The 95217-nt window shown below is 42.6% G+C and carries 82 protein-coding genes, 1 tRNA gene and 1 riboswitch; of the genes, 28 read left to right on the forward strand and 55 right to left on the reverse strand.

Features of this window, described 5'->3' with window-relative positions:
- Window positions 1–261: 261 nt before the first annotated feature.
- Together EAG18_RS10005 and orn are read right to left on the reverse strand one after the other, a co-directional pair.
- A tRNA-Gly gene (locus tag EAG18_RS10005) sits at window positions 262–337 on the reverse strand.
- A gap of 162 nt (window positions 338–499) precedes the next feature.
- The gene (orn, locus tag EAG18_RS10010; protein ID WP_125252243.1) at window positions 500–1045 is read right to left on the reverse strand and encodes an oligoribonuclease; all 546 of its coding nucleotides are present in this window, start codon (window positions 1043–1045) and stop codon (window positions 500–502) included.
- Window positions 1046–1206: 161 nt separating this feature from the next.
- On the opposite strand from orn, the gene rsgA reads away from it, so the two are divergent.
- Both rsgA and asd read left to right on the forward strand, forming a co-directional pair.
- On the forward strand, window positions 1207–2259 hold the full coding sequence (gene rsgA / locus EAG18_RS10015; protein ID WP_125252244.1) for a small ribosomal subunit biogenesis GTPase RsgA: 1053 nt from the start codon (window positions 1207–1209) through the stop codon (window positions 2257–2259).
- Window positions 2260–2345: 86 nt separating this feature from the next.
- A complete protein-coding gene (asd, locus tag EAG18_RS10020; protein ID WP_125252245.1) occupies window positions 2346–3212 on the forward strand; it encodes an archaetidylserine decarboxylase in 867 nt (288 codons plus the stop codon).
- Window positions 3213–3444: 232 nt separating this feature from the next.
- Here the strand turns inward: asd and EAG18_RS10025 are convergent, their stop codons facing one another.
- The 8 genes from EAG18_RS10025 to EAG18_RS10060 all read right to left on the reverse strand — a co-directional run bounded on the left by EAG18_RS10025 (window position 3445) and on the right by EAG18_RS10060 (window position 11210).
- Window positions 3445–4194, reverse strand: a complete 750-nt coding sequence (locus tag EAG18_RS10025; protein ID WP_125252246.1) for a HesA/MoeB/ThiF family protein — start codon at window positions 4192–4194, stop codon at window positions 3445–3447.
- Window positions 4187–5710, reverse strand: a complete 1524-nt coding sequence (thiE, locus tag EAG18_RS10030) for a thiamine phosphate synthase (protein WP_125252247.1) — start codon at window positions 5708–5710, stop codon at window positions 4187–4189. The genes EAG18_RS10025 and thiE overlap by 8 nt, the downstream gene beginning before the upstream one ends.
- A 35-nt stretch (window positions 5711–5745) precedes the next feature.
- Entirely contained in the window at window positions 5746–6543 is a 798-nt protein-coding gene (locus EAG18_RS10035; RefSeq protein ID WP_125252248.1) for a thiazole synthase, read from the reverse strand.
- A gap of 3 nt (window positions 6544–6546) precedes the next feature.
- A complete protein-coding gene (gene thiS / locus EAG18_RS10040) occupies window positions 6547–6744 on the reverse strand; it encodes a sulfur carrier protein ThiS (RefSeq protein ID WP_125252249.1) in 198 nt (65 codons plus the stop codon).
- Entirely contained in the window at window positions 6741–7754 is a 1014-nt protein-coding gene (locus tag EAG18_RS10045; RefSeq protein WP_125252250.1) for an FAD-dependent oxidoreductase, read from the reverse strand. Before EAG18_RS10045 ends, thiS begins: the two co-directional genes overlap by 4 nt.
- 268 nt (window positions 7755–8022) lie before the next feature.
- Entirely contained in the window at window positions 8023–9975 is a 1953-nt protein-coding gene (gene thiC / locus EAG18_RS10050) for a phosphomethylpyrimidine synthase ThiC (RefSeq protein WP_125252251.1), read from the reverse strand.
- Between the two features lie 118 nt (window positions 9976–10093).
- Window positions 10094–10224: riboswitch (TPP riboswitch) on the reverse strand.
- An 80-nt stretch (window positions 10225–10304) separates the two neighbouring features.
- Window positions 10305–10724: an META domain-containing protein gene (locus EAG18_RS10055; RefSeq protein WP_125252252.1), complete on the reverse strand. Its 420-nt coding sequence runs from the start codon at window positions 10722–10724 to the stop codon at window positions 10305–10307.
- Between the two features lie 96 nt (window positions 10725–10820).
- The gene (locus EAG18_RS10060) at window positions 10821–11210 is read right to left on the reverse strand and encodes an acyl-CoA thioesterase (RefSeq protein ID WP_125252253.1); all 390 of its coding nucleotides are present in this window, start codon (window positions 11208–11210) and stop codon (window positions 10821–10823) included.
- A 112-nt stretch (window positions 11211–11322) separates the two neighbouring features.
- On the opposite strand from EAG18_RS10060, the gene EAG18_RS10065 reads away from it, so the two are divergent.
- The gene (locus tag EAG18_RS10065) at window positions 11323–13401 is read left to right on the forward strand and encodes a TonB-dependent receptor (RefSeq protein WP_125252254.1); all 2079 of its coding nucleotides are present in this window, start codon (window positions 11323–11325) and stop codon (window positions 13399–13401) included.
- Window positions 13402–13667: 266 nt separating this feature from the next.
- Here the strand turns inward: EAG18_RS10065 and EAG18_RS10070 are convergent, their stop codons facing one another.
- Window positions 13668–13901, reverse strand: a complete 234-nt coding sequence (locus tag EAG18_RS10070; RefSeq protein WP_125252255.1) for a hypothetical protein — start codon at window positions 13899–13901, stop codon at window positions 13668–13670.
- Between the two features lie 378 nt (window positions 13902–14279).
- On the opposite strand from EAG18_RS10070, the gene EAG18_RS10075 reads away from it, so the two are divergent.
- The 3 genes from EAG18_RS10075 to EAG18_RS10085 all read left to right on the forward strand — a co-directional run bounded on the left by EAG18_RS10075 (window position 14280) and on the right by EAG18_RS10085 (window position 15771).
- Window positions 14280–14585, forward strand: coding sequence for a helix-turn-helix transcriptional regulator (locus EAG18_RS10075; RefSeq protein ID WP_185745583.1), 306 nt, complete (start codon window positions 14280–14282; stop codon window positions 14583–14585).
- 154 nt (window positions 14586–14739) lie between these two features.
- On the forward strand, window positions 14740–15084 hold the full coding sequence (locus EAG18_RS10080; RefSeq protein WP_125252257.1) for a hypothetical protein: 345 nt from the start codon (window positions 14740–14742) through the stop codon (window positions 15082–15084).
- Window positions 15085–15117: 33 nt separating this feature from the next.
- Window positions 15118–15771: a hypothetical protein gene (locus EAG18_RS10085; protein ID WP_125252258.1), complete on the forward strand. Its 654-nt coding sequence runs from the start codon at window positions 15118–15120 to the stop codon at window positions 15769–15771.
- 134 nt (window positions 15772–15905) lie between these two features.
- Here the strand turns inward: EAG18_RS10085 and speD are convergent, their stop codons facing one another.
- The 16 genes from speD to EAG18_RS10170 form a co-directional block, all read right to left on the reverse strand.
- Window positions 15906–16715, reverse strand: a complete 810-nt coding sequence (speD, locus tag EAG18_RS10090; RefSeq protein ID WP_125252259.1) for an adenosylmethionine decarboxylase — start codon at window positions 16713–16715, stop codon at window positions 15906–15908.
- An 85-nt stretch (window positions 16716–16800) separates the two neighbouring features.
- Window positions 16801–17214 carry an OsmC family protein gene (locus tag EAG18_RS10095; RefSeq protein ID WP_125252260.1) on the reverse strand — a complete coding sequence of 138 codons (414 nt, stop codon included), beginning with the start codon at window positions 17212–17214 and terminating at the stop codon, window positions 16801–16803.
- Between the two features lie 106 nt (window positions 17215–17320).
- On the reverse strand, window positions 17321–17656 hold the full coding sequence (locus tag EAG18_RS10100; RefSeq protein ID WP_185745584.1) for a DUF3802 family protein: 336 nt from the start codon (window positions 17654–17656) through the stop codon (window positions 17321–17323).
- Window positions 17657–17795: 139 nt separating this feature from the next.
- Window positions 17796–19268 carry a succinylglutamate-semialdehyde dehydrogenase gene (gene astD / locus EAG18_RS10105; RefSeq protein WP_125252262.1) on the reverse strand — a complete coding sequence of 491 codons (1473 nt, stop codon included), beginning with the start codon at window positions 19266–19268 and terminating at the stop codon, window positions 17796–17798.
- Between the two features lie 15 nt (window positions 19269–19283).
- On the reverse strand, window positions 19284–20297 hold the full coding sequence (gene astA, locus EAG18_RS10110) for an arginine N-succinyltransferase (RefSeq protein ID WP_125252263.1): 1014 nt from the start codon (window positions 20295–20297) through the stop codon (window positions 19284–19286).
- A gap of 67 nt (window positions 20298–20364) precedes the next feature.
- Window positions 20365–21576, reverse strand: coding sequence for an aspartate aminotransferase family protein (locus EAG18_RS10115; RefSeq protein ID WP_125252264.1), 1212 nt, complete (start codon window positions 21574–21576; stop codon window positions 20365–20367).
- 356 nt (window positions 21577–21932) lie between these two features.
- Window positions 21933–23108, reverse strand: a complete 1176-nt coding sequence (locus tag EAG18_RS10120) for an HDOD domain-containing protein (RefSeq protein WP_125252265.1) — start codon at window positions 23106–23108, stop codon at window positions 21933–21935.
- A 372-nt stretch (window positions 23109–23480) separates the two neighbouring features.
- Window positions 23481–24062, reverse strand: a complete 582-nt coding sequence (locus EAG18_RS10130; RefSeq protein ID WP_125252267.1) for an aminodeoxychorismate/anthranilate synthase component II — start codon at window positions 24060–24062, stop codon at window positions 23481–23483.
- A 567-nt stretch (window positions 24063–24629) separates the two neighbouring features.
- Window positions 24630–25640, reverse strand: a complete 1011-nt coding sequence (locus EAG18_RS10135) for a sigma 54-interacting transcriptional regulator (protein WP_161972763.1) — start codon at window positions 25638–25640, stop codon at window positions 24630–24632.
- A 628-nt stretch (window positions 25641–26268) separates the two neighbouring features.
- Window positions 26269–27447, reverse strand: coding sequence for an iron-containing redox enzyme family protein (locus EAG18_RS10140; protein WP_125252269.1), 1179 nt, complete (start codon window positions 27445–27447; stop codon window positions 26269–26271).
- Between the two features lie 28 nt (window positions 27448–27475).
- Window positions 27476–29089: a tryptophan 7-halogenase gene (locus EAG18_RS10145; RefSeq protein WP_125252270.1), complete on the reverse strand. Its 1614-nt coding sequence runs from the start codon at window positions 29087–29089 to the stop codon at window positions 27476–27478.
- On the reverse strand, window positions 29089–32415 hold the full coding sequence (locus EAG18_RS10150) for an AMP-binding protein (RefSeq protein WP_125252271.1): 3327 nt from the start codon (window positions 32413–32415) through the stop codon (window positions 29089–29091). Before EAG18_RS10150 ends, EAG18_RS10145 begins: the two co-directional genes overlap by 1 nt.
- Before the next feature lie 12 nt (window positions 32416–32427).
- The gene (locus EAG18_RS10155; protein ID WP_125252272.1) at window positions 32428–32973 is read right to left on the reverse strand and encodes a nitroreductase family protein; all 546 of its coding nucleotides are present in this window, start codon (window positions 32971–32973) and stop codon (window positions 32428–32430) included.
- Window positions 32974–32975: 2 nt separating this feature from the next.
- Entirely contained in the window at window positions 32976–33509 is a 534-nt protein-coding gene (locus tag EAG18_RS10160) for a nitroreductase family protein (RefSeq protein ID WP_125252273.1), read from the reverse strand.
- 4 nt (window positions 33510–33513) lie between these two features.
- Window positions 33514–33966 carry a GNAT family N-acetyltransferase gene (locus EAG18_RS10165; protein WP_206644516.1) on the reverse strand — a complete coding sequence of 151 codons (453 nt, stop codon included), beginning with the start codon at window positions 33964–33966 and terminating at the stop codon, window positions 33514–33516.
- Between the two features lie 9 nt (window positions 33967–33975).
- Entirely contained in the window at window positions 33976–34818 is an 843-nt protein-coding gene (locus tag EAG18_RS10170) for an SGNH/GDSL hydrolase family protein (RefSeq protein ID WP_125252274.1), read from the reverse strand.
- 318 nt (window positions 34819–35136) lie between these two features.
- Between EAG18_RS10170 and EAG18_RS10175 the strand changes: the two genes are divergently transcribed.
- Together EAG18_RS10175 and EAG18_RS10180 are read left to right on the forward strand one after the other, a co-directional pair.
- The gene (locus EAG18_RS10175) at window positions 35137–35586 is read left to right on the forward strand and encodes a carboxymuconolactone decarboxylase family protein (protein ID WP_125252275.1); all 450 of its coding nucleotides are present in this window, start codon (window positions 35137–35139) and stop codon (window positions 35584–35586) included.
- A 10-nt stretch (window positions 35587–35596) separates the two neighbouring features.
- Window positions 35597–36967, forward strand: a complete 1371-nt coding sequence (locus tag EAG18_RS10180; RefSeq protein WP_125252276.1) for an aspartate kinase — start codon at window positions 35597–35599, stop codon at window positions 36965–36967.
- A 141-nt stretch (window positions 36968–37108) separates the two neighbouring features.
- On the opposite strand, the gene EAG18_RS10185 is transcribed toward EAG18_RS10180, so the two are convergent.
- Window positions 37109–38005 carry a LysR family transcriptional regulator gene (locus EAG18_RS10185; protein WP_125252277.1) on the reverse strand — a complete coding sequence of 299 codons (897 nt, stop codon included), beginning with the start codon at window positions 38003–38005 and terminating at the stop codon, window positions 37109–37111.
- Window positions 38006–38377: 372 nt separating this feature from the next.
- Between EAG18_RS10185 and EAG18_RS10190 the strand changes: the two genes are divergently transcribed.
- From EAG18_RS10190 to EAG18_RS10200, 3 genes are read left to right on the forward strand one after another with little or no spacing between them, the layout of a single operon-like run.
- On the forward strand, window positions 38378–39667 hold the full coding sequence (locus EAG18_RS10190) for a 3-dehydroquinate synthase II (RefSeq protein ID WP_125252278.1): 1290 nt from the start codon (window positions 38378–38380) through the stop codon (window positions 39665–39667).
- A 29-nt stretch (window positions 39668–39696) separates the two neighbouring features.
- Entirely contained in the window at window positions 39697–40530 is an 834-nt protein-coding gene (locus EAG18_RS10195; protein ID WP_125252279.1) for an aldolase, read from the forward strand.
- A 10-nt stretch (window positions 40531–40540) separates the two neighbouring features.
- Window positions 40541–42187 carry a class I adenylate-forming enzyme family protein gene (locus EAG18_RS10200; protein ID WP_125252280.1) on the forward strand — a complete coding sequence of 549 codons (1647 nt, stop codon included), beginning with the start codon at window positions 40541–40543 and terminating at the stop codon, window positions 42185–42187.
- A 579-nt stretch (window positions 42188–42766) separates the two neighbouring features.
- On the opposite strand, the gene EAG18_RS10205 is transcribed toward EAG18_RS10200, so the two are convergent.
- The 7 genes from EAG18_RS10205 to rpe form a co-directional block, all read right to left on the reverse strand.
- On the reverse strand, window positions 42767–43657 hold the full coding sequence (locus EAG18_RS10205; protein ID WP_125252281.1) for an EamA family transporter: 891 nt from the start codon (window positions 43655–43657) through the stop codon (window positions 42767–42769).
- Entirely contained in the window at window positions 43658–46774 is a 3117-nt protein-coding gene (locus tag EAG18_RS10210; protein ID WP_125252282.1) for a CusA/CzcA family heavy metal efflux RND transporter, read from the reverse strand. It abuts the gene before it with no gap.
- 1 nt (window position 46775) lies between these two features.
- Entirely contained in the window at window positions 46776–48044 is a 1269-nt protein-coding gene (locus EAG18_RS10215) for an efflux RND transporter periplasmic adaptor subunit (protein WP_275557266.1), read from the reverse strand.
- Window positions 48045–48115: 71 nt separating this feature from the next.
- Window positions 48116–48970: a hypothetical protein gene (locus tag EAG18_RS10220; protein ID WP_125252283.1), complete on the reverse strand. Its 855-nt coding sequence runs from the start codon at window positions 48968–48970 to the stop codon at window positions 48116–48118.
- 1035 nt (window positions 48971–50005) lie between these two features.
- Window positions 50006–51010 carry a tryptophan--tRNA ligase gene (trpS, locus tag EAG18_RS10225; RefSeq protein WP_125252284.1) on the reverse strand — a complete coding sequence of 335 codons (1005 nt, stop codon included), beginning with the start codon at window positions 51008–51010 and terminating at the stop codon, window positions 50006–50008.
- A gap of 25 nt (window positions 51011–51035) precedes the next feature.
- A complete protein-coding gene (locus EAG18_RS10230) occupies window positions 51036–51701 on the reverse strand; it encodes an HAD-IA family hydrolase (protein WP_125252285.1) in 666 nt (221 codons plus the stop codon).
- Window positions 51701–52372, reverse strand: coding sequence for a ribulose-phosphate 3-epimerase (gene rpe, locus EAG18_RS10235; RefSeq protein WP_125252286.1), 672 nt, complete (start codon window positions 52370–52372; stop codon window positions 51701–51703). The genes EAG18_RS10230 and rpe overlap by 1 nt, the downstream gene beginning before the upstream one ends.
- A gap of 137 nt (window positions 52373–52509) precedes the next feature.
- On the opposite strand from rpe, the gene EAG18_RS10240 reads away from it, so the two are divergent.
- Both EAG18_RS10240 and EAG18_RS10245 read left to right on the forward strand, forming a co-directional pair.
- Entirely contained in the window at window positions 52510–52812 is a 303-nt protein-coding gene (locus tag EAG18_RS10240) for a hypothetical protein (RefSeq protein WP_125252287.1), read from the forward strand.
- Between the two features lie 28 nt (window positions 52813–52840).
- Window positions 52841–53035, forward strand: a complete 195-nt coding sequence (locus tag EAG18_RS10245) for a DUF2970 domain-containing protein (protein WP_125252288.1) — start codon at window positions 52841–52843, stop codon at window positions 53033–53035.
- 9 nt (window positions 53036–53044) lie between these two features.
- Here the strand turns inward: EAG18_RS10245 and EAG18_RS10250 are convergent, their stop codons facing one another.
- From EAG18_RS10250 to EAG18_RS10290, 9 genes are all read right to left on the reverse strand, one after another.
- Window positions 53045–53884, reverse strand: coding sequence for a Dam family site-specific DNA-(adenine-N6)-methyltransferase (locus tag EAG18_RS10250; RefSeq protein WP_125252289.1), 840 nt, complete (start codon window positions 53882–53884; stop codon window positions 53045–53047).
- A 47-nt stretch (window positions 53885–53931) separates the two neighbouring features.
- Window positions 53932–55314 carry an AAA family ATPase gene (locus tag EAG18_RS10255; protein WP_125252290.1) on the reverse strand — a complete coding sequence of 461 codons (1383 nt, stop codon included), beginning with the start codon at window positions 55312–55314 and terminating at the stop codon, window positions 53932–53934.
- Window positions 55315–56385, reverse strand: coding sequence for a 3-dehydroquinate synthase (gene aroB, locus EAG18_RS10260; RefSeq protein ID WP_125252291.1), 1071 nt, complete (start codon window positions 56383–56385; stop codon window positions 55315–55317). It lies immediately after the preceding gene.
- 25 nt (window positions 56386–56410) lie between these two features.
- Complete coding sequence (gene aroK / locus EAG18_RS10265) at window positions 56411–56929, reverse strand: shikimate kinase AroK (protein WP_010607062.1); 519 nt, start codon at window positions 56927–56929, stop codon at window positions 56411–56413.
- A gap of 149 nt (window positions 56930–57078) precedes the next feature.
- Window positions 57079–59145, reverse strand: coding sequence for a type IV pilus secretin PilQ family protein (locus EAG18_RS10270; RefSeq protein ID WP_125252292.1), 2067 nt, complete (start codon window positions 59143–59145; stop codon window positions 57079–57081).
- A complete protein-coding gene (locus EAG18_RS10275; protein ID WP_125252293.1) occupies window positions 59135–59677 on the reverse strand; it encodes a pilus assembly protein PilP in 543 nt (180 codons plus the stop codon). Before EAG18_RS10275 ends, EAG18_RS10270 begins: the two co-directional genes overlap by 11 nt.
- Window positions 59674–60279 (reverse strand): type 4a pilus biogenesis protein PilO, encoded by a 606-nt coding sequence (locus EAG18_RS10280; RefSeq protein WP_125252294.1) that lies wholly within the window; start codon window positions 60277–60279, stop codon window positions 59674–59676. Before EAG18_RS10280 ends, EAG18_RS10275 begins: the two co-directional genes overlap by 4 nt.
- 16 nt (window positions 60280–60295) lie before the next feature.
- The gene (locus tag EAG18_RS10285) at window positions 60296–60868 is read right to left on the reverse strand and encodes a PilN domain-containing protein (protein WP_125252295.1); all 573 of its coding nucleotides are present in this window, start codon (window positions 60866–60868) and stop codon (window positions 60296–60298) included.
- The gene (locus EAG18_RS10290; RefSeq protein ID WP_125252296.1) at window positions 60856–61935 is read right to left on the reverse strand and encodes a pilus assembly protein PilM; all 1080 of its coding nucleotides are present in this window, start codon (window positions 61933–61935) and stop codon (window positions 60856–60858) included. Before EAG18_RS10290 ends, EAG18_RS10285 begins: the two co-directional genes overlap by 13 nt.
- A gap of 129 nt (window positions 61936–62064) precedes the next feature.
- On the opposite strand from EAG18_RS10290, the gene EAG18_RS10295 reads away from it, so the two are divergent.
- Window positions 62065–64521, forward strand: coding sequence for a PBP1A family penicillin-binding protein (locus EAG18_RS10295; RefSeq protein ID WP_125252297.1), 2457 nt, complete (start codon window positions 62065–62067; stop codon window positions 64519–64521).
- A 171-nt stretch (window positions 64522–64692) separates the two neighbouring features.
- Here EAG18_RS10295 and metL read toward each other — a convergent pair whose 3' ends face one another.
- Window positions 64693–67041 (reverse strand): bifunctional aspartate kinase/homoserine dehydrogenase II, encoded by a 2349-nt coding sequence (metL, locus tag EAG18_RS10300; protein WP_125252298.1) that lies wholly within the window; start codon window positions 67039–67041, stop codon window positions 64693–64695.
- Between the two features lie 4 nt (window positions 67042–67045).
- Window positions 67046–68266, reverse strand: a complete 1221-nt coding sequence (gene metB, locus EAG18_RS10305) for a cystathionine gamma-synthase (RefSeq protein WP_125252299.1) — start codon at window positions 68264–68266, stop codon at window positions 67046–67048.
- A 344-nt stretch (window positions 68267–68610) separates the two neighbouring features.
- Between metB and metJ the strand changes: the two genes are divergently transcribed.
- A complete protein-coding gene (gene metJ, locus EAG18_RS10310; RefSeq protein ID WP_010368921.1) occupies window positions 68611–68931 on the forward strand; it encodes a met regulon transcriptional regulator MetJ in 321 nt (106 codons plus the stop codon).
- A gap of 374 nt (window positions 68932–69305) precedes the next feature.
- On the opposite strand, the gene EAG18_RS10315 is transcribed toward metJ, so the two are convergent.
- Both EAG18_RS10315 and rpmE read right to left on the reverse strand, forming a co-directional pair.
- Window positions 69306–70547 carry a malic enzyme-like NAD(P)-binding protein gene (locus EAG18_RS10315; protein ID WP_125252319.1) on the reverse strand — a complete coding sequence of 414 codons (1242 nt, stop codon included), beginning with the start codon at window positions 70545–70547 and terminating at the stop codon, window positions 69306–69308.
- Window positions 70548–71295: 748 nt separating this feature from the next.
- A complete protein-coding gene (gene rpmE, locus EAG18_RS10320; protein WP_010607053.1) occupies window positions 71296–71511 on the reverse strand; it encodes a 50S ribosomal protein L31 in 216 nt (71 codons plus the stop codon).
- Between the two features lie 214 nt (window positions 71512–71725).
- Between rpmE and priA the strand changes: the two genes are divergently transcribed.
- The 6 genes from priA (at window position 71726) to EAG18_RS10350 (ending at window position 77689) form a co-directional block, all read left to right on the forward strand.
- Window positions 71726–73897 (forward strand): primosomal protein N', encoded by a 2172-nt coding sequence (gene priA / locus EAG18_RS10325; protein WP_125252300.1) that lies wholly within the window; start codon window positions 71726–71728, stop codon window positions 73895–73897.
- A gap of 13 nt (window positions 73898–73910) precedes the next feature.
- Window positions 73911–74441 carry an SPOR domain-containing protein gene (locus EAG18_RS10330; RefSeq protein WP_125252301.1) on the forward strand — a complete coding sequence of 177 codons (531 nt, stop codon included), beginning with the start codon at window positions 73911–73913 and terminating at the stop codon, window positions 74439–74441.
- A gap of 70 nt (window positions 74442–74511) precedes the next feature.
- Window positions 74512–75030, forward strand: coding sequence for an ATP-dependent protease subunit HslV (gene hslV, locus EAG18_RS10335; RefSeq protein ID WP_125252302.1), 519 nt, complete (start codon window positions 74512–74514; stop codon window positions 75028–75030).
- Between the two features lie 11 nt (window positions 75031–75041).
- Window positions 75042–76370 (forward strand): HslU--HslV peptidase ATPase subunit, encoded by a 1329-nt coding sequence (gene hslU, locus EAG18_RS10340; protein ID WP_125252303.1) that lies wholly within the window; start codon window positions 75042–75044, stop codon window positions 76368–76370.
- A 445-nt stretch (window positions 76371–76815) separates the two neighbouring features.
- Window positions 76816–77190 (forward strand): gamma-butyrobetaine hydroxylase-like domain-containing protein, encoded by a 375-nt coding sequence (locus EAG18_RS10345; protein ID WP_125252320.1) that lies wholly within the window; start codon window positions 76816–76818, stop codon window positions 77188–77190.
- A gap of 232 nt (window positions 77191–77422) precedes the next feature.
- Window positions 77423–77689, forward strand: coding sequence for a hypothetical protein (locus EAG18_RS10350; RefSeq protein WP_125252304.1), 267 nt, complete (start codon window positions 77423–77425; stop codon window positions 77687–77689).
- Here the strand turns inward: EAG18_RS10350 and EAG18_RS10355 are convergent.
- The 3 genes from EAG18_RS10355 to EAG18_RS10365 all read right to left on the reverse strand — a co-directional run bounded on the left by EAG18_RS10355 (window position 77657) and on the right by EAG18_RS10365 (window position 81213).
- Window positions 77657–79537: a methyl-accepting chemotaxis protein gene (locus EAG18_RS10355; protein ID WP_125252305.1), complete on the reverse strand. Its 1881-nt coding sequence runs from the start codon at window positions 79535–79537 to the stop codon at window positions 77657–77659. The two genes, EAG18_RS10350 and EAG18_RS10355, sit on opposite strands and share 33 nt — an antisense overlap.
- Before the next feature lie 105 nt (window positions 79538–79642).
- Window positions 79643–80695, reverse strand: coding sequence for an MJ1255/VC2487 family glycosyltransferase (locus EAG18_RS10360; protein ID WP_125252306.1), 1053 nt, complete (start codon window positions 80693–80695; stop codon window positions 79643–79645).
- A complete protein-coding gene (locus tag EAG18_RS10365) occupies window positions 80692–81213 on the reverse strand; it encodes a phosphatase PAP2 family protein (RefSeq protein ID WP_125252321.1) in 522 nt (173 codons plus the stop codon). Before EAG18_RS10365 ends, EAG18_RS10360 begins: the two co-directional genes overlap by 4 nt.
- A gap of 161 nt (window positions 81214–81374) precedes the next feature.
- Here EAG18_RS10365 and rraA point away from each other — a divergent pair, with 161 nt between their 5' ends.
- Together rraA and EAG18_RS10375 are read left to right on the forward strand one after the other, a co-directional pair.
- Window positions 81375–81878, forward strand: a complete 504-nt coding sequence (gene rraA, locus EAG18_RS10370; RefSeq protein WP_125252307.1) for a ribonuclease E activity regulator RraA — start codon at window positions 81375–81377, stop codon at window positions 81876–81878.
- Between the two features lie 18 nt (window positions 81879–81896).
- Complete coding sequence (locus tag EAG18_RS10375) at window positions 81897–82946, forward strand: formimidoylglutamase (RefSeq protein WP_125252308.1); 1050 nt, start codon at window positions 81897–81899, stop codon at window positions 82944–82946.
- Window positions 82947–82976: 30 nt separating this feature from the next.
- Here EAG18_RS10375 and EAG18_RS10380 read toward each other — a convergent pair whose 3' ends face one another.
- Together EAG18_RS10380 and hutI are read right to left on the reverse strand one after the other, a co-directional pair.
- Entirely contained in the window at window positions 82977–84755 is a 1779-nt protein-coding gene (locus tag EAG18_RS10380; RefSeq protein ID WP_125252309.1) for a GGDEF domain-containing phosphodiesterase, read from the reverse strand.
- 24 nt (window positions 84756–84779) lie between these two features.
- On the reverse strand, window positions 84780–86003 hold the full coding sequence (gene hutI / locus EAG18_RS10385) for an imidazolonepropionase (RefSeq protein WP_125252310.1): 1224 nt from the start codon (window positions 86001–86003) through the stop codon (window positions 84780–84782).
- Between the two features lie 172 nt (window positions 86004–86175).
- Here hutI and hutC point away from each other — a divergent pair, with 172 nt between their 5' ends.
- The 3 genes from hutC (at window position 86176) to hutH (ending at window position 90278) form a co-directional block, all read left to right on the forward strand.
- The gene (gene hutC, locus EAG18_RS10390) at window positions 86176–86892 is read left to right on the forward strand and encodes a histidine utilization repressor (RefSeq protein WP_125252311.1); all 717 of its coding nucleotides are present in this window, start codon (window positions 86176–86178) and stop codon (window positions 86890–86892) included.
- Window positions 86893–87054: 162 nt separating this feature from the next.
- The gene (hutU, locus tag EAG18_RS10395; protein ID WP_125252312.1) at window positions 87055–88734 is read left to right on the forward strand and encodes a urocanate hydratase; all 1680 of its coding nucleotides are present in this window, start codon (window positions 87055–87057) and stop codon (window positions 88732–88734) included.
- Between the two features lie 2 nt (window positions 88735–88736).
- A complete protein-coding gene (gene hutH / locus EAG18_RS10400; protein WP_125252313.1) occupies window positions 88737–90278 on the forward strand; it encodes a histidine ammonia-lyase in 1542 nt (513 codons plus the stop codon).
- A 2-nt stretch (window positions 90279–90280) separates the two neighbouring features.
- Here the strand turns inward: hutH and EAG18_RS10405 are convergent, their stop codons facing one another.
- Window positions 90281–91060 carry an NADP-binding protein gene (locus tag EAG18_RS10405; protein WP_125252314.1) on the reverse strand — a complete coding sequence of 260 codons (780 nt, stop codon included), beginning with the start codon at window positions 91058–91060 and terminating at the stop codon, window positions 90281–90283.
- Between the two features lie 127 nt (window positions 91061–91187).
- On the opposite strand from EAG18_RS10405, the gene EAG18_RS10410 reads away from it, so the two are divergent.
- Window positions 91188–93218, forward strand: coding sequence for a methyl-accepting chemotaxis protein (locus EAG18_RS10410; protein WP_125252315.1), 2031 nt, complete (start codon window positions 91188–91190; stop codon window positions 93216–93218).
- 110 nt (window positions 93219–93328) lie between these two features.
- The gene (gene hemN / locus EAG18_RS10415; RefSeq protein WP_125252316.1) at window positions 93329–94699 is read left to right on the forward strand and encodes an oxygen-independent coproporphyrinogen III oxidase; all 1371 of its coding nucleotides are present in this window, start codon (window positions 93329–93331) and stop codon (window positions 94697–94699) included.
- 300 nt (window positions 94700–94999) lie between these two features.
- Here the strand turns inward: hemN and EAG18_RS22350 are convergent.
- Window positions 95000–95217, reverse strand: a 218-nt coding sequence (locus tag EAG18_RS22350; RefSeq protein WP_275557267.1) for a hypothetical protein, incomplete at its 5' end; no start/stop codon positions are given.

Below are 95217 nucleotides of genomic sequence, written 5' to 3' on the forward strand. Positions count from 1 at the left end.
AACTCGTGACCTCGACCTTGGCAAGGTCGCGCTCTACCAGCTGAGCTAGTGCCGCATCACATTATTTAGCTCTGGATTTGTTGGTAACTACGCTAGGTCGCGTTGATTACCTACTGCAGCTGAGCTAGTGCCGCATCACAATATTTAGCTCTGGATTTGTCGGTAACTACGCAAGGTCGCGTTGATTACCTACTGCAGCTGAGCCAGTGCCGCATCACATTATATTCTTTATTTTTTCAGTCGAACATAAACTGAGGATTTTGGAGCGGCACACGAGGTTCGAACTCGTGACCTCGACCTTGGCAAGGTCGCGCTCTACCAGCTGAGCTAGTGCCGCATCACATTATYTAGCTCTGGATTTGTTGGTAACTACGCTAGGTCGCGTTGATTACCTACTGCAGCTGAGCTAGTGCCGCGCTTGGGCTAAAAACCCCGCAGGGCTTGTCGTCTCAAGCGGGGCAGGATTCTACAAGATAAAATTTGCTTTGCAAGTATTTTTTTAAACTTTGAAGAATTTTTCTTGATACACCTTTAATTCCATAATGGAGTCTTTGATGTCATCTAAGGCTAAATGAGAGCTTTTCTTTTTAATTTCACCTAATARCTCAGGTTTCCAACGTCTTGCTAGCTCTTTTATTGTACTTACATCTAGGTTGCGATAGTGGAAGTAAGCTTCTAGCTCTGGCATGTATTTGTTGAGGAATCGACGGTCTTGCCCAATCGAATTACCGCACATTGGTGAAGCACCTGGTGGTACCCACTCTTTCAAAAAGTCCAACGTCTGCTTGATTGCATCGGCTTCTGTGTATTTACTGGCTTTACAGCGATCGGTAAGACCTGAACGACCGTGTTGATTAGTACACCACTCATCCATTCCATCAAGGAGCTCATTACTTTGATGAATTGCCACTACAGGACCTTCAGCTAAAATATTGAGATCACCATCTGTTATCACCGTCGCGATTTCTAAGATTTTATCTGTTTTTGGTTCCAGCCCCGTCATCTCGAGATCGAGCCAGATCAAGTTTGATTCATGAAAAGACATACATTACCTTAGCGGTACTTTCCTTTAGATCCAATGCAATTAGATATATCATATTAGTTTAAACACTCGACCTAAAGCTTTTTTTACCATGCACGGCGTTTTATTGATTTATAGCCTAAATTTAAACGCTCTGCACGCTCAAGCTTAAACAGATTATAGACATGGCAAAGAAAAAGAAACTCAGTAAAGGCCAATCCCGACGGATTAGAGCTAATCATCAGAAGCGTATCGATAAAGCGAAAGGGACAGAAGTGTCTGATGTTTCATGGCAAAATGACAATCTAGGACCAACAGAAGCGGCAGTGGTGATCAGCCGCTTCGGGCAACATGCAGATGTAGAAACCACAGAGCAAGAGATTTTGCGTTGTAATATACGCCGCACCGTGAGCAGCTTGGTTTGCGGTGACGAAGTTATTTTTCGTCGTGCCAAGGTCAGTGATGGCGACCTAGCCGGGGTCATTGAGGCTGTACATGAAAGACGTACACAACTTACTCGCCCCGACTTTTATGATGGTGTGAAAGTCGTCGCTGCCAATATCGATCAGATATTGATGGTATCAGCAGTTGTGCCTGAGTTTACCCCACAGATCATTGACCGCTATTTGGTTGCTTGTGAAGACATGGGGATTGAGCCAATTTTGTTACTAAACAAAATTGATTTGCTCGACCAAGAAAGCTTGGATTACGTTGATGAAGTGTTAGATATCTATCGTGAGCTTGGTTATCGCGTGCTGTTAGTCAGCACCAAATCAGGTGAAGGCATAGATGAGCTGAAACATATCTTAGAAGACAAAAATAATATTTTTGTTGGTCAATCTGGTGTGGGTAAATCGACGCTCGTTAATACTGTACTCCCAAATGCCGATATCCTGACCAAAGAAGTCTCCGAAAATAGCGGCTTAGGGCAACATACAACAACAGTATCACGCTTACATCACCTCCCCTCTGGTGGAAACTTAATTGATAGCCCGGGGATCCGTGAGTTTGGCTTATGGCACCTAGAAGTTGAGCGAGTGACTTGGTGTTTTAAAGAGTTTAGAGAATTTATTGGAGGTTGTCGTTTTAGAGACTGCAAACACCTCAATGACCCGGGGTGCCTTATCCAAGAAGCCGTCGATGAAGGAAAAATCAGCGAACTGCGCTTTGAAAGCTACCACCGCATTTTAGAGTCTATGGCAGATGGTCGCGCAGGTGCGCGTGCTCCGAGAGTCTGATAATATTTGCTAAATTGGCTCAACCCGTTGAGCCCAACGGCTACTAAGTACCTTAGTGGCAAGACTACAATTAGGAACTGTTAAAAGTGAATTTGGATAAACTAAAAATTGCCATGCAGTATGCATTACCTAAACATGCGGTTTCTCGTTTGGTTGGTAAGCTTGCAGCAGCAGAAGCCGGTGCATTAACAACAAAGCTTATTAAGCTATTTATCAAACAATATAAAATCGACATGAGTGAGGCTCTGCACGAAGATCCAGCTCACTACAAAACCTTCAACGAGTTTTTCACTCGCCCTTTGAAACCAGGGATCCGTCCTCTTGCTGAAGAAAGCAATATTTTAGCTCACCCTGTTGATGGTGCGATTAGCCAGTTAGGTGACGTTGTCGATGGTCAAATCATCCAAGCTAAAGGCCACAACTATAGCCTGCAAACTTTACTTGGCGGCAAAGAGGAAGATTTTACCCCTTATATAGGTGGTAAGTTTGCCACTATCTATCTTGCCCCAAAAGATTATCACCGTATTCATATGCCAATTGATGGCACACTGCGCAAGATGATTTATGTGCCTGGTGATTTATTTTCGGTAAATCCTTTGACTGCACAAAATGTGCCTAACTTATTTGCACGCAACGAACGTGTAGTTGCCATTTTTGATACTGAAATTGGACCACTTTCTATGGTATTGGTGGGTGCAACCATAGTTGCCAGTATTGAAACTATTTGGGCAGGGACCGTCACTCCGCCTGCGGGTAGAGATGTGTTTACTTGGACATATCCAGAGGCTGGTGACAATGCAATTAAGCTGAAAAAAGGCGAAGAAATGGGTCGCTTTAAGCTCGGATCAACAGTGATCTTAGCGTGGGGCTCTGAAAAAGCGGACTTCCTTGACGGTCAAAACCCAGAAACAGTAACACGTATGGGTACACCGTTTGCAAAAATAGCAGAGTAAATTACTTTTATACCAATTTGCTTAATTAAGTGACCTATTTTGAGGCGAGAAAATCTTGTCAATAACACCGCTTCCGCGTCCTGCTCACGCCGAGGTACCTACGTCCTGTAGGCAAGGCAAAAATTTTGCTATTTAGTTTGTTCTAAATAAGAAATTTTTAACGCCGTTAGCGTCAGATTTACTCCTTCAAATTGAGCAAGTATTAAGAATAATTGGTATTAGTGGCTTGAAACTACATCAAGCCACAGCATTCACATTCAGGGTTTTTAGTTAGTCTATAAGGCCTTTGCTGCAAACTCATTCCATCTAACGAACAAAACATACTCCCTTGATGATGTCCAAGTAGCACGTTTACAGCAAGTAATGCCTGCTGCGCGCCAATGATCCCAAGTATTGGACTCAATACGCCAAAGTTACCGCAGTTTTCCGTTGGGGCTTGTGAGTCCGCTGGAAAAATACAAGCATAGCAAGGTGACTTGGTTCTAAAATCAAAGCACATTAATTGCCCTTGGGTGGCAATAGCTGCCCCTGCTATCAGTACCTTATTTGTTTGATAACAGTACTTATTGAGCAAATAACGGGTAGTAAAGTTATCACTACAATCTAATATGATATCGGCCTCACCAAGCAACTCAGCTATATTTTCTTGGGTCAAGCGTGCATTAATCGGCGTAAGTGTTATGTCGTTATTGAGACTCGTCAGCACCTTTCCCGCAGCTTTAGCCTTTTGCTGGCCTAAGTGATTCACTTTATACAAAATTTGCCGCTGTAGGTTAGACAACTCAACTTCATCGTGATCAATAAATGTAAGCTTACCAATGCCACTGGCAGCAAGATAAAACAGCGCTGGACTTCCCAGTCCGCCGCACCCAACAACAGCAACATGTGCCTGCTTTAAAGCCAACTGTCCTTGTTCGCCGACCTCTTTTAATAGCAAATGGCGACTGTATCTTAGTCGTTCTTTGTCACTCAGCTCAGTCATGCTGTGTCATCGCCTGTTTTAGTTCAAGTACAGCTTGCTGTGGGTCTTGGGCTTCAGTAATTGCTCTGACCACCGCAATACTAGAGACGCCTGTAGCAGCCACTTCCTGTGCTCGGCTAAGATCAATACCACCAATGGCGACGGTTGGATAGACAGGCTCCATCAAAGGAACAAAATGCGTCAGTTTTTCAAGCCCTTGGATTTGACCTGTCATGTCTTTGGTTGTCGTTGGATAAATTGCACCAAAAGCCAAATAACTGGGACGATAGTTATGCGCTCGGAGCATTTCATAAAAACCATGGGTAGAAATACCTAAGCGCAGCCCCGCTTCTTGAATAGCAGCTAGGTTTGCTTTATCAATATCCTCTTGGCCTAAATGAATGCCATACGCACCGTGTTTAATTGCTAACTGCCAATAGTCATTAATAAACACCTTTGCACCGTACTTTTGTCCAAGTGCTATGGCAGTTTGTATTTCTGCTTCAAGATTGGCTTGCTCTGGGTCTTTAATCCGCAGCTGAACCGTATCGACCCCCATCGCGAGGCACTTTTCCACCCAATCCGCGTTATCTACTACAGCATAAAGCCCAATAGGGTCATCAATGCTGGCAAAACCTGCGGCAAAGTTAAACTCCTCTGGTAAGGTAAACTCTAGTTCGTCTGCAAGCCAAGATCCCGCTTCAACCACTTGAGGGTAATCATTGAGCGTCACAGGGAACCCCGTGTGCGCTACAGGTCCCACCCCTTCCCCATATCGTATTGCCGCTTTTAATCCCGCATTGATATAGGCTTTACCAAGAATAAATGCATCTTTAAACGGGTAGCCCTTAGCGATACAAGATGCCATAACTGACGATAAACTACACCCCGTGCCATGACTATGTGGTGTTTGAATTTTTTCGTTTCCGAGCCAATATTCAGTATCCGCTTCTACGCCATAATCAATGCAGTAACCTTTCGGGTAATCCCAATGTCCCCCTTTAATGATCACCGACTTTGCGCCGAACTCACGCAGTTTGGCAGCCGCCTCTTTTACCGCCTCTGGGCCAATTAAATACACGCCAGTCAGCAGCTGAGTTTCATGCGTATTGGGCGTTATAACATCTACCAGCGGTAACAAGTGGGTTTTTAACGCATCAACCGTATCTTCTTCCGTTAACGCGTCCCCACTGCTCGCAATGGCAACAGGGTCGTAAACCACGATTGGCGGCGTTACCCATGTTGTTTTGTAATGTGTTAAATGCTCAGCAATAAGTTGGATTTGTTGCACATTGGCAAGCATGCCAATTTTTATCACTGTCGCAGGCATATCTTGCGAAAGTGCTGTTAGTTGAGATTCGATAACTGTAGTAGAAACAGGATTTAACGCCTCAACCCCTAAACTATTTTGCGCGGTTAGCGCCGTTATTACAGTACAGCAATGGACATTAAAGCTCTGCGTTGCTTTGAGATCAGCCTGAATGCCTGCACCACCGCCAGAATCAGAGCCTGCTATACTCCAGACAATATGTGACATAAAAAAGCTCCCTATGTAGTTATCCGCAACTCAAGTTAATTTGCATGCCAAAAAGGCATCCCAAGGGTTGGTGTAGAGGGCGATGCCACCTCTTTTTGCTGCATTGCTTTTGCTAAATAAGATAGACGCCCTGCGACTGTGCTGGCTTCAAATGCTTTTGCCATAGTAATAGGACAACCCGCCCCAGCCACCGCCGAATTAAGTAATACCGCATCATAACCCAACTCAAGTGCCTGACAAGCATGAGACGGCAGGCCAAGTCCGGCATCAACAATCAAGGTTTGATGAGGCAAACGTGTGCGGATAGTTTGCAAGTTATATGGGTTTAACAGCCCTTTCCCTGTACCAATTGGTGCGCCCCAAGGCATTAAAACCTCGCAGCCTAGCGCATCCAAGCGCTGACACAACACCAAATCATCAGTGCAATAAGGCAACACTTTAAAACCGTCTTTTAATAAGATTTCGGTGGCTTCGAGTAATGCAATTGGATCTGGTTGCAGGTTATATTCATCGCCAATAAGTTCAAGTTTAATCCAATCGGTGGCAAACACTTCCCGGCACATCTGCGCCAGTGTCACCGCTTCTTTTACACTGTAACAACCTGCGGTGTTCGGCAAGACGCGCAGTCCCATCTCCTTGATTAGCGACCAAAAGTCATCACCAGCCCGCTTAGTTTGCTGGCGTCTCAGCGACACAGTAACAATTTCAGCACCCGAGGTGGCGATAGCCGCCTGCATGACTTCAGGAGAAGGATAAAGCGCTGAGCCAATTAGCATTCGACTCGTAAATTGTTCACCATAAATAGTAAGTGGCGTATCAGCCAAAGACTGCATAAATCACCCTCCTTGAATTGGTGATAAAAGTTCAATCTTATCACCGTCGTTCAGTGTCACGCTTGGCAGCTCTGTGCGAGAAACAAAAGTACCATTGAGTGCCACGGCAAAAGGCGGCCTCGCACCTTTGGCTGTGATAAACTCCTGAATAGTTTGCTCGTGGTCGATATTAATCGTTTCGCCATTAAATTCGACTTTCATAATAACTCCTTAGATAGTGCTTGTTGCACAATAAGTGGTGCCAGCAGATAGCCGTGCCGATAAAGACCATTGATACTGATCACATTGCCTTGTTGGTCAATTTTGGGGTGATTATCTTTAAATGCGGGTCTAAGTCCTGCTAATAAGGACAATACTCGCGCTTCGGCAAATCCACGATGCACTGAATAAGCAGCAGAGAGTAGTTCAAGTGTAGAGCGCACAGTGATCTCTGCGCTGTCTTGCGACTCAATTTCCGTGGCGCCAATCACGAACTGGTGATCCGGCTTGGGTGCAATATAAATAGGATACCTTGGGTGCATCAAACGCACAGGTCGAGTCAAGGTCACTTCAGGGGCATAAATTCTCGCTACTTCTCCACGCACGCCACGAAGCCCTTCATATTTTACTTTTGCACCAAGACCGCGACAATCAATAACCCAATCATACGAGTGACTCAGCTGTGCTTTTTTCGCCTCATCACAATGAACCCCGTAATTAATTTCTACACCTTGCTTCAGTAGTGTTGTAGTACTACTTTGATAAAACGCCTGATTATCCAGTTGGCCTTCGCAAGGTAAATACAAGCCTTGGTGGAACACGCCCCCCAACTCCGGCTCAAGTTCGGCTATTTGAGCACCGTTCACCGTTTCCGCACGATGCTCTTTTAACGGCTTTAAGCGCTGCTGAAAACTCACCAAGTCACCACGATCTTGCGCATGGGCAACAATTAGTGAGCCTTGCTGTTGAAAAAAGACTGGGCTGTCGAGTTTAGCAAGTATTTGCGGCCATAACCTCATCGACTCAAGCCCTTGTAACGCCAAAGCTTCAGTACATATCACAGACTCAGCCAACGGCGCTAACATAGCCGCTGCGACACTCCCTGCTGAAGACTCAGCACCTTGCTCTGCTTGCTCAAATACGCTGATCTGATAGCGCTTTGCAAGCATCAATGCGGCGATACGCCCAGTTAAACCAAAACCCAAGATAGCAACACGTGCTTGAGTAGACATCGCTACACTCCTAAAATGAGCCACCTCACAGACATCAAAGTGGCTACGATGGGATGAGTGATACCAATTTGCTTTATTAAGTGATCTATTTTGAGGCAAGAAAATCTTGTCGATAACACCGCTTCCGCGTCCTGCTCACGCCGAGGTACCTACGTCCTGTAGGCAAGGCAAAAGTTTTGCTATTTAGTTGTTCTAAATAAGAAACTTTTAACGCGGTTAGCGTCAGATTTACTCCCTCAAATTGAGCAAGTATTAAGACAAAGTGGTATCATATCGCTTTGTGATAAAGCTCTGAGCCTGATTGCTTAAATTCTTCAGACTTTGCTTTCATCTCAGCTTCAACATCCACCATTTTAATGCTGATCTCTTCACCTACATTATTCGGATCAATCCCTCGTGCTTCTAGCTCTTTTGCGTAGTCACGTACATCCTGCGTGATCTTCATTGAGCAGAATTTTGGCCCACACATAGAGCAAAAATGCGCAACTTTACCCGACTCTTGCGGCAATGTTTCGTCGTGATATTCACGGGCGCGGTCAGGATCTAGACCAAGATTAAATTGATCATGCCAGCGGAACTCAAAGCGCGCTTTAGACAACGCATTGTCACGAACTTGAGCACCCGGATGGCCTTTTGCCAGATCCGCCGCATGTGCTGCTATCTTGTAGGTGATCAAACCTTCTTTTACATCTTCTTTATTCGGTAAGCCTAAGTGTTCTTTTGGTGTCACATAGCACAGCATCGCACAGCCATACCAAGCAATTTGCGCCGCACCGATCCCTGAAGTGAAGTGATCATAACCAGGAGCAATATCTGTGGTAAGCGGACCAAGGGTATAAAATGGTGCTTCGTCACAGTGTTTGAGCTGCTCTTCCATATTCTCTTTGATCATGTGCATCGGTACATGGCCTGGGCCTTCAATAAATACTTGCACATCATGCTTCCACGCCAGCTTAGTCAATTCACCAAGAGTGCGTAGCTCACTAAATTGTGCTTCGTCATTGGCATCGGCAATAGAGCCTGGGCGCAAGCCATCGCCTAATGAAAAGCAAACATCGTATTGCTTTAAGATCTCGCAGATCTCTTCAAAATGCGTGTAGAGGAAGTTTTCTTTGTGGTGCGCTAGGCACCACTTCGCCATAATTGAACCACCGCGAGACACAATACCGGTGACGCGTTTTGCCGTCATTGGTACATAACGCAGCAGTACGCCAGCATGGATGGTAAAGTAATCTACCCCTTGCTCAGCTTGTTCAATTAGCGTATCGCGGAAGATCTCCCATGTTAGGTCTTCGGCAACGCCATTGACTTTTTCTAGTGCTTGATAGATTGGCACGGTACCAATTGGCACAGGAGAGTTACGTACCACCCACTCACGAGTTTCATGAATGTAGCGCCCTGTCGACAGATCCATTACGGTATCTGCACCCCAGCGAGTCGACCATACCATCTTTTCGACTTCTTCTTCGATAGAAGAGGTCACTGATGAGTTACCGATATTGGCGTTAACTTTTACTAAGAAGTTACGTCCGATGATCATCGGTTCAGTCTCAGGGTGATTGATATTGTTTGGCAGTACGGCGCGGCCACGAGCAATTTCATCACGGACAAATTCAGGCGTAATAAACTCAGGAATACTGGCTCCAAACGATTGCCCTTTGTGCTGCTGTGCTAATAACTCATCTCGTAATTTAGCACGCCCCATATTTTCACGGATCGCCACATATTCCATTTCTGGTGTCACGATACCTTGGCGTGCATAGTGCATTTGTGTGACATTTTTACCCGCCTTGGCACGACGAATTTTAGGTAGGTGTTCAAAGCGAATATGATCAAGCCCTTCATCCGCCATACGCTGCTGGGAAAACTGAGACGTCACCGACTCTAGCATTTCGGTATCGTCACGCTCAACTATCCACTGCGCTCTAAATTTAGGAAGACCAGCACGAACGTCAACCGGTACTTCAGGGTCTGTGTATGGACCTGAAGTATCATAAACACGAATAGGGTCGTTTGATTCAAATACCGGATTGTCTTCGGTGCCACCAACAAACGAATCACTGAGCGTGATTTCACGCATACCAACGCGCACACCGGCTTGGTCGCCGTCGACATAGACTTTATGAGAATTGGGGAAAGGTTGGCCTTTAAGATTATGGATAAATTCTGCCGCAGCTGCTCGTGCTTCACGACGACTTAACTTGCTACTATTGTTTGACATGACGTTCCTCTTACTTTCATCAAAGGTGTCTTGTCAGATCTCCAAAAAAGGAGGAGACGAGGATAGTCCTCGGGTAAGGTGGATAGCAATATACCACTATTGCTACAGACAAACGCAACACGTTTGCTGTCTTGTTCCCTACGCAGGCATTAACCTGATCAGGTCCACGGATCCCGCAAAATGCGATCTCAGCCTGAATGATTAGCAGCTGGCTTGCTGTAAAAATTCGAGGCACTCCGACAAGTAACGAATTAGCGCCAGTCTACTTACTTACATCAACGCTCGCAAGTATTGTCGCCAGCATTCACACTGGTATGTGGGGTTTTGGCTTATTGTTTAACAAAAGTAAATTCAGGTTTTCCCTTTAAGGTCAGTATATTAGCCTCAACCTCAAGCAATACGCCGATTTGTAACTGATTAATCAGCTGTGACTCAACTTTTGCCACATCCTCACCACAGTACTTACGGGTCATCCCTAGATTTTTGACGATTAATTGCCCATCAACAATTTCACCTTCACCAAAAAAGCGATTACACCCAGCAAACCCATTGACTTGCAACGCGTCTATAAAACGAATGTCAATCGCTTGCATACTCTCTGAAGATGCGTCCTGTGATTGTGTAAGTGGCTGGCCATTTATGCTGCGAAGCTGCCAACTAGAATACTTAAGCGCTTGCGTGTCTACCTTCCCTGTTGAGACACATCCACTAAGCGCAATAACTGCGCAAATTATGCTGATGAATTTCATGGTAAACCATCTATTTTATGCCCAATACTTATTATAACGTTTCATTGGGCAATAATTGCAGTAAAATTCTGTAAAAATGACTTTTTCGGCATTTATTTAATCAAATAAGTGTGTGATAGCATCCGGTAAAAAAGGTCTGCCACGTTCGTTAACTGAAGTGCCAGTGATTAGCGCATCTAACATCAACTTATTATCATGGGTTCTGATTATTTTTTGCTTAAATGCAAACTTCACCCTACTTTCTCGCTCAAGGGTGACTTCAACATAAAAGTCATCACCTGGGCGCAATGAATCTTTGTAATTCATTTCACTGCGGATCACCACCAAGTTCACTTTCTGCTCAGCAAGTGCTGCAAAGTCAACGTTATGAGCCAACAAAAACTCATGCCTTGCATGTTCTAAATAATTAAAATACACACTATTATTTACGATACCTTGTAAATCACATTCATAGTCACGCACTTTAAAATCAAGCTTAAAACTCATATCAATACCTATTGCATTAAAATTAATGGGCTAAGATATAACATAATTTCACTGTTAACTGGTCTGGCTTTTGCTAAACTGTGCCCAATTAAAAATGGGACAAAGATTAAGCATGAAGTTAAAACTCTCTACGATCACGTTGGCACTATTGCCACTTTTCTCTCATCATGTACTTGCCGATGATGACTTGGAAACCATCGTTGTTACTGGTGACTTTCAAAATGAAACCATCCAAACACTCAGTGCTAGCGCTTCGGTTGTTGATGAACTAACCATCACCAAGCGTGGGGCCCAATACTTAGATGAGATCCTTGGTGCAACTGCCAATGTTAACTTTACCGCAGGCGCGTCTCGTGGCCGCTTTATGCAAATTCGTGGCGTAGGTTTGCGTTCACAATTTGTTGATCCTATTTATCCTAGCGTCGGTTTATTAATTGACGGCATTAACTACTCGGGATTAGGTGGCAGCGCGCTACTCTTTGATACCGAGTCAGTCGTGGTGTATCGCGGTCCTCAAGGTACCAAGTTTGGCTCTGATGCCTTAGCAGGTATTGTTGAAGTAAATACTCAAATGGCAACAACTGCACCGTCGCTAAAATTAAAACTTGGCGCAGGCAACTATGGCAGTTATGAAGCTGGTATTGCCGCAGGCGCTGGGCTCAGCGATAACACAGCTGCACGAGTGAGCTTATATCAACGAGAATCCGACGGCTATGTTGATAATCTTTATCTCAATAAGCCCACGCAAACGCAAGATGAGCAAGCCGCTAGACTAAAACTTAACTCTCAGGTCAGCGACAATCTTGCCCTAGAGTTTACTTTCCATCATATCGATACTGACAACGGTTATGATGGCTTTACCTTAGATAATTCACGCAACAGTGTCGCTGATGAACCTGGGCAAGATAACCTAGAGTCTGACGCTTTTGCTTTTCGTGGCAAATATACACGCTCAGACTTGTTTGATGTTGAGTTTAAAGTATCAGGATTAGACGCTGATGCCCTCTATAGTTTTGATGAAGACTGGGTGTGTAACGATCCAAGTAAACCTGAACTCTGCGGCGCGGGATTACACCCTGAAGGATATAGCTCAACCGATGTTTATGCCCGTAATTATGAAAAGGGCGATATTGAGTTTTTAATCAAAGATAAGCAGAGCGACTGGGTAGTTGGCATGTATGCCAAGCGTAACGACGTTGACCTAACCCGCCACTATACTTGGCTTACTACACCATTTACTTCTGCCTATTCAATCGAAAGCAAAGCCATATTTGGCCAATACGTGCATCACCTATCAGATAAAACTCGCTTGATTGGCGGCCTACGCGCAGAACAATATGACGCYGATTACTTAGACAGCAATGGCTTTACCATCGCAACCGATGACTTAATGTGGGGCGGTAAAGTCGCACTTGAATACCAAGCTGTCCCTCGTACTATGATCTACACCAGCTTATCTCGTGGTTACAAGGTTGGTGGCGTAAATGGTGAAGCATTAGCAAAGGCCAAAGACGAAGGGTTAAACATTCCCACAGAGCACCATTATTTTGACCCAGAGTATGTCTGGAATGCCGAGTTCGGCGTGAAAGGGCAATCTGAAGATAAGCGTCACCTTGTACGTGTTACTGCATTTTATATGCAGCGTGATGACATTCAACTAAAGCAGTGGCAAGTATCTAACCAGCAATTTGCAGGCTATATCGATAACGCCAGTGAAGGCAGCAACTATGGACTAGAGCTAGAAGGCACCTTTAGTTACAACGAGCGCCTTGGCTTTACCTATAGCGCAGGCTATTTGGAAACAGAAATAGAAGATTTTGTTGCAGCAAGTGGCATTAGCTTAGACGGCCGCGATCAAGCACAAGCACCAAACTATCAATACTCATTTGCTGTTAATTACGAGCTAATGAATAACCTAGTAGTAGCGCTTGGCGTTGAAGGTAAAGACAACTATTACCTCTCGGATAGTCATAACGAGCAAGCCGGTAATCATAACCTGATCAATGCCAGCTTAAGCTATTACGGTGATAACTGGTCACTCACAGCTTGGGGCAGAAACCTAGCGGATGAAGATATTGTGGTACGCGGCTTTAGATTTGGTAACAACCCATTAGACGGTTGGCAGCCACATACCTACGTGCAGTACGGTGAACCACGCGTATACGGATTAAGTTTTACCTACGAACTGTAATCAACTTACGTTTATACTTATTAAAAAAGGGGAAGTATATTCTATACGCTTCCCCTTTTTTATATTCTATTTATCTTCAAATAACTATGAAAAACAAACAGGCCAATTATCTTAATTAATTGCTATACCTACCAGCATGACTATACGATAACGTCGCACCGTGCATTACAGTATTGTCACAGCAGTTAATACTAAATAATAAAAAGGGGGAGGCGTAAAATTAGAGTAAAACGCTCCCCCTCACCGCAAAACCTAAACGCGCTAGGCTATTCCATACTAGGTGCGCTGGAATATACTAGCTCAACCAAGTTATTCATGGTTTTTGACTTCTGCATATACGCTTTTTCCATGTGAGCAAGCTCTTGTAATTCAAACAAGGTTGACTCCACCAGCGATAACCACTTGGTGGTGGTATCTGGTACGTTATCGCACTGTTTTGATGCTTTTTTTAGTGCGTCGTAATAAATTGTTAAGTCATGATATTGGCGTAGATAATCCATATTGCTCTCCAACATGTTCACTTTATTTCACACTAAAGTAACAAAAGCTTTGAGCAAAAATCTGCGCGAAGCAAAATTTTTTAAATTTACTGTTAAATTTATCAGTAAACACACAAGCTAAATAACAACATAGCGGTGCTGAATTAAAATAACTTTGGTGTGCTTCGCACAAAAAATTATGCGAAGCAAATAACAGTGAAACAAAATATACATTTTTGGTCTGACAAAGCTTGAAAAATAAATTTTCTAAGATAAACTCGCGTTTACTGTTTAGATACAAAAATGCAACCTGGTTAAGCTAATAAATATAACCAATCAGCGCAAAAGCACGTTGCGCTATTTGTAACGCACAAGCGGCAAACAAAAAGGATTGAGTTGGTGGGTAAATTTGACAAGCGCTTTACCGCAGATGACTTGCGCCGTATGCGCAAAGTGGCCGGTAAAACAACACTCGAAATGGCTAAATTAGTCGGTGTAGAGCGCGGCACTTATGAAAACTATGAAAAGGGAGTCAGTAAATTCCCTTACGAGTATTTTGAAGTGTGGTGTGACGCTTGTGGGATTAACCTAAACCCATTAAGGGAGCAAATTTTAGCGCTTAGAGATAAAATTGACGACGCTAAACTTTGGCGTAAATCCCCAACCCCACGTGACAAACCAACTAAAGAAGGTAGCCGCAAATGAATGCCCAAACCTTTTATCCGTGCCATCACACATATCAAACAATCACGTTACGTATCACGCATATTGACTACACGATGTTTTCAACTTGTTTATTAAGGAGTAAAGTGGAGTGGAATTCAAACACCGCAAAACTTAACTTAGAAAGGACATCATTATGCGCTTTTTAATAAAAAATATCGCTAACCGACTCGTAACTTTAACRGCACTTTCCCAAAAACAAGCTAACAGGGCATCCATTGGAACGCTTGGGCCAAAAGTAAAAGACCCAAGATCCGAAACCTACTCCACCGCATCAAACAAACCATCATCACTTAGCGCTAATTCAGTTAATCAGGTGATTGGTGGAAGCCATGCAGATAAAAGTGGCGATCCGAGAGTAAAAAACAAGACAGTTCTGTCAGATAAAAAATCACCGCTGGCAGCCAGTTCTTTTAATAAAGTGGTTGGAGGAAGTACCGGTGGTCAAGCTGAAGACCCAAAAGTAAAGAAAGGTGGCTAAGTTATGAAACCACAACAAAATAGAGAGGAATAAATGAAGCGTTCTTGGTTTGTGTTGCTATTCTGTGCAGTCTTAGCCCTTATTTTTACCGGTTTGCACTATCAGTCTATAAATGCCCTGCATTTGTTATTTATGGGTTGTATAGCTATGACTAGCTTCTTTTTAAGAGGCCAAGAAAATATTAAGCATATTGTGCTGATACTATTGGTGTTGAGCTTTATTGAATATGGTTTTTTTAGTTACTTTATGAATCTTAACAAAGCAGGACTACCCGCCTATCAGACAAATGCTTTCATATATAGCTTACACCTAATATGTGATTTTATTGCACTAATGATTCTGAAATACAGAGTTCGACTTTCCTTGCGATATGTGCGCTTTACTAATCCTGATAATTGGCGCGCAGTCTATATGACATACGCCGACCCGATACTATACGGAATTTACTTTGCATTTGTAATAGTGGATTTAGCAGCCTTCGGTGAAAATATTATTCGTAATTTAGAGTACATCGGCGTAAATAAAAGCTTCGCTACACAATTTTGGAGTTGGAGTTTCATCTACAAGAACTACGATATTCTAAAGTCGATTTTACTCTCCTGTGTGATCACCACCCTACTGGCCACTATCTTTGTTGAACGTCAGCGTCCTGATACGCCTGATGAGGAATTAGAAAGCGAATCTTAGTGATTTTATAATTGTCACCTTATAAGCGGGCACAGTCGTGCTCTATGCGCTTATATGATGACTTAACAAGGAATTTCAGACATTAAAAAAGGCGCCTTGGCGCCTTTTACTGTTACTTATCCTGATACTACGGATTATTCCGTCTCAGGTAAATTACGACCGTAGAACACTTCCTGAATTTCACGATTTAGCTTTTGGCGAATTTCTTCTTCTTCGTCTTGGTCTAAATCATCGGTGCTTAATCCAAACAGATACGCATTTAAATCTGTTTCCTTAAGCATCATCTTAGTGTGGAATAAGTTCTCTTGATACACGTTTACATCTACCATGTGGTAGGCATCTTTAGTGTCTTCCGTCATGTAATTCTGGATAGAGTGAATAGCGTGGTCAATATAGTGCTTCACGCCATTTACGTCACGAGTAAAACCACGTACGCGGTAATCGATTGTTACTACGTCTGACTCTAGCGAGTGAATCAAGAAGTTCAGTGCTTTAAGTGGTGAAATAATACCGCACGTTGATACTTCAATATCTGCTCGGAACGTACAAATGCCATCATGAGGGTGTGCTTCAGGATAAGTATGCACACAAATGTGGCTCTTATCTAAGTGTGCAACCACCGAATCAGGTAATGGACCTGGTGCTTCGTTGCTATCAAAAGTCTGTTGTTCAACAGGCTCTTCTGATACTAGGATCGTCACACTTGCCCCTTGTGGCTCATAATCTTGACGTGCAATATTTAATACGTTTGCACCAATAATATCTGTCACGTCTTTGAGAATATCCGTCAAACGATCAGCACTGTATTGCTCATCAATATATTCTAGATACTCTTTACGTTGCTGCTCGGTCTTGGCGTAGCAAATATCGTAAATGCTAAAGCTTAAACTCTTAGTTAAGTTGTTAAAGCCATGGAGTTTAATTTTATCAAAGGGCTTGTTCACGATAGACCCACCTTAATACAAAAAATCTGCGTTGCAGAAACAAAAGTTCGCGGATTTTATACGAAAATAACGCCATGAAAAAGCGTTATTTCGCGTCAATTTCAATCACTTCATGGCTATGCGTAATTTCTACTGCTTTTTCAAGCATTAAAGCCACGGAGCAGTACTTTTCAGCTGACAAACTAATGGCTCTTGCTAGGTGTTTTTCAGAGACATTTCGTCCCGTTACCACAAAGTGTAAATTAATTTTTGTAAAAACCCGTGGCGCACTTGGAGCGCGCTCTGCGGTAAGCTTTACCTCGACGTCAGTAACATCCTGACGCGCTTTTTGTAAAATACTGACCACATCAACCGACGAGCAGCAGCCAGCTGACATCAACACCATTTCCATTGGGCTTGGTGCGGCACTGTCGGCGCCGGTATCAAATACCACGTTGTGCCCTGACGCTGAGCGCCCAATGAAGGTATCGCCTTCAACCCATTTAACGCAAGCTAACATAGTTATCCTTTATAAAAGCAATAACACCGCCACGAGGCGGTGTATTTTATATTCCACTTTGCACTTTACAGTGTAGTGTGGCTCTATTAACGATAATTGTGCCAACCTATACCGCTGAGTCAAACAGGTTTTTCACCAAGCCGGCAAATTCCTCAATAAACTCTTTTTGCTCTACGGTGACACGTCTATCAACAACGCTCGACAGTACCTCTTGCAAGTCATACACAATGCCATCTACCTCGCGCACAATCATGCTACGCTGCTCTGTAGAAAGCTCACTGTGTTGCTCGCAAATACGGATAACGTTTTCAGCAATCACATCTTCGATCAATTCCAAGACTGTTGGAGCACCAGGCTCTACCGTCCCGGACTTCTCAAACAAGGCTAAATTTTGCGTCAAATACATGACTAAATCATCATATCCTTGTTTATCTAAAACCATACTTTGCTCACCTGAACCTATCAAAGACATCTCCTATTGATTTAAGCAGAAAGTTTTTTCGATTGCTACTTTTGTAGACAACTAGACACAAAAAAGCAGCCGAAGCTGCTTTTTTATCAATAAAATTGATAGTGCTATTTTAATCTAAAGATAAACCTGGGCTCAAGCTCGCAGGTAATGTTACCTTCTCTAATTCTACTGAAGCAACTGGGTATGCACAGTAATCTGCTGCATAATAAGCACTTGCACGGTGGTTACCTGAAGCACCAATACCACCAAATGGCGCAGCGCTTGACGCACCTGTGATTGGACGGTTCCAGTTAACAATACCAGCGCGAATACGGCGTAAGAAGCGGTCGTAATCCGCTTCGTTGTCACCGAGTAGACCCGCTGAAAGACCAAAGCTTGTTTCATTTGCTTTTTCAATTGCCGCGTCAAAGTCTGTGTAGCGGAATACTTTTAATAACGGGCCAAAGTGTTCTTCATCAGGGAAGTCTGCAATGTTAGTACATTCGATGATACCTGGCGTCACAAAGCCTGTGCCTTCTGTGTGCGTAAGCTCTATAAGCGACTCACCACCTAACTCAACAAGCTGTTGCTGTGCTTTTACCATACCGGCTGCAGCTGCATTTGAGATCATTGAACCCATAAATGGTTGTTCTGCATCATCAAAGTTGCCAACCTTAATCGCTTTAGTCGCTTTGATCAGTTGCTCAAGGATGATGTCACCTTGCTCACCTGCCGGAAGGAATAGCTTACGAGCACAAGTACAACGTTGACCACTTGAGATAAACGCAGATTGAATAATGTCATGCACTGCCGCTTTGGTATCCGCTACGTCTTTTACGATGAGTGGGTTATTGCCACCCATTTCAAGCGCTAAGATCTTACCTGGTTGGCCTGCATATTGCTCATGTAATAAATGACCAGTACGAGAAGAACCAGTAAAGAATAAGCCGTCGATACCAGCATGTGACGCAAGTGCCTTACCAGTTTCAACTTCACCTTGAACTAAGTTAATCACGCCCGCAGGAAGACCCGCTTGTTGCCAGTACTTAAGTGTTAACTCAGCAACGTATGGTGTGAGTTCAGACGGCTTGAAAATAACCGTGTTACCAGCCAGTAGCGCAGGTACAATGTGACCATTAGGTAGATGGCCTGGGAAGTTATATGGGCCAAACACCGCAACCACGCCGTGCGCTTTATGACGAATAACTGCACGACCAACAGGCATTGGATTTTCAACCACGCCAGTACGCTCTTGATAAGCTTTCTCAGAAATTGTGATTTTACCTACCATAGCGCCCGCTTCGGTGCGAGTTTCCCAAAGTGGTTTGCCTGTTTCTTTAGCAATTGCGATGGCCAACTCTTCGCTATTTTCTTTTAGTACTTCAGCAAAACGCTTAACAATTTCTAAGCGCGCTGCAAAGCTCATGTCGCTCCATGAATAGAAAGCTTCACGTGCTGCTTTTACTGCGCTATCAACTTGCGCTGCTGTTGCTGCGTTTGCTGTCCAAATTACGTCGTTGTTTGCTGGGTTTACAGAGCTAAAGCTTTCGCCTTGTCCTGCAATCCACTCACCGTTAATTAGTTGTGCTGCATGTGTTGTCATAATCTGTTCCCAATCTTAAATCTTCACTAGGCTTACTTGATCGCCTTCTTCTACTTTTAGCGCCGCAGCAACATGTGGAGCAAGCGTTATCTCATTGTCATCAGACAAAGTTAACTCTATGACCGCTGCGCGATAGTCCACAAGTTTATCATTTGCGACCATAACAGGGAATCCACCTTGACTATCGCCTATTTTCACTGTGCGCTTTTCGCTATTGCGTACCGTGCGAATATTGCTCACTTTGGCTTCAACAGTAGGGCCTGCGTCAAAAATATCAACGTAACCGTTAAAGGTGAAGCCTTCACTCTTTAATAGCTCAATCGCAGGGCGTGTATTGTCATGTACCTCACCAATCACCGCTTGTGCTTCTTCACTGAGCAGATTGACGTAGATTGGGTATTTTGGCATTAGCTCTGCAATAAAGACCTTTTGGCCAATACCCGTGAGGTAATCAGCAGTTGGGAAGTCCATAGAGAAGAAATGCTCTTCAAGCCACTGCCAAAATGGACTTTCACCTTGTTCATTCGACACGCCGCGCATTTCTGCAATCACGGTTTCGGCAAAGCGCGCACGATGTTGATTAATAAACATAAAGCGAGAGCGAGATAAGAGTTTGCCGTTGCTTCCCTTACGATAACCATCCTTTAAGAACAGCGTGCATAGTTCCGTTGCGCCAGTGTAATCATTACATAGCGTTAAAATATCCACTGCTTTGTAAACATTGAGCGTGCGAGAAGAGTGGATCACTTTGCTCAGATGGTAATGATAAAACGCATCATCCAAACCAACCGCAGCTTCGATACCACTGGTACCAACCACCTCGCCAGTTTCTGTATCTTCTAATACAAATAAATACCCTTCATCAAAAGGCTTGTCTGCTTGCTTACCAAATGAAGCAACTGAACGTGCAATCTTCTTCTGTAATAGCTCTTCGTTAACAGGCAAAGAGGTAAAACCGTGGCCTGATTCATGAGCAATGTTTAAAAGCGCTGGATAATCGCTTTCTTGGATTGGGCGAAGGATCATCATGAGCCCGCTTACTCCTCAAAAATGTGGATAACAACAAGGCCACCAAAAGGTGACCTTGCAATCAGTATTAGGCGTTGTTAGCAACTACCGCAGCAACCGCTTTTTCAAAGCGTGCCATTCCTTCGCGAATGTCAGCATCAGGAATAACTAAAGATGGAGTAAAACGTACCACGTTTGCACCAGCCACAAGTGACATCACACCTTGTTTGATACCTTCAACCAAGAACTCTTTTGCTTTGCCTTGATACTTTTCAGTAACTACGCCACCAAGCAATAGACCTTTACCACGTACTTCACTAAATACGTTGTACTTTTCGTTGATGTCATTAAGTAATTCACGGAAAAGCTGTTCTTTTGCTTTTACACCGTCAAGCACTTCTGTTGTGTTAACGGTATCAAATGCAGCTTCAGCAACCGCACAAGCTAATGGGTTACCACCGTATGTTGAACCGTGAGTACCTACTTTTAGGTGTGCAGCAATTTCAGTGGTCGTGATCATTGCCCCGATAGGGAAGCCACCACCTAGTGCTTTAGCTGTGGTTAGAATGTCTGGCGTTACTCCTAAACCTTGGTATGCGTAAAGTTCACCTGTACGACCAACACCAGTTTGTACTTCGTCAAAAATAAGTAGCGCGTTGTGTTTATCACATAGTTCACGCACACCTTTAACAAACTCAGCGGTTGGTGAAATAATGCCACCTTCACCTTGTAGCGGTTCCATCATCACTGCACAAGTATTGTCAGAGATAAGCGCTTCAAACGCTGCTAAGTCGTTGTAGTTTGTGTGAACTACATCGCCAGGCTTTGGACCAAAACCATCCGAATACGCAGCTTGACCACCCACAGTAACCGTAAAGAATGTACGGCCGTGGAAACCTTGATTAAATGAAATGATTTGCGATTTTTCAGCACCGAACTTGTCAAGTGCCCAACGGCGCGCAAGTTTTAGTGCCGCTTCGTTCGCTTCTGCGCCAGAGTTGGCGAAGTAGACCTTTTCTGCAAATGTTGCATCGGTAAGCTTTTTTGCAAGACGTAGTGCAGGCTCATTAGTCATTACATTAGACAAATGCCAGATTTTTTCGCCTTGCTCTTTTAATGCGCCCACCAAAGCTGGGTGACAATGACCTAAACAGTTAACTGCGATACCACCAGCAAAGTCGATGTATTCACGACCTTCCTGATCCCACACGCGAGAGCCCTCGCCTTTTACTGGGATCACAGCAGAAGGTGCGTAGTTAGGTACCATTACGTCGTCAAACAATTCACGATTGATAGTCATTTTATTTCCTCATATTTGGTGAGTGAAAGTGCAAACAAGGAGTCATTCCGTTTGAAGGTTGGCGTATTGCCACCGCTTGATAGGATATTTATTCACACCAATTAGGTGCTATGTATTTTGACCCGCCCCTTGATGGCACAAAATYCATACGCTCATTATTTCAGAAAAAGCGCCATTTGTCTCACTTATAGCATGTTCCCAGCCCTTTGCATTCAAGGGTTTAACATATATTCTCAACTCAAGTGAATAACTATTTAGGGCTGATATTCAGGGCAAAGCAAGCGTGATGCAGCCTTGCACTGATCATTAAAGGTTAGGTTCTGAATGAATAGTCGCAAAAAAAATTCCGTTTTTTTTTACAAAATCGTCAACTGAAGGTTATGGAATGCACATTTTGCCAATTGCTGACGCATTTCTTCAGTGAGTTCTAGGTGACTGAGTAAACTCTCAGCTTCGTCATCTTCTATCAACTGACTGTCTTTTAAAACAAGCATTTGAGCATAGCCATAGGCTTTTTGCATCACTTGTGTCAGTGGTAACGGATCCGCTATTTTTTTATGCGATTTTGGTAAATAAGTTTGCGAATACTCTTCCATTACCGCATTGAAGGGAAGGTAACGCAGCTCCATTTTCTCTATTAGTTTTCGAGATATATCTGCGGAGTGTTCTAACAGCAAGTTACGCAAAAATAGGGGATCTGGAGATAGCTCCATTAGCGCGGTATGTAGATCTTTTTGCTTTTTATCACGGGCGATCTGTACTTTGGCTTGCCATACTCTTTCAAAAGTACGTAAATACAGTCTGACTAACGCAATTTTGCCCAGCTCAAGCAACATTCCCAAGGTGAAAGCATGTTGTTCTTTAACACCAAAAAATGGGGCAAGCTCCTTTGCTGCAATTGCAGTGCTCATACTTAGCTCCCGCATTTTGCGCTTCATTAAACCAAACGGCTCTGTTGCATGGGGCATCCAATGCCTCACCGCCATCGTCGGGATCACCATTTGCAGGTTTTCTAAGCCCAAATACCTCAGTGCCAACGCAGGGGTATCGACTTTAATCGATGTGCCTTTGCTATTTTTCTTGCGATACTGCGGCAAATTCACCAAAGATACAAGCTCTCGCCCTAACCAACTGAGGTCATTTACGAGTGGTTCTAACCGTCCTACTGACGCTGAGCGCACGGCCAAAATATCAAAAATGGCAGGAACCGAATCTTGAATGCCAACCACTTCATGGTAAATGGTATCAAGATCATGTAATTGTTTTGCAATTGCCTCTTCAATAACTGAATGTAAGTGCTTACTTGCTTTAGCTATGTATTTATGATGAGTCGTACTGCTTTCCTGTCGTTTTGCAGCCGCAGCAATCTCCACCTCAAGCATGGTACGCTGGGCAATATTTTCTCCATAACTAATATCAAAAGTATGGATATAGCCGATTTGCTTTTGGGCAAAGTTAAGGCTGATAAGAAGGTCATGGGCGCGCTCAGAAAGCGCTTGTGCCATTCTAATTTGCTTATTTTCTTGCGTCATGCATGCTACTTATCTAAAGGAAACAATGAGTTTAGCACTCAACAGATAGTCGTATTGTTCGATATTATACCACTAAAGGCAATATTAAAGTTTTATTGTGCGTATCTTAAAGCACTGACAGAAACATCATCTCCAAGCTTATACCAATTTTCTTAATTAAGTGGTCTATTTTGAGGCGAGAAAATCTTGTCGATAACAAGGCAAAAATTTTGCTATTTAGTTGTTCTAAATAAGAAATTTTTAACGCTGTTAGCGTCAGATTTACTCCTTCAAATTGAGCAAGTATTAAGTCAAATTGGTATTATACCCACACGACCTCAAGCGTGCAGATTGTTTGCACAATTACAAAACAGAGCTGGTTTTGTTTAAACTTTAGAAGCGTTTTAGGAAGTTATCAAGTAATGCTAACCCATGCTCGGTCAAGATTGCTTCAGGATGAAATTGTATTCCCTCAAGCGCCCTATCTGGTGCGACAACTCCCATAATTTCATCAAACTTACCTTCTGAGGACTGTGTCCATGCGCTCACCTCAAGCGTTGCTGGCAAGGCGTTTTTTTCTACAATAAGTGAATGGTATCGGCAGACTTCATAAGGCGAAGGAAGCCCGTTAAATGCCCCTTTATTATTGTGATATACAAGAGAAGTTTTACCGTGCATGACTTGTCTGGCACGGCGCACCTTACCTCCTAGCGCTTGCGCAATTGTCTGATGACCTAAACAGATCCCCAGAATAGGCAAACTGCCCTGAAGCTGTTCCACTACTTGCAGTGATATACCTGCTTCATTCGGCGTACAAGGTCCTGGAGACAACACTAGATACTTTGGTCGAAGCTGCTTAATTTGAGCGATGCTAAGTTCATCATTACGCTTAACCAATACTTCAATATTCAAACGTTGAAAGTACTGTACTAAGTTGTACGTAAAAGAATCGTAGTTATCGATCATTAACAGCATATAAGCTTTACTCCACACCATAGCTTATGCCAATTTGCCTCATTAACTGCTCTATTTTGAGGTAAGACAATTTTATCGATAACACAGCAAAAGTTTGACTATTTGGTTATGCCAAATAAGCAACTTTTTACATCATTAGCGACTATTTTACGCCCTCAAGTTGAGCAAGCATTAGACAAAATGGGTTAGCGTTCATTATACGAATATCAGGCTCTTAAATTTGAGCATCGACTTTGTACATCGAGATAATGAGTAAAACTCACTCAGTACGATGATGGGCAAATCACGACGGCCAAATTACAAACGGCAGGAGTGTAGCACGGACTGCAAAGATACAGCAGCCTTAAAACGAATTTGGTAAAAGTGATAGCGCGTATTTAAGCCAAAGAGCAGCGGTTATAAAGAAGTGCAGAGGCGGCGTAACGGTCTGCCACCTCAGAAAGTGATTTATACCAATTGTCTTAAGTAAGTGGTCTATTTTGAGGCGAGAAAATCTTTTCGAGCACGCAGTTAGCGTCAGATTTACTCCTTCAAATTGAGCAAGTATTAAGGCTGATTGGTCTTTTATTACGTTAAGCCGTACTTTCGTCTTTTTACGTAAAAATTATTTCTACTTAGCTGTAAACCTTGATAAACGTCAGAAACGCTGGGATTGAGACCCATTGCTTCTTCGATAATGAAGCATTCAACTTCTTCTATTGCTTCGGAAAAGGAGATATCTAGGCTAATAGCACGCTCTAATACCGACATGACTTTGCCATACCCACCTTTGTCACTTTTAGACACTGCTGATGGTTTTAGCATGTTGTTATATTGTGGAAAATAAGCAATATTCACTTTACCATCACACATCGCAATCCAGGCGTTCAAAACCCCAAAAAGCTGTCTAATGTTGCCTTGCCAATAATACTTCTTACATAAGCTGACTAACTCAGTATATTGTGCAGGACTGAGCATAATGTCCTTATTTTTAAGGAAAACATCAATCAGTTTAGGAATATCGTCTTTGCGTTCACGCAGTGGCTTCATGGTTAACTCGATGCCCAGTAACCGAAACCTTAAATCCATTAAAAAAGTGCCCTTTTCAACTTCTTCATCCAAGTCTTTAGTCGTCGCAGCGATAACTTGGAATTTAGAGTAGAGCGTTTTGGTATCTCCTAGACGGCTATAAGAACCATCATTGAGTACCCGCAGTAATTTTTGCTGGGTCTCGATAGACAAGGTGTGGATCTCGTCTAAAAATAAAATCCCACCGTTTGCTTCTGCGATAAAGCCATCAGTGCTCTTTTCAGCCCCTGAGAAGGCACCTTTCACATGACCAAATAAAAGCGATAACGATAATTCGTTATTAAAGTTTGCACAGTTAACAGAAACGAAAGGAACCTCTTCCCCTTGCAGATAAATACGTTTGCGATGAACTAATTTAGCAAACTCTTCTTTACCTGTTCCCGTTTCACCTTGAATAATACTCGCAAGCTCTTCATTTTTAGCTAAGATGCAGGCTTTGAAGTCTTCATCTCTATCAATAATTAGATTTTCAGCTCCGACCCCGTTTAGTACTTTATTATACTTATCCATACTTCCCCTCTTTATGAACATCCGACGCAACTTACTACAGGAAAACGCTCATTAATCATTTACTGCAATGGTATTGCCCACCCAGTGCACCATGGCTCCAACTTTCTTTGTGTGACGAGAAAGGTAAAAAAGTAATAACAAAAACATCTCCTTACTTTGTTATTTCGTTTTTTGCCTTATAAAGAACTGTTGGTATTAGTTATTACACGGGGTTTTACGCTGCTATTTACCACCTACTGAGTGTTTTAAAATACTCAATAAAATAGAGAAAACCATAAGATAAAATAGCGAAATGCAACCTTGTTGTAACATTATGAACATTCCTTAAAACACATTATTAACTAGTTTAACAATGATTAAAATACAAAATACGTCAAACTATGATTGCATCAGATGCAACCTTAATTGCACGCTAAAAAAAGTCATGAGAATGTGAAGAGAAAAATAAAAAACCAATAATAATCAACAACCTACAAAACAACGTGCAACGTTATATATGTACTTGAGTGAGTGAGAAGTTGAAAAAACTGCAAGTAAACTGTAATAAATAGTCAAAAAACGAAAGGATGAGTAGCTCAGAGTGCAAGCAGCCTTGACTCTGAGCCTAACTAACCAGAACTTGGAATGATTAAGCAACTTGTTCTTGCTGCTTTTTTCTATAGCTAAAGTCAGTGTTATTTGGAAAGTGTTTAGTCAAACCAAAGTCGGTGATTGCAAGAATAGTCAGTTTACCCTCTCCGGTGTTTTCACTATAGTGATCAACCCAGCGTGGTACGTAAACAAGTTGACCTGCTGACACTTCAATATGCTCATCAGCAATATGCACTCGACCCTCGCCTGATACAACATAGAACATTGATTCGTGAGCATGCTTATGACACTCGTTGCGACAGCCTTCAGGGATCTCAAGTAACCTTGGGTCCATCACTTCACAACCAATATTAAAACGGCTTACTTCAAAGTTAATGCCATCATCTTGTTGTTGGTTGCTATATAACTTCACACCGCTATTTTGCGTTAATGAGCTACTAAACGAAGGCACATCTTCAACTTTATAGTACGGTTGCTTACCACAAATAGCCGATACTAGCGGTTCAATCTTCGCTGTCGTAATATCTTGGTAGATTGCGCGGAAATACTCGTCACGTAAATCGAGCGCTTTGTTGATCGCTGCCTCAATCTCTTGTGCATGTGAAGACACATCATCATTGCACTGTGATAGTGCGATATTTTCGATAACTTCTGCGTGCTCATCATCACACTCCATGTGTAGACTTAGATAACGTAGCGCTTCTTCTTCTACACCTAAACCTTTTAGGCCTTCGAACCAATATTCATAAATATTGGCAACAACCCCTTCAGTACCCCAACCAAGGAATGCCGCAGCACCGATGCTATTCGTGTTTTTAAGAAAACGTAGGCACTCGTCAAAATACGTCACGGTGTAGGTTTTAAAATCGGTTCCGTCTGGATTTGCAATATCAAAAACATCATTCATCATTTTACGTAGTAAATTTGAATGGCGCTCTTCCATATTTTCTTCGCCAGCTTCTTCCCATAAGTTATGAGAAAGCTCAGCTCTGAACTTATCATCATCACACTGCATCATTAGGGCTGACAATAGTCGTGTAAACCCTCTTGAATAGTAAAAGTGTTGAGCAATTAAGTAGCCATAGTCTTTAAGACTTAATTCGTTCTTAGAACATGCCACTAGAAGTGGGTTTTGCCACAGTGGATGTTTTGAGACTAGTTCTTCAAAACGCTCACCAACTCGAGCTTTTGATACGCTAGTTACTGTTCCTTGCATGATATACTCCAAGTTTTATTATTTAATATTAATGATTGAAAAGTAAATTGTTCAGCTCAGTCTCTACCTCAGGCTCATGACGGTAACCGGATACCAATAAAGCCACTTCTGAATCTGTAACGGGTTTATCTTCTACTAGTTTGAACATTGCGACAGCCAATGTGCACAACGTATTGAAGTTCTGTTTGACCTGCGCCACTAACGCTTCGTCTGAATAATCTTGCACTAACGCTCTTTGTGCTCGTTGGCCAAAATTATCTAGCTGGTCGACAATAATGTCCTTGCGCAGCTCGCGGTCAGGAATTGAGGTACTCCAGCGACGGAATACTTGCTGCATTGTGGTATGCAGCTTGCTCATTAGCATCAGTTCATCTGATACTTCCATGGCAATTTTTGCATCTGTAAATCGGTCATTACAAAACATCAAGCCTGCGCCTGACCACGCTAATGTGCCATCCCACAGCAGCTTACAGCTGGTTGCCAAATTATGTGCAAAGATGCCGTATTGATTCTCTACTGTGCTGATTAATGAGTCGTAGCCAGCAAAGTACATCTGCTCGGAAGCCATACATGGCGCTTTAAGATCGTTTCCAGCAAGATCTTCACCAACCAATTTACAAATCAGTGTGTTTGCAATGGCAATAAAGTCAGTGCCTGGTGAATAGAATGGATCTGTGAACGAACCACAAATACCGGTCAACGCCCAGCGATTTGGACTAAACAATGATTCACAACGATAAGTAAAGTTGCCCATCGCTTTGTAATCCATAACCTCAAACTGTTTAGCTTGTAATAGCGCTGCCAGTTGTGGCTCGTGCTGACTTAACCAAGCGTGCGTAGACTCTAATGTCTTAAGCTGTTCAACATCGTGGTACTCAGGGTCAACCACTACACCAATACTGGTGTTATCTCCTGATAGTGGAATGATCCACACCCAGTAACCTTTGCCAATCAGGTGGTTAGTACATAATTGACGAGCAACTTCAGGAACTCGTGCTAACCATTGTGGATCGGTGGATAGATCGTTGATCTCCACTTTGCCAGCAACCCTAAACCATGCTGAGTGGTGACTTTTGGTATGCACCGCTTCAAGGTTAAGTGTTTTTTGCAGTAATCGCGCACCACCACTTGCGTCTAACACCCAACGAGCCTCTATCGTATGTTCTGAACCACTGTCCTTAACATAGGTGACACGGTGAGATGATTCATTGATAGCAATGTTGACCACTTTTGCAGAGTCAATAAAATCAACGCCTTGCTCAAGCAACGTCGCATGCATAAAGTTTTCAAATTTACCGCGATCTAGCTGGTAGCTTTTGGATACGGGACGCTGACCATTACCAACTTCTACGCGAGTGGTAATATCCGTATTGTCACCATCAGGTAAGAAAAACCGTAACCCATATTTAGGTAATTGCTCTTGTTCTAAATGTGCTTCAAGTTGCAATACATTTCTAAGATAGTGCCCTGCCATATCTACAGTTGACTCACCAACTTTAAATTTAGCCAGTGGTACTGGGTAAGAGTTAAACTCTAAGATCTTAATATCTAAGTTGGGATACATCATGATCAGCTGTTTAGCTAATGTTGATCCTGCAAGCCCCCCACCCAGAATCACTATGGTATTGTCTGCTCCGTTCATTAGAACTGTGCTCCTTTGTTTTTGTTAAAATCTAATCCGTGTTTACGCCAATTTTGCGCATACGCGCGCCACTGCAATTGAGCGATCTCAGGTGTTCCTAGACGATCACCTAAGATCTGCGTCATTGCACTACAGTCCATTTCCAAAGATGAAAAGTAATTGAGCCAACTAGGATCGTTAGGTGTGGTATAAAAAGGTAAAACATTTAGTAAACTATCGGCGTTGTCGATTACGCATTGGTGAATTTCTGTTAGCCATTGTTGCCAACTCACCTCTGTTGATGGTTTACATCCCAAATCGTCCAATACGCGACTAAGTGGCGTAGGGCTTGGGTTTTGCAAATTAAACAAGGTCACTTTTTGTTGCGCCATCGCCAGCTGAGTAAATTGCACCAACCAATCCACAGGCAACACATCCACCACCAGAGTCGACTCCGCCAATTCTGCTGGGTAAAAAGGAATAGCCGACATCACAGCCAATAAATTGTGTACAAAGTCGTCGCTTCGGCCTTGCCCTGTCGTTCGACAGCCACCTATTTCACCAAGTCGATAAATGTTGATGGATGCTGCAGCTTGGCAGCTTGTAAGTAACTGCTCTGCGAGCCACTTACTTTGACCGTAGCCAGAAGCTATCGAGTCTGGGTTTTCAGGCACAGCCTCATCACGCCAATGCCCATCAATTAATTTACATACCGCAATTGAGGAGAAAAAATGAAACTGACTACCAGCACGGTTGATAAATGGCAGTAAGTTTTCCCATGTTTGCAGCACTTCAATACGTAAGTTTGCATAACTTTGTACATGGTTCACATTTGCCGCTAAGTGATACACAGTGCCAACCTCGTCAATGAGTTGCTCAAAGTGTACTTTTGATAAGGCAAAGTTGGGTTTGGTAATATCACCAGCCACTACGCGAAGGTTTTCAGGTACTTCAACCGATAAACCATATTTTTGTAGATTTTGCTGAACTTTGGCTTGTGCATGCTGTGAGTTTTGCGCTCTAACCGGGCAATAAACGATATGATGCTTAGTTAATTCGGCTAGCATAAATGCCCCGATAAACCCACTAGCACCGGTGAGCAATACACTGTTACCTGCGGGGTTAGACTGTGGCTGCAACGTCGTAAAGTAAGTCAATAAATGATCTACATCTTGATGTACTAATTTCTGTGTTGGTGTGACAAAGCGCCCTTGCGCTAACTCCACTAGCTCAGAAAAGCGAGTAATTGCAGCCACCTGCGCCAAAGAAACAGAGCGCGAGAACACCGATTCTATAGCATGCGCGACTTTCACTAGTCCTAATGAATCCACGCCTAGTTCAACCAGTGAATAAGCTTCAATATCAAGACTTGATAACGGCAGCTCCGTAATATCGGCAAGCATCTTGATAAGCTTATCTTTGGCTGTACTTTGGTTATGGTCAGCGTGCGTTTGTAACTTCTTCAACAGCTGCATTCGATCTAACTTGCCGTTTGGTAAACGCGGAAAAGAGCTGACTGAAAAGAAAAATGCCGGACAGTAATGCACTGGTAATTTATCTTTACAACGTCGTAGCAATTCAACAGCAAGATGCGAAGACTGGTAAAAAGCGATCAGCTGGGTTTCACCATCTGACTTTTTGCGAGCGACTAACTTGAGCTTGTCTATATCTAATAGTGTTTGTAATTGCTGTTCGACATTCACGATGTCGACACGCATTCCCCGCACTTTAACCACATTATTCTTGCGTCCTTGAGAGTACAAATAGCCTTTTTCGTCAAAAAAAACATTGTCTCCTGTGACATACCCATATTGTGATTGTGGCAGCTCGGTAATTTCTCCTTGCTCGTTGACATACCCTTTGGCCAACGTCTTTCCATTTACATGCAGCATGCCGGCTTCAAATGGTAAACAAGGCTCACCAGCATCATTGATGATAGTTAACGATGCGGCACTAGAAGGTCTACCCAAGGTGACTTCATTGCTGATTGGATGGAAGAACATGCAATTACACTCAGTAGAGCCGAAGTCATTAAATATCTGACAACCTACAAATGTGTTCCTTAGTTTTTCAACTAACTGCATGCCAAATTCTTCACCCGCTAACGAGCAAACTTGTAAAGAGCGACAATTTGCTTGCACCCCTTTGGTCTCAACCAACAATTTCGCTATCGAAGGCACTAGAGCAAGCCGAGTTATTTCATATTGCTGAATATAACTAATTAACTGCTTTGGATTTGCCACAATAGCATCAGTCAAGATAACCAGGTGCGCACCCTTTAAGATAGCTCCTAAGATTTCCCAAATGTGTGGCCCAAAGCCAACATTGGTTCTTTGTCCGACAACATCCTCAGCGGTAATTGGCGAGACTTGCCATTGCCAATCAAATCGGGCTAAAAAAGAGCGCTCTGCATGAACCACTGCTTTAGATTTACCGGTTGATCCAGAGGTGAACAACACCGTAAATTCCCTGTCTGGGTGCATCACCTCTGGAACAAACTCTGTACCAGCTGAGGCAATCAGTGAGTCCCAATGATGGCTATTTGGTAAGTCTTGATAACTATCATCAGTTTTATCACAGATAACCACCGCCGCTGCAATATGATTGATCTGCTCGCAAATATAAGAAACTGGGTTTAACGTCTCTATCGGGACATACGTTGCCCCAACAAAGCTAATTGCAAGCATTGAAATAACGGTTTTATGGCCGCGAGGCAATACCACTGCAACTCGTTTACCTTGCACTGAAAGGCTAGCCAAGCGAGATGCAAGTATGCTTACTTGTTGCGCTAGCTCTCGATAAGTGAGGCAAATATCACCATCAGTAATGGCTTGTCGCGCTGGATATTGATCAACTATATGCAGAAACTGCTGATTAATATCAGCTAAGCATGCCGCTTCGGTACCCGAAAAATGTTGACGCTGTATATGTAGCGCAGCCGTGGCTCTTGTTTGAGCGTCCATTAACTGGGTTAAGGCGCTTTCAAGTATGGTGCTAAGTAGCGCTTCTGGATAAATCGAGTCATCAAATGTAATGTTGATTTTCCCGTCGCCTAGCGCCAAAACTAACTGTGCTGTCGCACCACCATGCTCAGCTGTCCGCGGCTCAATCGTTAACTGAGAAAAGCAGTTTTGATCCGTAAATACCTCGTTAAGTTGCAGCTCAATATCGCGACGTTCACTTTCTGCATTGAGCGCTATCAACCGATAACACTCATCTAGTGTAATCGCCAACTGTTCTACTTTTAGTACACGTTGTAATATTTGCGCCAATGCGGCCACAAAACCTGTACTAGCTACTGGTTGTAGTTCAGCTGAAACTGGAAAACTTAACGAGGATAAAGCCATCTTACTGCCGCCTTACACTAATTCATCAGTAAATAAAACATCTTCGATAGCGAGTTTTGAGCCGCGTGTAAGCGGGGCTTTTTTGCGCTTACCCATCACCACAAAGTTACACAGCACGTAAGACTCTGGCAGCGAGATCAACTCACCAACAGGGCCAAACTGGAAACCTATCATTGGGCATGAGTCATAACCTAAGCTAGCTGCGCCAAGCATCAAGGCTTGTGAATATGCAGCACCATAAAACATCGCTTGCGTTCTTGCGTGCTCTGCTTCTTTAGTTGAAAGCGCTTTAGTATCAATACACACAACCCATAGCTCACTTGCACCGGTGTGTTGTGGCTGCTGAAAGCCGACTTCTTTAATTTGCTCTCTTAATGCCATGTCTGATACACGACAGATCCTAAGTGGTGGCATATTAAAGCCAAGGTCTAACTCCGTAGCGAATGAAAGGATGTGCTTTCTATCACCTTCAGGAATAACAAAGCTTGGTTCAAAGTGCTTGATTGCGCGGCGCTCACGCATGGCAACAGCCAGTCTTTCGTTAGAAAACATATTCATAATTAAAATCCATCTTCAGAGATTAGGTTTAAATCCGGTTGGCATTTAAGTAGTGGCTTGGCTAATGCTTTGTCAAACACCACCACCGCCGACAGCGAATAGGCATCAGATATATTCAATAAATCAGTGACTGAAGATGGACTGTCTATCTCAAGTACACGAGAACCTAACCCCAATTGATGTGCTTTCACCAACATGTTGGTAAATGCAAAGCCATTGGTGCGGTTAACTTCATCACGTCGTGTTACTTCGTTGCTGCTATAAACCATAGTGGCTTTTTGCTGCGACATTTCGACAAATTCATCACTTACGTGCTTGGCAAAATTCGCTGCCTCTTGCCAACTGTTGTTATCACCACAAAGTGCAATAACAAACTCAGGTTCACCTTCATCAGCCCAGTTACCAGCTGCACTAAGTAGTGTTTGTTGCTTATCTTTGTCTTGCACATCAATAAACCTAAAATGCTGCAAGTTGAAAGACGTTGGCGCTAGAAAAGCAGCGCTAATAAGCTGATGTAACGTTTCTTGTCTATCCATCTCATTATCCTTTTAAGAAATAGTTATAATGTTGAAAGCGAGTATCTTTTTCGAAGCCAAATTGCTCGTATAGCTGCGCCGCCGCGGTATTGCTAAACTCAGTTGAGATGCGAATTAACTTCACTTGCAGTTGCTCAGCTTGTTCAACACATTGCTGCAATAACTGTTTTGCAACTCCCTGGCCTCGAGCACGACTGCATACATACAGATCATTAATAAGCCATACATTAGCCATTGAAATGGAAGAAAATGTTGGATAAACCTGTAGGAATCCCAGTTCGCTTTCCTCTGACGTTGCGAGAAAAATAGTTGAGTCTTTTTTCATCAAGCGCTGATGAATAAAGCTCGCAGCACCATCTAGATCGCTATCTTGTTTATAAAACTGACGATATAAATCAAACAAGTTTGCCACTTGGGCATTGTCTTCGAGGCTAGCTACTTTTATGTTAATACTCACGGGCACTCCTTAGCGCTGCATCAAAATGCGATGGAAACCTGCGACAACACTTCTAGCCACCGATTTCTGTCCTTGTAGGCTCCAATGTAAGCCATCTTCAAGGAACATGGCGTCACGCCTTTCACCTGCAAAAATCTCGGTAATATCGATGTGTTTTTCTGGGCGAGTACGGATCAGCTCAGCGGTTTGTAAGATCTGTTGATGACTCCAAGAAGCGTTAAACTTATTCAGTAGCCAATCTTCTTTGATCCAATCTTCTTGAACACCTACAGGAGTGATCCAGATAAACTCTTTTTGCACACAAGATTCAGCACGCGTAGCGATTTCAGACAGGTTATCAATCACCTCTCTAAATCCAGTGCATGACTTTTTGCCATCACCATGAACTCGGCCATCATTGGTACCAATCAAGCAAAATAGGTAATCAGGTTTTACCGCTTCTATTTGAGTTAATGTTGAAAATAGCTGCATTGTGGTATCACCAGACAATGCCGTGTTTACCCAAGTGATATTGGCTTCAGGACGGGCAATCTGAAAACTTTTTTGCAAGATTTCAAACCAAGATTGATAATCATCCGTCAAACTATCACCGATCACTGCAATGGTGGCATTATCTACAAGCGGGATCTGTTGAATGCTTTTTAGGTAATCAGGTTCATTAAGCAGCTCTCGCGCAGCAAGGTTGACGTTAAGTTCAAACTCGTTTCGGATCGCAAGGTAGGTGTCTTGGGGTACACCAAACATTGCTGCTAATACCGCAGGATCATTCGCACCCGACATAAAACTGAAACGTTTTTCCGGATGAAAAAATCGTATAATCCTTTTCGCTTTTTCTAAATCGTCTTGTGACATGGCCACACCCTCAAATAAAATTCAAATCCTCTCGTGTTACAGGGTAATAACCAAATTCCATGCCAAACATCCAACACATTGATAAATATGAATTTTTAAACTTTCACTTAGCTATTCAGTGGCGCGAAGTACTAGATTGATTACATTGGGTACTCAGAGCAAAACATAATTTCACCTTTCTCCATGCTGAAACCATGCCTCCCAGCAAAAACCAACAAAAAACCTATAAATATCATAACAATAGAAAAATAAATTAACCTTGGCTTAAATTTTGCCTTGTTCATTCTGGTTAACATACTAAATGTAAGGAGAACAACCGTGAAAGAAAGAATGACTTATAAAGATATGCCTGAGTTTGTCTTCAATTCTCTTATGAATATGGAGCAGAATATCCAGTCAAGCTCAATTGATAAGAAATTACTACACCTGATCAAATTGTATGCTTCGCAGATTAACGGTTGTGCATTTTGTGTTGATATGCACTTCAAAAATGCGCAAAAAGATGGGCTTGATGTTCATGAATTAATCAATGTGCAAAATTGGAGAGAAACGCCTTACTTTGATGAGAAAGAGCGTGCGGTTTTATTATGGACAGAAACGCTCACTAACATCTCAACAGAACAGGTACCAAACCACGTGTATGAAGAAGTCAGAGCCTATTTCTCAAACAGTGAAATTGGTGAGCTAAGCTTGGCTGTGATCGGTATCAATAGCTGGAACCGCTTGGTATTGTCAATTGGAACTGTTGCAGGAACATATAACGTATAAGGATAATTCCATGAGTGCTTTAAAGGTTGCGAAATTCGGCGGAACAAGTGTAGCTTCTTTTGAATCTATTTTGCAGTGCGCCAATATAGTCAAAAATGATAAATCAGTGAAAGTGGTTGTAGTCAGTGCCCAAGCAGGGATCACTGAAAAACTGGTTGCTTTGACCCGTTCTCGTTCTTTAGAGCACATCAGCTTGATCCATTCTGAGATCACCCAATTTTATGAAAACTTCACACTACCAATGTACGGCTTACCACTGCAACAGGTATGTAATGAAGCGATCTCAATATGGCTTGAACAATTGGCAAGGAAAGCCTCCCGCTTCTTTCACACTCGAAATAACAGCGACTATCACACGATTATTTCGATGGGCGAAATCATTTCCTCAAAGCTAGTCTCAATGATTTTTGCCAGCTGTCGCTTGCAAAATCAAGAGCGCAGTGCGTTAGAACTCATTTCTGTTAGCGGTGATGAGTATGATGACTATCAAGTCGATATTGCATTGTGCACTCAAGCTTGTCAGCAACAACTTGAGTTACTTCCTTCAGAGCAACTTATCGTTACTCAGGGATTTATTGCAAAACACATCGAGACTGACGAGCTCGTTACTTTGGGTCGTGGCGGCAGTGATTTTAGTGCAGCAATCATCGCCCAAGCAAGCCAAGCAACAGAGTTACAAATTTGGACTGATGTCGAAGGTGTATATTCAGGAGATCCGCGTATTATTGCTGATACGTTTGCGATTGAGGAATTAAGCTATCGTGCTACTGCTATGCTGGCAAACTTGGGAGCTAAAGTGCTTCACAGAAAGTCTATTGAACCGGCAATGCAAGGATGTATTCCTATTAAAGTAGCTTCTACTTTTAAACCCTCAGGGAAGCATACGTTGATCCATAATATCAATGAACCAACAGGTGCATACTCTGTCACTTATTTGAATAATGTATCATTATTAACGATCAATCAAAGCGGTCTTGCAGAGCTAACACGGATCCAATTACTACTTGCATTGATCACACAATTGGGACTTCATTTTCAAGTCTGCGAGTTACATGCAAATAGCATTGTGTTGATCACCCAAAATATGGACGAAGCACGCCTCAATGAAATTGATCAATACCTGATCTCTAACGGTTTTGAAGATATTTTGATCCAATGTGAACAAGACTTATCTTTAGCTTCTATCGTGGGTAGCCAATTAAACCAAGCCAACCGTTTTACCACCTACGTAACTAACTTGCTTGATGAGCACCCAGTGATTAGAACCTTTGGCCTTGGTCATGAGAGCGTGATGAGCTTTGTCGTCGAACCTCAACACTTGTTGGCATTGCTACAAGAGCTGCATCTGGCTATCGCCAAAGAAAGCGTGACTCAGCTATAGTAGCCATAAAAGCAGGGGCAATTGCTCCTGCTTCCAATATGTGGTGTAGATTAAATAACCTGAATTAAAGATAATAACTTGCTCTCTAGCGACGGTTATCCCTTACTACTACGTCAAATTTATGTGTAATAGGTTAGCAGGTTAAATGATAAATTGACTTGGTAATTCTTGTTTGAGGAAATTAAAAAACGCCTGAATATTATTTTGAGTAAAATTATCTTTTAAATAAAACACATAAATTTGTGTTCGACCAATATCCGCTTCCCAGTTATCTAAACACTGAACTAAATTACCACTTTGTAAATCTTTTAGTAATGCCCATTCAGGCAATAGAACATACCCAAGCCCCTGCTTAGCCGCTTCAATTAACACCTGGCCACCAGCAGAAATAAGGTTTCCTTTTACATCAACATTAATTTTTTCTCCTTCATGGCAAAAACTCCATTTTACGCCCTTACCATTGCGACATAGTGACAAACAATTGTGTAGCGTCAACTCGTTAGGATGTTTAATGGTACCGTGCTGTTTTAGGTATTCAGGTGATGCACACAACACCATATTATTTTTGAGCAACGGCCTAACAACAAGACGAGAGTCTTTTGGCACGCCCAAACGAATACCTACATCAAAACGTTCTCGATATAAATCGACGACATCATTACTCAGGTCTAACTCCACAGATAAATTAGGATGCTGTTGTAAAAACTTAGGTAATAATGGAGCGATATACTTGAGACCGAATGATTCAAATACTGATATATTAAGCGTACCCTCAACCTCAGAACACTGAGATTGACCTATTGAATTTAAACTTTCAATGTCCTGAATGATTTTAGCAGCCTGTTTATAATACTCTCTTCCTACTTCTGTTAATGCGATAGACCTTGCAGTCCTTTTAAGTAGTTTACCTTTTACTTGATCCTCAAGTTGACTGATCTGACGTGAAATAGATGAAGGGCTAACTCCTAATACATCGGCTGCTTTACTAAAACTTCCACACTCTACGACTTTTAAAAATGTCGATACCTTTTTCAGCATTACTACCACCTGTTGTTATCCATTCCTAATCGAGGAAGATACACCACTTCAAACAAAACAAAAACAATACATTTGTATACATATATGTAAAACACTAAATACATATACCACTTAAAAACAAAAGAAACACAACATTTACATATATAAGCAACCATCCAGACTGCTAAATCAACTAAAAACCTTTAACAATATGTTACATTGTAAATTATCTAATAGATCAGTAACAAAAAAAATACACCATGTACTTTTTTCTATCCCGCCCCTGTTAGACGAACAATCAAGCACATGATTTAAAAGAAGTTTTATTGTGGTTCGTTTCTTGCTCTACCTATGTCGACCAAATCAACTACTCAATAATTTAAGGACAAGAAAATGGAAGCTACCGTCAAAAAAGATGAACAGGTAACTGAACAGTATGAAACAGCTGAAAATATTAATCGCCGTAATGCGATTAAATTAAGCAATATCGGCGAAGGTAAAAATGATAAAAGAGCCGAGCTGAATGGACCTATCATCTGGTTTGATACAAAAAATCTAAAGCAACAGTCTCCGGATGACGACATGTTTGCAAGAATAATTAATTTACAGTATTCAGGTATTATTACTTATTTAAATAATATCGAGAATTTAATTAAGTACATTCCTAACAGAATGTTAGTTATCTTAAAGCTATCTGATAAAAAAGAGCTTGAGCAATTTAAGAAGAGCAAGCTTTGTAAACAGTTTAAAGAAGATAAGTCAAAAAGATTGGTCGTTAGCTACACTGATAACCAGATGATTCTACCTCTAAAAGAAGAGGGCTTTTCAGTATGTTATCACTGTTATGTAGATGACAACGATAGCCTACACAGTTCAGTATATGATGGTTTAAAGGCAGATTATTTAAGTATCCTATTTAAAGATCCAACAAATATTCCACTCGAGCTTGTGATCGCATCTTTGCAAAAAACCAACACTATTCTAATGAAGCAAATCTCATCACCAAGAGATGTTGATGACGCAATTGTTACATTAGGTGTAATGGAATACGGTGCAGAAGGTGTTATTTACTCACCTGAAGAACACTCGTATTTAGACGAGTTTATCTCTCGTATGGAACATCGTGAGCAAGATAATCTGCCTATTCAAGTTGGTACTGTAAAAGCAAGCTACCCGGTAGGTATGGGTTACCGCGCATGTATCGACACTGGTACGTTATTTGATGATGATGAAGGTATGTTAGTTGGCTCAACATCTCAAGGCGGTATTTTATGTTGTCCTGAAGTTTACTTCCTACCATATATGGAGCTACGTCCGTTTAGAGTTAATGCTGGTGCCGTACACAGCTATGTCTATAACACCAACGACAGAACAGATTACATGTCAGAGCTAAAAGCAGGCTCTAATGTCATGCTAGTAAACTCTAAAGGTCGCGTAAGAACTGCACCTGTAGGTCGTGTAAAAATCGAAAAACGCCCACTACGTATTATTGAAGTCGAGTTCCCTAATGGTGAACAAGTGAACGTCATCATGCAGGATGACTGGCATGTTCGTATCTTCTCTGCAGATGCTAAACCACTGAACATTTCTGAACTAAAAGCTGGTGACAAAGTACTGGGCTACACCACTGAAGTTGGTCGTCACGTTGGTATCAAAATAGATGAAAACATCATAGAGAAGTAATCACAGCTCAACTCAAAGGATTAGTCAATATGAGTTATTTTGGAAGAAAGTTACGTTTAAGCAGACTGCTCTATCCAGAGCAATCTGCGGGGCTTATTGTGCCCATTGATCACGGCCTTACTGTAGGTCCTATCAAAGGAATTGAGTCTACTCAAGCAATTCAAAGCTGGGTAAGCAATGCAAATATTAGTGCAATCATCGCGCATAAAGGGATGATTGAGAAGCTAATCTTAGCAGATGCAATCCCCTCCTCAACGGGAGTGATGGTTCACTTGAATGGTATGAATAGCCTATTTGAGGATGCTGATACTAAGCAACTAGTTACTGATTTGGCCTATGCGGTTCAATTGGGAGCAGATGCGGTATCAATCCAGGTTAACTTTACCGAAAGCAACGCTGCACATAATACGCGATTACTTGGCGCTGTTGCTGACAAAGCACACGCCCTTGGGATCCCTTTGCTAAGCATGGTATATGACAAAGCAAATGCTCAAGGTCTTGAGGCTGTTGATCGCATGCGCTCATTTATCCGCATGGGTGTTGAGCTTGGTAGTGATGCACTCAAAATTGGCTTTCCTGAGAAAGATGAGTACCTTCCTGATCTTCTGAGTGCTTCTGACGATGGCACGCCAATATTTTTTGCCGGCGGCGAGAAAGGTGACGAAAATATTCTATTGCATAAGGCACAATCAGCGATGGAATATGGTGCGAAAGGTCTATGTATTGGTAGAGGTGTATTCCAAAGCGATAACAAAGACTTTTTACTCTCTCGCCTCGCAAAAGTATTGCGTAACACTCCTTGCGCTTCACAACCTTCTATGAGCGTTGTGGATGAGCAAGAGTCTGTTAGTTATGCCGGTTAAGGAGTAATCAATGAGCCAAATAGATCCTTTTGAACTTTGCAAATTACTTCAAAATGATCAGTTAGGTGCAGGTAATTTCCTGCACTATTTACTGCGAGAAAACAGCTATAAAGATCATGATTATATCTTTTTAGAGCGACCAATTATTGGTTTTGATAATACGCAAATTTTTAGCTTCTCACATCAGAGTTTGCTTAATACTGCAAAGCAGTGGTCTGCTTTTTATCATGCGCAAGGGGTTACTGCTAAAGATGTAATTGCGGTATTTATTGATGATACGATAGACTATTTCATCCAGTTTATTGCGCTATCAAGCTTAGGTGCGGTTCCAGCACTGATCAACAGTAAGCTTGCACCAAGTATTGCTATTCAGTACATTCAACATATTGAGGCAAAACTTGTGTTAACTACTGAGAATCGCTTGTCAGAGCTCACAGCAATTGATAAACATGATGATATTCAGTTTTTTATCATTGATGAAGTAGTTAAACAAAAAGCGACAACACAATTACCTTCGGTTTATCCTTTTGTACACAATGCGTTAGATCCTGTACTACTAACTCATACCTCTGGTACAACTGGTATTCCAAAGGCCGTTATCGCTGCACATAAACCATATTTTCATGGTATTCGGTTCAGGCTGGGTAATCCAATCGATAACTTAGACCGCTATTTAACGGCGTTGCCACACTCCCATAATTCGGGATTGGCCTATCTAATGGAAGCCAGTATGCGCGGTTGTCCAACTTTGGTACTGAGCGATAAATCACCAAAGAGCTTAGCGGCACAAATTGACAGCTTTAAGCCAAACTTTGTTGTAGCATTTCCAAAGATTTTCGTTGAACTAGTAAGAGATGAGCCCAACCCAGAGTTGCTACAAAGCGTTAATTACTGGCGTAGTACAGGAGATGCTGCACATGAGAGACATGTGAAGCATTTAACTGAATGGGGCAGCCACTTTAACAATGCAGAGCGCAAGCCTGGCTCTGTTTATATTGACGGTTTGGGTTCATCAGAAATGGGATCTTCCCTTTTCACCGTAAATCATTACCGCGGTAAACGCGACTATGACCGTTGCGTTGGCAAGCCACAACCTTGGGTTGATGCTCAGGTATTGGATGACGATGGTAATTTACTTCCTGCAGGTCAAGTTGGCCGGCTCGGGATTAAATCTCCTTCGCTTACACCTGGGTATTGGAATAGTTCGTTGATCAGTGAGAAATCACGTGTCAATGGCTACTGGATCACAGGCGATCTGGTGCGTAAGGATACACTTGGTTATTTCTATCATTTAGATAGGATCACCGACAAAATTGAAACCCAAGATGGAACACTGTATAGCTTATTAACAGAAGAGCTGATCCTCAAACGTTTTGATGAGATCTTTGACTGCTCAATCTATACATACTTAGATGACAAACAAGCAACTAAGGTCGCAATCCGAGTTGATTTGGTCACTGAAAATACGCAAGAATCATACTTGTATGATTTGTTAGCGCAAATAAACACCTGGTTACAAGCGCACAACGTGATGCCGCTCAACAGTATCTCGGTGGTATCCAACGCTAATGCCTATGCGCCAGAAGGGGTAACTGGCAAAGTACTTAAACGTGTACTTCGTCATGACGACCAAAGTGAAATAAAAGTCTTTATTTAATTTTGAGTTCTAACTGCTGAAGCCACAACAAAGCCTACTCTTTGCTGTGGCTTTTTCGCTTATAATATCAGCCTTTAAGCCATCAAAGTTACCCGCGCCCTACATTCACTAAAGTACCTGCACCTATAAAACCTGAGCATCGGATAATTGATACTCTCAGACAGCCCGCTTTAACGGGGGTGTACTTCGGAGTTGAATTCCCGGCTCTTTCTTATATTAGGTAATAGAAAATTCTACTTATGAACTGTTTCATTTTTGGGGGAGTTGCAACTTTTAGAGGTCATTACCCCCTACTTGTAAAGAAAAGTTCGCTTAGATTTAGGGAAGATCAGCCAATTAAACTCAGTACATACTCATGATTAGCCGATAGCCGATTTTATCGAGTAGAGACTACGCGAGTACGGTGCCACTCGCGCCAGCAACGATAAAGTACGAATTAATAAAAAGTAAAAAGCCATTGATGCTTATCGGATCAATGGCTTTTAAAAGATAGCTTGAAAACCTTATTTAACCTGCCTAGCATGCTGTTTCAAAGGTTTTTCATAGTGTGAAAGCTTCATTCAAAGTGAAGGTTGAAACTTATGCTTGTTTTGGTGCTGGCACCAACATGCGATAAAACTTGTTACCGAATAACCCAACGATCAATCCTGTCAAGATCAAGGCAAACGCGATGATCTTTTCCGCATTTATCTCTTCATTAAAGATCACCATTGACCCCATCAATCCAAATAAAGGTACAACCAAAGAGATCGGTGCAACCGTAGAAATAGGATATTGCTTCATTAATGAACTCCAGATCCAGAAGCTAAACAGCGTGGCTGGATATATTTGGAAGAAAATAGAAAATAGCGCCATGCTATTGATATTTTTGGTCATTAATAGCATTGCCTCTGCACCATTGACAAAATAACCTAACAAAAATAGCGGGAAAGCAGAAAACAGACACGCCCACACTACAAATGAAAACACATTGTTCGGTTTCACTTGCTTCACCACTACATTCGTTAACGCCCAACACAGCGCACCCAGTAATACAAAAGCGACACCAAGGTATGAAACACTGCCATCGGTCAAGTTTAATACCAACAGCAAACCTAGCATTGCTAACGAGAAACCTATCCATTGTTGTAATCCAACTTTTTCTTTAAAAAAGATCATCCCAAAGAAGACCGTAAAGAAAGCACTAAACTGTAACAACAAAGAAGCAACACCTGCCGAGACGCCAAGGTAAACCCCTAGATTCACCATTCCCCAAACGCCGGTGCCAAATAACAGCCCATAAAAAGCAATGGCCTTTATTGAGGTATTCGGTCTTTCAATGAAAAAAATCAATGGGATAGCACAAAACAAAAACCTCAGTCCTGCCAGCATGAACGGGTCTAAAGTGTCTAGTCCCAACTTAATAATGGAAAAGTTCCAGCCCCAAATCGCAGTGACGAGAATGGCCAATGCAAAGTCTTTTAGTTTCATTTATTCCTCCAATTTCCTTTGTTTATATCTATATAAAACTAGGTATCCCGCAGGAATAACCAACATAGACATGATTGGGCTGACCAACATTCCACCTATCATTGGCGCAGCAATTTTCTGCATAATTTGATCCCCACTACCCATACTAAACATAATAGGGATCAACCCCGCAACAATAGTGAAGACGGTCATCGCTTTTGGCCGTATACGCAATAATGCACCTTCTCGAACAGCTTCAACCAGATTACTTTGCTCGGCGCGAGCCTGATTTAAATACAAGGTGATCACCACACCAAACTCAGCTGCAACACCGCCTAGTGCAATCATTCCGACAACGACCGCACCAGATATTGGATAACCACAAAAGTAAACAAACCAAAGTGCACCTGAAATTGCGATAGGCAATGTACAGAGCACCAGCAAAGCCTGCGCGCTCGAACGAAACGCAATGTAAAGCAACACGAAGATAACCAATACCGTCAGAGGGATAACTTCTAGTAACTTTTTCTCTAGTCGTTCAATATGCTCGTATTGGCCTGTAAACGTGTATGTATAACGTTCAGGTAAATCAATGTTACTTGCCAATAGAGCACTTGCTTCATCGACATAATCGCTAATAGCAACGTCCGGGGTAACAGAAATAAACACCCATGCGCTCATTAAGCCATTTTCACTTTTTATTACCGCAGGTCCGTCTTTGACCTCAATGCTTGCAACCTGCCCGAGAGTCACCCAAGCCCCAGTTGGAGTCAGAAATGGCACCGTTTCTAGGGCATCTATATTATCTCTATAGACTCTTGGGTATCTCAGATTAATTGGAAAACGCGTACGTCCATCGACTACTTCTGAAACATTTGCGCCTCCTAAGGCAAATTTAACGACATCTTGAATATCTGAGATCATTAAGCCATATTTCGCAGCTTCGACTCTATTTGGCTCAATATCTATATACCTGCCAGATTGAGTACGTTCGGCATACACAGATCCTGTGCTTTCAAGCTGATTGAGTAGCCCTTCTATCTGCTCACCAAGCGCGGTAAGCTCGGTCAAACTCTCACCGGATATTTTTATACCAAGCTGAGTTTTCACGCCAGTAGACAACATATCAATTCTAGTTTTAATCGGTTGTACCCAAGTGTTTGTCACGCCAGGCAACTTAACTTTGCTCTCCAGCTCTGCAATGATCTTTTCAAGTGTCATACCTGCACGCCATTGCTCTACAGGTTTTAGTTGAATTGTCGTTTCTAGCATAGTGAGTGGTGCAGGATCGGTTGCGGTATCTGCACGGCCAACTTTACCGAAAACAGACTCAACCTCAGGGACAGTTTTTATCAGTTGATCTGTTTTTTGTAAGATAGATCCCGCTTCGGCGATAGATACCCCTGGTAATGTCGAGGGCATGTACAGTAAGTCTCCCTCGTATAGATCAGGCATAAATTCGCTATCCATTTTCATCAATGGATAGACCATTGATACTGCTACCACTCCGCCAATAAACATCACAAGCTTGGGAGATGCCAAAGCAAAATTAATAAACGGCGTATAACCGCGGATCAGTATGGCATTCAGTGGATTGCGAGTTTCATCTGGGATCTGCCCTTTGATCAACAAGCTCATTAATACCGGCACCAAAGTGACGCTGAGCAATGCGGTTGCTGCCATCACAAATGTTTTCGTCAGTGCCAATGGCGTAAATAGTTTCCCTTCTTGACCTTCTAAGGCAAACACCGGAAAAAAACCAATTGTAATAATCAGTAGTGAAATAAATAAAACAGGCCCGACTTCTGTCGCTGCGGTTTCAATTATTTTGTATTTCTCTCGATTTGAAGGTTGTATGCCTGTACGCTTTTGATGATTTAATAGATGTCTATTCACATTTTCAACCATCACAATGGCCGAATCGACCAAGGCACCTACGGCAATCGCGATCCCGCCAAGGCTCATTATATTTGCATTTAATCCTGACCACTGCATCGCTAAAAAGCCAATTAATAACGAAAAGGGAATAGACAGCACCACTACTAAGGTCGAGCGGATGTGTAGTAAAAAGGCAAAACAAACAACCGCGACTACAGCCATTTCTATAAGTATTTTGGATTGTAAATTATCGACCGAGGCTGTGATTAACTTGCTTCTGTCATACACCACTTCAAACTCAACGCCATCAGGTAACGCTGAGCTTAACTGTGCAATCTTTGCTTTTACATGATTGATGGTCGTTAAGGCATTTTCACCATCTCGCATGATAACAATACCACCAACCACTTCCCCTAGCCCGTTAAGATCTGCAATTCCTCTGCGCAACTGTGGACCTGTTTTTATCGTGGCCACATGCTTCAAAGTCAGCGGCATACCTTCATCATTTACAATGCCCAATGCAATGTTATCGAAATCATCTAATGTGCTTAAATATCCTCGGCCGCGGATCATGTATTCCGCCTCAGCGATCTCCATCACAGAGCCACCCTGCTCACTGTTGGCATTATGAATTGCACTTCTTACTTGCGCTATGGTGAGCCCATATTGCATCAATTTAAGTGGATCAAGCACAACTTGATAGGTCTTTTCCATGCCACCAACGGTGGCAACTTCACTTACACCAGGCACAGATTGCAGTTCAAATTTTAAAAACCAATCTTGCAACTCTCTCATTTCACTAAGGTCACGAGAGTTTGTTGTGTCTTTTAGTACATATTGAAAGATCCAACCTACACCTGAAGCATCAGGCCCCATACTAGGTTTTGCAGCGTCAGGTAAAATGGCTTCTGCACGGCTTAAATATTCCTGTACCCGCGTTCTTGCCCAATAAGGATCCGTTCCATCTTCAAAGATCACATAGACATAGGAGTCACCGAAGAATGACCATCCCCTTACAGCCTTCACTTTAGCCACAGACAGTAACCAAGTTGACAGTGGATAAGTCACTTGTTGCTCAACAATTTCGGATGCTTGACCTGGATAGGAAGTTTTAATGATGACTTGAACATCAGTAAGGTCAGGGATTGCGTCCAATGGGATTTTATCTAGTGCACGAAAGCCCATTAAGCCCAGCCCCAAGAACACCAGCATAACAAGAAATTTATTTTTTAAACTTTGAATTATTATTTGCGCTAACATGTTAGTTCTCGTTACTACTTAAATCGTCTCTTTGAGCCATTTGTAATATGGCTTCTTTGATACTAGACTCCGAGTCAATTAAAAACTGTCCTGAGGTAACGACTTTTTCTCCCTCTTGTAACCCATGTAATATTTCTACTCTTCCTTGGGTACTAATGCCAACTTTTACGACTTTGGGAATGAAACGATTATTACCTTCTTTAACAATGACTCTATTTTCATGCTCAGTTCGGATCACTGCACTTTCAGGAACATGAATTGCGTCTTTTTTACCACCGCCATAGATACGAACATTCGCTATCATATTTTTTTTGATAATATTTTCGGCGTTATCCAACGAGAGGTGCACACGCAGCGTTCGAGTAACAGGGTCTAATTCAGGATAGATGTGCTCAATTTTAGCTTCTAGCTTTTCGATACCTAACGCTGGTATGTCAACCTCTGCCCACTTGCCCGAGCGCACCCAGTCGATTTGATGTTCATAGACATTAGCAACTACCCATACATTTGAGGCATCAGAGAGCGTCATCATTTTTTGTTCTGGGACAACGTAAGAGCCTTCTTGCATATTCATTGAAGAAACGACACCGTCAAAAGGGGCATAAAACGGTAAAATATCGATAGAGTCACCAAGCTTTTCTATTTCTTTGATTATATCTTCAGTGATCCCCAATAAAAGCAGACGAGAATACGCGCGCTCAAGTAGCTTCTTATTCATTCGGGTACTATTAAAAATACCAAGATAATAATCCTGAGCAGCCACTAAATCGGGCGAATAGATTTTATACAGCAACTGTCCTTTGGAAACTCTCTCCCCCGCTGTGTTTACTGCTAAAGCTTCAATCCAACCTTTCGCTTTAGTGTGTAGGTCAAGGACACGATTGCGGTCATAATCCACCTGACCAAGTGTCTCGATATATTTCCATAGAGTAGAACGTTCTACACTGGAGGTAGAAAGAGAAACATTGGCTTGCATTAAACCTGAGAGGGTAATTTCAGCTTTTGCATCAGCCTCTGCGTGTTGATGAGTTACAGCTTCTAGCTTCATGCCACATACCGGGCATTCACCTTGATGGTTTTTTATTATGTGACTGTGCATCGGACAGATATACACGGGTTGCTTTGTTACAACGTTATTAGCAACTTTTGGAGTAGATAGTGTCTCATCAATATCTGAAGTATCGGAATAAAAAGCATAAACTAAGAATGAAGTACTCATTATTAAAATAAATACTAAGATCACGACTATCCAATGGAATATTTTGTTCATAAAAACTGCACTTTAATCAAGATGGAACATTGAAGTGAAAATAGGTGACCTAACGGCCACCTTTACACCTATTATCTACAACCAGGTGCGTTAGCACGCATAAATACGAAGTCCTTCATATACACGTCAATGTATGTTTGTCCTTCCGCATTTTGCTTATGCTGCCAACCGTACACTTTTGGATAGAAGCCTGTAGCTTCTACACACAATGGCATATCGATCTCTTTTTCAAAGAACGTTTCAGTCATAATTGTGTCGAACGTGATCATTGGCTCAACAAAGCTAAGCTTGCCGTTGTACGAACCCCACAACATAGTTTCTGTAAATACGCCACCGTTGTATTCAGGTGTATCTTCGTAATACCAGTGAACACCTTGACTTGGCACGTTGATATAGCTGCCGTCAGGGAAAGTTTGCGCAATTGATGTTGGTGGCATGTATTCTGCTGGAGGCAGAATTTGACCTTCCGGATCTGCAAACTGAATAGCCGCTAACTCTTCTTTTTCAAAGAATGATAAGTGGATATCAAAGTGTGCAATGTCATAGATGTTGGTTGGCGCGTGACCCGCTGGATTCCATGAGAAATAAGAATGCTTGAATGGGCTTCCAGCTAGACGAGGGAAGTCTAAGTAAGCATCATGGTGCGTCGCTTCAGTAGGCAGATTATTAATATCAAGAATTTCTGGTGAGAAAGTCATACCAATTTTATAGTATCCACCTGCTGCAAGAGAAATCCATGTATTAACAGTACCACCACCAAGGTGCATCACTTCACCATATACTCGTAGAGTATGCATGCCATCATCGAAGACTTGCTTCCCGAATACTTCAGGGTTTGTTACTGGGTATTTATTTTCGACTAACTGAGTTGCTGCTGAAGCAGAAGTTGAGATTAGTCCGATTAATGCTAGAGATTTTAAATTCATTCTGAATTTTCCTTATTTTTGGTTAAAACCAACCTCGCCGCAGCAAAAACCACGCCATGTAAATAAAAAACTAATTTTTGTTAGCTATTATTCATTCTTCACGGAGAAAATTTATCTATTTAAATATTGAATTACTTATGAAATCCGACATAAATGACCACCTTACTCTATTAACTTTAAGAGTCACTCTTAAGACTTTATTAGCATTTTTTAAAATTTCCTCACGTTGTAGATAGCAAATTATTCATATCCCTCTCAGTAATGTACCAAAAGTAGTACATAGTGAAATATTTCTGGTACATGAGGTAAAATTTGGAATACTTTATTAATCCAGAGTATTTATTTCTCAGGTTATACAGCGCTTTCTAAAAAAGACTAAACAAGCCTCAATTAGTAATAATTATTATTTGCTTTTTGAGTTTTTATTAATTTGATAGAGTGGCTGCACGTGAATATCAATTGAAAAGGCAAGAGGAGCTATGCTGCAAGTGCACTTTGGGGATTTCGTATTGTCGGCCATAGAGTATAGCGAACTTCTTTAGCCATAGCCTGATAGAAAAGGATAAGAACTTGTTGATATACTTTTATTGTATAAAAGAATAAAAATAGCTATGTAATATAAATTTTTATAATTGAAAGGATAAGATTGTCACTATATAAAAACCATAAATTTATATAAGACTTATTGCTAATAGACATTATTAAAAATACAAAATTTCAAATTATTTTAATTGTTAATAAAAATTAAAAGTTAATAAAGAATTAAGGATTTAGTCCTTTACAGGTGATTTTATGTCTTTTTTTAGAATAATTCTTGATGAGGGTAAGTTTACTATTTCATTGTTAGTCGCAAGCACCCCTACAACTAAAACAACAAACAAGTATTGATTAAATATAGTAAATGTAAATGCACTAAGCATACAAGGTAGTATATGATTGGTATTGCAGTAGAATTGTACCCTCATGTACAGTAAGCCCTACATTAAGCAGACCCTAGTTTCTCTCAATACCAATCACACCATTGTGAAAATAGGTTTAGCCTCTCGGAATAAACCCAATTGCATCATATACCGCTTTTAACGTTTTCTCCGCACGAGCGCCTGCTTTCTCAGCACCTTTACGCATAATTTCGTCCAATAAAGCACGATCTTCACGGGTTTCTTTAAAGCGGGCTTGTATTGGGTTTAGCATATTTACAACTGCTTCTGCTGTATCTTTTTTCAAGTGTCCATACATTTTGTCTTCGTACTCCGGCACTAACTCATCAACCGAACGCTTAGTTGCAACGCTCAGTAAAGTTAATAAATTAGATACGCCCGGCTTTTCAGCACGATCAAAGTAAATACGCGCTTGTTCATCAGAATCGGTGACAGCCTTTTTCAGCTTTTTCTCAATTTTTTTCGGCTCATCAAGCAGCATCACAAAAGCGTTTGGATTATCGTCCGACTTTGACATCTTTTTCAACGGATCTTGCAGGCTCATCACTCGCGCGCCAACCTCAGGAATATAAGGTTCAGGTACCTTAAATACATCACCGTATAGATTATTAAAGCGCGTCGCAATATCACGTGTCAGTTCAAGATGTTGCTTTTGATCCTCGCCCACAGGCACTTGATCAGCTTGATACAATAAAATATCTGCAGCTTGTAGAACAGGATACGCAAATAATCCCACATTGACGTTGTTTGAGTGTTTTGCTGACTTATCTTTAAACTGCGTCATGCGGTTTAACTCGCCCATCTGGGCATAGCAGTTTAACACCCAACCCAACTGCGCATGTTCTGGTACCTGTGACTGTACGAACAGCGCTGATTTATCTGGATCTATTCCACATGCAGTATAAAGCGCAACACCATCAAGTACACGCTCGCGTAATTGAGCAGGGTCTTGACGCACAGTAATAGCATGTAAATCAACTAGCATAAAGTGACAATCATGGTCATTTTGTAGTTTAAGCCACTGGTTTATGGCACCTACGTAATTGCCTATTGTCATACCACCGGTTGGCTGAATACCACTTAATACTACAGGTTTACTCATGTCGTTCCTTTATTTTTTCATTGAATTAACGTTGATTGATAATGGGAATAATATCTAAGAATCCATCACAAAGGTACTGTGGATTGAACTCTTTCAAATCGAATCCTTGATTATACCCATAATTAAGCGCAATCACAGGTATGTTGGCCCCCTGTGCCGCTAAAATATCGCTTTTGGAATCGCCTACCATAATCAACTTATCTGTCGGTATCCCTAAGCGTTCTGCTGCCAGCATTAATGGTGCTGGTGAGGGCTTTTTGTCTGTATCATCACCACACACAATACAAGTAAAGTGCGATGTGAGGTTTAATTTATCCAGCAGTTTTAATGTAAATGCGCGATTTTTATTGGTCACTACGGCTTTTGGCACATTCGCAAATGCAGATAGTCCCGTTTCAACATGTGGATATAATCCAGCATACTGACCCACTAATTCATCATAGTGTACTTTAAAACGCTCAACGGCGGTGTGCACCAAACTTTCCGATAAGTTTTCACTGACCTCATTACTACCGCTGAGACCTCTTTTTACCAACATATCGATACCATTACCGACCCATTCACGAACCAGCGCATGGCTGACAATAGGATGGGCAAGCTCAGAAAGCGTTAAATTGAGCGCCATGTACATATCCTCGACGCTATCAACTAGTGTGCCATCGAGATCAAATAGAATCCCCTCAAAACGCATTATTTTACCTTTGCCAGTTCTTGACGCATTGCATCGATAACGGCTTTATAGTCGGGCTGGTTAAAAATCGCAGAACCAGCAACAAACATGTCAGCACCTGCAGCCGCAACCTCAGCAATGTTATCGACTTTAATGCCACCATCAACTTCAAGACGAATATCACGACCAGAAGACTCGATACGTGCCCTCGCTTCTTTTAACTTTTCTAGCGTGTGCGGGATAAAGCTTTGCCCACCAAAACCTGGATTTACCGACATCAATAAGATCTGATCTATTTTATCCATAACATGATCGAGATAATGAAGCGGCGTACCTGGGTTAAACACCAAGCCTGCTTTACATCCAGATTCTTTGATCAATGCTAGGCTGCGATCAATATGATCACTTGCTTCAGGATGAAAAGTGATAATACTTGCACCTGCTTTGGCAAACTCAGGGATCAAACTGTCGACAGGTTTAATCATCAAGTGCACATCAATTGGCGCAGTCACACCGTAATTTCTCAGTGCCTCACAAATCATTGGACCAAAAGTTAAGTTAGGTACATAGTGGTTATCCATCACATCAAAATGTACAACATCAGCGCCTGCTGCCAATACCTTTTCAACATCCTCTCCAAGCCTTGCAAAATCTGCGGATAGAATCGACGGTGCAATTAAAAAATCAGACATACTTTACCCCTAAACGTAAGACCCCGATACTGTACCGTAAATTGGCTAGAAAGTCTGCGAATTACGACCTTTTAAGATTGTGCAATAAACGAACATTGTGTATTATTATCCAATATCTATTTTCTGGGGATAGGGTTATGGTTTCTAGATATAAAGCACGGATTGCTCTGCTGTCGGCAGTGCTCGCCGTATCAGCAGGGGTACTTTCTTTTGATAATAGCCAAGAGTTTGCCACCAACTACAACGCATGTGTATGTAGTTCAAATAGTTTAAGCCAGCGTGTTAGTGCTTCAGAGTGTCAACGCGAAGCACATACAAGTTGGGCTGCGTGGCTGACAGGTGGCAGTGCCAGTGGTCAATTTCATTACTTAGATCTGTTAGAGCTATTAATTGGTTCTAAGGACAATCAAAGCAGTAGTAAAGTTTCATCTCCTTATTAATCGACCATTGGTCTGAGAGGTAAACACTATGGCTTCTTCTACTAATAAACTCGCACTAGTCCAAAGTGTATGCGCAGCAATGTTTGGTGTGCAGAGTGGCCAAAAACAAGAGTATGACTTTAGTAAAAAGCGCTTTTGGCCATTTGCTTTGGCTGGTGTTTTGTTTGTCTTTTTGTTTGTGGTAGGTCTTATTTGGTTTGTTAATGGCGTGGTTTTAGCCTAGCTGACCGGCTTATTTTTTTGGTTGGTGATACAGCGCCATTAGCTCGTTGACCTTATTACGCCCATTACCTTTGGGGCTGATAGTTCGTTTTACTTTAATCACATCTAAACTGGCCTGATTATAAATCTTCCGAGTCCACACTGTATCATGATTTGATATGAGCACAGGCGTTTGCTGCTCAAAAGCCGCTGTTTCCGCTAAGTTTGCAAGCTCAGCCTGATCGTCCAAATTAAATCCACCTTTTGCGTAACTCGTAAAAGAAGCCGTCTTACTCAATGGAACATACGGGGGATCACAATACACTACCGCATTTTTGGGTATATTCTCAAATACTTGACTGTAGCTCTTACAAGTAAAAGTCGCACGCTGCGCCTTCTCAGCAAACACGTATAGTTCATGCTCTGGAAAATAAGGTTTTTTATACTTACCAAAGGGTACGTTAAAAATACCTTTAAGGTTATAGCGGCACAAACCATTATAGCCATGGCGATTCATATACAAAAATAAGATTGCACGCTCATATACATCAATGCTTTCGTTGAACTGTTGGCGATAGGCGTAATACGCATCTGGATGATTATTTAGATCGACAAATAAACGTTTAGCATCAGCAATAAACTCATCTGGAATTCGCTTTAACTCTTTATAGAGATTTATCAGATCTGCGTTAATGTCGTTGAGTACATAGTGTTTAAACTGCGTATTCAAAAAAACAGATCCCGCTCCAACAAAAGGCTCAACTAGTGTATCAGCTTCATAACTGGCTAATTGTAAGCGCTTAGAAATATCTTCTACTAAGCTGTATTTTCCGCCTGCCCATTTTAAGAAGGCTCTAGTCTTTTGTTGCATGCTCGTTCTATGTCGTGAGTGGTTGCGCGATTTTACACTAAATGTGGCTAATTACCGAGAGACTGAGCAATTTCTTGCTTAATTTTACTGACTCTTTTAAAAAACGGCTGCCCTTTACGCAATGCTTCGGGCAATTCAACCTTCGCTTGCTTTGCCATGTCTAAATTAGGATACACATCTGATGTAACAACAAACCAAGTTCGCCCATTTCTTATCACTGAAAACTGCCGCATAACCACATCATTATGCTCCGCCATGAATGCAGCGGCTATCCCAACCTCAGTCACTGCAAGTAGTTGTATGACCCACTCTTCATCCGTTCGATTGCTATACCATTCATTACCTGAAATAGGCTCAGATGCTACCGGTTGGCGCTCAGCACTAACAATAGCGGTGGTATTTTCAGAGGTGCCAACCTTGAGCTCATCATCTTGAGGCTCCATACTTTGGTTAACTTGCGCCTCATTGTGTAGCATTTTTTTCTCTTTCTTCTCAGCTTCCATTAACGCCGACAATATACTCCCAACGGCAGCGATTTCCCCTTCATCAGTATTAAGGGCAGCCGGTGGTTGCTCCTGTAATGTCGTGCCTGGCACTTCACTTTCCTTTTGAGACGTATTCGAAGGTTCAAAAACAGATTGTGCATTGAGCGCTGTTGCGACGCTTTGCGTGTTCGTTTGCGTCGGTGCCCAATATTGCTTTATTTCTTGTTGATAGACCAAAGCGACCATAGAAGCTGTCAACACTAAGCATAGTGCGATGATATACCACTGCCACTGTGTTTTTACGCGATCTGTTGACCACGTCTCACGTAGATCCAAACGCTGCGATTCCGGTTGCCACGATAACAAAACACTGGGGTTGCCCCGTGCTTCTGCTACAAAGGTGTTGAAAATAGGATCTTCATCAGGTGGAAGATCTTTGTAAAACATCGTCATCAGGCGCTTACTCTCAAGTAATGAAAGTGGCTCTATATGAATGTCTAGGCTACCTGGAAGGAGTTGTGGTTGCTGTGCTGTCGCTAAAATATAAATAGTTTCTCGGGCTGTTGTTGCTAGTTTTTGTAACTGTAGCGCCAACTCTTCAGTCAAATGCCGAGCATTGTCTAAAACCCATAAGCATGGCCCACAAGGCTGCTCGTCATGAAGCAACATAAAGTTTTCGCTAAGAGAAAGTTTTTGATCGATAAGAGGACTGCGAAAACTATGCTCAAGTAGCTGATGTATAACATCAAACTCTTTGGTATTGGCAGAGAGTTTTACAAAAGCTTTATTAAACTCTGGGTATTTATCAGTAAGAAATGACTCAGCAAGATAGCTTTTGCCAAGACCAGACGACCCGACTAAGGTTATCAGGTTTTGCCCATAATCGAACTGCATAGCAATTCTATCTACCAACGCAGATCTGCTTGGTAAAATTTGCGACTGCATTTAACGCCCTATCAGAGTGACCACATCTTCATCGCTTACGTCATCAACCAAAGCGCATTGTCCCAGCTGTGTTGGCAGTATAAAGCGAATTTTACCTTGTTTATTCTTCTTATCTTTACGCATATGGAGTAAAAACTGCTCTGCGGTCATTTCGCTTGGTGGCTCTATTGGCAACTGATATAAGGCAATGACCTGAGCGACTTTTTCTACCTCTTCACTGTTCAACCAGTCTCGTCGACATGCCAATCGTGAAGCTATCATCATGCCTGCAGCAACCGCTTCGCCATGTAACCATTTTCCATAACCCATTTGCGCTTCAATCGCATGACCGAAGGTATGACCTAAGTTTAGTAATGCGCGAAGCCCTGCCTCTGTTTCATCTTTGGCTACAATTTCAGCTTTTATTGCACAGCATTTATAAATCACTTGCTGTAGGGTTTCTGTATCCAAGGCGTTTAACTGGCTATGCTGCGCAGCTAACGTATCAAGGAACGCAGCATCGTAAATCAACGCATATTTGATGACTTCAGCCATACCCGCAGCAAATTCTCTTGCAGGCAAAGTAGATAACGTCTTGGTATCAATAAAAACAGCTTTTGGCTGATAGAAAGCGCCAATCATATTTTTACCAAGAGGATGGTTTACTGCTGTTTTGCCACCGACAGAAGAGTCGACTTGTGATAATAACGTCGTTGGTATTTGTATAAACGCGACTCCACGCTGATAACAAGCGGCAACAAAGCCCGTTAAATCACCAACGACACCACCACCGAGTGCAATTAAACACGTATCTCGTCCACAATTGTGCTCGAGTAAAAAAGCGGAAATCTTTTCAAACCACTCAAGCGATTTAAACTGCTCGCCATCCGGAATAATAAAGTGCAGCGGAGATTGTGTATCAAAAACACCAAGTAGCTTGTCCAAATATATAGGAGCAACAGTAGAGTTAGTGATAATAACAGGACGATTTTGACCGACATATTGCTTAAGTCGCACTTCGTCAGATAAGAGGTGTTCACCAATAAAGATGGGGTAGCTGCGCTCGTTTAAATCAACCTTTAATTCAAGCATGGCTTCCCCTCCTACGGTGTTTTAATTAGAAATCTAACTTTTCAATAATTTGGTTTGCAACTACTTTCGCGCTTTGCTCATCCGTTCGAACAACGTGATCGGCCACTTCTCTATAAAGTGGTTCACGCTCATCGGCTAAGCGCTCTAGTACGTCACGTGAGTCTTCACTGGTTTGTAGTAATGGACGACGCTTATCACGCTGAGTACGAGCTACCTGTTTTTCGATTGGCGTTTCTAGGTAAACAACAATACCACGCGCAGACAATTTGTTGCGCACTTCTTTGCTGATCACTGAACCGCCACCTGTCGCTAACACAATGCCTTGCATTTCTGTCAGATCAGAGATGACGCTTTCTTCACGCTTGCGGAACCCTTCTTCACCTTCGATATCAAAAACCCAAGAAATATCTGCACCAGTACGACGCTCTATCTCCTGATCTGAATCGAAAAATTCAAGGTGTAATTGATCTGCAATGTGACGACCAATCGTGCTTTTACCAGCCCCCATCGGGCCTACTAGAAATATATTACGTTTCTCAGCCATATCTTTTTAGTACAAACGAACTCTAAAATTTGAAATAAAACCCCGCCTAACGACCTGGCCCCAAAATTAAGGAGGGGATTATCTCAGTAATCCGTGAACAATTTCAAGTCAAACTGCGCAAAAAGCGCAATACTTTTATTGTTACGGGCCTATAAACTGTCTTGAATGATCTTAGGTGTTACAAATATCAACAGTTCCCGCTTCTCGTTAATATCACGAGAGTTCTTAAACAATAGACCTAAATATGGAATATCGCCCAACACCGGGATCTTACTTACTGCTGTTTTTACCTCTTGCTGATAAATACCACCAAGAACGATAGTTTGACCATTTTCAACCAGAACTTGTGTTTGGATCTCTTGGGTATTGATTGCTGTTGCTGGGCCATTTGGCGTCTGCACAGTATCACCTTTAGTATCTTGTGTAATCACTAAGTCGAGAATTATTTTGTTGTCAGGGGTAATTTGTGGTGTCACCTCTAAGCTGAGTACCGCTTTTTTAAAGCTAACCGTGGTCGCTCCACTAGAAGATGCCTCCACATAGGGTATTTCTGTTCCCTGCTCAATCCGCGCTTTTTTCTGGTTCGCCGTTGTAATGCTTGGGGTTGCGATTATCTCACCTTTATTTTCTTGCTCTAGGGCTGACAGCTCTAAATCAATCAAGGTGCCATCAGCAAGCTTTGCGATATGCATACCGATACTACCTGCAGGTACCCCCTTAACCCCCAAGTTTACATTTAGGCGGTTATCTAACGAAGGAATAATACCATTAGAAAGTGAGTTGGCCCCTTCGAGTGTACCGGAGATAGCATCACTCCCTTGCTGATCGCTGAACCCCCAACGTACGCCTAAATCTTCTTGTACGGTATCATCCACCGTCACCATTCGCGATTCAATCCGCACTTGCTTCACAGGTACATCCAGAGTTTCAACCATACGGCGGATGCTTTCAATACTACGCGATGTGTCTTTTATCAATAGGGTGTTGGTACGCTTATCCACAGAGACACTGCCTCGATGGCTGATAATAGAGTTAATGTCGGTTTTCAGCAAATCAGCAAATTCTTCCGCTTTTGCGTAATTGAGCTGAATATATTCGCTATATAATGGCTCCAGCTCTTCAACTTGCTGACGTGCTTGTAACTCTTTCGCCTCTCTCGCAGCTAGCTCTTCCGATGGTGCCACCATTAAGATCGAGCCGTCCATGCGTTTATCTAACCCTTTTACCCGCAACACCACATCAAGCGCCTGGTCCCATGGTACCCCATCTAGGCGCAGTGTGATGTTCCCAGAAACAGTATCACTGGTGACTAAGTTAAAGTTATTAGTGTCGGCGATAATTTGTAGCACAGAACGAATAGGAATATCTTGAAAGTTCAAAGTAATAGGTTGACCTTTGTACTCTTTCTGATCTCCAAACGTTTTGTTACCTTCATCTTTTTCTACGGCCAGTGTAAAGATATTATCAAGCTGCTGATATGAGAACTTAAATGCCGCATTTGGTTCAATGACGATACGGCTTTTATTCTCTTCTTTGAAAGTCTCAATGCGCGACACCACAGTACCGAAGTCTAATACATCTAGTTCGTATAACAGATCCTCTGCAATATCAATATGATGGAAATCAGCGATAATTTTGCCACCACGCTCTTGGACATCAATAGCGGCTTGATTATGTTCAAGAAAAGCTAAAATTTTACCTTCACCTTGTTCACCACGGCGAAAGTCAATCGCTTGAATTTGATTGATAAAAGAGGTTACTTTTTCGCTTTGATCTTGCTCTGAAACAATAGGTTGACCAGAAACCTCTACAATCACCAAATTATTTTTCACTTCCGTCTTGTAGAGCTTGAGTTCATCCATATTAATCGCAACAGTAAATCCGCCATCGCGCAGCTGACTGGTGATCCCTTTGATACCTGCTTTGTTAATTTCCAGCATCTTTAAGCTTTCTTCAAATTCAGCTTGCTGAAAGAACAGTTCAAGACTTGTGTTTTCACCATTAACACTCACACTTGGTTCACCGCTCAGCTTTTCATCAAATACCAGCTGAAGCTGAGTTTCCCCCGTTGGAACCGGGTTATAGCGAATGTCATATAACATTGGAATAGCCTGAGCAATTGATGACAGGCCAACAAATGCAGCTCCTAGCACTGACTGAATTATCGTTCGAGTGCCTCTATACGTTAATGTTCTTTGATTATTGTTAGTATTCACTCGAGCCACCTTGTTCTGCCTCTAACATTTCCACTTTGGTTAGTCGTTCTTTCCAACATCCCGTTCCATCAGGAATTAATTCTAACAGCTCTAAATGATCCGCTTGTACACTGAGCACTTTACCATGGTAAAGCCCCATATATTCACCGCGCTGTATTCTATATAAGCCTTGTGTTGCCGCTTCGATTAGCGCCCAACGACCATTCTCTTTTGCAATTATCCCTTTCATTCTTAAATTGTCTAAAGGATATTTTTCTAGTGGGTATCTATTTCTATCAGGATCTGGGTGTAAACAGTTTTTGACCTGAACCATCTTGTTCTCAATCACTTCTGGTTGCGGTGCTACAAATGGGCTACGTAATTGAGATGCACTATATTTAAAAGGCTCGTAGTTTTGCATTTCAGGAATAGGCTCTATCTTTGGTATCGAGCTAGCCTTAACTTGGTCGATAAACTCCTTTTGTTCAGCAGTGCTATCGTTGCATCCTGACATGAACAACACCGACAATGTACAGAGCAACAGTCGGATCATCTCTGGCCTCCTTGTTCATAGCGGTACGTCTTAGCCACCACGCTAAAAACCAGCTCCCCATTGCCAGCATTCTCAATTCTAAAGTCATGTAAGCTAACAATTCGAGGTAATTCTGACACTTTACTGACAAATTCACCAAACTCATGGTATTTACCAATAACTTCTAATTTAATTGGTAATTCGGTGTAAAACTCTTTACGTATTTCAGGCATCCAGCCGATTTTTAAAAACGTTAAACCGCTAGAAGTGCCAACATAAGTTAAATCGTCAAGTAATCCAGGGGTTTCATTTGAACTTGGTAAGCGTCGTAACAACTCAGTAAATTGCGCCTCCATATCAATCATTTGCTGTTTATATAACTCTAAGTTATTTGCTCTTGCATACTTGATACGATAACTCGTTCTAAGCTCTTGCTCTTTTTTCAGCGCTTGCTCATATCGATCAATGGAGCTTGAGACCATCAAGTTATACCCTAGAATGATCATCAAAATGACCACCAAAATAGAACATAAAACTTTAACAGGAAACGGCCAGTGACCGATATTATCAAGCTCTAATTCATTCCAATCTATTTCTTTTAAACTATTTAAGTCAAAGCTCATCTACTTACCCTCCACCCTATTTCGCTTTATCGGCTAGGCTAATGTCATCATGAGATTTGACATAAAAGTGCATCGTAAAATCACTTAATAGTTTTGAACTCTGCTCACCAGCTACAATCCCTTGGATCACTGGCCGTTCAAGCAAGTATGATGATTCAACTTGTCTTAACATTTGTGACAAACGGTTGTTAGACTCACTGCGACCTATCACTTTAATCATATTACCTTGCCTATCAAGACTAGTGAGGTAGACCCCAGCGGGCACAACTCGAGCAATTTCATCTATGATTTGTGTTCCTAAGCTGCGATTTAGCTGCAACTCTTCGATTAGTCTAATACGGCGTTGCAAGTTTTCTTTTTGCTTGTTTAGATCATTAATTTCTACGATACGCGTATCCAATAATGATATTTCACTTTCTAGATAACGGTTTTTTATTTCTTGTCCTGTTTTTAAACCATCATAGAAGCTACCGGCTAGATACATAAAAAGTAAACAAGTTGCAATAATCGCCGCAATAATGGTCAAAAAGATCTGCTGAGATGCCTGTCTTTGTTGCTCTCGCCAGGGAAGTAGATTTATATGTGGCATGATGAAAAGCTCCGTAGTGCCAAGCCCGTAGCCAACGCAAATTGAGCCTTGTGCTTTTGTAGAACATGCCTGTCCACTTTAGGTGCGATCTCCATTTCTGTGAATGGATCAGCCACAATCGTGTGGATACCTAATTCATCGATCAATAGTTTATCTAGCCCTTCCACCAGCGCCGTCCCCCCAGTTAACACAATATAATCAATGTGATCTTTACCACTAGTGGTCATAAACATCTGAACTGCGCGACGTATCTGTTGAAGTAATGAGGTTTGAAAAGGGGCCAGAACCTCGAACGTATAGTTAGGAGGCAAATCCCCTGTCGTTTTCGCAAGTTCAGCTTCATCGTATGTCTTATTATAATAAGCCACGATACTGTTGGTATACTGTTCTCCACCAAACACTTGATCTCGGGTATAAATCGTTTTTCCTGATTGAATAACACTGATGAGCGTAAGTACAGCACCAATGTCAATCATCGCCACGACTTTATCAAAAGCATCGTTTGGTAACTCAGGGTAAATTACATCCATCGCTCGACTCAACGCATAGTTTTCAACGTCCACGACTTTCGCTTTATATCCAGCCTCCTCCAAAGCACCAACTCGTGCCTGCACACTCTCAGTTCGTGCTGCTGATAACAAGACATTTACCTTAGAGGGATCCGCTTCGTTTACACCTATCTTTTCAAAGTCTAGACTTACTTCGTCTAATGGGTATGGAATTAAGCTGTCTGCTTCAATTGCTATCTGAGACTCAAGTTCAGCATCAGTTAATGACACGTCCATAAAGATCACTTTGGTAATGACAGTCTGACCAGATACAGCAACTGCAGCAGATTGTGTAAGTTTTGGAATGCGCCGCTTCATTTTAGTGATCGCATTGCCAATAGCCTCAATATCTTGAATGGCTCTTTCATTTACTGCGCCTTTAGGAATAGGCTCAATGGCAACGGCTTCGACACGATAGCTGGAACTGGTTTTAGACAGCAACACCGCTTTGACACAATGAGAACCAATGTCGATCCCAATCATCAGAGGTGCTTGTTTTTTTAGTAGTTTGCTCAGCATGTGAAGCGCTCGTTTCCTTTTCAGTTTGTGTTCTATAAAAATTTAGCACACAAAAATATTAATCGTTTTTTAATCAAGATATACTAGCAGTGTCTACCTGTAATTGGGAGTCTAACTAGGGATAATTCCGTGAAATTATTGAAAAGATTTTTACAATTCGCTTTTGTTTGTACCCTTTTAGGCGTATTGACACTTATCAGCCTTTATTATTATGTCAAATCTGACATACCAAGTGTAGAGGTTTTGAAGGATGTTCAATTACAAACCCCTATGCAAGTCTTCACACGGGACGGTAAATTAATCAATCAATTCGGTGAGAAGCGCAGAATACCTGTACGTCTACAAGATGTTCCTGAACCGATGCGTAACGCTTTTTTGGCCACAGAAGATAACCGTTTTTATGATCATTTCGGAATAGACCCAATAGGAATTGTCAGATCAGCATTAGTACTGATCACAACCGGTCAAAAGAAACAAGGGGCAAGCACATTGACCATGCAACTTGCGAGAAACTTTTTCTTAACACGAGAGAAAGCCTATATTCGTAAAGTTAAGGAAATCTTTATTGCGTTGCATATTGAGCAGTTATTAACAAAAGATGAAATTTTCGAGCTGTATTTGAACAAAATCGAGCTGGGAAATCGTGCTTTTGGTATTGGTGCGGCAGCCCAGGTTTATTATGGCCGCACACTTTCTGAACTAACTCTACCTGAAATGGCCATGATAGCAGGGTTACCCAAAGCACCTTCGGCACTGAACCCCATTCGTAATCCAGAGCGCGCAAAAAGTCGTCGCAATGTTGTACTAGGCCGTATGTTAGCTGAAAAATATATTACCCAAGCAGAATATCATGCAGCGACTCAAGCCCCTATCACGGCAAAATTTCATGGTGCAGAAATCGAGCTGTATGCCCCTTATATTTCAGAGATGGTTCGCGCGTACATGGTAGAGCGCTACGGAACAGACAAAGCCTATAACTCGGGCATGAGAGTGTACACAAGTGTTGAATCAGAAGTACAACTAGCAGCGCAGCATGCGTTAGTCGACAACTTGCATGCGTATGACATGCGTCATGGCTTTCGAGGCCCAGAAGCCATTTACTGGAACGCACAGAGTGAATCACCGTTAAGCCATGAAGGAATTGTAAGCCGTCTCAATAAAGTCAATGAAATCGGATCATTAAAAGCCGCGGTGGTGTTAAGCATTGCTGAACAAAGCGCTGAAGTCCTACTTAAAAGTGGTGAACAAATTACGCTAACATGGCCAGGCTTAAGCTGGGCACGACAATACATCAGCGAGACACGACAAAGTTTACCACCAAAAACGACGGCGGATATTCTTGCACCCGGTATGCAAGTATTTGTGCGCAAGCAAGACAATCTTTGGATGCTAAGTCAGTTGCCTCAAGCTTCCAGTGCGCTTGTATCGCTCGACCCTAATGATGGCCGTGTAAAAGCCATCGTCGGTGGCTATAGTTTTGAACTTAGCCAATACAACCGAGCAACCCAAGCTAAACGACAAGTTGGCTCAAATATTAAACCTTTTATCTACTCGTCAGCATTAGAGCAGGGCTACACTCTTGCTACTATTATCAATGATGCGCCAATTAACCATTGGGATAAGAGCGTTGGTGTCGCGTGGAGACCAAAAAATAGCCCGGAGGTCTACAATGGACCTATTCGGATCCGCCGTGCTTTGGCTCAATCCAAAAACGTTGTCTCGGTGCGTCTCATTAAAGGTGTTGGGATCAATACGGCCGCAGACCATCTACTCAAATTTGGGTTTCAAGATGCTGATATTAATCGTAGCGAGTCGTTAGCGCTCGGCAGCGCAGCACTCACTCCCATTGAAATGGCAAGAGGAATGGCAACTTTTGCTAACGGTGGGCATCTGATTGAACCGTATTTTATTGATAAGATCACAGATGCATTTGGAACTGAATTAGGCTCTGCAGTACCACTGATTGTTTGTAATGAGCAACAACTAGAAGAGCAGCCTGAGCGCTGTGCGCCACAAATTATTTCTGAACAAAATGCTTTTTTGATTGCCGATGCCTTACACAGTGCAATTTGGGGCGGTGGTAGCTGGAAACACAAGACCGGATGGAGTGGTACAGGTTGGCGTGGTCAGTGGCTAAAACGCCGTGACCTTGCAGGCAAAACAGGTACAACGAATGACTCAGTTGATACATGGTTTACCGGCTTTAATCGAAATGTTCTCACCACAGTATGGGTTGGCTTTGATGATGCTAGCAAATCACTCGGTCGMGCTGCGTATAATGCTAATCTGGGTAAAAACCAGCTCGTTGGTGCCGAAGCTGGGGCGATTTCAGCGCAACCAGCTTGGATAGACTTTATGCGCGAAGCACTCAAAGATGAACCTTTAGCACCAATAGAGCCGCCACCGGGTCTTATTTCAACCCGCATTGATTTAAAAACTGGGCTTTTGTCTCGCAAGAACGATCATACCTCTCGCTTTGAGTATTTCGAGCAAGGTACAGCTCCCACTAAGTACGTGTTAGATACTGATAGCAGCACACCATTTGACAATAGTGCGCCGCTACCAACACACGAAGAATTGTTCTAAACAAAAAATGCCGATGCCTGTATCGGCATTTTTGTTAGTAGTTAAGACCAGGATACAGAGTGGACTGACGGATTACATTTAGAACCAACTATTTTAATCAATTGCTCTATTATAAGACGAGAAAATAGACCACTTAATTAAGCAAATTGGTATAACTATCTGAAGTTCAGGTTATTTCAAATTTTGCGTCAACCAGAATAAATCTGAATGGATCCCAGCAGCGGTCACTTCTTTACCGGCACCAGGGCCTTGGATCACCAGCGGGTTTTGCTCATACCATTTTGTGTGGATCACAAAAATATTGTCACCGGGCGTTAAATTAGCAATGGCGGCACCATTGGGTACATGTGCAATCCCAACTTTTGCACAGACATGACCATTGTTCGCAATTTCCAGCGCCCCGGTGTAACGTAGCACAGCGTCATTTTCACGGGCTCTGGCGTCATGTTCAGCGTAAAAGTCGTCAAGCTGTTGGCGATTTTCCAAAAATTGTAACCACGAGCCTTGCGCCAGATTATCTGGCATTAATGGTTCTAGTTCAATCTCATCTAACTCAAGTTCAATACCCAACTCTCTTGCCAAAATTAGCAACTTTCTCTGCATATCACGACCAGACAGGTCTTCTCTCGGATCAGGTTCGGTAAACCCAAGTGCTTGTGCGCCCAGTACTAACTCAGAAAAAGCCTCAGAGCCGTCATAACGACTGCACAACCAAGATAGAGTACCAGAGAAAACCCCCTCGATTCTCACAATTTCGTCGCCGCTATTTTGCAGATCCGCTAAGGCAAAGTTAACAGGCAACCCAGCTCCAACACTGGTGTTATAACGCCATAATAAGTTACGTTCTTGCAGTTTTTGCCGTAGTTGTGTGTACCAGTTGTGCTTCGCTGTACCTGCGTATTTATTGGCGCTGATCAGATGACAGTCATGTTCTACAAACTGTGGATATAATGCACTAAAGCGCTCGCTTGCGGTAATATCAATAATTACTTTATGTTCGTAATCAAGCTCTTTGATGCGAGTAAACAACTCAGCTTCGTTATATTCTATGGCTTCATTTTGCCATTGCTGCTGCCATTGGGCTAAGTTTAATCCACTTGGACAAAACAACATTTGTTTTGAGCGCAACAATCCTACCAACTTCAGATCAAAGTGCTCACTCAGTTTGTCAAACTGATCTTTACACTGCTCAATAAAAACCTCACCTACATTGCCAACACCAGCAACGATGACTGCGAGCTCTCTGCCTTTATTGACAAGCCGTTCATGTAATACTGCCAAAACATCACTATCAATAGACTGATCAGTTAGTACTAAACTATAGTTTTGTGCTTGTAATACAAAACGGGTCACTATCGCATTGTCGTCTAGCAATTCTAAAGCTTGCTGGTGTAACCCTGCGATATCTTGACTTGGCGCAACAACAGCAAAGCCTTGCACTTGTGATTCAATGATATTTGCACGAGGCTCTAAGGCATTGATAACCAGATGGCTAAACTCGGATGGCACCAATAAATGCGCCTCTCCACCTTTGATAAAGTGATGAATACTGTGCTGTATTAGTTGGCTAAGCTGTTTTACCTCACCACTATTTAATTTTTCAACACGCAGTAAATCTAGTTGTCCAAAAGTAGTGATAAAGCGCTTCTCTTTACTATAACCTGCTTTAACAATTTCAGTGCCTAGTGCGTCTGAGTCAAAACTACTTCGCACTAGTAGCTTAATATCAGTACCTTTCAAGGGAGAGAGTGTTTTTGCATGCAGGACAGGGTTCCCCAAACGTGCTAATAATTCAGCCTGACTTCGACATACTTTAGCGTATTTTATTGCACTACTGACTTTACGTGGATCGGTACTAAATACGCCTGTGGTATCTGTCCAAATCGATACCTGAGTGGCATCAATATAATTGGCCAGTAAAGTCGCACTGTAATCGCTTCCATTGCGTCCCAAAGTCACCGTTTCACCTTGACTATCTGCTGCAATAAAGCCGGTAACAATATGCACAGCATTGTCACCAATTGCGCTGTAACACACCTCTTTATTCAACGCATGTAATAATACACCATCCTGTTGCACAAATAGTTTTCTAGCGTCAATATCCCGAGCTTCAATACCTTGTGAGCTTAAGTAGTTGGCTAGGACACGAGCCGACCACAACTCCCCATGCGCCAGTAGACTGGCATAGTGAAGTGTGCGTGCTTCACGCGCTTGCGCCAGAGCCTGCAATTCGTTCACGAGCTGCTTGAGCAAAGCAGCATGCCTATCGCCGGTAAACAGCGCATCTATTAATTCACGTTGATGGTTTTCAACTTGTAACAAGACGTCGTTAAAAGCGCGCACATCTTGCTGCTCAAAACTCTGCCATAGCTTCACCAAAGTATTGGTTGTTTTTCCCGCAGCTGAAACCACTACGCTATCACCTAACTGACACTGCTCTAATATTATCTTAGCAACAGCCTGATAGCGCTCTGCAGAGCTTAAACTAGAACCACCAAACTTATGTACTACTTTTGCCATTTACTCACCACAACGCAACGGTATGTGCAGGCGTAAGCTTAAATGACTTCGCGTCATCACTTGCCTGGCTGTCATCAATACTGGAAAATCCGGCTTCAAGATCTGCGATTAAGTCTTGCACATCTTCAATGCCCACTGAAATGCGAATTAAGGTATCGCCAACCCCAGCTTCGAGACGTGCCTGAGGTTCCATTCCTGCGTGTGTCATGGTCGCAGGATGGCAGATTAAACTTTCAACTCCACCTAGTGATTCGGCGAGCGAGAACTGCTTTAACGAAGTTAAAAATTTAGCCGATGTCTGTAGATCACCCTTAATATCAAAGCTCACCATACCACCAAAGCCTAGTTGTTGTTTTTTTGCTAGCTCATGCTGTGGATGCGACTTGAGACCGGGATAGTATACTTGACTCACATACGGCGACTTCTCTAAGTATTCAGCAATCTGCTGCGCATTCTCTTGATGTTGGCGTAAGCGTACGTTAAGTGTGCGCAGTCCACGCAATGTCAGATAACTATCAAAAGGCGCGCCCGTAATACCAATGTTATTTGCCCACCAAGCCAACTCATCTCCTAGCTCTTGCGTGCGCGCTATCACTGCACCACCTACCACATCGGAGTGACCGTTAATATATTTAGTGGTTGAGTGAACAACAATATCGACTCCAAAAGCGATAGGGTTTTGTAATGCTGGTGACAAGAAGGTATTGTCTGCCGCAACTAAAGCACCGATCGCATGCGCAGCGGTTACAACTGCTTCAATATCGGTTAATCGTAAAATTGGATTACTTGGTGTTTCTATCCACACAAGTTTAGGCTGGATTTTTTCTAGTTTCTCAAGGCTTTCTGGCTGGGTTAAATCCACTACTTCTACTTTGAGTAGCCCACGCTTTGCCAATGACGTAAATAAACGATAACTGCCACCATAGCAATCGTGGGGGATCACTAAAGTATCGTCATGGTTTAATAATTGAGTTACTAGGTGAATAGCCGACATACCTGTTGCGGTAATAATGCCACGTTGACCTCCTTCAAGTTCGGTTAACGCTTGTGCCAACACATCACGATTAAAGTTACCACTGCGGCCATAGTCATAATCACGCTTGGTATCAAAATCTGCAAATGAATAGGTCGTCGACAGGTAAAGGGGCGGAACCACTGCACCATGTGCTTTGTCAGCTTCTATACCGTGACGCACTGCAACCGTCGATTTTTTAATTTGACTCATAGGGTCACCTAGATAGTTGGATGTTTAGACGTCTAAAAGGTTAGAGCAACGACAACTAGAAGTCAAAACATTTATACTGCTAAATGGCTAAATAACTAGTATTTGACTATCTTTTTTAAACCGATAAAATTTCGCCACTTAAGGCGTTGCTAATACGACTGAGTTATTGAAAACTATGGCAGAGATCTATAGTTCTCGCCATAGCGGATTAATTTGCTCAACTATTCAAGTTCAGGTCTTATCTTTACTCTTTAAAGATTTCCCTGCTCCACATGCTTAGCTGAACAATATCAATCAGAACCCAGTCATATTGGCATTGATGTAACTGAGGCAAGTACACAATTATGGCAAAATGGAATGGTGAGTATATTCACCCATATGCAGAACACGGTAAAAAAGCAGAGCAAGTAAAAAAAATCACAGTGAGTATCCCTTTGAACGTGCTCAAAGTACTTACTGATGAACGTACGCGTCGTCAAGTAAATAACTTGCGCCATGCAACAAACAGCGAGCTATTATGTGAAGCCTTTTTACATGCTTTCACGGGTCAACCACTTCCAAGTGATGAGGACCTGAGAAAAGACAACCCAGAACGTATTCCGTTAGAAGTAAGACAAATAATGGAAGAGCGTGGTTTAGAGATCCCTGAAATAAACGAAGAATAATACCAATTTTCTTAATTAAGTGGTTTATTTTGAGGCGAGAAAATCTTGTCGATAACTAGGCAAAAATTTTGCTATTTAGTTGTTCTAAATGAGAAATTTTTAACGCTGTTAGCGTCAGATTTACTCCTTCAAATTGAGCAAGTATTAAGTCAAATTGGTATAATATCGACTCTTCATTTTTCACGGAAATAAAGACACAAAAAAGCCTCAATCGAGGCTTTTTTCATACTTATAGCTGGAATCGCTACAAGCAGTTATTTCTTAATACAAGGCAAATTTGTGCGTCAATAGCTGGCCTATTACAAACAAATTTACCGCAGAAGTAAGGGATAACAACGGCTAGAGAGAAAATTATTATCCCAGTTTAGGTTATTTTATTCCATATAACCCAAGGGCATCTCGATTTGCGCTACGCCAGATTCAACCGCAGCAGTAGCCACCGCTTTTGCTATTCGAGGTAACAAGCGAGGATCCATCGGTTTAGGGATAATGTATTGCGGACCAAACTCAAGGCTGTCGACATCAGCTGCTTTTAACACCTCTGCAGGTACTGGCTCTTTTGCAATACTTCTAATAGCCTCAACTGCCGCAATCTTCATTTCGTCATTGATAGCTGTAGCACGTACATCTAGTGCACCACGGAAGATGAACGGAAAACATAGCACATTGTTCACTTGGTTTGGATAATCAGAACGACCTGTTGCCATAATCAAATCATCACGAGCACCATGTGCAACATCAGGGCTGATCTCAGGATCTGGGTTCGAACATGCAAATACAACTGGCTTATCAGCCATTAATTTTAAATCTTCAGCAGATAGAAGATCTGGGCCTGAAACGCCAACAAATACGTCAGCCTCTGCAATCACATCCTGTAACGTGCGCTTATCCGTATTATTTGCAAACAGCTCTTTGTATTCGTTAAGATCGTCACGACGAGTATGGATCACGCCTTTTCTGTCTAGCATATAAATATGCTCTCTTTGTGCACCACATTTTATAAGTAGCTCCATACACGCTATTGCAGCGGCACCTGCTCCTAAACACACGATGATCGCATCATGAATATCTTTACCTTGGATCTCAAGTGCATTGAGCATACCAGCCGCAGTCACAATTGCAGTACCGTGTTGATCATCATGGAAAACGGGTATATCACAGCGTTCAATAAGCGCGCGCTCAATTTCAAAGCACTCTGGCGCTTTGATATCTTCAAGGTTAATCCCGCCAAAAGTATCTGCAATATTCGCTACTGTATTGATGAAGTCTTCAGTGGTGTTATGTTTAACTTCGATATCAATCGAGTCCAGTCCAGCAAAGCGTTTAAATAACAGAGCCTTACCTTCCATAACTGGTTTCGAAGCCAAAGGACCTAAATTACCTAGTCCTAAAATAGCAGTACCATTACTGATCACAGCTACCATGTTCCCTTTACCTGTATAACGATAGGCATTCGCAGGATCTGCCGCGATTTCACGTACTGGCTCGGCAACACCAGGGCTGTATGCGAGTGCTAGGTCTTTTACGGTCTCGGCAGGCTTAGTCAGCTCTACGCTGATTTTACCTGGAACGGGCTTCTCGTGATAATCTAGAGCTTGTTGACGAAAATCTGTMATGGCGCGATATTTTCCTACGAAGTTAATGTGAGAGTGTGCTAAACATTCGCATTCTGAGTGTCGGTTGCATCCATATTTACAACCACAAACAGTGCGATTAACTATATGAGCGACGACATAAAAGTACTCAAAAGCACAGTGCTTTAAGCAGATGTCAATAGGACATATAGGTAATCGACCGTCATCACACAATACCGAGTTTTCTTCATTATTCAAGTAAAATCAGGTCTATCCACTTACACGGTATTTATTCGTATTTTCTTCGACGTTCTCTTCAATTTTAAGAAAAATTTCACAATTTAGACCTGCAAAAGTAAGCAAGTAAGTGGTTAAAGACAAGTCAAAGTGATGAAAAATAGCACTAGCGTAAAATACCATGACTAAAGAGCAATATTTATAATTATTACTAAATTTAACTGCACAATTGAGACATTTAGAAGCACAAAGTACGATTTATTACTGTGAAGTATAGTGTCTAGTAATATAATTAAATATATTCGTTTTCTGCCTAGGCACAACTTAAGCTCATTAATAGCCAATATTAACATGCGAAATAGAGCTATTACTCTATTCTAGGTTACAGTAAAGATTTGCTGCCAAATCAGTTGATTTTAAGATTTAAAAGGCGGGAGTGTACCAAACACAAGCAATCAAACACTGCCTATTTGTATACATTATTATAATTGCTATTGAACCGTAGGCACAAAAAAAGCACCCTAGGGTGCTTTTTTCGACTAGACCAACAAGATTACTTCTTGCTGCTAAGTGCACCGAAACGCTTGTTGAAGCGATCAACACGGCCACCTGTATCAAGGATCTTCTGCTTACCTGTGTAGAACGGGTGACACGCAGAACATACGTCTAGGTGAATATCTTTACAAAGCGTTGAACGAGTTTCGAACTTGTTACCGCAAGAGCACGATGCTGTGATCGTCTCGTAATTAGGGTGAATACCTTCTTTCATAGCAACCTCTAGTTAAGGCCGTATCGCTCTCCAAACCCGAAGTCTGGCACCATACGTAGTTATACAAAATTGTGGAGGCGTATTTTAGTGGTTAACTGGACAATCTACAAGCAATATTTCAGAGTTTTTTATCGTCATTGCTGGGGCTGTTTTCCAATACCATAATCTTAGGTATATACTTCGAGCCTGCGCTCACTTTATGGGATTGAAATATATGCTCATTCTTGAAGTAGCTTTGAAGCTACCATTACACCGCACATTCGATTATTTGCTACCAGCAACGATGCACGTTGTAACTGGGATGAGAGTAACGGTTAATTTTTCTAACCGTCGCTGTACTGCTATCGCACTCAATATAAAAGAGCGCACTGATGTGCCACAAGAGAAACTTAAACAGGTTATCGCAGTACTCGACGAACAGCCTGTTTTAAATCAGGCACAATTACATTTTTTGCATTTTGTCTCACAGTACTATTGCCATCCGATTGGTGATACATTATTCACAGCACTCCCTGCCGTGTTAAGAGATGGTGGCCACCCAGATAAAACCCAGATCCCTGTGGTAAGGTTAACGGAAAAAGGGCAAACACTCCCCACACTACGCGCCAAAAAACAACAAGCTTTGCTTTCTCAGTTATATGAAGGTGGCGCAATAAAGTTAAGCGAACTCAAGGCGCTTGGGTTTGCGAGTCAAACCATCAAAGCGCTCGAGGCCAAAGCACTAATAGTACAGTCTATTGAACATGACAGCGACTGGGCACAAAACGAATTGCACCTAGGTGACAAGCCACGCCTAAACGATCAACAGGCTACCATTTGCAGTGCAATTAATGCACAAGTTGGCTACCGGACTTTCTTAATAGAAGGGGTAACGGGCAGCGGGAAAACCGAAGTGTATTTGCAAAGTCTTGAAAATATACTCAAGGCTCGAAAACAAGCGCTGGTATTGGTCCCAGAAATTGGCCTCACACCGCAAACCGTTAACCGTTTTAAGAAGCGTTTTACTGATCTTCCTATCGATCTATGGCACTCCAATTTAACCGATAACGAACGTCTACATACGTGGCGACGCGCCGAAAAGGGATTAAGCGCATTGGTAATCGGCACTCGTTCAGCCATTTTCTTACCGTTTAAGAGTCTTGGTATGATCATCGTTGATGAAGAACATGACAACTCTTTTAAACAACAAGAAGGTCTTCGTTACCACGCAAGAGATCTCGCTGCATTTCGTGCTCACCAAATAAACTGCCCTCTGCTTTTAGGAACAGCAACGCCCGCATTGGAAACGCTACACAAAGCCATTAATAACAAATATCAATTGGTGACGCTAAGTAAACGCGCACAAACTCAACATGATAACCAGTTTCACCTAGTCGATATGAAAGGCCAACCAGAGCAAGGCGGGTTTTCACCAATGAGTTTACATTGGATAGAAAAAACACTTAACCGCGCAAAGCAAGTGATGGTGTTTTTAAATCGACGCGGCTTCGCCCCAACATTAATGTGTCATGAGTGTGGATGGCTTAACACCTGCAAACACTGCTCCACCAGCGCCACATATCATAAAAATATGAATCGTTTGGTATGTCATCACTGCGGTGAACAAGATTTTGTGCCAAGGCAATGCCCTGACTGTGGTAGTACTCAAATTATGCCTACTGGGCTAGGTACTGAGCAGCTAGAAGGCTTTTTAACCGAACGCTTTGCGGATATTCCCGTCACTCGGATTGATCGCGATTCTACACGCCGAAAAGGTAGCCTTGAAAGTGCACTAGAAGACATAAACCAAGGAGGGGCACGTATATTAGTTGGCACGCAAATGCTAGCCAAAGGGCACCACTTTGCCGATGTCAGCCTTGTCGTGATCTTAGATGTAGATTCTGGTTTGTATTCTTGTGATTTCAGAGCGACTGAGCAGATGGCTCAATTAATTACGCAAGTTGCGGGACGTGCAGGTCGAGCCGGTGAAGCAGGAACCGTGCTACTACAAACCCATTTTCCAGAGCACCCACTATTACAAGATTTAATCAACAATGGTTACGGTGACTTTGCAAGATATGCACTAAAAGAGCGTGAAGAAGCCATGCTCCCTCCTTTTGCACACCTGGCTATCATTCGTGCCGAAGCTACCAACATCAACACTGTGTTGCAGTTTTTATCAGATTTGGTTCCAGCTACCCCCTATCCTGGTATACAATTGCTAGGTCCAATTCCTGCGCCGCTTGAAAGAATTGCAGGAAAGTTCAGGTATCAGTTACATATACACGCACAACAACGCACTGTGCTTCGCAACTATCTTTCGCAACTTGCGCGCTATATTTCAACGCACGAGTCTGCAAACCGAGTTCGCTGGAGCATAGATGTGGATCCAATGGATAGCTATTAGAAACCAATGACTCATGGCACAGCACGATTACATCAATAAAAAACCCAAAGGGAAAGGCAAAACAAAACCCGAGAAAACCACAAAATTTCCTGTTGTAGCAACTATCGCTGCATTACTGTTAATTGGTGGTTTTGCTTATGGTCTATGGTTTATCAAGACCAATGCGGATCCTAAAGAAGTAGAGCAAGCTAAAAATCCACACCCTGCTCAAGAGCAAACCGTGGTTAAACCAAAACCGCGCCCACCTGAGTTCATCGAAGAAATCAAAAATCATGAAATCACGGTAGAAGTCAAAGAAATCGAAAGTAAAGGCCCCTATCAAATGCAATGCGGGTCATTTAAGACCCACGCTCAAGCTGAAGCAATGAAGGCTAAAGTGGCATTTGCGGGTCTAATCGCTGAGATCCGCCGTACAGAAGGCAGCAATGGTGTGTGGTATCGCGTTCGTTTAGGGCCTTATGATACTAAGCGTTTGGCTGAAAGTGACAAAAACAAGCTACAGCGAGTCGGGATATTTGGCTGTGGGATTTGGGGCTGGACTTGATTTTTATCAGTCTACCCATATTTCTTACTAATCTTGAGTTACACGGGTACAAACCCGGATAAGGATTACTATGACTACCATCGTTAGCGTTCGTCGAGATGACAAAGTGGTTATCGGCGGTGATGGCCAAGTTTCACTTGGTAACACAGTTATGAAGGGCAACGCGCGTAAAGTACGCCGCCTATACAATGGTAAGGTACTGGCTGGTTTCGCTGGCGGTACAGCAGACGCATTTACATTATTTGAACGCTTTGAAGCTAAGCTTGAGATGCACCAAGGCCATCTCACCAAAGCAGCCGTTGAAATGGCAAAAGATTGGCGCACAGATAGAGCGCTGAGAAAGCTTGAAGCTTTGCTTGCAGTAGCCGATGAAACCGCCTCACTTATCATCACTGGTAACGGTGATGTTGTCCAGCCTGAGCATGACCTTATTGCTATCGGCAGTGGTGGTAATTTCGCACAAGCGGCAGCAACTGCACTAATTGAGAATACAGACTTGAGTGCGAAAGAGATCGTAGAAAAGAGCCTAAAGATTGCGGGCGACATCTGCGTATTTACTAATAATTTCCAAACTATCGAAGAATTGTAATAGGACTCGTCATGACAGCTATGACTCCAAGAGAGATTGTGCACGAGCTTGATCAACATATTATTGGTCAGGATAAAGCTAAAAAAGCCGTTGCGATTGCACTACGTAACCGCTGGCGTCGTATGCAGCTTGATGAAGAGTTGCGTGCAGAAGTTACACCAAAAAATATTCTGATGATTGGCCCAACCGGTGTTGGTAAGACTGAAATCGCCCGCCGTTTAGCAAAGCTGGCAAATGCACCATTTATTAAAGTCGAGGCCACCAAATTCACTGAAGTGGGCTATGTTGGTAAAGAAGTTGAAACCATCATTCGTGACTTAGTTGAAGTGTCTTTTAAACTGACCCGTGAACAGCAAACCAAAAAGTTTAAGTTCCGCGCAGAAGAAGCAGCAGAAGAGCGTATTTTAGATGCACTTTTACCACCTGCAAAAGATGCCTGGGGTGAGTCTCAACCAAATGAAAACTCATCGACACGTCAAGTATTTCGCAAAAAACTACGCGAAGGCCAGTTAGATGATAAAGAGATTGAGATAGACATCGCTGAAACGGCTCCTCACGTTGAAATTATGTCACCTCCTGGTATGGAAGAGATGACCAATCAGCTACAGAGCATGTTCCAAAATATGTCAGGTGATAAGAAAAAGAGCCGCAAGCTAAAAATCAAAGAAGCACTTAAGCTACTAATTGAAGAAGAAGCTGCAAAGCTGGTTAATCCAGAGGAACTTAAAGAGCAAGCTATTGAATCGGTTGAACAAAACGGTATCGTGTTTATTGATGAAATCGATAAGATTTGTAAGCGCGGAGAGTCTTCAGGGCCTGATGTTAGCCGTGAAGGTGTACAGCGTGACTTGCTACCACTTATCGAAGGTTCTACGGTTAATACAAAGCACGGTATGGTAAAAACTGACCATATTTTGTTTATCGCATCAGGCGCTTTCCAAATGGCTAAGCCGTCGGACTTAATCCCTGAACTACAAGGCCGTTTACCCATTCGCGTTGAGCTAGAAGCGCTTACTGCTGGTGACTTCAAACGTATTCTAACTGAGCCAAATGCTTCTCTTACAGAGCAGCAACAGGCACTACTTAAAACTGAAGACGTTACTATCGACTTTACCGATGATGCCATCACCAAACTGGCTGAAGCTGCATATCAGGTCAACGAGAAAACTGAAAATATCGGTGCGCGTCGCCTTCACACTGTGATGGAAAAGCTGATGGAAGAGATTTCATTCGATGCCAGTGAAAAGGCCGGTGACACCTTAACGATTGATGCTGCTTATGTTGAACAACATTTAGATATGCTTGTTCAAGACGAAGATCTAAGCCGCTTCATCTTGTAAAAGAAAGTCAAAAAGGCGGAGCAAAGCTCCGCTTTTTTATGAATAAAGACAAGTTAAGTTATACCGATTATCTTAATTGATTGGCCTATTTTGAGGCGAGAAAATCTTCTCAATAACTAGGGAGAATTTCTCTATTTAGTCTGAGGCTTGGATAGGGAGTGTTTCAACTCATTGTTGCTAAAGCACAACTTAGTTTTTCCCTTGTCTAGCCAGAAAGTTTTAGGGAAAACACCGTTTCCGCGTCCTGCTCTCGCTAAGGTATCTACATCCTGTAGGCAAGGCATGGCTATTGGAAGTGAATTCAACGCAGTTAGCGTCAGATTTACGCCTTCAAATTAAACAAGTATTAAGTAAATTGGTAGCAGCTATTTTGGTTCAGGAATGGCTGTATAATGCACTACCCTTCATATTGCTTGAAGAGTTAATTTCATTGGTATGGAACAGTATGTATCAGGTAACTAAACTTCACTATCACACGCTAAGCAAAGTACTCGACGTTTATTTTGAGGACGGCAGCTACTACTGCCTAAAAGCCGAATACTTACGAACACATTCCCCATCTGCAGAAGTTCAAGGGCACACTCCTGCACAAAAACAGTTGGTACTAAACAAACAAAGTGTGAGCATCAAAGCGATTGAACCCATTGGCCATTATGCCRCACGGCTTATTTTTGATGATGGTCATGAATCAGGGCTCTTTAGTTGGCAATACCTACATACCATAGCCACACAACACGATAAATTATGGCAGGAATACTTGGATGCGGTAGAAAAGCATCACGCCAAAAAGGACAGCGTACCTATCAAGTTTGTGCCTTAATCAAACTTCCATAACAATGCCTGCAGCTCATGGTACTGAGTAAAGTCTTCTGAAATACAATGTACGTCTCCATATTTTGATTACAGACGTATACAACTTCTTGCTTTACCCTAGCATATTGCCTCGCAATATCTGAAAATGTAATTAACCTGAGGTTTGGATAAGGAATGCTCTAGCTCTTTGTTGTTAAAGTACAGCTTAACTTACCACCTTGTGTAGCTAGAGAGTTTTAGTGGAAACACCGCTTCCGCGTCCTGCTCTCGCTATGGTACCTCATCCTGTAGACAAGGCGAATTTACACACCAGTTTATGGCTATTGGAAGTGAGCTCAACGCAGTTAACGCTAAAACTGGCTGCTAAAAAGGCATTAATTATCCGCAGCTCAGGTTATACCTTAGAGTCAAAAACAAAAATCCCCACTATCAATAAGTGGGGACTTGGTATAAATAAGCTGTGGTTTCAGCGTTTATACTGTGTACTTCGCAACCGCCTCATGTAACACGCGCGCTTGCTCTGCCACTTCTTCACTACTTTGTGCATTAGAATGTGCATGCTCAGAAGCGCTCTGTGCAATATCTCTAATTTTAACGACATTCTTATTCACTTCAGAAGCAACTTGATTTTGTTCATCAATAGCAGTGGCGATATGCGTACTCATTTCCATGATCGTTTGCACATCTTGCGTGATCATACTAAGTAGCTCGCCGGCCTTTTCAGCTTGAGAAACACTCTCATTACCCTGTTCACGGCACTGATCCATGATGTTAACTACCTCTCGTGTGCGCTGCTGCAACGTGGAGATAATACTTTCAATCTCTTGTGTTGAATCTTGGGTACGCTGAGCAAGAGAGCGAACTTCATCTGCAACAACCGCAAAGCCTCGACCCTGCTCTCCAGCTCGCGCAGCCTCAATGGCAGCATTGAGTGCAAGTAAATTAGTTTGTTCGGCAATACCACGAATAACATCCAGTACTGAGCCAATAGTCTCACCATCACGCTCAAGTTGAGCAACAACGCTTGAAGCCCCCCCGAGTGACTCAGATAACTGCATAATATGCTCAATTGTAGCAGTCACTTCACGACGGCCTTGCTGGGCATTTTCGTTTGTGGTTTCTGCTTTATGTGCAGCCTCACCTGTATTATGAGAGATATCTTGAATTGTCGCTTGCATTTCAGTTGCTGCGGTTGCCACCATATCAGCTTCATGAAGTTGCTCAGACATACCAGCGCTGGTCTGTGCCGTCGTCTCGGTGAGGTGATTGGTGGCTTCATTTATTGTCGCCAACGCACCGTTTACATCCGCGATTAAATGTCTAAAGTCCGTTATTAAGCTATTGAAGTCTCGCGTCATAATTGTGATTTCATCGTTACCACTTTGCTCGATCTGCAAACTTAAATTATTATCACGACGGATCCGCTCAATCGTCTGATACACCCGTTCAACTGGTTGAATGATGGAGCGGCTGGTTGAAAGCACCAATGTCATTACAATGATACTGGCAACTATAAACACACCTATCGCAACCATTTGTGTTTGATCGACGTTTTCCTTAATCGCGCTTTTGGCTTGCTCCACCACAGCATTCACAATCGCATCGCTTCTCTCAACGATTGCCTTCATCTTCCCTAATGCCCCACTATCCAGATCTAAACCAAGCCTTTCTTGAGCTGCGACTAAACCTGCAAATTTAACTTGATAAGTATTAAGGAGAGTAAGTAGCTGAGATTGATATTGCGAGCTAAAGCCAGCTGCACGGATCTCTTTAGCAAACTGGGTGACTAGGTCATTAAATCGTGTCAAATATTTCGTGTCGAGGCGAAGCATAAAGTCTTTTTCGGCTCTGCGAAGTTGCAGCATAGTCGCAAGCAACTGATAATTTTGCTGCTCTTTTAGCAAAGTTTCGACTTCATGCACTGCTCCCCTAAGCTCGCCATATAGCGCATCTTTTGGGTGCAAACCTATCGTTCTTTGAAGCTCTACAACCTTTTGAAAGTCGGTAAAGTAACTTTTCGTAATCGCCTCAAGCTGATTGGTTTCACTTAAATCAATACCAAACTCAGTAAAAGTAGTTTGAAGTAAATCAAGTTTTGTCTGTAGTAGGCGATATTCTGCCTCAAACTTTTCTAGCGCTTCTTCCTCTTTGTAAAACAGGAAGTTTTTCTCATGCTTACGCATTGCTAATTCATGAATTTCGAGCTCTTCTGCATATTGAATTGACTCATTCAATTTGAGCATAGTTCGAGCTTCGAACATGATCATAAATAACATTACGATTAAGGCCATCCCTACCACTAATGCATTCAATTGCAAACGACGTCTGATAGTTAGATTTTCTAATACCGCCATTGGCTTACCTACAATATGAAATGATCACAGACAGTATAGTTGAAGCCGAAACGGATTACCTCATTCTAATTAGTTATTCTGGGCTGATATTACAAAATAATATATTCAAGCCACCTTTTTAAACATTAAATTAACATCCCGCCATAAATGCTGATGTAGCGATGCGACGTCATGCCATTGTCCTTTTACCAACCACTCAACTAGGTAGTGAGGATCTGATGGAAAGAAAATCGAATGCTCCATTGATGAGTTCAGCCATTCTTCCAAGGCGCCAGCATTTAAATAATTCATCACTTGCGCCAACCCAAGCGAGGCTAAAGTCTGGGCATTATTTTGTTGTTCAAACTGCCCTTCTAGCGGTTTTAATAATAGTTTTTTGCCTAACTTTAACGCTTCACTTGAAAGTTCAAATCCGGCATTCGCAATCACGCCGCTGGTATTTTTTAAGTCTTGAATAAACCCCGCTCTACTTGGCTTTCTAAGGTGAATATGCTGCCGTGAGCTATTTTGGGCTTCTGGGTGATAACAATAAAACTCTTTGTCAGGGAAGTCTTTTAGCAATTCAATCACACTTTCAAGCGCTTCAAATGGAAGGTAAACTAGTACTTTATTGGCGATTGATGCACATTGCTCTTGCTCTGCTTCGTACGGAATGAAGGGAGGAATAATGTGCTTATCAAAAGGCTGCCAATGTACTCCTAAATGGATATCAGCAGGTGCAAAATAGCGGATCAACGCGCGGTGCCAAGGTTGAATAGCGAATTGTGGCACCGCACTATATAGATAAGAAGCTTGATGACTCATCGCAAGAACAGGTACTTTTGCCATTTTTCCAGCCCAAGCACTCACTGGCTCAAAGTCATTAAAAATGAGGTCATACCCTGACACATCAAGCTGCTTAACATCACGAATAAACTCTCCAAATTTAAGCGATTGCAATGTTTTTAAACGATTCAGTTGGCCATGCTCAGTCACAAACGATAAACCACGACAGCTACGGTATTCTCCAAAGTCATGCATATCGAAATAGTTTTTCGACGGGCGACCGGTAAAAAAGTAGTCCACTGACACACCCATGYCGCGAAAGCAATTCGCCATCACCCGTGCTCGAGTGGTATGGCCATTACCTGTTCCTTGAACACCATATAGTATTTTCATAAACTTCCTAACATCAAAATCGCTACACTTGCACATGCAATGCCCATTATGGCACCAAGTACGACATCAAGCGGGTAATGCACGCCAACAATCACTCGTGACAAAGACACTCCGGTTGCCCATATCATTAACGGAAAAGTAGCCAGAGGAAGATGTTCTATTAGACAAGTCGCATATAGCCAAGCACCTGCACTGTGCCCTGATGGCAAGCTAAACTTATCGCTTGGTGTGAGTAATGCTTTTACTGCATAGCAATCACAGGGACGCAGTCGAGCAAAGCGATTTTTAAAATAAAAGTAAAGCGGTCTTTCTATTACAAAAGCCACCATTACCGTTAGCGCAAACTGCTGACCCAGTGGCTCTAAAAAGAGCGCACATGCAATTGCCACCAACACATACAGCCCACCATTACCACTTTTCGATAAGCCTAATGCTATTAACCTAAACCAATTTCTCGGTTTTGGGCAAAACACCACAAAATAAAGTGCAGTGTCTAACTCTGCTAATTTTGCCTTCATTACTTGAGTCACGCTTAATTGCTCACAATATCAGCATAGAAGAGCAAAATAACAAATCGGTGACACTTTTAAGACACAAATATGTAAGTTGAATCAAAGCATTGCTAAGCACAAGTATGAGAGTATACTGGGTAATGATAATCAATATTCGAGGATCCAATATGGAATACAGCACTTCTGATCTTTGCGACCACTTTGCCGATGTGGTGGACGTGCTAGAGCCTATGTTCATCAACTTTGGCGGCCAAATATCATTTTGTGGTCGAATCACTACCGTCAAATGTTTTGAGAATAACGAGCAAATCCAAGATGTGCTGCAACAAGATGGCACAGGTCGCGTTTTACTCGTTGACGGTGGCGGTTCTACCAGACGCGCCTTAATTGATATTGATTTAGCAGAGCTCGCTGTTGAGAATAATTGGCAAGGTATTATTGTCTATGGTGCTGTTCGCCATGTCGATGAATTAGAAGAGAGCGATATTGGCATTCAAGCGATCGCATCTATTCCAGTGGCAGCAGACAGTAGTGGCAGTGGTGAAGTCGGGATCCCTGTAAACTTTGCAGGTGTTTCGTTTTATGAAGATGACTTCGTCTATGCCGACTCGACAGGCATCATCATCTCAGCAGAAGAGCTGGTCTTAGAAGACGAAAACGAAGTAGATTAAACATCAAAAGAATAAGTCATGAATACTGCAGTTCGTATATATGATGAAAACCATATCTCACAATTTGTAAAAGCCAGAGCTGGGGAAACGCGCCTTTGGCAAAATATCAGCTTTTTACAATGTGAGCATGATTATGCAGCATCACTAAAAGATGCTGCACAATTTGGGATCCGCTACGTATTGCTCGGTATTCCCGAAGACATTGGCCCTCGAGCTAATTGCGGTTTAGGTGGCGCGGCACTTGGCTGGCAGGCGTTCCTCCAACGTTTTCTCAACCAACCTAATAACCAATTTCTTGGTGGCGATAAAATTCTTCTACTCGGTGAAGTGAACATAGAAGAAATACAAGCAGCCTCTTGCGAGTTAAGTAATCAAGATACTGAACAGCTAGATAGATTAAGACAGTTGTGCTCAGAGGTCGACAAGCAAGTGATTAGCGCACTGACTCCGATTTTTGCAGCCGGTTTGGAGCCTATAATCATAGGTGGTGGCCACAACAACGCTTATGGTATTTTACAGGCATATCACGGTGCAACTCAACAAGCGGCGTGCGCTATTAACTTTGATCCTCACGCCGATTTTAGAGCATGTGAGGGAAGACATAGCGGAAATGGCTTTAACTATGCGTACCAAGCAGGCAGTTTATCTAGTTATCATGTTATCGGCTTGCATGAGCATAAAAATAATCAAACGATTTTGGAGCAGTTAGGTAAAGCTGGGTTTGGTTTTTCGAGCTATCAAGCAATAAAAACACGGCGAACTTTGAGCTTGCCTGAGGCGCTAGACAAAGCACTCGCACAACTTCCTCATCATGCCCCTCTGGGTGTCGAGTTAGATGTCGATGCAATTATTGAAATGCCAGCTAGTGCACTTACTTATCAAGGCTTTACTTGTGATGATGCAGAGTATTTTGTCTACCGTTTAGCTCAGCATCCGAATACAAAGTACGTCCACCTCTGTGAAGCAGCACCGGCCCAGCATCCACTTGGAGAGCGTACTGGGTTGGCGCATTGTGGCCAAGTGTTAACTAGTCTTGCTAACGCCTACATCAGCACGCGACACACGTAATACCAATTAGCTGAAGCAAGTAAATTGGTATTACAGGTTTTGCTTCAGCCAACTAATCAATACATTACTATTTTGTGGTCTAGAAAAGTAAAAACCTTGAGCTGCGATTGTTCCGATGCTCTTAACAAACTCTAGCTGCCCCGTAGATTCAACCCCCTCACCGATGACTAAACAGTCTTTTTCTTGGTGCATTTCAACAATTCCCTTTACCAAAGACTTTGTATGTCCCATCGACTCAGGCTCCTGCGTCATGCTTCGAGAGAGTTTCACATAATCAAATCGTAATGCGGGTACCTTAGCCAAAACAAGCGGAGCATCCCCGAAACTATCAACACACATTTTTACACCAAGGCTTTTCAACCTACTGATCATCGCAATCTCTTGCTCATTTAACTCAGCCAGCATATTCGCTGGGCATTCAATAATAATAGCCCCCGGACTTAACTGATGATGTAGCAAGGTATAATCAATAAATTCGATAAAGCTTTCACTTAACAGCTCAGCACCGAAAACGTTAATGCTGATCGGTACAGCGATCCCTTCCATCTTGAGCGCCAATGCTATCTCACATGCTCGCTCCAATACATATTGAGCGACAGGAATGGCAAGCCCGACTAAACGAATATCATCAATAAACTCATGTGCACTTAAGATCCCTTGTTTGGGATGTTGCCAGCGCAGTAACAACTCAACAAACTCGATCCCATTATCTTCATGGCGAATAACTGGATGAAAATAAAGCTCAAACTCAGATCTAAAATTGATCTTAGCAAGCTCCGATAACCTAACTTGTTGCTCAAGGCGATGGATCTGCATGCGTTGTTGATAAGGCACTACCTGTTGAAGGCTTTGTTGGTGGGTTGCAATTTGGGAATCGAGTGCCAAAAATACACAGGAGATCAAATTCTCTAATTGACCCATTTCCTCATCACAATTGACATAGCTTGCTCTCATTGTGATTTCTAAAGTACAACTACCAACATTAAATGGCTTTAAGGTGCTGTTTGCGATTTCTTCGATAAGCTGCTCGTGTAAATGATTGCCGTGTTGCAAAGAGCATACAAACGCAAAGTTGAGACCGCCCAAATGTGCCATTTTAGCCGTTTCATTACCATGAGTGATCGCCATCACGTCGCCGGACTGCAAACATTGAGCAACACGGTTCGCTGACTGAGCTAAAAGCAGATCGCCAAACTCACGACCTAAGTGAAAGTTAACCTGTTCAAAGCCCATCAGTCGCACCAGTACAAGCATGCAAGAATGGCCGTTCGTTTGCCTGTATTCATTAAACGCACGCTTAAAACTTTGTCTTCCTGGCAACCCTAAGCTTTCATGCTCAATGTCATCGCTATCCTCTTCCTCCCGACTTAGCATCTCTGTTTGTTGATATGTCTGATAAATCAGCAGCAAAATGTACATAACAACAATAGCAATAGCACTATATTGAGCAGCACTAACCCACACATATTCAGACACAACCCATGAAATTAGCGCAATGATAGCTGTCATACTAATTAATAACATGCCGCTTCTGTGAGTTTGTAAGCCTTCGAATAAATATAAGAGCAATACCAAAGTCAGCAGGTATAAAAGGATGGCGTCACCAGTCAGTGCCAGTGACACAGCAACAATCGCACTAGTCACATGCGCGACTTTTAGCGTTGCGCTGGAGCGCGTGAGTAATAGAGCAAGTGCTCCCATTAGTACTGCGCCAACGATCCCCGCCGTCAATGGCGTAATGAGTAGCACGATTCCTTCAGACAGCAATATTTCTGTGACACTGCCATTTGCTGTTGAAATTGAGAGCATAATTAACTGCTTATAAAAGTTTCATTACTGACTAAGTTTACCCAAGATCCACAAATTTGACAGGTCAGCTATGCCAAATTGATAACTTAACTGAGCAGGGTGAGTAATATTCCATAACGCTAAATCTGCACGCATACCAACCCTTAAAATACCGCGGTCTTTAAGACCCAGTGCTTTGGCTGCATTTCTCGTCACACCACAGAGGGATTCTTCTGGCGTCATTCTAAACAAGGTACAGGCCATATTTAGCATTAACCTAAGTGAACAAAGTGGTGCAGTCCCTGGGTTAAAATCACTGGCTATTGCCATAGCCACTTGATGTTTTCTGAGTAATTCAATCGGGGGCTTTTGTGTTTCTCTCAAGAAATAAAAAGCGCCGGGCAGCAACACAGCTGTCACGTCACCTTTCGCCATCGCCTTAACCCCCGCTTCATCCAGATACTCAATATGATCAGCAGATAACCCTTTAAAGTCGGCAACCAGTTCACTCCCATGCTGATTAGATAGCTGCTCGGCATGACATTTTATTTTTAGTCCCAGAGCTTGTGCTCGTTCAAAAACTTGTTTGGTTTGCTGATATGAAAACCCAACATTCTCGCAAAATACATCCACAGCAGTTGCCAATTGACGCTCCGCAACTAAAGGCAACATCGCATCGCATACTAAATCAATATAAGCTTGGCTATTATCTTTATATTCCGGCGGTAGCGCATGCGCACCTAAAAATGTGCTATGGACATCAATTGGGTGGTGATCATTCAGTAGTTGAWTGATTTCCAATAATTTCAGTTCATTATCAACATCAAGACCGTAGCCAGATTTACTCTCAACTGTGGTCACTCCTTCTCTTAAAAGGCTGTTGAGACGGTCTTTGCCATTTACAAATAAGGACTCTCTATCGGCTAAACGTGTTGCTTTGACTGTGCTTGCGATCCCTCCACCTTGCGCTGCAATCTCCTGATAGGATGCGCCAAGTAACCTTTGTTCAAATTCGTTGGCTCGAGATCCTGAGAATAAAATATGCGTATGGCAGTCGATTAACCCAGGTGTTAACCATTGGCCATTCGCTTTGTGAATGGGCGTCGCTAGCGCATCGATTTCAGGCAGTGATGAACGAGGGCCAAGCCAGCTGATTTTACCGTCCTTGATAGCTATAGCCGCGTTTTCTATTGCTCCATAAGGGTTATCAAGGGCGGGATCCATGGTTGCGAGGTTAACATCAATAATCAATAAATCAGCTTCTAACATTATCGTTTTCCTATCTAAACCTGAATACTCTGAGGTGAAACAGTCCGCAATTGCTCAAATTAGAGAAGTGTAGAGACCATAAATTTATGCCTTGAGTCTAACAGGCAAACTTGTATATACAAGATAAATGTGCCATCTTTATTTACATAAATACTAACTCGAGATAACAACAGTGGCCGATCTTCCAAAGTTTGCGTTGATAAAACAGTATATTATCGACAACATTCGTTCAGCTCGTTGGCACGAGAACGACCGGGTTCCCTCGGAGAATGAATTAGCGGATCAGTTTACAGTGAGTAGAATGACTGCAAGGCGTGCACTAAGCGAGCTCACTGAAGCTGGAATTTTAACTCGTAGCCAAGGGTTAGGTACTTTTGTAGCAAGCTTTAAATCTCAGTCTTCCCTATTGGAGATCCGAAACATTGCTGATGAGGTGAATGCACGTAATGGTAAGTACACCTGTACAGTATTAACGCTAGAATTAATTGCAGCCGTTGCACCTATTGCTATCGCTCTTGGTGTTGAAGCTGATGCACCTGTGTATAGAAGCGTTATCGTTCATAATGAAAATGAGCAACCGCTGCAAGTTGAAGAGCGCTTTGTAAATCCGCTGTCAGCGCCTGAATACCTTGACCAAAACTTTGAACAGATCACACCACATGAGTATTTATCTCACGTTGCACCGCTGACTGAAGCAAGGCATACGGTGGAAGCCATTATGCCAYCACAAGAAGTTTGCCAATGGCTTGGACTGTATAATGAGGAACCCTGTCTGCAAATGATCCGCAGAACCTGGTCAGCAAAAGGGATTGTCAGCTTTGCACGCCTCATTTCACCGGGCAGTAAATACCGACTAGGTGGGCACCTCACCTTTAAACAGAAACAATAAATACAATACGCCGTGGCTAAAGCGCTACGGCAACATCATCAACACACATAATAACGCGCTTATTATGTAAAAAAATAAGCACACAACCTAACGAAGCGAAGTTCAACTATGCTTTCCACTAGACTTCTCACTTAGGTTGTATATACAACAGGAGAGAGCAGAATGAGTGAAAACCCAAGATTAGATCCAAATCGCGAGATCCGCGCACCGCGGGGAACAGAGATCACCGCAAAGAGCTGGCTTACCGAAGCCGCAAAGCGAATGTTGATGAACAACCTTGACCCTGAAGTGGCTGAGCACCCTAATGCACTGGTGGTTTATGGTGGTATTGGTCGTGCCGCTCGCGACTGGGCATGTTTTGATAAAATCGTTGAAACGTTAGACCGCTTAGAAGAAGATGAGACCTTACTGGTGCAATCAGGTAAACCGGTCGGCGTATTCAAAACTCACAGTAATGCGCCTCGTGTCTTAATTGCTAACTCAAATTTAGTACCACATTGGGCGAACTGGGATCACTTCAACGAGCTGGATAAAAAAGGTCTGATGATGTATGGCCAAATGACCGCAGGCTCTTGGATCTATATTGGCTCACAAGGTATTGTACAGGGCACATACGAGACTTTTGTCGCGATGGCAAAACAACACTTCAATGGTGAAGCAAAAGGCAAGTGGATCCTAACCGGTGGCCTTGGCGGCATGGGCGGCGCGCAGCCGCTGGCAGCAACAATGGCTGGTTTTAGCGCCCTCGTTGTTGAATGTGATGAGTCACGAATTGATTTTCGTCTTAACACACGCTACGTCGACCGAAAGGCAACCACACTTGATGAAGCGTTAGCTATCATTAATGAAGCTAAGGCTTCTGGGCAACCAGTATCCGTTGGTCTGTTGGGCAATGCTGCGGATGTTTATGCTGAGTTGGTTGAGCGCAACATCACACCTGATGTGGTAACTGATCAAACGTCTGCGCACGACCCACTAAACGGCTACTTACCGCAAGAGTGGACTATGGCTCAGGCAGCTGCACTTCGTCAAAGCGATCCACAAATGGTTGTAAAAGCGGCGAAACAATCTATGGCGGTGCAAGTGAAAGCCATGCTAACGCTGCAATCGCGCGGAGCTGCAACAACTGATTACGGGAATAATATTCGCCAAATGGCGCTAGAGGAAGGGGTCGATAACGCCTTTGATTTCCCGGGTTTTGTTCCAGCTTATATTCGCCCACTGTTTTGCCAAGGCATAGGCCCATTCCGCTGGGTTGCGTTATCTGGCGATCCTGAGGATATTTATAAAACAGACGCGAAGGTTAAAGCGCTTATTCCAGACGACCCACACCTTCACAATTGGTTAGACATGGCACGCGAGCGTATTCAATTCCAAGGTCTACCTGCTCGTATTTGCTGGGTTGGGCTAAAAGATAGAGCACGCCTTGCACGAGCATTCAATGAAATGGTCAAAAATGGGGAACTCAAAGCACCAATTGTTATTGGTCGTGATCATTTAGATTCTGGCTCTGTAGCGAGTCCAAATCGGGAGACCGAATCAATGATGGATGGCTCCGATGCAGTATCAGATTGGCCGTTACTCAATGCCCTGTTAAATACCGCAGGCGGTGCAACGTGGGTCTCACTGCATCACGGTGGTGGCGTTGGTATGGGCTTTAGCCAACATTCTGGCGTCGTAATTGTGGCGGATGGCACGGACGAAGCTGACGCTCGTTTATCTCGGGTACTATGGAACGATCCAGGTACCGGTGTGATGCGCCACGCAGATGCAGGGTATGACATTGCAAAAGACTGTGCAAAAGAGCAGAAACTTGATTTACCAATGCTGGAAGGAAAGTAAGCATGTACTCACTAAATTTACTCCCAGGCCAGTTGACGCTGAGTATTTTGCGCCAAATCAACCGACACCCTGTATCTTTAAGCCTTGATGAGTCAGCAAAAGCGGCCATTGAAAACAGTGCGGAAACTGTACAACAAGTGATTAAAGAAGGTCGCACTGTGTATGGGATCAATACCGGCTTTGGACTACTTGCTAACACAAAGATTGCTAAAGATGAGCTGGAGTTATTGCAGCGTTCTATTGTACTGTCGCATGCAGCTGGCATTGGCGAGCTGATGGACGATAGTACTGTCCGACTCATGATGGTGTTGAAGATCAACTCGCTATCTCGAGGGTTTTCTGGGATCCGCCTTAAAGTGATTGAGTTTTTGGCAGCCTTGTTGAATGCGCAAGTCTATCCATGCGTACCAAAGAAAGGTTCGGTCGGTGCATCTGGCGACCTTGCACCATTATCACATATGTGTTTACCGCTATTAGGGGAAGGCCAAGTACGTCACCAAGGCAAACTCATTGATGCCAAAGAAGGCTTAAGGATCGCTGGACTAGCACCACTTACATTAGCTGCCAAAGAAGGCCTTGCGCTATTAAATGGTACACAAGCATCCACTGCTTTTGCATTGCAAGGYCTGTTTAGAGCTGAGGATCTTTATGCCCAAAGCTGCGTAGTTGGTTCAATGAGTATAGAAGCGGCGATGGGAAGTCGCTCACCATTCGACGCACGTATCCATGAGGTTCGCGGTCAACAAGGTCAAATAGATACTGCATTTGCGTTTCGCGATATATTGCAAGCTCGCTCTGAAATCAGTGACGCCCATGTAGACTGTGAAAAAGTTCAAGACCCATATTGTTTACGCTGTCAACCACAAGTCCTTGGTGCTTGTTTAACTCAGATCCGCCAAGCAGCTGAGGTTATCCTTATTGAGTCGAATGGTGTTACTGATAACCCATTGGTCTTTGCAGATGCCGGTGACATTATCTCAGGCGGCAACTTCCACGCAGAGCCTATTGCTATGGCTGCTGATAACCTAGCGATCGCGATTGCTGAAATTGGTGCTTTAGCTGAGCGTCGTATAGCCCTGCTCATCGACTCAAGTTTATCAAAATTACCACCCTTCTTAGTTAACAATGGCGGTGTAAATTCTGGCTTTATGATTGCACAAGTCACCGCAGCCGCATTGGCCTCTGAAAACAAAACTCTCGCACACCCAGGCAGTGTTGACAGTCTGCCAACCTCAGCCAACCAAGAAGACCATGTTTCAATGGCCACATTTGCAGCAAGGCGTTTGCAAGACATGGCCGACAACACTCAAGGTGTGTTGGCAGTAGAATACCTAGCAGCCGCACAAGGGCTGGATTTTAGAGCGCCACTTAAACCATCGAATAAAGTAACAGAAGCCCACCATATTCTTCGTGAAGTGGTGACTTTCTATGATAAAGACCGCTATTTCGCGCCAGATATCGAAGCTGCAAATAATTTACTGGAGCAAGCAGCGCTGGCACACCTACTGCCAGCTCAGCTATTACCGTCAACTCCAGTTACATAATCTCAATAAATCGCATGACGATACTCAAAGCCGAGCTCAGTAATACGCTCGGCTTTTATAATGCGCTCCTGAGTTGCAGAGGATGCAAACGTCGGCTCTGGATTACCCAACTGTTTACAGTGGCGTTGGTAAAACGCTTTTCGTGTTGGATGAGACGGATAACAAATGTTATAGATATCTGCTGCTTCCTGCCAGTGAGCAACAATGCTAGTTATCGCCGCAACGACATCATCCCTATGTACCATATTGACTCGAGCATTTGCTGAGCTTGATAACGCTTTACCCGCAACAAACCTGCCAGGCTCTCGGTTTGGCCCTTGTAAACCAGCAAGGCGTGCAATCTTACCGCCACTATTTAGCACCCGCTCTTCAGCACCTCTAAGTATACTAACTCGTAAAGTTGACTTGTCAGCAAGTGCGCCTTGCTCATCATATTCCGCGTCAGCTGTGTCATAAACCCCAGTGCTAGAACAAAGCAAAAACCCTTTAGCAGACATTTTCTTGGCCAGAGATAAAGCCTGCTCTAAGGTGTTAAGGTAATTACTATCAACCTGTCTGGCTCTTGGCGGGATAGCACAGATCCAATAAGCATGTTCTAGGGTCACAGAGTGCTCAACTTGGCCTTGCTCCGTCAACACGAATTGTCTAGACCAAGGATGAGTATGATGTAATTGTGTTCTCGTCCCCTCAACTTGCCAACCTTGTAGCTGAGCGTGTTGACATATTGCCTCACCTAACCACCCTGCACCTAATACCACAACATTACGATTTAATACTTTCATCTTAATATAGCCTTACCCTTTGAGTTCACTTGTATTATCTATGTAAAACAAGTCAACGCAAACGGTAGCGTTCTGTTTTTATCTATGGTTTTATTATTGCTTGCATAAGCTAAAAATAAGAACTGTCATGCTCGAGAATTTATCCCTAAGAAAGAAAATATTGCTGTTGATCGGCGGCACTATTTCGATGTTGTTAATCATCGCATCAAGCTTTTTTGTAAATCATATCGCAACACTCTCAAGAGACGGGATTGAACGAGAAACACAAAGCTACATTCAGGCTGAAAAACTTGTCATGGAAGCATTTTTTGGTCAGTACGGCAAAGTCGTTGAAACCTTTGTCTCTACCCCACATAACATTCATTGGTTCGAGAATTACAAAACACGCGGTGCTGATCTTAGTCGCGATAAAGATTATCAAGAGGTTAACGAAGACTTAGTTCGGATAGCCCGTGGTGATGAAAATATTCTCTCGGCTTTCATCGCGTCTGCCAATACCGGTGAGTACTTTAAAGAAAACGACCGAACTTCAGCTTATTCTGATGGCAGACCTTACTACGCTTACAAGCGTCCTTGGTGGCAAGAAACATTAGATGTCGGTCAGTTGTATGTTGGCCCAATTGCCACAGATATAAACACAGGGGCTGTTTCAGCCGTGATCCGTCAACCTATTTATGGCAGTAATGGCAAATTAGTCGCTATGGGTGGTGTTGATCTGCAAATTAATAAATTAAATGACATGGTGGAGCAAATCCAGTTTCAAGGTAAGGGCTATGGCTTCTTACTCGATGGTGATTTAAAAGTGGTACATTTATCCGAGCGCACGGGGCATTCACTTTCAACAACAGACGAAGGTGCTAAGGGAAAAGAAGGACTAGATGGACTGGAGTCTCAATTTAATAATACCCATGGTTTTGCAGCTCTTAACAATGCAATAAAAAGTAACCCTGTAGGCTTTGCAAGTGTCACTTTCAAAGGACAGGAATATTATGTTGTATACGATAATGTAAAACTAGACAATCCACTTTTAGATTGGCATGTCGGCATCCTTATACCTGTTTCTTTAATTAACGAACCTGTCGACGAAGCGGTGATGGGTATCATCACCATTTTGATTGTTATTATAATGATTATTGTGGCCATGATTTTTATCGCTACACAGATGATCACAAGGCCGATTGTGGCGCTGACAGAAACCATGCGTGATATTGCATCTGGAGAAGGAGATCTAACAAGGCGCATCGACATTGCCAGTAAAGATGAAGTAGGCCAACTTGCCCATCATATGAATACCTTTATTGATAAGTTAAGAGCCATGATGCTGGATACCGCAGCACAAGCACAGCAACTAAGTAGCGCATCGGCACAACTACGTGAAGTATCAAACAACACAAATAGTGAAATTCAGCGTGAGAAAGAGCAAGTAGATAGCGTCAGTGCTGCGGTTACTGAAATGGCCGCAACCGTTACAGAGATCTCTCGCAACGCACAAGAAACAAATCAAGCTGCTGACGTCGTGCAACGTGTGACCAATGAGGGAGCAAGCCGCTCTTCACAAGCACAAGACGTAATGACTGAATTGGCACTACATATTGGTGAGGCAGCAAAAGTGGTAGCAGGTCTTGAGCAAGAAACCAGCAACATTGGTGCAGTGATAGATGTGATCAATGGTATTGCTGAGCAAACCAACTTACTAGCGCTAAATGCTGCAATAGAGGCAGCTCGTGCAGGTGAGCAAGGTAGAGGGTTTGCCGTTGTAGCAGATGAAGTAAGATCACTTGCAAGCCGTACACAAGAATCAACCGACGATATTCGTAATATGATCTCCCGCTTGCAGCAAATTGCGCAAAAAGCCTCTGTTATGATGCAACAAGGACAAGATCGTGCAGAAGGCACTGTTGAAGAAACTCAAGCAGTCCTTAACGCTTTAACAGAAATTACAGAATCAGTAAAAACAGTCCAAGATCAAAGTCATCAGATAGCTACATCAACTGAGCAACAAACGGTAGTGGCAGAAGATATAAATAACAGCCTTAATCAAATCAATGAGCTAGTTAATAGCACTGCCAACCACGCTAACGTATTGGCTGATGAGGCTCGAGATTTAAATGACTTGGCTAAAGCGCTTAACTCAACCGTTAATCAATTTAAGTTATAATCTATACGTTAAAGCATGCCGTAACCACGGCATGCTTTGATCTGAGGCAAACCCAAATCGGCTTGGACGCAGTACACTCTCGTCAATACTATAACTTGAGAGTGCGTATCGTGATTAATTTACCTATTTGGAATGACTCCCTTATCAGCAAGTATAATATCTCAGGTCCGAGATATACCTCCTATCCAACAGCGCTATCGCTAGAGACAGGCTATTCCCACAATGACTTGCAAACGGCAATAATGGGGTCAAACTCTCGAACGCTTTCCTTGTATATTCACATTCCTTTTTGTCATCAGCTCTGTTATTACTGTGGTTGTAATAAGATCATTACCCGCCATCAGTCAAAAGCCGATCTGTATCTTGATTATTTAGCCCAAGAGATTGCCGCAAAAGCACCTTTCTTTGAGCACTATACGGTAGAACAGCTACATCTAGGCGGCGGTACACCCACTTTCTTAACCGAACAGCAAATGACTCGGTTAGTCACCATGTTGAATAACGCCTTTACGTTTTCAGATGGTGCACAGCGTGGTATCGAAATAGACCCCAGATCCCTCGCACCGAACATGATGCGTCACCTACATCAGCTCGGATTTAATCGTGTGTCTTTCGGTGTACAAGATTTTAATGACGAAGTTCAAACAGCAGTAAATCGCCCACAACACCTTAATGAAGTGCTCGCTACGTTAACTGAGGCAAGAGAGCTTGGCTTTAAGTCTATCAACATGGACATGATCTACGGGTTACCATTTCAAACGGTAGAGAGCTATAAAAAAACGATTGAACAGCTTATCGCACTGTCTCCTGACAGAGTATCAGTGTTCAATTACGCCCATCTTCCTGATAGATTTGCAGCTCAGCGAAAACTAAAGGAAATCGATATGCCAAGTGCAAACGAAAAACTGGCTATCTTTAAACAAACGCTAGAGCAGATGACTACAGCAGGATACCAATTCATTGGTATGGATCACTTTGCTAAAAAAGACGATGAGCTGGCTATGGCGCAAAATGAAGGCCACCTTCACCGCAACTTTCAGGGCTATACAACCCATGGTGACTGCGACTTATTAGGCTTAGGTGTTTCTTCTATTTCACAAATTGGTCATATGATCTTGCAAAATGAGAAAGATTTAAAGCCTTACTACCAAGCTATTGAAGCTAAGCAATGCGCTATTAGCAAAGGTATCACATTAAGTGATGATGATGAAATTCGTGCTTCGGTGATAAAGCAGCTTATTTGTCATTTTGAATTAGATAAAGGGCAGTTCGAACAACGTTTTGATATTAATTTTGATGAATATTTTTCTCAAGCTCTCACCGCATTAGCGCCGCTAGCAGCAGATGGACTCGTGACGCTAACTAAACACACCATCAAAGTCACCAGTAGTGGAAACCTGTTTATCCGCATTATTTGTATGTGCTTTGACGCTTATTTACAAAGCCAAATTAAAACAACACGCTTCTCACGCGTAATTTAGCCCTTACCTTTCAAGTTACTTCATTTTAGCCATTCGGTATCAAAAATACCGAATGGTACTTACCTAATTAGCCAAAAATAACGCCACAGCTTTGCTCTTTTCTTCTCAATCTGAAATATTGATAATGAGTTTTTAACACCGTAGCATTCGACTTACGTCTGTAAATTAAGCAGCTATTAAAACAGGTAAATATTCATAGATTGATTGCTTTCATTGAGGTGAGTGCATGTAGTTAGTTTTTATTCTTTTTGTTTGAAGCCCGACAGCTCGGCGGGTAAACCGCCTCCTACCAGTGCTGCACTATGGTGGTGTCGTGGTGGGAGCGAGTTTACCTCGCGAGGTGTTGATTGCTTTGTGAGGTTTTCTTTTCAAATCCCACATAGCAAAAAACCCGTCGCATTGCTGCAACGGGTTTCTTTTATAAGGCCCTGACGATGTTCTACTTTCACATGGGAAGCCCACACTATCATCGACGCTGTTTTGTTTCACTTCTGAGTTCGGCATGGGGTCAGGTGGTT

The sequence above is a fragment of the Pseudoalteromonas sp. J010 genome (assembly GCF_003934235.1).
Taxonomy (GTDB): domain Bacteria; phylum Pseudomonadota; class Gammaproteobacteria; order Enterobacterales; family Alteromonadaceae; genus Pseudoalteromonas; species Pseudoalteromonas peptidolytica.

Coding starts and splice junctions, on each gene's coding strand:
- rsgA (WP_125252244.1), top strand. CDS start 1,207: ATGGCAAAGAAAAAGAAACTCAGTAAAGGCCAATCCCGACGGATTAGA.
- EAG18_RS10025 (WP_125252246.1), bottom strand. CDS start 4,194: ATGACTGAGCTGAGTGACAAAGAACGACTAAGATACAGTCGCCATTTG.
- thiE (WP_125252247.1), bottom strand. CDS start 5,710: ATGTCACATATTGTCTGGAGTATAGCAGGCTCTGATTCTGGCGGTGGT.
- EAG18_RS10035 (WP_125252248.1), bottom strand. CDS start 6,543: ATGCAGTCTTTGGCTGATACGCCACTTACTATTTATGGTGAACAATTT.
- thiS (WP_125252249.1), bottom strand. CDS start 6,744: ATGAAAGTCGAATTTAATGGCGAAACGATTAATATCGACCACGAGCAA.
- EAG18_RS10045 (WP_125252250.1), bottom strand. CDS start 7,754: ATGTCTACTCAAGCACGTGTTGCTATCTTGGGTTTTGGTTTAACTGGG.
- thiC (WP_125252251.1), bottom strand. CDS start 9,975: ATGTCAAACAATAGTAGCAAGTTAAGTCGTCGTGAAGCACGAGCAGCT.
- EAG18_RS10055 (WP_125252252.1), bottom strand. CDS start 10,724: ATGAAATTCATCAGCATAATTTGCGCAGTTATTGCGCTTAGTGGATGT.
- EAG18_RS10060 (WP_125252253.1), bottom strand. CDS start 11,210: ATGAGTTTTAAGCTTGATTTTAAAGTGCGTGACTATGAATGTGATTTA.
- EAG18_RS10070 (WP_125252255.1), bottom strand. CDS start 13,901: ATGGATTATCTACGCCAATATCATGACTTAACAATTTATTACGACGCA.
- EAG18_RS10085 (WP_125252258.1), top strand. CDS start 15,118: ATGAAGCGTTCTTGGTTTGTGTTGCTATTCTGTGCAGTCTTAGCCCTT.
- EAG18_RS10095 (WP_125252260.1), bottom strand. CDS start 17,214: ATGTTAGCTTGCGTTAAATGGGTTGAAGGCGATACCTTCATTGGGCGC.
- EAG18_RS10100 (WP_185745584.1), bottom strand. CDS start 17,656: ATGGTTTTAGATAAACAAGGATATGATGATTTAGTCATGTATTTGACG.
- astD (WP_125252262.1), bottom strand. CDS start 19,268: ATGACAACACATGCAGCACAACTAATTAACGGTGAGTGGATTGCAGGA.
- astA (WP_125252263.1), bottom strand. CDS start 20,297: ATGATGATCCTTCGCCCAATCCAAGAAAGCGATTATCCAGCGCTTTTA.
- EAG18_RS10115 (WP_125252264.1), bottom strand. CDS start 21,576: ATGACTATCAATCGTGAATTGTTTGACGACGTAATGGTACCTAACTAC.
- EAG18_RS10120 (WP_125252265.1), bottom strand. CDS start 23,108: ATGACGCAAGAAAATAAGCAAATTAGAATGGCACAAGCGCTTTCTGAG.
- EAG18_RS10130 (WP_125252267.1), bottom strand. CDS start 24,062: ATGCTGTTAATGATCGATAACTACGATTCTTTTACGTACAACTTAGTA.
- EAG18_RS10135 (WP_161972763.1), bottom strand. CDS start 25,640: ATGGATAAGTATAATAAAGTACTAAACGGGGTCGGAGCTGAAAATCTA.
- EAG18_RS10140 (WP_125252269.1), bottom strand. CDS start 27,447: ATGCAAGGAACAGTAACTAGCGTATCAAAAGCTCGAGTTGGTGAGCGT.
- EAG18_RS10145 (WP_125252270.1), bottom strand. CDS start 29,089: ATGAACGGAGCAGACAATACCATAGTGATTCTGGGTGGGGGGCTTGCA.
- EAG18_RS10150 (WP_125252271.1), bottom strand. CDS start 32,415: ATGGCTTTATCCTCGTTAAGTTTTCCAGTTTCAGCTGAACTACAACCA.
- EAG18_RS10155 (WP_125252272.1), bottom strand. CDS start 32,973: ATGAATATGTTTTCTAACGAAAGACTGGCTGTTGCCATGCGTGAGCGC.
- EAG18_RS10160 (WP_125252273.1), bottom strand. CDS start 33,509: ATGGATAGACAAGAAACGTTACATCAGCTTATTAGCGCTGCTTTTCTA.
- EAG18_RS10170 (WP_125252274.1), bottom strand. CDS start 34,818: ATGTCACAAGACGATTTAGAAAAAGCGAAAAGGATTATACGATTTTTT.
- EAG18_RS10180 (WP_125252276.1), top strand. CDS start 35,597: ATGAGTGCTTTAAAGGTTGCGAAATTCGGCGGAACAAGTGTAGCTTCT.
- EAG18_RS10185 (WP_125252277.1), bottom strand. CDS start 38,005: ATGCTGAAAAAGGTATCGACATTTTTAAAAGTCGTAGAGTGTGGAAGT.
- EAG18_RS10190 (WP_125252278.1), top strand. CDS start 38,378: ATGGAAGCTACCGTCAAAAAAGATGAACAGGTAACTGAACAGTATGAA.
- EAG18_RS10195 (WP_125252279.1), top strand. CDS start 39,697: ATGAGTTATTTTGGAAGAAAGTTACGTTTAAGCAGACTGCTCTATCCA.
- EAG18_RS10200 (WP_125252280.1), top strand. CDS start 40,541: ATGAGCCAAATAGATCCTTTTGAACTTTGCAAATTACTTCAAAATGAT.
- EAG18_RS10205 (WP_125252281.1), bottom strand. CDS start 43,657: ATGAAACTAAAAGACTTTGCATTGGCCATTCTCGTCACTGCGATTTGG.
- EAG18_RS10210 (WP_125252282.1), bottom strand. CDS start 46,774: ATGTTAGCGCAAATAATAATTCAAAGTTTAAAAAATAAATTTCTTGTT.
- EAG18_RS10215 (WP_275557266.1), bottom strand. CDS start 48,044: ATGAACAAAATATTCCATTGGATAGTCGTGATCTTAGTATTTATTTTA.
- EAG18_RS10220 (WP_125252283.1), bottom strand. CDS start 48,970: ATGAATTTAAAATCTCTAGCATTAATCGGACTAATCTCAACTTCTGCT.
- trpS (WP_125252284.1), bottom strand. CDS start 51,010: ATGAGTAAACCTGTAGTATTAAGTGGTATTCAGCCAACCGGTGGTATG.
- EAG18_RS10230 (WP_125252285.1), bottom strand. CDS start 51,701: ATGCGTTTTGAGGGGATTCTATTTGATCTCGATGGCACACTAGTTGAT.
- rpe (WP_125252286.1), bottom strand. CDS start 52,372: ATGTCTGATTTTTTAATTGCACCGTCGATTCTATCCGCAGATTTTGCA.
- EAG18_RS10240 (WP_125252287.1), top strand. CDS start 52,510: ATGGTTTCTAGATATAAAGCACGGATTGCTCTGCTGTCGGCAGTGCTC.
- EAG18_RS10245 (WP_125252288.1), top strand. CDS start 52,841: ATGGCTTCTTCTACTAATAAACTCGCACTAGTCCAAAGTGTATGCGCA.
- EAG18_RS10250 (WP_125252289.1), bottom strand. CDS start 53,884: ATGCAACAAAAGACTAGAGCCTTCTTAAAATGGGCAGGCGGAAAATAC.
- EAG18_RS10255 (WP_125252290.1), bottom strand. CDS start 55,314: ATGCAGTCGCAAATTTTACCAAGCAGATCTGCGTTGGTAGATAGAATT.
- aroB (WP_125252291.1), bottom strand. CDS start 56,385: ATGCTTGAATTAAAGGTTGATTTAAACGAGCGCAGCTACCCCATCTTT.
- aroK (WP_010607062.1), bottom strand. CDS start 56,929: ATGGCTGAGAAACGTAATATATTTCTAGTAGGCCCGATGGGGGCTGGT.
- EAG18_RS10275 (WP_125252293.1), bottom strand. CDS start 59,677: ATGATCCGACTGTTGCTCTGTACATTGTCGGTGTTGTTCATGTCAGGA.
- EAG18_RS10280 (WP_125252294.1), bottom strand. CDS start 60,279: ATGAGCTTTGACTTAAATAGTTTAAAAGAAATAGATTGGAATGAATTA.
- EAG18_RS10285 (WP_125252295.1), bottom strand. CDS start 60,868: ATGCCACATATAAATCTACTTCCCTGGCGAGAGCAACAAAGACAGGCA.
- EAG18_RS10290 (WP_125252296.1), bottom strand. CDS start 61,935: ATGCTGAGCAAACTACTAAAAAAACAAGCACCTCTGATGATTGGGATC.
- metL (WP_125252298.1), bottom strand. CDS start 67,041: ATGGCAAAAGTAGTACATAAGTTTGGTGGTTCTAGTTTAAGCTCTGCA.
- metB (WP_125252299.1), bottom strand. CDS start 68,266: ATGAGTCAAATTAAAAAATCGACGGTTGCAGTGCGTCACGGTATAGAA.
- metJ (WP_010368921.1), top strand. CDS start 68,611: ATGGCAAAATGGAATGGTGAGTATATTCACCCATATGCAGAACACGGT.
- rpmE (WP_010607053.1), bottom strand. CDS start 71,511: ATGAAAGAAGGTATTCACCCTAATTACGAGACGATCACAGCATCGTGC.
- priA (WP_125252300.1), top strand. CDS start 71,726: ATGCTCATTCTTGAAGTAGCTTTGAAGCTACCATTACACCGCACATTC.
- EAG18_RS10330 (WP_125252301.1), top strand. CDS start 73,911: ATGGCACAGCACGATTACATCAATAAAAAACCCAAAGGGAAAGGCAAA.
- hslV (WP_125252302.1), top strand. CDS start 74,512: ATGACTACCATCGTTAGCGTTCGTCGAGATGACAAAGTGGTTATCGGC.
- hslU (WP_125252303.1), top strand. CDS start 75,042: ATGACAGCTATGACTCCAAGAGAGATTGTGCACGAGCTTGATCAACAT.
- EAG18_RS10355 (WP_125252305.1), bottom strand. CDS start 79,537: ATGGCGGTATTAGAAAATCTAACTATCAGACGTCGTTTGCAATTGAAT.
- EAG18_RS10365 (WP_125252321.1), bottom strand. CDS start 81,213: ATGAAGGCAAAATTAGCAGAGTTAGACACTGCACTTTATTTTGTGGTG.
- rraA (WP_125252307.1), top strand. CDS start 81,375: ATGGAATACAGCACTTCTGATCTTTGCGACCACTTTGCCGATGTGGTG.
- EAG18_RS10375 (WP_125252308.1), top strand. CDS start 81,897: ATGAATACTGCAGTTCGTATATATGATGAAAACCATATCTCACAATTT.
- EAG18_RS10380 (WP_125252309.1), bottom strand. CDS start 84,755: ATGCTCTCAATTTCAACAGCAAATGGCAGTGTCACAGAAATATTGCTG.
- hutU (WP_125252312.1), top strand. CDS start 87,055: ATGAGTGAAAACCCAAGATTAGATCCAAATCGCGAGATCCGCGCACCG.
- EAG18_RS10405 (WP_125252314.1), bottom strand. CDS start 91,060: ATGAAAGTATTAAATCGTAATGTTGTGGTATTAGGTGCAGGGTGGTTA.
- EAG18_RS10410 (WP_125252315.1), top strand. CDS start 91,188: ATGCTCGAGAATTTATCCCTAAGAAAGAAAATATTGCTGTTGATCGGC.